This is a genomic window from Chryseobacterium sp. X308 (assembly GCF_020733145.1).
Classification (GTDB): Bacteria; Bacteroidota; Bacteroidia; order Flavobacteriales; family Weeksellaceae; genus Chryseobacterium; species Chryseobacterium cupriresistens.
In genome coordinates this window covers 57,672-163,945 of sequence record NZ_JAJFZH010000010.1, presented here as the reverse complement: position 1 = coordinate 163,945, position 106,274 = coordinate 57,672, and the positions used below count along the sequence as shown (strand labels likewise).

The 106,274-nt window shown below is 36.5% G+C and carries 91 protein-coding genes and 1 tRNA gene (1 of these 92 only partly in view); 37 read left to right on the top strand and 55 right to left on the bottom strand.

Going from position 1 to position 106,274, the window contains the following annotated elements:
* Positions 1-123 precede the first annotated feature (123 nt).
* A complete protein-coding gene (gene htpG / locus LIV57_RS13045; RefSeq protein ID WP_202844160.1) occupies positions 124-2,016 on the bottom strand; it encodes a molecular chaperone HtpG in 1,893 nt (630 codons plus the stop codon).
* A 153-nt stretch (positions 2,017-2,169) separates the two neighbouring features.
* Here htpG and LIV57_RS13040 point away from each other — a divergent pair, with 153 nt between their 5' ends.
* Positions 2,170-5,064 carry an alpha/beta hydrolase family protein gene (locus tag LIV57_RS13040; protein WP_227942916.1) on the top strand — a complete coding sequence of 965 codons (2,895 nt, stop codon included), beginning with the start codon at positions 2,170-2,172 and terminating at the stop codon, positions 5,062-5,064.
* A gap of 141 nt (positions 5,065-5,205) precedes the next feature.
* Positions 5,206-6,639: a hypothetical protein gene (locus LIV57_RS13035; RefSeq protein WP_227942915.1), complete on the top strand. Its 1,434-nt coding sequence runs from the start codon at positions 5,206-5,208 to the stop codon at positions 6,637-6,639.
* A gap of 269 nt (positions 6,640-6,908) precedes the next feature.
* Here LIV57_RS13035 and recA read toward each other — a convergent pair whose 3' ends face one another.
* Together recA and LIV57_RS13025 are read right to left on the bottom strand one after the other, a co-directional pair.
* Positions 6,909-7,910, bottom strand: coding sequence for a recombinase RecA (gene recA / locus LIV57_RS13030; RefSeq protein WP_062676286.1), 1,002 nt, complete (start codon positions 7,908-7,910; stop codon positions 6,909-6,911).
* A 311-nt stretch (positions 7,911-8,221) separates the two neighbouring features.
* Positions 8,222-9,424 carry an oxygenase MpaB family protein gene (locus LIV57_RS13025; RefSeq protein WP_227942914.1) on the bottom strand — a complete coding sequence of 401 codons (1,203 nt, stop codon included), beginning with the start codon at positions 9,422-9,424 and terminating at the stop codon, positions 8,222-8,224.
* Positions 9,425-9,633: 209 nt separating this feature from the next.
* On the opposite strand from LIV57_RS13025, the gene LIV57_RS13020 reads away from it, so the two are divergent.
* Positions 9,634-11,001: a hypothetical protein gene (locus tag LIV57_RS13020; protein WP_227942913.1), complete on the top strand. Its 1,368-nt coding sequence runs from the start codon at positions 9,634-9,636 to the stop codon at positions 10,999-11,001.
* A gap of 417 nt (positions 11,002-11,418) precedes the next feature.
* On the opposite strand, the gene gap is transcribed toward LIV57_RS13020, so the two are convergent.
* From gap to LIV57_RS13000, 4 genes are all read right to left on the bottom strand, one after another.
* On the bottom strand, positions 11,419-12,423 hold the full coding sequence (gene gap, locus LIV57_RS13015) for a type I glyceraldehyde-3-phosphate dehydrogenase (protein WP_110008110.1): 1,005 nt from the start codon (positions 12,421-12,423) through the stop codon (positions 11,419-11,421).
* A gap of 32 nt (positions 12,424-12,455) precedes the next feature.
* Positions 12,456-13,442: a 6-phosphofructokinase gene (gene pfkA / locus LIV57_RS13010; protein WP_120232866.1), complete on the bottom strand. Its 987-nt coding sequence runs from the start codon at positions 13,440-13,442 to the stop codon at positions 12,456-12,458.
* Between the two features lie 83 nt (positions 13,443-13,525).
* Positions 13,526-14,404, bottom strand: coding sequence for a DUF4846 domain-containing protein (locus LIV57_RS13005; protein ID WP_227942912.1), 879 nt, complete (start codon positions 14,402-14,404; stop codon positions 13,526-13,528).
* 63 nt (positions 14,405-14,467) lie between these two features.
* Positions 14,468-14,818: a winged helix-turn-helix transcriptional regulator gene (locus tag LIV57_RS13000; RefSeq protein ID WP_227942911.1), complete on the bottom strand. Its 351-nt coding sequence runs from the start codon at positions 14,816-14,818 to the stop codon at positions 14,468-14,470.
* Between the two features lie 94 nt (positions 14,819-14,912).
* Between LIV57_RS13000 and LIV57_RS12995 the strand changes: the two genes are divergently transcribed.
* Positions 14,913-15,713: a DNA alkylation repair protein gene (locus LIV57_RS12995; protein ID WP_227942910.1), complete on the top strand. Its 801-nt coding sequence runs from the start codon at positions 14,913-14,915 to the stop codon at positions 15,711-15,713.
* A gap of 322 nt (positions 15,714-16,035) precedes the next feature.
* Here LIV57_RS12995 and LIV57_RS12990 read toward each other — a convergent pair whose 3' ends face one another.
* Positions 16,036-16,794 (bottom strand): TIGR03915 family putative DNA repair protein, encoded by a 759-nt coding sequence (locus LIV57_RS12990; RefSeq protein WP_227942909.1) that lies wholly within the window; start codon positions 16,792-16,794, stop codon positions 16,036-16,038.
* A gap of 152 nt (positions 16,795-16,946) precedes the next feature.
* On the bottom strand, positions 16,947-18,206 hold the full coding sequence (locus LIV57_RS12985; RefSeq protein WP_227942908.1) for a putative DNA modification/repair radical SAM protein: 1,260 nt from the start codon (positions 18,204-18,206) through the stop codon (positions 16,947-16,949).
* 156 nt (positions 18,207-18,362) lie between these two features.
* On the opposite strand from LIV57_RS12985, the gene LIV57_RS12980 reads away from it, so the two are divergent.
* From LIV57_RS12980 to sucC, 4 genes are all read left to right on the top strand, one after another.
* Positions 18,363-19,691 (top strand): hydroxymethylglutaryl-CoA reductase, degradative, encoded by a 1,329-nt coding sequence (locus tag LIV57_RS12980; RefSeq protein WP_062676276.1) that lies wholly within the window; start codon positions 18,363-18,365, stop codon positions 19,689-19,691.
* A 166-nt stretch (positions 19,692-19,857) separates the two neighbouring features.
* Entirely contained in the window at positions 19,858-20,946 is a 1,089-nt protein-coding gene (locus LIV57_RS12975; protein ID WP_227942907.1) for a hypothetical protein, read from the top strand.
* A gap of 1 nt (position 20,947) precedes the next feature.
* The gene (locus LIV57_RS12970) at positions 20,948-21,334 is read left to right on the top strand and encodes a DUF423 domain-containing protein (protein ID WP_202841306.1); all 387 of its coding nucleotides are present in this window, start codon (positions 20,948-20,950) and stop codon (positions 21,332-21,334) included.
* Between the two features lie 208 nt (positions 21,335-21,542).
* A complete protein-coding gene (gene sucC / locus LIV57_RS12965) occupies positions 21,543-22,733 on the top strand; it encodes an ADP-forming succinate--CoA ligase subunit beta (protein WP_062676270.1) in 1,191 nt (396 codons plus the stop codon).
* Between the two features lie 215 nt (positions 22,734-22,948).
* Here the strand turns inward: sucC and LIV57_RS12960 are convergent, their stop codons facing one another.
* On the bottom strand, positions 22,949-23,836 hold the full coding sequence (locus LIV57_RS12960) for a mechanosensitive ion channel family protein (protein WP_202841305.1): 888 nt from the start codon (positions 23,834-23,836) through the stop codon (positions 22,949-22,951).
* A gap of 94 nt (positions 23,837-23,930) precedes the next feature.
* On the opposite strand from LIV57_RS12960, the gene LIV57_RS12955 reads away from it, so the two are divergent.
* Positions 23,931-24,566 carry a peroxiredoxin gene (locus LIV57_RS12955; protein WP_227942906.1) on the top strand — a complete coding sequence of 212 codons (636 nt, stop codon included), beginning with the start codon at positions 23,931-23,933 and terminating at the stop codon, positions 24,564-24,566.
* 98 nt (positions 24,567-24,664) lie between these two features.
* On the opposite strand, the gene LIV57_RS12950 is transcribed toward LIV57_RS12955, so the two are convergent.
* The 3 genes from LIV57_RS12950 to LIV57_RS12940 form a co-directional block, all read right to left on the bottom strand.
* On the bottom strand, positions 24,665-25,255 hold the full coding sequence (locus tag LIV57_RS12950; protein ID WP_202841303.1) for a hypothetical protein: 591 nt from the start codon (positions 25,253-25,255) through the stop codon (positions 24,665-24,667).
* Between the two features lie 262 nt (positions 25,256-25,517).
* Positions 25,518-26,033, bottom strand: a complete 516-nt coding sequence (locus LIV57_RS12945; protein ID WP_227942905.1) for a hypothetical protein — start codon at positions 26,031-26,033, stop codon at positions 25,518-25,520.
* 95 nt (positions 26,034-26,128) lie between these two features.
* A complete protein-coding gene (locus LIV57_RS12940) occupies positions 26,129-28,414 on the bottom strand; it encodes a TonB-dependent siderophore receptor (protein ID WP_227942904.1) in 2,286 nt (761 codons plus the stop codon).
* Positions 28,415-28,596: 182 nt separating this feature from the next.
* Here LIV57_RS12940 and LIV57_RS12935 point away from each other — a divergent pair, with 182 nt between their 5' ends.
* Positions 28,597-29,652 (top strand): Gfo/Idh/MocA family oxidoreductase, encoded by a 1,056-nt coding sequence (locus LIV57_RS12935; protein ID WP_227942903.1) that lies wholly within the window; start codon positions 28,597-28,599, stop codon positions 29,650-29,652.
* Positions 29,653-29,736: 84 nt separating this feature from the next.
* Here LIV57_RS12935 and LIV57_RS12930 read toward each other — a convergent pair whose 3' ends face one another.
* A complete protein-coding gene (locus tag LIV57_RS12930) occupies positions 29,737-31,629 on the bottom strand; it encodes an ABC-F family ATP-binding cassette domain-containing protein (RefSeq protein WP_227942902.1) in 1,893 nt (630 codons plus the stop codon).
* A gap of 218 nt (positions 31,630-31,847) precedes the next feature.
* Here LIV57_RS12930 and LIV57_RS12925 point away from each other — a divergent pair, with 218 nt between their 5' ends.
* Together LIV57_RS12925 and LIV57_RS12920 are read left to right on the top strand one after the other, a co-directional pair.
* Positions 31,848-32,360, top strand: coding sequence for a 5' nucleotidase, NT5C type (locus LIV57_RS12925; protein WP_202841295.1), 513 nt, complete (start codon positions 31,848-31,850; stop codon positions 32,358-32,360).
* A gap of 136 nt (positions 32,361-32,496) precedes the next feature.
* Positions 32,497-33,354 carry a carboxypeptidase-like regulatory domain-containing protein gene (locus LIV57_RS12920; protein ID WP_227942901.1) on the top strand — a complete coding sequence of 286 codons (858 nt, stop codon included), beginning with the start codon at positions 32,497-32,499 and terminating at the stop codon, positions 33,352-33,354.
* Positions 33,355-33,414: 60 nt separating this feature from the next.
* On the opposite strand, the gene LIV57_RS12915 is transcribed toward LIV57_RS12920, so the two are convergent.
* A complete protein-coding gene (locus LIV57_RS12915; protein WP_227942900.1) occupies positions 33,415-34,278 on the bottom strand; it encodes a glycoside hydrolase family 25 protein in 864 nt (287 codons plus the stop codon).
* 66 nt (positions 34,279-34,344) lie between these two features.
* On the opposite strand from LIV57_RS12915, the gene LIV57_RS12910 reads away from it, so the two are divergent.
* From LIV57_RS12910 to deoC, 5 genes are all read left to right on the top strand, one after another.
* Positions 34,345-35,607: an NAD(P)/FAD-dependent oxidoreductase gene (locus LIV57_RS12910; protein WP_227942899.1), complete on the top strand. Its 1,263-nt coding sequence runs from the start codon at positions 34,345-34,347 to the stop codon at positions 35,605-35,607.
* Positions 35,604-36,275, top strand: a complete 672-nt coding sequence (gene trmD, locus LIV57_RS12905) for a tRNA (guanosine(37)-N1)-methyltransferase TrmD (RefSeq protein ID WP_110008092.1) — start codon at positions 35,604-35,606, stop codon at positions 36,273-36,275. The genes LIV57_RS12910 and trmD overlap by 4 nt, the downstream gene beginning before the upstream one ends.
* 384 nt (positions 36,276-36,659) lie before the next feature.
* Positions 36,660-37,595 (top strand): endonuclease/exonuclease/phosphatase family protein, encoded by a 936-nt coding sequence (locus tag LIV57_RS12900; RefSeq protein WP_137906159.1) that lies wholly within the window; start codon positions 36,660-36,662, stop codon positions 37,593-37,595.
* A gap of 27 nt (positions 37,596-37,622) precedes the next feature.
* Complete coding sequence (locus LIV57_RS12895) at positions 37,623-38,093, top strand: Lrp/AsnC ligand binding domain-containing protein (RefSeq protein ID WP_002976659.1); 471 nt, start codon at positions 37,623-37,625, stop codon at positions 38,091-38,093.
* Between the two features lie 4 nt (positions 38,094-38,097).
* Positions 38,098-38,841 carry a deoxyribose-phosphate aldolase gene (gene deoC, locus LIV57_RS12890; RefSeq protein ID WP_227942898.1) on the top strand — a complete coding sequence of 248 codons (744 nt, stop codon included), beginning with the start codon at positions 38,098-38,100 and terminating at the stop codon, positions 38,839-38,841.
* Positions 38,842-38,892: 51 nt separating this feature from the next.
* On the opposite strand, the gene dusB is transcribed toward deoC, so the two are convergent.
* On the bottom strand, positions 38,893-39,888 hold the full coding sequence (dusB, locus tag LIV57_RS12885) for a tRNA dihydrouridine synthase DusB (RefSeq protein ID WP_110008089.1): 996 nt from the start codon (positions 39,886-39,888) through the stop codon (positions 38,893-38,895).
* Between the two features lie 149 nt (positions 39,889-40,037).
* On the bottom strand, positions 40,038-43,265 hold the full coding sequence (locus LIV57_RS12880; protein WP_227942897.1) for a hypothetical protein: 3,228 nt from the start codon (positions 43,263-43,265) through the stop codon (positions 40,038-40,040).
* Positions 43,266-43,418: 153 nt separating this feature from the next.
* On the opposite strand from LIV57_RS12880, the gene LIV57_RS12875 reads away from it, so the two are divergent.
* Positions 43,419-44,288, top strand: a complete 870-nt coding sequence (locus LIV57_RS12875; protein ID WP_227942896.1) for a T9SS type A sorting domain-containing protein — start codon at positions 43,419-43,421, stop codon at positions 44,286-44,288.
* Positions 44,289-44,442: 154 nt separating this feature from the next.
* Positions 44,443-45,252, top strand: coding sequence for a T9SS type A sorting domain-containing protein (locus LIV57_RS12870; protein WP_202841283.1), 810 nt, complete (start codon positions 44,443-44,445; stop codon positions 45,250-45,252).
* Between the two features lie 59 nt (positions 45,253-45,311).
* On the opposite strand, the gene LIV57_RS12865 is transcribed toward LIV57_RS12870, so the two are convergent.
* From LIV57_RS12865 to LIV57_RS12820, 10 genes are all read right to left on the bottom strand, one after another.
* Complete coding sequence (locus LIV57_RS12865; RefSeq protein ID WP_227942895.1) at positions 45,312-48,134, bottom strand: aminopeptidase; 2,823 nt, start codon at positions 48,132-48,134, stop codon at positions 45,312-45,314.
* A 53-nt stretch (positions 48,135-48,187) separates the two neighbouring features.
* The gene (gene pyrF, locus LIV57_RS12860) at positions 48,188-49,567 is read right to left on the bottom strand and encodes an orotidine-5'-phosphate decarboxylase (RefSeq protein WP_227942894.1); all 1,380 of its coding nucleotides are present in this window, start codon (positions 49,565-49,567) and stop codon (positions 48,188-48,190) included.
* A gap of 290 nt (positions 49,568-49,857) precedes the next feature.
* Positions 49,858-50,877 carry a hypothetical protein gene (locus LIV57_RS12855; protein ID WP_227942893.1) on the bottom strand — a complete coding sequence of 340 codons (1,020 nt, stop codon included), beginning with the start codon at positions 50,875-50,877 and terminating at the stop codon, positions 49,858-49,860.
* A complete protein-coding gene (locus LIV57_RS12850) occupies positions 50,858-53,428 on the bottom strand; it encodes a peptidoglycan DD-metalloendopeptidase family protein (protein WP_227942892.1) in 2,571 nt (856 codons plus the stop codon). The genes LIV57_RS12855 and LIV57_RS12850 overlap by 20 nt, the downstream gene beginning before the upstream one ends.
* A gap of 226 nt (positions 53,429-53,654) precedes the next feature.
* The gene (locus tag LIV57_RS12845) at positions 53,655-53,996 is read right to left on the bottom strand and encodes a YkvA family protein (protein WP_110008082.1); all 342 of its coding nucleotides are present in this window, start codon (positions 53,994-53,996) and stop codon (positions 53,655-53,657) included.
* Positions 53,997-54,078: 82 nt separating this feature from the next.
* Positions 54,079-54,618: a TlpA family protein disulfide reductase gene (locus LIV57_RS12840; RefSeq protein WP_110008081.1), complete on the bottom strand. Its 540-nt coding sequence runs from the start codon at positions 54,616-54,618 to the stop codon at positions 54,079-54,081.
* 9 nt (positions 54,619-54,627) lie between these two features.
* The gene (locus LIV57_RS12835; protein ID WP_062676249.1) at positions 54,628-55,191 is read right to left on the bottom strand and encodes a thioredoxin family protein; all 564 of its coding nucleotides are present in this window, start codon (positions 55,189-55,191) and stop codon (positions 54,628-54,630) included.
* Between the two features lie 17 nt (positions 55,192-55,208).
* On the bottom strand, positions 55,209-56,279 hold the full coding sequence (aroC, locus tag LIV57_RS12830; protein ID WP_227942891.1) for a chorismate synthase: 1,071 nt from the start codon (positions 56,277-56,279) through the stop codon (positions 55,209-55,211).
* A gap of 50 nt (positions 56,280-56,329) precedes the next feature.
* Complete coding sequence (locus LIV57_RS12825) at positions 56,330-57,964, bottom strand: LIC_10190 family membrane protein (RefSeq protein WP_227942890.1); 1,635 nt, start codon at positions 57,962-57,964, stop codon at positions 56,330-56,332.
* A 55-nt stretch (positions 57,965-58,019) separates the two neighbouring features.
* Entirely contained in the window at positions 58,020-58,568 is a 549-nt protein-coding gene (locus LIV57_RS12820; RefSeq protein WP_227942889.1) for a glycine zipper domain-containing protein, read from the bottom strand.
* 241 nt (positions 58,569-58,809) lie between these two features.
* Between LIV57_RS12820 and LIV57_RS12815 the strand changes: the two genes are divergently transcribed.
* Positions 58,810-59,250: a hypothetical protein gene (locus LIV57_RS12815; protein WP_227942888.1), complete on the top strand. Its 441-nt coding sequence runs from the start codon at positions 58,810-58,812 to the stop codon at positions 59,248-59,250.
* Positions 59,251-59,659: 409 nt separating this feature from the next.
* Here the strand turns inward: LIV57_RS12815 and LIV57_RS12810 are convergent, their stop codons facing one another.
* The 10 genes from LIV57_RS12810 to thrA form a co-directional block, all read right to left on the bottom strand.
* Positions 59,660-60,490, bottom strand: a complete 831-nt coding sequence (locus LIV57_RS12810; protein ID WP_227942887.1) for a glycosyltransferase family 2 protein — start codon at positions 60,488-60,490, stop codon at positions 59,660-59,662.
* A gap of 398 nt (positions 60,491-60,888) precedes the next feature.
* Complete coding sequence (locus LIV57_RS12805; protein ID WP_137905611.1) at positions 60,889-61,116, bottom strand: glutathione synthase; 228 nt, start codon at positions 61,114-61,116, stop codon at positions 60,889-60,891.
* 545 nt (positions 61,117-61,661) lie between these two features.
* The gene (locus LIV57_RS12800) at positions 61,662-62,105 is read right to left on the bottom strand and encodes a CPBP family intramembrane glutamic endopeptidase (protein WP_227942886.1); all 444 of its coding nucleotides are present in this window, start codon (positions 62,103-62,105) and stop codon (positions 61,662-61,664) included.
* Between the two features lie 91 nt (positions 62,106-62,196).
* Positions 62,197-62,267, bottom strand: a tRNA-Cys gene (locus tag LIV57_RS12795).
* Between the two features lie 58 nt (positions 62,268-62,325).
* Positions 62,326-62,823, bottom strand: a complete 498-nt coding sequence (locus tag LIV57_RS12790; protein WP_227942885.1) for an RDD family protein — start codon at positions 62,821-62,823, stop codon at positions 62,326-62,328.
* Positions 62,824-62,869: 46 nt separating this feature from the next.
* Positions 62,870-64,234, bottom strand: a complete 1,365-nt coding sequence (locus LIV57_RS12785) for a DUF4403 family protein (RefSeq protein WP_227942884.1) — start codon at positions 64,232-64,234, stop codon at positions 62,870-62,872.
* Positions 64,235-64,268: 34 nt separating this feature from the next.
* Positions 64,269-64,637, bottom strand: coding sequence for a dihydroneopterin aldolase (folB, locus tag LIV57_RS12780; protein WP_110008073.1), 369 nt, complete (start codon positions 64,635-64,637; stop codon positions 64,269-64,271).
* A 4-nt stretch (positions 64,638-64,641) separates the two neighbouring features.
* Positions 64,642-65,946, bottom strand: coding sequence for a threonine synthase (thrC, locus tag LIV57_RS12775; RefSeq protein ID WP_227942883.1), 1,305 nt, complete (start codon positions 65,944-65,946; stop codon positions 64,642-64,644).
* Positions 65,947-65,961: 15 nt separating this feature from the next.
* Positions 65,962-66,888, bottom strand: coding sequence for a homoserine kinase (locus LIV57_RS12770; RefSeq protein ID WP_227942882.1), 927 nt, complete (start codon positions 66,886-66,888; stop codon positions 65,962-65,964).
* A gap of 10 nt (positions 66,889-66,898) precedes the next feature.
* Positions 66,899-69,346 (bottom strand): bifunctional aspartate kinase/homoserine dehydrogenase I, encoded by a 2,448-nt coding sequence (thrA, locus tag LIV57_RS12765; protein ID WP_227942881.1) that lies wholly within the window; start codon positions 69,344-69,346, stop codon positions 66,899-66,901.
* Positions 69,347-69,388: 42 nt separating this feature from the next.
* Between thrA and LIV57_RS12760 the strand changes: the two genes are divergently transcribed.
* The 5 genes from LIV57_RS12760 (at position 69,389) to LIV57_RS12740 (ending at position 70,563) form a co-directional block, all read left to right on the top strand.
* Complete coding sequence (locus tag LIV57_RS12760; protein ID WP_227942880.1) at positions 69,389-69,571, top strand: hypothetical protein; 183 nt, start codon at positions 69,389-69,391, stop codon at positions 69,569-69,571.
* Positions 69,572-69,714: 143 nt separating this feature from the next.
* A complete protein-coding gene (locus LIV57_RS12755) occupies positions 69,715-69,876 on the top strand; it encodes a hypothetical protein (protein WP_227942879.1) in 162 nt (53 codons plus the stop codon).
* Positions 69,877-69,922: 46 nt separating this feature from the next.
* Positions 69,923-70,093, top strand: a complete 171-nt coding sequence (locus LIV57_RS12750; protein ID WP_157885797.1) for a bacteriocin-like protein — start codon at positions 69,923-69,925, stop codon at positions 70,091-70,093.
* Between the two features lie 39 nt (positions 70,094-70,132).
* Positions 70,133-70,330 (top strand): bacteriocin-like protein, encoded by a 198-nt coding sequence (locus tag LIV57_RS12745; protein ID WP_227942878.1) that lies wholly within the window; start codon positions 70,133-70,135, stop codon positions 70,328-70,330.
* Positions 70,331-70,353: 23 nt separating this feature from the next.
* Positions 70,354-70,563 carry a hypothetical protein gene (locus LIV57_RS12740; RefSeq protein ID WP_137905607.1) on the top strand — a complete coding sequence of 70 codons (210 nt, stop codon included), beginning with the start codon at positions 70,354-70,356 and terminating at the stop codon, positions 70,561-70,563.
* A 55-nt stretch (positions 70,564-70,618) separates the two neighbouring features.
* Here LIV57_RS12740 and nadA read toward each other — a convergent pair whose 3' ends face one another.
* From nadA to LIV57_RS12725, 3 genes are all read right to left on the bottom strand, one after another.
* The gene (gene nadA, locus LIV57_RS12735) at positions 70,619-71,638 is read right to left on the bottom strand and encodes a quinolinate synthase NadA (protein ID WP_002976710.1); all 1,020 of its coding nucleotides are present in this window, start codon (positions 71,636-71,638) and stop codon (positions 70,619-70,621) included.
* Positions 71,639-71,742: 104 nt separating this feature from the next.
* On the bottom strand, positions 71,743-72,306 hold the full coding sequence (gene gmk / locus LIV57_RS12730) for a guanylate kinase (RefSeq protein ID WP_227942877.1): 564 nt from the start codon (positions 72,304-72,306) through the stop codon (positions 71,743-71,745).
* A gap of 82 nt (positions 72,307-72,388) precedes the next feature.
* Positions 72,389-73,246 (bottom strand): YicC family protein, encoded by an 858-nt coding sequence (locus LIV57_RS12725; protein ID WP_082798853.1) that lies wholly within the window; start codon positions 73,244-73,246, stop codon positions 72,389-72,391.
* Between the two features lie 186 nt (positions 73,247-73,432).
* Between LIV57_RS12725 and miaA the strand changes: the two genes are divergently transcribed.
* Positions 73,433-74,353, top strand: coding sequence for a tRNA (adenosine(37)-N6)-dimethylallyltransferase MiaA (gene miaA, locus LIV57_RS12720; RefSeq protein WP_227942876.1), 921 nt, complete (start codon positions 73,433-73,435; stop codon positions 74,351-74,353).
* Between the two features lie 233 nt (positions 74,354-74,586).
* Here the strand turns inward: miaA and LIV57_RS12715 are convergent, their stop codons facing one another.
* The 4 genes from LIV57_RS12715 to LIV57_RS12700 all read right to left on the bottom strand — a co-directional run bounded on the left by LIV57_RS12715 (position 74,587) and on the right by LIV57_RS12700 (position 81,514).
* Positions 74,587-75,999, bottom strand: coding sequence for an efflux transporter outer membrane subunit (locus tag LIV57_RS12715; protein WP_227942875.1), 1,413 nt, complete (start codon positions 75,997-75,999; stop codon positions 74,587-74,589).
* 169 nt (positions 76,000-76,168) lie between these two features.
* Positions 76,169-79,351, bottom strand: a complete 3,183-nt coding sequence (locus LIV57_RS12710) for an efflux RND transporter permease subunit (RefSeq protein WP_227942874.1) — start codon at positions 79,349-79,351, stop codon at positions 76,169-76,171.
* A 40-nt stretch (positions 79,352-79,391) separates the two neighbouring features.
* Positions 79,392-80,552, bottom strand: a complete 1,161-nt coding sequence (locus LIV57_RS12705) for an efflux RND transporter periplasmic adaptor subunit (protein WP_062676224.1) — start codon at positions 80,550-80,552, stop codon at positions 79,392-79,394.
* Between the two features lie 365 nt (positions 80,553-80,917).
* Positions 80,918-81,514 (bottom strand): TetR/AcrR family transcriptional regulator, encoded by a 597-nt coding sequence (locus tag LIV57_RS12700; protein WP_034694942.1) that lies wholly within the window; start codon positions 81,512-81,514, stop codon positions 80,918-80,920.
* 291 nt (positions 81,515-81,805) lie between these two features.
* Here LIV57_RS12700 and LIV57_RS12695 point away from each other — a divergent pair, with 291 nt between their 5' ends.
* Positions 81,806-82,360, top strand: a complete 555-nt coding sequence (locus tag LIV57_RS12695) for a thioredoxin family protein (RefSeq protein WP_002976725.1) — start codon at positions 81,806-81,808, stop codon at positions 82,358-82,360.
* A 419-nt stretch (positions 82,361-82,779) separates the two neighbouring features.
* Here LIV57_RS12695 and LIV57_RS12690 read toward each other — a convergent pair whose 3' ends face one another.
* Positions 82,780-83,685 (bottom strand): AraC family transcriptional regulator, encoded by a 906-nt coding sequence (locus LIV57_RS12690; RefSeq protein ID WP_227942873.1) that lies wholly within the window; start codon positions 83,683-83,685, stop codon positions 82,780-82,782.
* Positions 83,686-83,808: 123 nt separating this feature from the next.
* Here LIV57_RS12690 and LIV57_RS12685 point away from each other — a divergent pair, with 123 nt between their 5' ends.
* From LIV57_RS12685 to LIV57_RS12675, 3 genes are read left to right on the top strand one after another with little or no spacing between them, the layout of a single operon-like run.
* The gene (locus LIV57_RS12685; protein ID WP_227942872.1) at positions 83,809-85,038 is read left to right on the top strand and encodes an MFS transporter; all 1,230 of its coding nucleotides are present in this window, start codon (positions 83,809-83,811) and stop codon (positions 85,036-85,038) included.
* A gap of 2 nt (positions 85,039-85,040) precedes the next feature.
* Complete coding sequence (locus LIV57_RS12680; protein WP_227942871.1) at positions 85,041-86,522, top strand: trehalase family glycosidase; 1,482 nt, start codon at positions 85,041-85,043, stop codon at positions 86,520-86,522.
* A 23-nt stretch (positions 86,523-86,545) separates the two neighbouring features.
* Positions 86,546-88,975: a TonB-dependent receptor gene (locus tag LIV57_RS12675; protein WP_227942870.1), complete on the top strand. Its 2,430-nt coding sequence runs from the start codon at positions 86,546-86,548 to the stop codon at positions 88,973-88,975.
* Positions 88,976-89,359: 384 nt separating this feature from the next.
* Here LIV57_RS12675 and LIV57_RS12670 read toward each other — a convergent pair whose 3' ends face one another.
* Entirely contained in the window at positions 89,360-89,998 is a 639-nt protein-coding gene (locus tag LIV57_RS12670) for an MBL fold metallo-hydrolase (protein WP_227942869.1), read from the bottom strand.
* A 70-nt stretch (positions 89,999-90,068) separates the two neighbouring features.
* Between LIV57_RS12670 and LIV57_RS12665 the strand changes: the two genes are divergently transcribed.
* Both LIV57_RS12665 and LIV57_RS12660 read left to right on the top strand, forming a co-directional pair.
* Complete coding sequence (locus LIV57_RS12665) at positions 90,069-91,289, top strand: DUF5103 domain-containing protein (RefSeq protein WP_110008057.1); 1,221 nt, start codon at positions 90,069-90,071, stop codon at positions 91,287-91,289.
* Positions 91,290-91,642: 353 nt separating this feature from the next.
* Positions 91,643-93,595, top strand: coding sequence for a M4 family metallopeptidase (locus LIV57_RS12660; protein ID WP_227942868.1), 1,953 nt, complete (start codon positions 91,643-91,645; stop codon positions 93,593-93,595).
* Between the two features lie 80 nt (positions 93,596-93,675).
* Here the strand turns inward: LIV57_RS12660 and hemH are convergent, their stop codons facing one another.
* Genes hemH through LIV57_RS12645 form a run of 3 tightly spaced genes read right to left on the bottom strand, consistent with a single transcriptional unit; the run spans position 93,676 to position 96,136 of the window.
* A complete protein-coding gene (hemH, locus tag LIV57_RS12655; protein ID WP_227942867.1) occupies positions 93,676-94,704 on the bottom strand; it encodes a ferrochelatase in 1,029 nt (342 codons plus the stop codon).
* A gap of 15 nt (positions 94,705-94,719) precedes the next feature.
* Positions 94,720-95,247 (bottom strand): NADPH-dependent FMN reductase, encoded by a 528-nt coding sequence (locus LIV57_RS12650; RefSeq protein ID WP_227942866.1) that lies wholly within the window; start codon positions 95,245-95,247, stop codon positions 94,720-94,722.
* 10 nt (positions 95,248-95,257) lie between these two features.
* Positions 95,258-96,136, bottom strand: coding sequence for a NifU family protein (locus LIV57_RS12645; protein WP_062676215.1), 879 nt, complete (start codon positions 96,134-96,136; stop codon positions 95,258-95,260).
* Positions 96,137-96,297: 161 nt separating this feature from the next.
* Here LIV57_RS12645 and LIV57_RS12640 point away from each other — a divergent pair, with 161 nt between their 5' ends.
* Positions 96,298-96,834 (top strand): gamma carbonic anhydrase family protein, encoded by a 537-nt coding sequence (locus tag LIV57_RS12640; RefSeq protein ID WP_034694954.1) that lies wholly within the window; start codon positions 96,298-96,300, stop codon positions 96,832-96,834.
* A gap of 275 nt (positions 96,835-97,109) precedes the next feature.
* On the opposite strand, the gene LIV57_RS12635 is transcribed toward LIV57_RS12640, so the two are convergent.
* Positions 97,110-97,562: a hypothetical protein gene (locus LIV57_RS12635; protein ID WP_202841242.1), complete on the bottom strand. Its 453-nt coding sequence runs from the start codon at positions 97,560-97,562 to the stop codon at positions 97,110-97,112.
* An 82-nt stretch (positions 97,563-97,644) separates the two neighbouring features.
* Between LIV57_RS12635 and LIV57_RS12630 the strand changes: the two genes are divergently transcribed.
* The gene (locus tag LIV57_RS12630) at positions 97,645-99,771 is read left to right on the top strand and encodes a helix-turn-helix domain-containing protein (RefSeq protein WP_227942865.1); all 2,127 of its coding nucleotides are present in this window, start codon (positions 97,645-97,647) and stop codon (positions 99,769-99,771) included.
* Positions 99,772-99,807: 36 nt separating this feature from the next.
* Here LIV57_RS12630 and LIV57_RS12625 read toward each other — a convergent pair whose 3' ends face one another.
* The 3 genes from LIV57_RS12625 to LIV57_RS12615 all read right to left on the bottom strand — a co-directional run bounded on the left by LIV57_RS12625 (position 99,808) and on the right by LIV57_RS12615 (position 101,714).
* Complete coding sequence (locus tag LIV57_RS12625; RefSeq protein ID WP_227942864.1) at positions 99,808-100,656, bottom strand: M12 family metallopeptidase; 849 nt, start codon at positions 100,654-100,656, stop codon at positions 99,808-99,810.
* Positions 100,657-100,821: 165 nt separating this feature from the next.
* On the bottom strand, positions 100,822-101,259 hold the full coding sequence (locus LIV57_RS12620) for a hypothetical protein (protein WP_227942863.1): 438 nt from the start codon (positions 101,257-101,259) through the stop codon (positions 100,822-100,824).
* A complete protein-coding gene (locus LIV57_RS12615; protein ID WP_227942862.1) occupies positions 101,259-101,714 on the bottom strand; it encodes a hypothetical protein in 456 nt (151 codons plus the stop codon). The genes LIV57_RS12620 and LIV57_RS12615 overlap by 1 nt, the downstream gene beginning before the upstream one ends.
* A 184-nt stretch (positions 101,715-101,898) precedes the next feature.
* Here LIV57_RS12615 and LIV57_RS12610 point away from each other — a divergent pair, with 184 nt between their 5' ends.
* The 3 genes from LIV57_RS12610 (at position 101,899) to LIV57_RS12600 (ending at position 104,775) form a co-directional block, all read left to right on the top strand.
* Positions 101,899-102,903 (top strand): LLM class flavin-dependent oxidoreductase, encoded by a 1,005-nt coding sequence (locus tag LIV57_RS12610; RefSeq protein WP_227942861.1) that lies wholly within the window; start codon positions 101,899-101,901, stop codon positions 102,901-102,903.
* A gap of 68 nt (positions 102,904-102,971) precedes the next feature.
* Positions 102,972-104,093, top strand: coding sequence for a 3,4-dihydroxy-2-butanone-4-phosphate synthase (gene ribB / locus LIV57_RS12605; protein ID WP_002976742.1), 1,122 nt, complete (start codon positions 102,972-102,974; stop codon positions 104,091-104,093).
* A gap of 100 nt (positions 104,094-104,193) precedes the next feature.
* Positions 104,194-104,775, top strand: coding sequence for a Crp/Fnr family transcriptional regulator (locus LIV57_RS12600; protein ID WP_227942860.1), 582 nt, complete (start codon positions 104,194-104,196; stop codon positions 104,773-104,775).
* Positions 104,776-104,858: 83 nt separating this feature from the next.
* On the opposite strand, the gene fmt is transcribed toward LIV57_RS12600, so the two are convergent.
* Positions 104,859-105,806 carry a methionyl-tRNA formyltransferase gene (fmt, locus tag LIV57_RS12595; RefSeq protein ID WP_227942859.1) on the bottom strand — a complete coding sequence of 316 codons (948 nt, stop codon included), beginning with the start codon at positions 105,804-105,806 and terminating at the stop codon, positions 104,859-104,861.
* Positions 105,807-106,009: 203 nt separating this feature from the next.
* Positions 106,010-106,274, bottom strand: the 3' end of a protein-coding gene (locus LIV57_RS12590; protein WP_227942858.1) for an ATP-dependent DNA helicase RecQ. The gene runs 1,643 nt beyond the window's last position; 265 of the gene's 1,908 nt are visible here — the last part of the coding sequence; its start codon lies beyond the right edge, outside the window — the gene reads right to left on this strand; it ends in the stop codon at positions 106,010-106,012.

Below are 106,274 nucleotides of genomic sequence, written 5' to 3'. Positions count from 1 at the left end.
GCAGATTTGTATAAAAAACACCCTTACAGGTTTCTAAAACCTGTAAGGTTTGGATTAACTATTTACAATTTATACTTTTTTAAACAAAAAGACTGCTTCAAAATTGAAACAGTCTCTTGTAAATTATTTTTCAAGCTGCTTATAGCTTCTCTGTATAAAATCTGTCAGGTCTTTTCCTTTCAGTAAGTTTTGTGAAAGCTTGGCAAGATCAAGCGCATATTTGATTAAGCTTTCTTTTTCTTCAGCATTCTCAGTCTTTAAGATCTGGCTGGACAGCTCACTGTTGGAGTTCACCACAAGATTGTACATCTCCGGGAAACCTCCCATTCCGAACATACCGCCTCCGCCTGTAGCCTGCATTTCCTTCATTCTTCTCATGAATTCAGGCTGGGTAATCGTGAACGGAGCATCACTGCTGTCAAGATCTTCAAGCTGTACCGTAAATTTAGAATCCTTTATCGCCTCTTCTACATTCTTTTTCAAAGATTCTTTTTCGGTTTCATTCAGTTTTGAAATTACCGGTTCATCTTTTTTGATAAGGTTATTAACATGATCGGCATCTACTCTCGCAAATGAAATATTTTCTTTTGAAGTTTCCAGTTTCTGGATCACGTGTGAAATGATAGGAGAATCCAATAACAGAACTTCATATCCTTTATCTTTGGCAGACTGGATGTAGCTGTGCTGCTCATCAGCATTGGTAGCATACAGGATAACCAGTTTGTTGTCTTTATCAGTTTGTATTGGCTTGATTTTCTCTACCAGTTCATCCCAAAGGAAATATTTACCGTCTGTTGTAGGATATAAAGTGAATTTGTCTGCTTTTTCAGCAAATTTTTCTTCTGTAATGATTCCATATTCGATTACAACCTTGATATCATTCCATTTTTTTTCATAATCTTCACGGTTTTCGTTAATTAAAGAAGCCATTTTGTCGGCAACTTTTTTCGTGATATACGATGAAATTTTCTTTACAGCACCGTCTGCCTGAAGATAAGAACGGGAAACGTTCAATGGGATATCCGGAGAATCAATTACACCTCTTAATAACATCAGGAAGTCCGGAACGATTCCTTTTACTTCATCTGTTACAAATACCTGGTTTTGATATAATTGAATTTTATCTTTATCAATATTCAGATTATTGCTCAATTTCGGGAAAAATAAAATTCCGGTAAGATTGAAAGGATAATCAACATTCAGGTGGATGTTGAATAACGGTTCTTCAAACTGCATTGGGTACAGTTCATGATAGAACTTCATATAATCCTCGTTGGTCAGTTCACTTGGAGCGATGGTCCATGCCGGAACCGGATTGTTGATGATATTGTCTACCTCTTCTGTTTCAGCTACGGCATCCTCAGGAGCATCTTCCGGTAAAGGAAGTGTATGGGTTTTCGTTCCGAATTTGATCGGAACAGGCATAAATTTGTTATATTTTAATAGCAGTTCACGGATTTTTCCTTCTTCCAGAAACTCTACGGAATCTTCAGCAATATGAAGGATGATTTCCGTTCCTCTGTCTGTTTTATCAGTAGTTTCTTCAAGCGTGAATTCCGGGCTTCCGTCGCATATCCAACGTACTGCCGGCTCATCTTTATAAGATTTTGTAAGGATTTCCACCTTTTCAGCCACCATGAACGCAGAATAGAATCCAAGACCGAAATGCCCGATAATCCCCGAATCTTTTGCAGAATCCTTATATTTCTCCAAAAACTCTTCAGCACCTGAAAAAGCAACCTGGTTGATATATTTTTCAACCTCTTCACCGGTCATACCAATTCCCTGGTCGATGATGCGTAATGTTTTCTGGTCTTTATCAATTTTAACTTCAAGTTTGGGATTTCCATATTCCACTTTTGCCTCACCAATGCTTGTCAGGTGTTTTAATTTTAAAGTAGCATCCGTTGCATTGGAGATCAATTCTCTCAAGAATATTTCGTGGTCACTGTAAAGAAATTTTTTAATAAGCGGGAAAATGTTTTCCACAGATACATTAATATTTCCTTTAGTCATCATATTTTAGATTTTTAATTTTTTAAAATCTTTCTCAAAAAAAATACCATGAAGAAGAAAGTGACAGAATGTCATTTTTTCAAACTGAAAAGGTCTTGTTATATGGATTTGTCAAAGAAATGCCTTACTTTTAAATCTTAAAATATTTTTAAAATGAAGTTGAAATGTACAGTTTTTATGCTGCTCATCATGACCTTCTGGGTATATGGGCAGAAGAAGCCTTTAGACCATTCTGTTTACGACAGCTGGCAAAATATAGGATCAAGAAAAATTTCAAATGACGGAAAATGGATTGCCTATTCGGTAGATGCTCAGGAAGGAAATTCTGACCTTTCTTTATATTCCGTTAAAAATAAGACAACAAAGAAGTTTGCAAGAGCGGCAAAAGTGGATTTTACCAATGATTCCAGGTTTGCTGTTTTTCAAATCCGCCCGCAGTATAAAGATATAAAAGCGGTAAAAGATAAAAAACTGAAGAAAAATAAATTAACAAAAGACAGCCTCGCCATTGTTGATTTTTTTAATGATAAAATAGAGAAAATTCCGAATGTAAAATCGTTTAAAATTCCCGAAAAAGCAGGCTCTTACGTTGCTTATCTTCTGGAAAATATAAAAGATAAATCTTCTGATGATGCTTCCGACAAAGAAGACGGGGAAGAAAATAAAGAGGAAGAAAAAAATGTAAAACCATTACAGCTGGTGGTAAAAAACCTTTTGGATGGAAAAAGTACAACATATGATAATGTCATACGCTACGAGTTCAGTAAAAACGGGAAGCAGCTTGTTTTTGTGACTAAGAAGCCGGACGAAAAGAAAGATAAAAAAGAAGGAAAGGATTCAACAGATGAAAAATCTTCGGATAAAAAAGATACAGACAAGTCAAAACCTAAGAAATATGCATTTCAAACCGTGCAGGTAGTTGATCTGCAAAAAGGAACCGTCAATAAAATTTCTGAAATGGAGGGAGACTTTTCACAATTGTCTTTTGACGAAGAAGGAAATCAGCTGGCTTATGTAGGAACTTCTTCTGCACAGAATGACCTGGTGAAATTGTATCAGTTATATTATTTTAATTTTAAAGGAAATAGAAAGGAGATCGTAACCAATGAGAATGTACAGATGAAGAAGAACTGGGTAATTTCCGAAAACCGGTTGCCGCTGTTCAGTAAAAATGGGAAACAGTTGTATTTCGGTGTTGCTCCGAAGCCAATCGCAAAAGATACTGCCATGATTGCAAATGATCATGCTGTTGTGGATATCTGGAATTATAAGGACGACTATCTGCAAACAGTACAGCTAAAAGAATTGAAAAATGATCTGAAAAAATCCTACGCTGCAGTAATGCAAACGGAAAAACCGGATTTCTTTACCAATATTGACGGAGAAGATTTGGATACTTTACGACTGGTGAACGAAGGAAATGCAGAATTTGCGCTGGGAATTACCAGTATCAATAACCGGATTTCTTCACAATGGGAAGGGGCAACAAAGAAAACCTATTTTCTGATTGACAATAAAACGGGAGAGAGAACCGAAATTATTAAAAACCTGAATGGAGCAGCAGCTGTATCTCCGCTGGGAAAATTTGTTGTGATCTTTGACAGAGAAAAAGGGAAATGGCTGAGCTATAATGTGAAGACAAAACAAACCCTGCCATTGAATACAGGCCTACCTGTTTCCTTCGTTGATGAAGAATTTGATATGCCGGATTTTCCAAATTCTTATGGTATTGCATCCTGGACAGATAATGATGAATCTGTAATTATCAGAGACCGTTACGATCTTTGGGAATTTTTCCTGAACAGTTCAAAAAAGCCAAGAAATATGACCAATGGATATGGACGTAAGCATAAAATAACATTTGATACCTATGATCTGGATAAGGATATTAAAAGCTTAAACAGGAAATCAACTATTTATTTATCCGCATTTGACAATACCTCCAAGGCCAACGGAATTTTTAAAACATCTGTTCAGTCAAACGCTGATCCGGTAAAAATTCAGATGGAAAATGTATGGGGATACAGAACCCTTCAAAAAGCAAAAAATGCTGAACAGTATATTCTGATAAAAGAATCATACACGGATTCTCCCAATATTTTTGCAACATCAGATTTTTCAGAACAACAAAAACTGAGCAATACCAATCCGCAGCAAAATCAATATAACTGGGGAATAGATGAACTGGTGAACTGGACAACACCAAAAGGAAATACTTCTACAGGAGTGTTATACAAACCGGAAAACTTTGATCCGAATAAAAAATATCCGATGATTGTCTATTTCTATGAAAAACTGTCAGACAATTTAAACCGTTATGTAGCACCGGCTCCCACACCTTCAAGATTAAATATTTCTTATTTTGTGAGTAACGGATATCTGGTTTTCACTCCTGATATTTCGTATACAGATGGTTTCCCGGGAGAATCTGCCATGGAATACATTAATTCCGGAGTTGAAAAGTTAAAGCAAAATGCATGGGTAGACGGTGCAAAAATAGGAATTCAGGGACAAAGCTGGGGAGGTTATCAGGTTGCTTATCTTATCGCTCATACCAATATGTATGCAGCTGCATGGAGTGGGGCACCCGTTGTCAACATGACGTCTGCCTATGGAGGAATCCGATGGACTTCAGGAATGAACAGGCAGTTTCAGTATGAGAAATCACAAAGCAGATTAGGGAAAAATTTATGGGAAGCACCGGATCTTTATATTAAAAATTCACCGCTTTTTACTATTGATAAAGTACAGACTCCGGTGGTTATTATGAGTAATGATAAAGATGGAGCTGTGCCATGGTATCAGGGGATTGAAATGTTTACAGCATTACGCCGTCTCGGAAAACCGGTATGGCTTCTGAATTATAATGGTGATGACCATAACCTTATGAAACGTCAGAACAGAAAAGATATTCAAATCCGTGAACAGCAGTTTTTTGATTATTATCTTAAAGGTGCTAAAGCTCCGGTCTGGATGACAAAAGGAATCCCGGCAACCCAAAAAGGAAAGGATTGGGGATTTGAACTGACAGATGATAAACCTAATTAACAGAATTCCGGCGGAGCCAAAGGCTCCGCCGGAATTTTTCATTATAAAAGCAATAAAGAGCACACTGACACAATGGCATTTTTTTTATGATGGGTCTGTTGAGCACTTTTATTATATTTACCGCCAATTATAAATAACAGTATGGGAATCTTTGATTTTTTTAAGAAGAAAAGTAACAGTCAGGAAAATGTAAGTACTCCGGTTCAGGAAATGGAAATGCCGGAAGAAAAAATAGTAGAGGAAGTGGTGGAAGAAGTGGTGGAAACAATACCGGAAATCCCTTCACAGCCGGTAGAAGAACCAAAAGTAAATCAGGAATATGAAAAAATCAGGATTTATAATGATTATATCGTGTATTCTATAGCCCTTCAGCTAAGAGGTGAGTATACACCGCTTTCTGCTTTTGAAAAAGAAAATGGTGAGGTAGAGGGGTTTGCGTATATGGTTACTGAAGATGCTTATGCGCTTTCTCCACAACAGGCGATTGCACAGATGGAAGAAAAGTTTGAAAGTGAGCTTCAGGAAGGGAAGATTAAATCTTATATGATACTATATCATTCTCAGTTTGATCATAACGGTAATCACACTCCGGCTATTCAGGAAGGGGAATTTAAGGGAATTTCACTTGCTTACCACTTTGCCGGTGATGAAAAGAAGAAAACAGGTCTGCCTTATATTTTCGAAAACCAGAATATTACGTATAAAGGTTTTGCAGAGTTTTCTCATGAAGAAAATAATGCGATCATGAACCATCAGTTGATTGAGGGACAAAATTATTTCCAGAATACAGTAGGGATTGCGGCTCCTGAAACCACTAATGAAGCTGGGATAATTATCAGAAAATCCAATGTTCATAATCTTGTGAATACATGGAGTGGCGTTTTTGGACATCAGAACTTTCAGACTAAAGATTACGGGCAGTATCTTAGCGCAGTTTTAATGCAGTCTACCGTTTCTGATCAAACCGGAGAGGCCAGAAATAAAACCGAATTTGAAGATGTAAGATTCAAAACCATTGTTACAGATGAATTGAGTACCATAATTCCGGAAGTAAAAACGGATTATACTCTGGATTTTGAAACCAGATCAATCAGAGAATGGGAAAATGCATTGAATTTACAGGCAATTGTAGCAGGACCTGCCAGAGATACTTTTGGTGTTTGGTTTTTTGCAACAGATTATGCTGAAAACAGAAATACCTACATGACTCAGCCTCATCTGAAGGTGAATGTCAGCGGAATTGTTTTCATCCTTGATGTTCAAACCAATACTGATTTACCGGATGGAACCAAAATGAGTGAGGATTTCACTACCTATGCACCAAGTCAGGACCTGCCTAATTATGCATGTTTCGATTTTATTGGCCAGGTAGTAGACTTTAAAGAAACAGAATTGCTTGAAGACGGAAGTGTTAAAGGGTATATTCTGAAACTGAAATTGATCACAAATGAAGAGAATGAAGATTTCTTTACCATTGATGCTTTTGTGAACAAAGAGAATATGAGAATGGAAACACTTACAAAAGGAATGAAAGTGACCGGAGCTCTTCAGCTGCAGGGTAAAATTGCTGAATAATTTTAAAAAAATATAAAATCTCAAAGAGGTTGTTCTACGGAATGACCTCTTTTTTATTTTCTGATCCTTCATTTATTTAAACGCATCGTTGATGGAGCTTTGTGGTAAATGATGCATTTGCTTAGTAAGAATCAATGAAATTGATTCAGCTCTTTGCTCCCTTAAAAATATTACAGCATACAGATGAAACCTTTGCGTTAGAAAAATCTTTATTTTAAAAACAGAAAAAGGCAATCCGAAGACTGCCTTTTCTATATTTTTATGAAAAATTATTTGTTTTTCATTTCTTCCTTGATCTTAGCTTCCAATTCTTCAGCAAGATCCGGATTATCTCTTAAAACATCTTTTACAGCATCACGTCCCTGACCCAATTTAGTCTCTTCGTAGCTGAACCATGATCCGCTTTTCTTAACAATTCCCATATCTACAGCGGTATCAAGAATTTCTCCAACTTTAGAAACACCTTCACCATACATGATGTCGAATTCTGCCTGCTTGAATGGAGGTGCTACTTTGTTTTTCACAATCTTCACTTTCACACGGCTACCGATTGCTTCATCACCTTGTTTGATAGGAGCACTTGCTTTTCTGATATCAATTCTTACAGAAGCGTAAAACTTCAGTGCATTACCTCCGGTAGTGGTTTCAGGGTTCCCGAACATGACACCGATCTTTTCTCTCAACTGGTTGATGAAAATCACGGTACATTTTGTTCTTGAAATCGTAGCGGTAAGCTTTCTTAATGCCTGAGACATTAATCTTGCATGAAGACCCATTTTGGAATCTCCCATTTCACCTTCGATTTCTGCTTTTGGTGTAAGAGCGGCTACAGAGTCAATAACAACGATATCAATTGCTCCTGAACGGATCAAATTATCTGCAATCTCTAAAGCCTGCTCACCGTTGTCAGGCTGAGAAATGATCAGGTTTTCAAGATCAATTCCTAATTTTGCAGCATACGTTCTGTCGAAAGCGTGCTCTGCATCAATGAATGCTGCAATACCACCTGCTTTTTGAGCCTCAGCAATAGCGTGAAGGGTCAACGTTGTTTTACCTGAAGATTCTGGACCATATATCTCAATGATTCTTCCTTTTGGATATCCGCCTATCCCTAGGGCAATATCCAAACCTAAAGAACCGGAAGGAATGACTTCTATCGTATTGTCTATAGATTCATCACCTAAAGTCATTACTGTTCCCTTCCCATATGTTTTATCTAGCTTGTCAAGCACTAAAGCGAGTGCTTTTTTCTTATCATCAATGTTACTCATCTCTATTAAAATAATTTCTCAAAAATACATAATTTATAGATCAAAAGCTAATATTATTTGTCTCTGAAAGCTGTTTTAAGAGTTAAAAAATGATAAAATTTTATTACTGATCTCATTCATAACGAAGCAGATGCAAAATGTGGTATGGATCATGGAAAAAATTGCAGTCTGTTAGTTAGGATGGGATGCCGGAAGCTGAAAGAAGGGAGTTGTTGATGTCTGTAAAATGTATTGAACTTACTATTACTTTTACTAAGTGAGATTTATTGTCCAATAAAAACTTCCAGCTTCGGGCTTTCTGACTTATTCTCCTAATGAAAATTTGAGTTTTTAGTGATGGCAAGATAATCTTCCAGTACTTTCATCTGATCTTTGTTTCCTCTTTTTATTCTGGCATTACGGCTTACCAGGCTGTCATAAATTGTGTTGAAAAATATTTTCGATTTTGGAAACAGATTTCTGAAAGGAACTTCCGGAATTTGTAATCTTTTACACACTTCGTCATCTAAAAGAAACCAGGTACAGCAGATATGCAGATATCTTAAGTTTTTTCTCTGGAATTCAAATTTTAAAATAGGATTTTCCAAGGATTCATCCAGCAGAGAATGAGCCAGAAGAACAGAATCTTTATCAGAAGGCGGCTGAACGGAAGTCCATAAATAAAAATATTCCGTTGCCTGTTTCTTATCATCAGGAAGAAGCTGTTCCGGAATTCCCAAAAGGTAACCCACGTATTTCCAAAGATGGAAAATTCCCTGTTCTTCTTCAACAGAAAAACGATTTCCCAGCTTTTTAAGACTATGAAGGAATACCAGACTGAACCCGATATACGTTGCCATCATATCCCATGAATTGATAGGCTCTCCCCAATTTTCAGTGTTCCAGTCTTTATAATGTTTTTTAATGGAAAGCCTTGCGTAAGAATGAATCAAACGGGTTTTTATGGCAAATTCATATCCTTTTGCATGGATTTCCAATGCGTTGTACCGGGTAGCATTCACCCAAAAGTCCAATGTTTCAGAAAGCCTTTTCACAGCTCCTTTCTTCAAAGCTTCTGTAACAATTAAAGGTTTGTTGAGGTAGGCATAATCATAACCACCAATCAGACAATAATCCCTTAATGAAATTAATGAATCAAGATTGCTTCTCATGCAGAGTTCAGCTCCGCTTTTAAGCAGGTTATAATCCAGCCAGTCCGGAACTTTTTGAGTTTGGCTGAACATTTTTTTTACACTTTCAGGAACATCATCAGTTTCTGAAACCCCATTTCTGATGTAATGTTCAATTTCTCTGGAAGCCTCCTGGAATTTTTTAGTGAAATAAACATCTTTTACCACCTCGTCACCGATCTCATCCGTATGATGAAAATAGGGAGCAAATTTTTCAAATTTTTCAAAACTCACTTCTGCCCCGGAAAATTCTATAAGCTGTTTTCCATTGCCATTTTCCCAAAAGTTCCTGAAATGGGGAGCGTCTTTAAAACGGGGTTGTATCATGTTCATTCCTTTCCCCATAAAAGTACAAGTTTTATGCTGAAATGTTTTGGTGAGATTTGTCAGCTATCTAGGAAAAACTTTTATGAAAAATACCACAAACGTGTAATTTACTTGTGTTTATATAATTTGAAACTTTGTGTAAAACAAAACTAATAACCATGGAAGCTCAGATTTTAAAATGGCTTTCAAAATTTTAACTAAAGGATTAATCTAAAAAATATATGATCATGAAAACAAAAATTTTATTACTGTTTCTGCTTGGTTGGGTGGGGATGGCGTTTGGACAAAAAAAAGACAAAATAGACTCAATTACAACTCAATTGACAATACCTGAAATTGAGACCTTATTATCTAAGGATGAATTTAAAAAAATTGTTAATAAAGAATTTAATTCTGTTATGAATAGTAGTGGTAAAACTACAATTGGAAATTATGCTGCGGCAGATATCAACGATGGGCGTTTGGTTTTTAATGCAACAAAGAATTTTAAAAATGGAGATATGCTTTCAGTAAATGCAAGTGGAAGTGTTACAGATGGTTTTTTTGCAATATTTAATCAATCAAAAATAAATAGCAATGTCGGTGTCAATTTCAAATACAATGTGAGACTAAAATCATCTTCTATTTTATTTCATGAAAGAGAAATCAAAAATTTATCTAAGAAAAAATCTATTGCTACATCACAAGCTAATGTCACAAAATCATTATACATAAAAGATTCAATATTACTATTTTCAAAATTGAAGCTATTAAGGTCAGAAATCTCTGACATTCAGGAAAGACTGAAAGCAGCCAATTTAGATCCTACTGCAAAGGCAAGGTATGAGTATCAAATAGCTTTGAAAAATATGCAGACCGATTCTCTTTTATTAAAGAAAGAGTCACTTCCGTCTTTAAAAGAAATAGAAACCTTAAGTATATCTAAGGAAAAAAACGGTGTAGCTAATGCCATTGATAACTTTAATTATACTGGTATCTTCTTTCATTGGATAAGTTTAGGAGCAGGATTTCAGAATAATAATTTCAACTATTTTACCCCATCTTTATCTTACGAAAATCAAATAACTAAAAAGAATTATGTGGGTTGGAAAGGTTCAGTTGAATACAATTATTATGAGTGGAATCAGTACAGCAAACCAACTCATTATTTGTTGATAGGCTTTTCAGGAGGGATTGATGATAATTTTTCTAATTTGTCTAAAACTGAAATTAATGAATCTTACAATTATGGGGAAACTTCATCAGGACAAAGAACCTCAACCAAAAAATTTAATGCTTATCAAGGAACATACAAAACAAATCTATCATATAGCAAGTTGTATATTGATTATTACAGGTTTTTTTTAGAAAATACAATGGCATTACACATTTATCCACAAAGTACATTTAAAGAAGAAAGTAAACCACAATATGATGCAGGAATAGGGTTACTATACTCATTTAAGGATTTGAAAAAAGATAAATCTAAGCTGCATGTAGAACTTTATTTCAATCTTATTGATCTAACTAATTCCAACGATTCAGAGTTAGCTTTTTTAAAGCGAAACGAAATTGGGCTAAGATTATCAATTCCAGTAGCATTTCTTAATTTTTAAAATATTTTATTATGGCAAAAACGACAAAAAACAAACGGAAAGACAGAATCCTTTATCGTGCGGACTGTCTTGATTGTCGCAAGTATGTAGGGAAAAAAACGACACGCATACAAGCGGAGGAAGATAGGGATCATCACAAAAGTGAACCTAATAACGAAAATCATAACGTAGAAATCGAAGTTATACAACATTCCTATTTGAAATAACTAATTTTGATAGCATTGTATGATTTGAAATATTAAAAAATCAGTTTTAACTGATTTTTTCTTTCTACGTTTGTAAGAGGCTAAAATAGAAAATGATAAGGATACAATAAAAGAGGAAATTCTATATTTAAAATAAAAATACAAAGCCAAAACAAAAAACCTTCCCATCGGGAAGGTTTTATATTACTTATTGCTTATCGCTCATTATTGATTATAAAGAAGCCGCGTGTACAAGCATATCAACTAACTTGTTAGAGTAACCCATTTCGTTGTCATACCAGGAAACAAGTTTTACGAAGTTAGGAGAAAGCATGATACCAGCATCTTTGTCGAAGATAGATGTTCTCTTATCTCCTACGAAGTCCTGAGATACTACTGCATCTTCAGTATATCCTAGGATACCTTTCAATTCACCTTCAGAAGCAGCTTTGATTACTGAACAGATTTCTTCATAAGAAGCAGCTTTTTCAATTCTCACTGTTAAATCTACTACAGAAACGTCAACAGTTGGTACTCTGAAAGACATACCTGTTAATTTTCCGTTTAGTGAAGGGATTACTTTCCCTACTGCTTTAGCAGCACCAGTAGAAGAAGGGATAATGTTATTCAGAGCAGCTCTACCACCTCTCCAGTCTTTCATTGAAGGACCGTCAACCGTTTTCTGAGTAGCTGTTGTAGCGTGTACAGTAGTCATCAAACCTTCTACGATTCCGAAGTTATCGTGGATTACTTTAGCTAAAGGAGCTAAACAGTTTGTAGTACAAGAAGCATTTGATAAGATTTTGATATCATCAGTAAGTTCTTTGTGGTTTACTCCCATTACGAACATTGGAGTGTCATCTTTAGAAGGAGCAGAAAGGATTACTTTCTTAGCACCTGCAGCAAGGTGTTTTGCAGCGCTGTCTTTATCAAGGAATAAACCGGTAGATTCTACTACGTAATCTGCACCGATTTCGTTCCATTTTAGGTTACTTGGATCTTTTTCAGCAGTTACTCTGATTTTTTTCCCGTTTACTACAAGATCATTTCCTTCTACAGAAACTTCACCTGGGAAAATACCGTGTACAGAGTCATATTTTAACATGTAAGCCATGTATTCTGCATTGATTAGGTCATTGATTCCTACAACTTCAATGTTGTCTCTTTCAGTCATTGCTCTGAAAACAAGACGTCCAATTCTACCAAAACCGTTGATACCTACTTTAATTGTTGACATAATAGTTTGTTTTTATTAGATTATAAAAATAATTAGATTGCTAAAATTTCTGAAATCAGTAAAAGATCTTTATTGATTTCATTATGTTTTTTAATGGCTTCTTCAATTGGCGTATACGTCAGATCGTTGGAACGCATTCCTGCCATTACATTGGTTTGTCCTTCCATTAATCCGGTTACGGCTCCATAGCCCAGTCTGCTGGCCAAAACTCTGTCTGCACAGCTTGGAGAACCACCTCTCTGCATATGTCCCAAAATCGCTACACGGATGTCATAATCAGGGAAGGTCTGTTTGGTTTTTTCTGCAAGTTCGTACACATTGGCTAGTTTTTCACCTTCTGCAACCACCACAATGCTTGATGCTTTTCCGGTTTTTTCCGCATCCCTGAATTTCGTGAAAAGCTCATCAATACTGTCTTTTTTCTCAGGAATTAAAATATCCAGAGCTCCAGTTGCCAATCCGCTGTTTAAAGCAATAAAACCAGCATCACGACCCATTACTTCCACAAAGAAAACTCTGTTGTGGGAAGTTGCCGTATCACGGATTTTGTCAATGGCATCCATTGCCGTATTCAATGCAGTGTCGTATCCGATCGTATTATCAGTTCCGAAAATATCGTTGTCGATCGTTCCCGGGATACCGATTACCCTGATTCCGAACTCTTCATTGAAGATCTTGGCACCGGTAAATGTTCCGTCACCTCCAATACATACCAATCCGTCAATTCCCAGCTTTATACAGTTGTCATAAGCTTTCTGACGGCCTTCTTTAGTTCTGAACTCAGCAGATCTGGCAGATTTTAGAATGGTTCCACCCTGGTTGATTATATTTTTTACGGAACGGGCTCCCATTTTCAGGAAATCATTATTGATAAGGCCGTTGTAACCTTCCCTTACTCCGTAGCATTCGATATTATAGTAATTGGCGGTTCTTACTACCGCTCTTAACGCCGCATTCATACCCGGAGAGTCACCTCCTGAAGTAAGAACTGCAATTTTTTTTACAGCACTCTCTTTCATCAAGTAAAAAATTTCGAAAACAAATTTACAAAAACAAGTTCAGATTATCGTAGTAAGTTTCCAATAGTTTTGAATATAAATTATTAAAAGCTTCTGAAGTTTGTAGGTTTAAAAAAATATCGTGCAGTTTTTGTTTCCGAAGTGTTGATATCAAGGTCGTACCAGGGCGTAAAATAGGGATTAAACGGATTTGAAAGTACATGAACCGATTGCGCCGGGGTGAATCCTTCACTTAATAAGAATAATCTTTTTCCTTCCTTATTCCGGCAGACACCGGAAATAAAAACAATGTGTCCGGGACTTCCCGGTGTGATCAGAATATCTCCTGTTTTCAGATCTGAATTTTTATTGACGGGTTTTGTTTCTTTATTTAATGAAATCGTTCCTGCATAATTAAAAATGACATCCAGATAATTTCTGAAACTCTGATAAGAATCATCAAAATACGCAGTTCTTCTGAAGTTGACAGAATTTCCGCTGACAAAAGCTCTCGTTCCGTTTTTATAATCATTCCAGCTGAAAAGATCACCGCTTGTAAAATGAAATTTAATTTCGTTAAATTTTTTTGCCTTATAAAGATATTCAGCTCTCATTCGGATGACTGCATCAGCACATTGCTGAAGATCCTTATTTCCGGTATCAATATCAAAAACCGCTTCATGAAGATGCTGGGTGGAGATAGGCGTTCCATCGTATTTTAAAATCTGACTCCCGTAAGGTTTCAATGTGAAATTTTCAATAAAATGACCGAAAGAACCAGGTTTTTCTTCTATCCACTCATACCCTTCCGGAGGAAAAAATCTTTCCCGGATAGTATTTTTATTTTTATTGATTTTTAAAGCATTTTCAGCAATTAAATGCTCATTCTTATCCGGTTCAGGCAGTAAACGGTCTGCAAATTTTTCTTTTGTACAGCCAGTGTAAATGAGAATAACAATGATTCCTGTAATAAATTTTTTCATGCGTTTTTAGTTAACGCAAATATCTTTTTTTTTCGCCTATCTGCCAATATCTTATTTGAAAATTTAGCGGTTCAACGACTCCTCTTTTTCAGGAATCAATAATTTTCCCCAATCATTCAGCTGCCAGAGGATTTCCACCAGTTTTTCCCCAAGTTCTGTCAAAGTATATTCTACTCTTGGAGGAAGTTCATTGAAAGACTGTTTCGTTAAAATACCGTCTTCCACCATTTCACTCAGCTGCTGAGTCAAAACCCTGCGGTCCACTTTTGCAATCCCGCGTAAAAACTCACTGGGACGTTTTTTGCCTTCATTAATCTGCCAGACAATAGGAATTTTCCATTTTCCACTGATGGTATTAACAGCAACTTCCAATGGACATATTTTATTTTCTTCAGCTCTTCCCTTTGTTTCCATAAAATTGACTTTTTTATCCCAATGGGGGAAAAATGTGCGGTATTGTTTTTCTCCGCCCACTTTCAGACTTTTGTAAAGGTAATCATTAAATAGTATGACAGAAAAACGAAAAGGAGCCCGCTCCATCAAAGATATTCCAACGGATATTCTGGAACAGCTGAACAGAGGAGAAATTGAAACCGCCAATCTTACGGAATGGCTGGCAGTAGATCAAAGGTTGCTGTTGGAAAATCTGCTTTTACAGAATGATCGTAGGGAATATTTGACACCCGTTTTAGAAAATGTAAAGCAACTGAAAAAGCAAACTGTCAATACCATTAATGAAACAATAGGAATTGGCTTACTTAATCTGGCTGTGAAAAATAAGGATAACGAATTTCTTTTGAAATTGTCAGTTCATCCCGCAGATCTGGTACGTTGCTGGGCAGCTTATACGATTGGAAGAAATAACGGTTTACAACTTAAGGAAAAATTAAACAAAATTCAGCCATTTGCTTCTGACTCTCATTTTGGAGTGAGGGAAATCTGCTGGATGACAGTACGTCCGGATATCGCCAGAAATCTTGGGGAAAGCTTATGTATTTTATCAGAATGGACAAGGCATGACAATGAAAATGTAAGACGCTTTGCCAGCGAATCTACAAGGCCAAGAGGAGTTTGGTGTGAACATATAGATACTTTAAAACAAAATCCGGGACTTGGACTGGAAATTCTGGAACCTTTACGATCAGATCCATCCCGATATGTACAGGACAGTGTCGGCAACTGGCTGAATGATGCCAGCAAATCTCAACCCGAATTTGTAGTGGAAATCTGTGATGAATGGCTTCGGGAAAGTCTGACAAAAGAAACGCAGTATATTGTAAAGAAAGCGTTACGGACCATCAGAAAGTGAGAGTTATCCACAAACTGGGAATGTTGATATAGTTTTTGAATCTTTAGATTGCAGATTTACATGGGTTTATAATATATTTTATATTCCTTTACTTTCTGGAACTGGCTTTATTTAATCTATTTTTATAAGAAAATTGATGTTGAATTATTTACAATGTTAACGGTATGTTAACTCAAAAAAGTTATCCACAATATGAGTTTTCCATTAATGTGGATTTTATCTCCCATAAAATGAACAGGTTATAAAATATGGATCAAAAAATAATTTGAAACCGCAGTTTTTATCGTCGAAATAAAAAGTTATCCACAATATGGAATTCCGGCTACCATTTTTCAGTCAGATATTTCCAGTATCTTTTGGGAACATGCTGAATATGGAGTTTCATATTTTTCCTTTCTACAATATTGGTTTTTGTGAAATATCGCTGCCAGAGTATCTGATAATTATTTTCCTCATCATGAAATTTCTGCTGATAATTATGGAGAATAATTTTTTCATCAGGATAGAAAAACTCACAATCGTTCAGATCATACAGAAGTCCGTAGTTTCTCCGGAGATCGTAGATCATCCATTTCTGATCCTGGTATCGGCCGTGAAAATGTTTTCTGATTAAAGGAAGAATATTGAAATCAGGATCTATTTTGGAGAAAAAAACACCATCCTGCATTTTTTCAAACCGGACAAAAGCCGTCATTCTGTGTCTTTCCCGGTCTACTGATTTACAGATTTTTGAAATTTTTAAAACATCATTATCGGCAAAGTTTTCAAGAATATTATTTTCTGGATTCTTCACCGACTGTCTTACCGCAGATAAAATAAGGCTTTCCAGCTCCGGATCCTCAGATAAAAAAACTTTCAAAAGTTTGTAAACTCCCTGTTTCCCAATATTCTGCTCCAATTTGTTGAGAACCCGCTCAGACTTTTCTGTCTGAGTAATAACTTCATGAATTTCTGCAAAAATATTTTCCTGATGAAACCTTCCCCTGCTTATAATTTCTACATCTTTATAACGATATTCGAAAACTTCAAATACTGCAGTGAAAAGACCGTCAAAACTTCCATCGTAGAGTAGAGTTGTCATGTGTTGAATTAAAATTTGTGTGTGCTTGTCATTCTGAACGAAATAAAATGAAGTGAAGAATCTAGAGATTCTTCCTTCGTCAGAATGACAGTCGTGTTGTATTATAAATTAGTGTCCATTTGTGAAAATATTGGTGTCATTTGTGTTTAAAATCAAAACAAAGTCAGCTGTTGCGAAAACTGATTATGAAATTTGGATGAGCTTCCACCTATGAGCAGTTTCCTGAAGTTCTTATCCGTTAAATATTTCAGGTAGGCATTCCCAGCATTAAAATCTATGAAATATTTTGCCCGGTTGACGGCCGCTCCGAGTTTTTTCAAATGATCCATCGTTAAAATCTGAAAACGTCTTGCACTCACAATTTTCTGAGCTGTTTTAACACCAATTCCGGGAATTCTTAAAATCGTCCGGTATTCGGCAGTCTGGAGATTCACCGGGAACTGATCCAGATTCCGTAATGCCCAGCTTAATTTCGGATCCATTTCCAGATCAAGAAAAGGAACATTGGGATCTAAAATTTCTTCTGCTTTAAAACCATAAAATCTCATCAGCCAGTCCGACTGATACAATCGGTTTTCCCGAAGCATTGGAACTTCCGTCGTTAAAGAAGGCAGTCTCCGATCTTCCAACACCGGAACATATCCGGAATAATACACCCTTTTCAGATTAAAATTTTTATAAAAATGATCTGCCACTTTGATGATCTGTAAGTCATTTTCATTGGTTGCTCCCACAATCATTTGTGTAGACTGTCCGGCCGGAGCAAACTTCGGAACCTTCTTAAGAATTTTCTTTTCATCTTTATATTGAATGATGCCTTTTTGAATATACCGCATCGGGCTGATCATATCCTGTCTGTTTTTTTCAGGAGCCAGCAGTTTTAATCCGCTTTCCGTAGGAATTTCAATATTGACGGATAAACGGTCTGCATACAACGCAGCTTCCTGCATCAGATCATCACTTGCCCCGGGAATAGATTTTAAATGAATATACCCGTTAAAGTTCTCTTCCAAACGTAGCTTTTTGGCAACTCTTACAAGCCTTTCCATGGTTGTATCTGCATTTTTGAAAATTCCTGAGCTTAGAAATAGCCCTTCAATATAATTTCGACGGTAAAAATTGATGGTAAGATCTACCACTTCTTCTACCGTAAAAGCAGCTCTTTTGATATCATTGGAACTTCTGGAAACGCAGTAAGCACAATCATAAATGCAGTGATTGGTCAACAGAACTTTAAGCAGAGAAACACATCTTCCGTCTTCTGTATAGGTATGACAGATCCCGCTTGCAGAACTATCTCCCAATGCTCCTTTTTTATTTTTTCTTGTACCTCCGCTTGATGAACAGGAAACATCATATTTCGCAGCATCAGCAAGGATTTCAAGCTTTTCTTTAAGACGGTCAAAATTCATGTTTAAAATGATTTGGTATGTTTTGTATCTGAATTGTAATTTAATATTGGTCAAATTTAGTTCCAAAATTGATAAAAGTCAACCTTTTTTCATAGAAGTTATCAACAAAAAAGAGTCTCAAAATCATTATATTTACGGCTCATTAAAGTTTATATCATGAATCATAAACCAATCGAAGGTTTTTCCAAGCTTCCAAAGCAGGGGAAAATCGAATGGCTCGTAAACGAATATCTTGAAGGAAACCAGGAATATCAAAATATATTAAAACAATACTGGAATGATGATGCAGATCTTCAGAAGCTTCACGAAGAATTTTCTGAAAATACCATCTCTAATTTCTATATGCCTTACGGAATTGCTCCGAACTTTTTAATCGACGGAAAACTGTTGGCGCTTCCAATGGCCGTTGAAGAAAGTTCTGTAGTTGCTGCTGCTTCCAAAGCTGCCAAATTCTGGATCGATAAAGGAGGTTTTAAAACAACGATTATCAATACTGAAAAACTGGGGCATACCCACTTTATTTTTAATGTAGAACCTCATAAATTATTACATTTCTTTAATTTCAGCCTGAAGAAAAAATTATTTGAAGCTACAGAAGATATCACGGCGAATATGAGAAAACGCGGTGGAGGTATTTTAAACATCAGCCTGGTGGATAAAACAGCAGAAATGCCGAATTATTACCAGCTGAAAGCAAGCTTTGATACCGTAGATTCAATGGGAGCGAACTTTATCAACTCATGTCTTGAGCAGTTTGGAAAAACTTTGAGACAGGAAGTTGCTACCAGCGAAGATTTTACTCAGGAAGAAAAGAATTCACTGCAGATTGTGATGAATATTCTTTCCAACTTTACCCCTGACTGTATTGTGAGAGCTGAGGTTTCATGTAAAATGGAAGATTTAAAAGATGACAGTGGAATTTCTCCTGAAGAATTTGCTTCTAAATTCAAACAGGCCGTTACCATTGCAGAAATAGAACCTTACCGTGCGACTACTCATAATAAAGGAGTAATGAATGGAGTAGATGCCGTTGTAATTGCTACCGGAAATGACTTCAGAGCTACGGAAGCCTGTGCACATGCTTATGCAGCAAGAGATGGCCAATACAGATCTTTAACACACTGTACAACAGATAACGGAATTTTCAGATTCTGGATTGATCTTCCTATTTCTGTTGGAGTTGTGGGAGGACTTACCAATCTTCACCCTCTGGTAAAATTCTCTTTAGCGCTACTGGGTAAACCTTCTGCACAGGAACTGATGAGCATCCTGGCAGTTTCAGGTCTTGCACAAAACTTTGGGGCTTTACGCTCTCTGGTGACCACAGGAATCCAGAAAGGACATATGAAGATGCACTTATTGAATATTCTGAACCAATTGGGCGCTACTGAAGAAGAAAAACAGCACTTTGTAACGTATTTTAAAGATAAGACGGTGAGCCACCATGAGGTGATCAATGAGTTTAACAGAATGAGAGGAAACTAATGCTACAGATCATTTTGCCTATCGTATTCCTTCTTTTTGGATTTTTTCTGAAGAAAACAAACAATGAAGGTTTCAGAAGTTCCAAAAAATTCGCCAATATGTTTATCATACTGGGGATTTCTACATTGGTTGCCAAGTTCATTTTAATGTACTTAAAATCAAAATAGTGAAAAAGGGTATTGTATTTTTCTTACTGATTTCCGGATTAAGTTTTTCGCAGCAGCAAAAAGTGAAAATCACTAATCTGCAGCCTAAAACTGAAGATACCGTTTTTCCGGTTGTTTCTTATCCTGAAAATCCGCGGGTCGAAAATAAAATCAATACATTTCTACAGGTAGATCAGCTGGAATATGTTCCCGGATCTGGCGGAAACCCTTTTAAACTGGCTTCTACAGCAACCAATTCCTATTCCAATTATCTTTATTTTTATAGTTGGGATAAAATTGAAACTCCTGAGAATATTCTGAGTATTGCCATAGATGGTGAAGCTTCAGGCGCTTATCCGGAAGGGTTTTCGATCTGGAAAAATTTTGATATGAGAACAGGAAATTTTATCAATGCTGAAGATTTATTTCAATCTAATTCGGTGAAAATGGTTGAAAGTATCATTCAGAAAAGAGTAAAAAAAAGAATTGCCGACTTTCTGGTCAAGCTGAAAGCAGAAAAAAATCCATCTGAGGAAACTGAAGATCAGATCGCTATGTATGAGGACTGTTTTACAGAACATACTTTAGAAGACATCAGATATTTTTTCGGAAAAGATAAACTGACTTTTGTTGCCGGAAGATGCTCCAACCATGCTATGAGAGCTCTGGATGACCTCGACAGCCATGAAATAGAATTTTCTTTTAAGGAGTTGGAAAAATACTGGAGTCCTTACGCGAGAAATTTAATTTCAGGTTCTGAAAAAACAGAAAAAACCAGTTTCAGAAATAAGCTTTACAAAGGGAAAATAGATGGGAAATATCCTGTCACTGTTTTTATCAGCCGTTTATATAAAGGAGAAAGTGAAAATGATACAAGCTCCTTTACTGCATTGTATTGGTATGATAAAAATAAAAAGCTGATCCCATGGGACGGTAAAATGAAAGGAAATCATATTTCCATTACTGAGAATGATCATTATGATGAAGCTGCCGGCAAATGGATTCCAAGAGCTTTTGTAGAAGCAGATATGAAAGGAAATACAATTTCAGGAACCTGGCAGGATGATAAAACAAAAAAATATTTAACCCTAGAATTAGAAGAGTTATAAAATGAAAACAATCACATTAATTTTTGGAGCAGTTTACGGAATGGTGTCTGTAATCCTGGGTGCTTTCGGAGCACACGCTTTAAAGAAAATATTAGCTGTGGAAAGACTGGAAAGTTTTGAAACAGGAGTAAGATACCAGATGTATGCAGCTTTTTTCCTGCTGATAATCGGATATATCTTAAAATTTGAAACTTCCGCTGAAAAATGGACTTCCATTTTAATGATTGCAGGAACATTTTTATTCTCTGTAAGTATCTATTTCTTAAGCATGCAGGATTATTGGGGAATGAATCTTAAATTCTTAGGTCCTATCACTCCGCTTGGAGGCCTGATGATGATCTTAAGCTGGGGAATGCTGATCTTATATTTTGCTAAAAACAGAATTTAGGGAATAAAAATTAACAGAAGAAGGCGGCTCATACGAACATTCAACCTCTTCAATCTGAGAAATTAGCGGAAGAATAAGGGAAAACAGGAAGATATGTTAAAAATCAAGTCGGTCAGACTTTAATTTTTAAGTCAATAAACTTGAACTTCCGTGTCTTTTTAGTAAATTTGTCAACCTTTAAATATTAAAATAAAATAATAAAAATAATATGAATCTTCACGAGTATCAATCAAAAGAGATTTTATCAAAGTATGGAGTAGCTATCCAACGTGGTTTTGTTGCAAACAACGTAGATGAAGCTGTAGCTGCTGCTGAAAAACTAACTGCTGAAACTGGCGCTCAAGGGTGGGTAGTAAAAGCTCAGATCCACGCAGGTGGTCGTGGTAAAGGTGGTGGTGTAAAGTTCTCTCCAAACATGGATAAGCTTAAAGAAAACGCTCAGAACATCATCGGAATGCAGTTGATTACTCCACAAACTTCTGCTGAAGGTAAAAAAGTAAATTCTGTTTTGGTTGCAGAGGATGTATATTATCCAGGTGAGTCAGAAACTAAAGAATTTTATGTTTCTATTCTATTAGACAGAGCTGAAGGTAAAAATACAATCGTATATTCTACTGAAGGTGGTATGGATATTGAGCACGTTGCTGAAGTAACTCCTCATTTGATCCACAAAGAAATCATTGATCCTGCTTTAGGTCTTCAGGGATTCCAGGCTAGAAAAATTGCTTTCAACCTAGGTCTTGAAGGAAATGCTTTCAAAGAATTTGTAAAATTCATCGGTTCTCTTTATAATGCTTACACAGGTATTGATGCATCTCTTTTCGAAATCAACCCTGTATTAAAAACTTCTGATAACAAGATTATCGCTGTAGATGCTAAAGTAACTTTAGATGACAACTCATTGTTCCGTCACAAAGATTTAGCGGAATTGAGAGATACAAGAGAAGAAGATCCAATGGATGTAGAAGCTGGTGAAGCGGGTCTTAACTTCGTAAAACTGGATGGTAACGTTGCTTGTATGGTAAACGGAGCTGGTCTTGCTATGGCGACTATGGATATCATCAAATTATCTGGTGGTAACCCTGCTAACTTCCTTGACGTAGGAGGTACTGCAGATGCTCAGAGAGTACAGACTGCTTTCGGAATCATCTTAAGAGATCCAAACGTAAAAGCGATCCTGATCAACATCTTCGGAGGTATCGTAAGATGTGACAGAGTTGCTCAGGGGGTTGTAGATGCTTACAAAGCTATGGGTAGCCTTCCTGTTCCATTGATCGTAAGATTACAGGGGACTAACGCTGTAGAAGCTAAAAAATTAATTGACGAGTCTGGTCTTCCGGTACACTCTGCAATTACTTTAGAAGAAGCAGCAAACAAAGTAAAAGAAGTTTTAGCATAAGCTGAAATTTTTAAATAAAATAGAAAACCGTTCCAATTTTGGAACGGTTTTTTTGTTGGAACGTGAAGGGCACAATTTTGTAATAACTTCAGCGGAAATGTACTACTGTAAACCTAACAGGTTTCTAAAACCTGTTAGGTTTAAATATCTCCAATCAATCATCATAAAAAAGACCATTTCAATACTCGAAATGGTCTTTTATTTTATAAATAATTTTACTTATCCTGATGACTTTCCGGCAAGTTAGTCTCTCCACTTGTAATACTGATACTCGTTGGCGTTACCAGCTGAATTTTATCCGTATCAAAACGTTCTTTAATCCCTAAATAAGCTTGGCTTCTTACCTGCGCAAGATTAGCACCCACTTTTATCCAGAATTTTACCTGGAGGTTAAATGCTCCTTGCTTCAAATCTGTAAAAATCACTTCCACAGTGTCCAGCTTATCCACATTATCAAGATTTTTAACCACATCAAGAATTCCTTTCTGAGCTTTAGTGATATCTTCATCAGCCGGAATTTCAAAATTTAAAATGATCCTTCGCTGTGGAGAGGCCGTAATATTGTAAAACGGAGCATTGAAAACAACCTGATTAGGGATATAAGCTTTCTTTCCATCATCGGTAAGAATTTTTGTAGTAAGAAACCCGATTTCCTGTACGGTTCCTGAGTGGGTTCCTATGGTAATATAATCTCCTACCTTGTAAGCCTTGTCAATTCCAATCAGCATTCCAGAGAAAATACTGGATACCAGGTCTTTCAGAGCAACCCCGGCAATAACCCCTGCAACTCCTAAGCTTCCGATAAACTTCCAAAGAAAACCGCTGAAACCCATTATTTCAAGAGCAATAAAGGTTCCCATCAGCATGATCAAAAATCTGAATACACTGATTAAGGTGACTAATGAACTCTCTTTGCGACTTTTAGGAAAAAATTTATGAAATAATTTTACCGCTGCCTGGCTTAAATATTTGCTGGTAACCAGGAAAAAGGTAAATACTAAAATTCCAACAATCAGCTTGGGGGTAAGTTCAGCGAAGGTGATGTACCAATTTTCCAATACCTTGTAAACAAGATCTACATACCTGAGTCCGGTTTTCTCCATGAATAAAATTTTAATTAAAGATATAAATTTTCATCAAAAAATTTGCCAGTTCCAAAAAGTCTACTAAATTTGTAGACTATAAAGAAGAAACATTATGTCAATCAAACTAGGAGATACAGCACCCAACTTTCAGGCAGAATCATCGGTCGGCGATATTAATTTTTATAATTATCTGGGAGATTCCTGGGGAATTTTGTTTTCGCATCCTGCAGATTATACACCGGTTTGCACTACGGAATTGGGGTATACAGCAAAGCTTCATTCTGAGTTTGATGCCAGAGATACAAAGGTGATTGCCCTGAGTGTAGATGGAGTAGAAGATCATCAAAACTGGGTGAAAGATATTAATGAAACTCAAAATACCATTGTGAAGTTTCCCATTATTGCTGATAAAGACAGAAAAGTTTCTGAGCTGTATGATTTTATTCATCCCAATGCTTCAGCTACAGCCACTGTACGTTCTCTTCTGATTATTGATCCTTCTAAAAAAGTAAGACTGATTATTACTTATCCGGCCTCTACAGGAAGGAATTTTGACGAGATCCTTAGAGTGCTGGATTCTTTACAGCTGGTAGACAATTACCGTGTGGCTACGCCTGTGAATTGGGAAGTTGGAGAAGATGTTATTGTACCTCCAACCATTTCTACAGAAGATGCCCGGAAAATATTCCCAAAAGGAGTGACGGAGATAAAGCCATATCTGAGATACACCCCTCAACCTAATACATGATTTATTTGATTTTTTATAGTTTAGTTTTAATTTGTACGAAAAGCGCCCCGGAAATAAATTCCGGGGCGCTTTCATTTTTTTTATAAGTATTTCAGTGATTACTTAACGTCGTTGATGATTTGTTTCGCTTTAGACGTTGGAAGATAAATCTGGAAACCTAAACCAAAAGTAATTTTGTTAGTGTATCCACCGCTTCCGAATCCTGCGTTCGCATCATATTTCACCAAACCTTCCAATCCGATGTTTGGTGTGATGAAGTAAGAATAACCAGGTCCGAATCCGAAGTTAAGACCGTTAGAAGAAGAACCTCCTTTAGAGATAGACATTCCTCCAACACCTACGTTACCTTCGAAGAACCATCTTCCGTGGTGTAGTAAGTTGTTTACTCCCTGCTCTCCCGGGTTAAGATAGTAACGTCCTAATGCTCCTACATTATATGTAAAAGTAGTGGGTGCATCTTTAGCTCCTTTGAAACCTAAATCTACGTATCCCCCAACTGCGATATTATCTTCGATGAAATAGGCTCCTTTTGGCTGAATTGCAAAGTTATATCCTGCTCCTTCATTTAACCCAAAATTTGCCCCTACAAGGTTACCCCCTACCATCCAATTACCTTTTTGAATCTGAGCGTTGGCAGTTGCTGTTAAGCCTGCTACGGCTAATATCCCTGTTAAAATAAGTCTTTTCATAATTTATTATTTTAATAATTAAATGTTTATTATTCACGAATTATAGAAAAAACAATAAATGTGCCAGACTCTTAATTTTACGTAATTTTTCTAAACAAACGTTAAGATTTTCAGTGAGATATAGTTTATTTTTTTAACCTATCGGCTTTATATGTTATGATAATAAAGAAAATAAAATGGTTGTTTTAAGAAAAAAATGATAAAAGTAGATAATATATCATTAATTATATAAAACACTTATTTTTCTTTGCCCATTCGGAATTTAAATAAATAAAAGGATCACCGAAATGATCAGTCCTGCAATCGTAAATTTGATTCCACGTTTGAATGCTTTGGTCTTAGGATTAAACATCCAGAAACTTGAGATGACGAAAAAGAAAAGAGAAACTCCGAAGAATACGCTTAGAGGAGACATCGCATCTTTAGATTGTGATTTGTGAAGCGAAACCATTTTGTCCAATACGAAAGGAAGTTCCTTTTTGGTGTATTTGGCTTTTCCGGTTGCACTGTCATAAGTTCCCTGCTTAAAATAAAGAACACTTCCTTCTGTTTTTTCCACCTCAAGACCTTTCATCTTAAGTTCTTTTTTCAGCTCTTTTTCTGTAAGATTGGCTGCGATATTTTTTTCATATTTCTTTTCACTTTTCAGGAAATCTGTGTCTCTGTACACCAGAAGAATTCCACTTAACGAATATACAGCCATAATTCCGGCAAGGAAATATCCCAGGTAGCGGTGCGTAATTCTCATGAAACTTCTTGTGTCTTTAATCTTATCCATATCTTATTTTTTTTGTTTTTGTTTAAAATTTCAAAAGTGGAAACTGCAAAAATGCAATTTCCACTTTTAGTGAAAGAATTATTATATAAAGAATTCTAGAGTCTGTATGTCAATGTGAAATAATAATTTCTAGGCGTAATCGGATTCACTGAATAATTCTCGTGAACATTGTAATTTACGACATCAAACAGGTTGCCCACTTTCCCCTGGATAGAGAATTTTTTCCACTCGTAGCCTACTGACACGGAAACAGTCGTATAATCTTTCAGATCAAACATTCTGCTCACGTTATTTCTACTTGTGTTTGTAGATTTTGTATCATTCCATCCGGCAATTCTATCCCCGATGTAATAAATCCCAGCTCCGATTTTCAACCCTTTTACGTAGTTTGTAAATTTATAGAAAACAGAAGCATTTGCTGTTGTAGCCGGTGTTCTTACCAGTCTTTGGTTTTCAATATATCCTTTTTCAGGAGTGTCGGTATATACCGAATTGTTATAAGAAAAACCTCCGATTATAGATAAGTTTTCTGTGGGATTTCCTGTAATGTCCAGTTCTACACCACGGCTTCTCATATTTCCTGCAAATTCTTTAAGATTGGTGTCTGTGGAATTTACAGGTACTCCGTTTGGAGCAGAAGCAAACCAATACGTTTGATAGTAGTTATTGTACATAATCTGGTAAGCCGTTAAGTTAACAGCTAAAGCATTATTCCAGAAATTCTTTTTAATACCAATTTCATATTGATCAACCGTTGATGGCTTTATGCTTTGCTTTGATAAAGTATTTAATTGAGCTTGAACATCTGAAGCAGACTGATTGGTATTTACTGTTCCAAATTGATCTGAAGTATATCCTGCATTGGCTGCAAAAGAATTCGTATAAGTTGCAAATACAGAAAGGTTTTCATTTGGAGCATACACCAAACCTACTTTTGGAGAAAATGCATTGTCAGACGTTGAAGAATTAGCGACTTCAATTTTATCATTTAATGTGAAGCGGGTCGTCAGCGTAGGCATATTTTCTATATAAGACCATCTTAAACCTGCAATTACTTTTAATTGTTTTGTTAAGCTGATAAAATCCTGTGCATAGATCCCGATTCTTCTTGTATTGATCCTGTTTCTCGTACTAAGAGTAGAATTCGGCATATCAATACTTCCCCACGTTGATGGATCATCTAAATACAGAAGATTTCTTGGAGCTGCAACAGTATAAGCATAAGCATCTGCCTGACCGTAATCAGCATCTGCCCCAATTAAAACTTTGTGGTTGATTTTTCCAGTATTGAACTCACCATTGATGTTTACCTGTGCTGAAGTATAATTTTGTTCGTTATAAGTTCTGCCAAAAGGTCTTTTCCATGATAATCTGTTAGGATCTACAGTGGTATCTTTGGTGTCATAGATCCATTGCACTCTTTCAGAAGAAAAATAATCTTTTGTATAGTTTTGGTAAGAAGCAATCGCATTTAAAGACCATCTTTCGTTAAATTGATGATTAAAAGTTACATTCGTGGAAGCTTGCTGTACATTTTGATATTGCCAGTTAGTTCCGTAGAAAGTGTTTCTGGAAACAGTATCATTTAATCTGTAGCTTTGATCTTTTTCCGTAATAGAACCAAGCCCGAAATCAGGAGTAAAATTAGTTTTAAGATAATCTGCTTCCACAATCAATTGTGACTTTGGGCTTAAATTGAAAAGGAAGGATGGATTGAAATAATATTTCTCTGATTCTACAACATCTCTGAAACTTTCAGCATGCTCATAGGCTCCGTTTACTCTGAAAGCAATATTTTTAGATAAAGGACCGTAAATATCAACTGTTGGTTTATAGGAATTCCAGCTTCCGCCGTTTAGCCCGATACTTCCGCCAAAATTGAATTTAGGTTTTTTTGTAATCATATTGATAACACCACCAGCTGCTGTATTTCCAAAAAGCATGGCATTGGCACCCTTTAAAACTTCTACTCTTTCCAGACCACTTACTTCAGGGAAAACACCGCTGTTTACTCTTGAACCATTTTTAAAAATATTATCATTTCCTAAAATGAAACCACGCCCACCAAAACTATCCTGAGAATTTCCTCTGGATGAAGTGATGTACAATCCGTTTACATTCTGAAGAACATCACTCAGTTGCTTTGCCTGCTGCTGCTCAATGATTTCGTGGGTAACAATAGCAATGGGCTGGGGAGTTTCCATTACCGTCAGATTGGACTTTGTTGATAATGGTCTTGCCTGGTTGGGATTTCCTGTTTTGTGAAGATTGATATCCTCAATGGTCTGTGTTCTGATGGTATCTGCTTCAGCATTTTTCATCTGAGAACTCGCTGAAACAGCGATGAATAGAAGACCTAAAGAAAGTAATTGTTTTTTCATTTTATTTTTATGTAGAACAGTTTTAAATAAGGCGCAAATGTAAGTATTTGTTTAGAATAGATAAAAATAATTTTATGATTTAAATCATATTTTTATGAGTGGACGAGATGGATTATTTCTATAGCTCCTTTAGACTAAGGGATAGAGAATTTTTTATGAATATATTTGTTAAAAATTATAATATGCAAATGGTAAAAGCAGGGCTTTGTGCCTTTGGAATGAGTGGGAAAGTGTTCCATGCTCCCTTTTTAAAGGAGCACCCGGGATTTTTTATCTCTGCTGTTGTGGAAAGAAGTAAGGAAGAATCGAAGGTGAAATATCCTGAGGCAACGATCTATCGTTCCGTGGAAGAAATGCTTCAGCAGGCAGATGTAGAATTGGTGATCATCAATACTCCGGTTCAGACCCATTATGAGTACGCCAAAAAAGCACTGGAAGCGGGAAAAAATATTATTGTGGAAAAACCTTTTACGGTAAATGTTTCTGAAGCAGAAGAACTGGTGCAACTGGCTGAAGAAAAAGGTTTGTTTCTGAGTGTATACCAAAACCGAAGATTTGACCGTGATTTTCTGCAGGTTCAAAAAAATCTGAATGATAAGAAAATAGGGAATATTAAAGAAGTGGAAATACGTTTTGACAGATTCCGTACCACGGCCAGTGGAAAGCAGCATAAAGAAAGTCCGGATCAGCAGGGATCAGGATCACTTCATGATCTGGGAGCACATCTTGTAGATCAGGCGGTGCAGTACTTTGGGTACCCCGAAAAACTTTTTGCTGATGTATTTTCTATGAAAGGAGCCGAGTTTGCTAATGATTACTTTGAAATTCTCTTATTCTATAAAGATAATCTGAGAGTAAGACTGAAGTCGTCTGTATTCAGTAAAGAAGGACATTATGCTTACACAATTCATGGAGACAGAGGAACTTTCCTGCAGGAAAGAACCGATAATCAGGAAAATGAACTGGTAGCAGGTGCTATTCCTGAATATGGTAAAGAATGGACACAGCCTCTGAAAGAATCGGACGGCATTTTAAATTTTCTGAATGATCATTCAGAAACCGAAAGAATTCTTACTTCCAGCGAAGCCGGAAACTATATGGATTATTACCAGCAGATTTATGAACACATCGTTTTTGGATATGCCTTACCATCTCCGGGAAAAGAAATTATTCAGAATATGAAAATCATTGATGCTTCTCTTGAAAGTGCAAAAGAAGAAAGAATAGTAAAATTATAAATGATGAATGAGTTCAAAGTTTAAAGTTTAAAGTTCAAGGTTGATACCACTCCAGCCCTCGACACTCTGAACTCATTCATATTCTTAAATGAGCTCTTGGAGCTCAAGCCATCTCATTTCGTGGTTTTCCAGTTTTTCTGAAACAGTTTCCAGCTCTGAAGAAAGAGTGGCTATCTTTTCATAATCAGCTTCGTTATTGAGCTTATCCAGAATTTTTGCGCGCTGTTCCTCCAGTTCAGGCATTTCTTTTTCAATCGTTTCCAGTTCCCTTTGTTCTTTAAAGGTCAGTTTTCTTTTAGAATTGGAAGATTGAGTACCTTCTGTGGAAGAAATTACTTCTTTTACAGGATCAGGTTTTGCCACAGCATTTTTTTCCAATGCCTCTTCACGGCTTCTGGCTTCTCTGTATTCTGAGAAATTACCTACAAAATCTCTGATTTTTCCGTTTCCTTCAAAAGCCAGAACATGATCTACAATTCTGTCCATGAAATATCTGTCGTGGGAAACGATAATCAAAGATCCCTGGAATTGCTGAAGAAAGTTTTCAAGAACCGTTAGCGTCGGAAGATCTAAGTCATTCGTAGGCTCATCAAAAATCAGGAAGTTAGGATTCTGATACAGGATATACATCAGGTGAAGCCTTCTCTTTTCACCTCCGGAAAGTTTGGAAATAGGAGAATACTGTGTCTGATCGTCAAATAAGAACAATCTTAAGAACTGTGATGCGGATAAACTTTTACCATTTGCTAAAGGATAAAATTCTGCAATTTCTTTAATGAAATCAATCACACGTTCATCCTCTTTATAGGTAAGGCCTTTTTGTGAGAAATAACCGAAGGAAATAGTTTCTCCTGTTTCAATTTCTCCTTTATCGGCTTTTTCAAAACCTTGAATAATGTTAAGCAGGGTAGATTTTCCCGCTCCGTTCTTTCCAATGATTCCAACCTTTTCTCCACGTTGAAACTGGTAGCTGAAATCTTTCAATAAAACTTTAGATCCAAAGCTCTTGTCAATATGTTTGAGTTCAAGAATTTTATTTCCCAGACGTTTCATTTCAAAATCAAGCTCCAGCCCGTCTTTTCTGGTGTCGGTTTTGGCCACTTTTTCCGTTTCGTAGAAAGCATCAATTCTGCTTTTTGATTTTGTGGTTCTGGCTTTTGGCTGTCTTCTCATCCATTCCAGTTCCTTTCTGTAAAGGTTATTCGCTTTATCAATCGTAGCATTAAGATTCTCCTCACGTATCATCTTGTTCTCAAGGTAAGTTGCATACGAACCATTGTGAACATACAGATTCTGATCCTCCATTTCCCAGATGATATCACAAACACTGTCAAGGAAATATCTGTCGTGGGTTACCAGAAGTAAAGTGATTTTTGCTTTGTTCAGATAATTTTCAAGCCATTCTACCATATCCACATCAAGGTGGTTGGTAGGTTCGTCCATGATAAGAAGGGTATGTCTGTGCTCGGCTCTTGTTTCTGTTAAAAGTTTAGCCAGCGCGACACGTTTGATCTGCCCTCCGGAAAGGGTTCCCATTTTAGCTTCAAGATCTGTAATTTTAAGCTGGGAAAGAATCTGCTTCATTTCATTTTCCAGATCCCAGGCTTTATGAACTTCCATATCAGCCAGTGCTTTTTCAATAAAATCATTATCTGTAGAATGAAGTGAACGATGATAGTTTTTAAGCGCCAGGATAGGCTCGGAATCCAAGGTCATCATAAATTCTTCAATGCTGAGCTTAGGATCATAGTCAATTTCCTGATCAAATAATACCACCTGGATATCTTTGTTGATAATCGCAGTTCCGCTGTCTGCAATTTCCTTACCCATTAGTATTTTAAGAAGCGTAGATTTTCCACTTCCGTTTTTGGCAACAATAGCTATTTTATCTCCTTCATTGATGTGGAAAGAAATATTTTTAAACAAAACTTTGATGCCGTAAGATTTGGTAAGATTTTCTGCAGAAACGTAATTCATTGGGAATTAATAGTTTGATTTTAATTTTGAATTGAAAGGCAAAAATACGAAAATGTAGCCTAAAACTTCCCGGAACCCCTTTTATAAAAATGAATATTTATAATTTTTTAATAGACTGTGTCCCTTGCCTGCAAAAACTAATCAGTAAATTTGATCAGCAACAATAAAATATACAGTTTAAAAATAGTAATAAATAATACAAAAATCTGATGGAAACAATGAAAAAAGTTATCGTCGACATGGATGGAGTAATGGCGGATGTATATCATCAGCTGGTACAATTTGAAAAAAGAGATACAGGAAGGGAAATTGAAATCAGTGATTTGGCTGGTAAGCCTGAAATAGAGTCTTTTCCCAACGGAAAAAAGCATGTGAATGAAGTAGGCTTTTTCAGAACCTTACCGGTAATGAAAGGAAGCCGTGAGGCCATAGAATATCTTAATAATAAATATGAACTTTATATTGTATCTGCCGGAATGGAATTTCCGAACAGCCTACGGGAAAAATATGACTGGCTGGCAGAACATTTTCCTTTTATCACATGGGAACAGATTGTTCTTTGCGGAAGTAAAAGAGTAGTGTCCGGAGATGTCATGATTGATGATTATCCTAAAAATCTGGACCATTTTTCAGGACAAAGGCTGATATTTACCCAACCTCATAATGAACTGATAGAAAATGATACCTATGAAAGAGTTCATTCCTGGGAAGAGGTTATGAATATCCTATAATTCTGAGTTTAAATTCTTGATAGAGCTATGAATTCCGGAAATTTTTAAATAAATTTAACTAAAGGGAGAATAAATTTAATAAAATGTTGGGAGGCCGGCATATTGAAAATAGATATGTTTGCATCAAACTTTTAACATGAAAATATATTCTACTTTATTCTTCCTTGTGGCAGCCTCAGCCTTCCATGCGCAGGTTGTTTCCGGAATTATTGTTTCTAAAAACGAAAATCAGCCTATTCCTTATGTGAAAATCGGGATTGAGAAAAAATCGACAGGCACAATTTCAGATGAACAAGGAAAATTTTCAATTGATCTTTCCAATACAGATCCCCAGCAGAAAATAAAAATAGAAGTTCCGGGATACGATCTTTATCAGGAAACAATACAGGATTTTAAAAAATATGACCAGCAAAAAATATTTTTAACAGAGAAAACTAAAAATATTAAAGAGATTACAATTAAGCCTAAAAAGCTGGTAGATAAAAACTGGGGGGTCAATACCAAAACAAAAAGTGTTATTTATTCTGTTAACCCGGAATTTGACAAAAAAAGTTTTCTTGGAGAAACAGCTTTAGAATTCAACGCTAAGAAAAGATCCAAGCTTAAAAATATCAATCTGAATATAGCCAGCTATGTTTCTACCGAGCCGGTTTTGATGAGATATAGCATTTACAGTGAAAAAAATGGCTTCCCGGATAAAAATATCCTGGAAGAGGAGATTACCGTAAAGCTCACTGAAGATATGATCAAAGATGGAACGTATACACTGGATGTAAGCGACCGTAACATCTGGCTGCAGGGAAAATTTTTTATCGGCATACAGTTTTTAAAAGATTTTGACGGCAGGATTAAAATCAGTGCTGCTTTGTTCAGAACAGGGTTTATAAGAGAGTTTTATGGTGATTGGCAGAAAATGACCATTGCCGCACCAGCCATTAATATTGATGTGAAAATGGATAAAAACGGAAGCAATAATATGAATGAAGATGATTAATACATATGTAGTTTGATCAGCTGGACAATTAATTAACTGTTCCATACATTTCCCTTCTTTCTAATCCAGTGTCAGCCTTTTTAATGACCACGAATTACCATTGTAGACATCAAGATCCACTTTTGTATTGATGCCGTGAACAATACCGTTTTCTGTGAACTGCCAGAAATCCCACTCGTCATCGGGAGAAGGTGAGGGAACATCATTGTAATTGGCAAGCCATAAAGGGTAGCCTTCAAACTCCCCTTTCAAAAAATCTTTATAGTAATGGTAGTACGTGTAGATAATAGGTTTTTCCCCATAGGCTTCCTCTACAATTTTACACCATACTTTCAGGTCTTCAACCAGTTTTTTGTTGGTTTTACGCTTTGGAATTTTTTCAATATCAAGAATAGGAGGAAGATCTCCGCTTTCAAGTTTCACGTTGTCTAAAAAATTATTGGCCTGGATCACGGGATCTTCATCGGCTCTGTAAAAATGATAGGCGCCACGGATAAGCTCATGTTTTTGGGCACTTTCCCAAAATTCATCAAAATGCTTGTCGGCACTGCGGTTTCCCATCGTTGCACGCATCACGACAAATTCCAGCGGAATCGTTTTATTTCCGATGCTGAGACTATCCCATCTGATATCTTCCCGGTTCTGATAATGGGAAACATCAAAACCATAGGTTTTATCAAGATTGCTGGCTAATATTCTCTGAATTCTTGCTGCCTCCTTTTCACTGTTATGAAGCTTTTTATGCTTAAATTTATTAAAGTACAAGGCATAGTAATAGCTGACGGACTGCTTTAAGTAAAGTCCTGTTCCTACTAATGCCGTTATTAAAATTGCCAGTATGACCCATCTTCGGAAAAAATACTTCTTCCGTCTCGATTTATGGACTTTTTTGGCAGTTTTTTTGGTGTACTTTTTCGGTGTCATAAAGTTTTGCAAAACTAACTTTTTTCACTGCGAAATGCTAAAATAAAATCAGTAAATTTGTGTATTATGGAAACACGCGAAAAAATCATCATTATTGGAGGAGGATTTGCGGGGCTGCAGCTTGCAAAAACATTGAATAACAAGAACAAAAAGGTTATTGTTCTCGACCGGATGAACCACCATATGTTTCAGCCGCTTTTTTATCAGGTAGCCTCGGGAAGGATAGAACCTTCCAACATTTCTTTTCCCTTCAGAAAGATTTTTCAGCAATCCAGAAACACACAGTTCCGTATGACTGAGGTGAAAGAAATAGATCCTGCCAACCATAAAGTCATTACCGACGAGGCAGAATTTACTTATGATAAACTCATCATAGCAACGGGCTGTAAAACTAATTTTTTCGGGAACAAAGAACTGGAAGGAAAAGCTTTCGGGATGAAAAATACCCAGGAAGCCATCAGTATCAGGAATCATGTTCTGATGACCTTTGAAAAGCTGATTATTGAAAAAAGCAGGAGCGATGACGGAAACTGGAATATTGTGATCGTTGGAAGCGGGCCTACCGGAGTAGAACTGGCCGGAGCTTTTGCTGAAATGAAAAAGGACATCCTTCCAAGAGATTACCCTTACATGAATTTCGACCATCTGAAGATTATTCTGGTAAGTTCCACAGAAAAACCCCTTGCTGTCATGAGTAGTGAAGCTCAGGAAAAATCTGAGAAATACCTGAAAGATCTTGGTGTTACTTTTTTGAGCGGGGAAGTGGTAACAGATTATGATGGGGACAAAGTACATCTCAGAAGCGGAAAAGAAATACCATCCAATAATGTGATCTGGGCCGCCGGAGTTACAGGAAATGTAGTAGGAGGGTTTCCGGAAGAAAAATTAGTAAGAAACAGATATATTGTAGATCGATATAATAAAATACAGGGTTACGATAATATTTATGCCATCGGGGATATCGCCTATATGGAAACACCGAAGTATCCGCAGGGACATCCTCAGGTAGCCAACGTAGCCATTAATCAGGCCAAAAATTTAGGTAAAAATCTTTTAAAGAAAAGTCAGGAAGAATGGAAAGAATACGAATATGATGACAAAGGCTCATTAGCGACCATTGGGAAGCACAGGGCAGTTGTTGATCTGCCGTTTATAAAATTCCAGGGGTTTCTGGCGTGGTATTTCTGGATGTTTCTCCATTTAATGCTAATTTTGAGCGTTCGTAATAAGCTGGCCATATTCTTCAACTGGATGTGGAGCTATATCAACAAAGATTCTTCTTTAAGATTAATCATTATACCTACTAAGAAAAACGGAACATTACAATGAGAATTGACATAATAAGCGTACTTCCGGAATTGATGGAAAGTCCTTTCAAAACTTCTATTTTGAAAAGAGCAATGGATAAAGGACTGGTAGAAGTACATTTTCACCATTTAAGAGACTGGGCAGTCAATAAGCACAGACAAATTGATGATGAGCCTTATGGAGGCGGAGCAGGAATGGTAATGATGGTTGAGCCGCTGGATAAATGCATTTCAGAGCTTAAATCTCAAAGAAACTATGATGAGGTGATCTATCTGACACCGGATGGAGTTACTTTGAATCAGAAAATTGCCAATTCATTGTCTATCAAAGAAAATCTGATCTTTCTCTGCGGGCACTACAAAGGAATAGACCAAAGAGTAAGAGACCTTCATATTACAAAAGAAATTTCAATTGGAGACTACGTCCTTACAGGAGGAGAACTCGCTGCCTGTGTTTTGGCAGACTCAATTATCAGATTGCTTCCCGGAGTTTTGAATGATGAGCAAAGCGCTTTAACAGACAGCTTTCAGGATGATCTTCTTTCACCGCCCATCTATACAAGGCCTGAAAGTTATAAAGGTTTAGATGTCCCCAAAATCCTGTTAAGCGGAAACTTCGGAAAGATTGAAGAATGGCGTCACGATGAAGCAGTAAGAATCACAAAAGAAAAACGTCCCGATTTACTGTAAACAAGAATTGCCGGAACGAATATAATTCTTGCTTCCACTTAAATTCCATTTATTTATTATAGATGAATGGAATAATATTTGTTGTTATTTAAAAAAGTGTGAAAAATATTAATTATAGTGATTTTAAATTGAAGATTTATTCCGATTATTCCATGTTTTTTATATTGTCTCAATTTTGGTTAATATATTGAAACTGTCAAATAATTGAAAAATTAATTTATAATGATTTATTTCGTTAGTATTTTTTACTATATTTGAATTGTTTTTTATTGGAAAACGATTTGCTGTTTTGAAAGTAAATCACAAAAAAATGAAAAAAAATAATAAATTTACATCTTAAAGTAAAAAGGACATATTAAATTAAAAGTATAGAAATTAGTGTAGATGGAGCTGTTCTCTTTTTATAATGTTGAAAATTTATTTTTGCCCGATCCGAAACCTGTCCACAAATTAGATCCTACCCGGTCAGGATTAAGGAATTGGGATGAAAAGAGATATAAAAATAAGCTTTTTAAAATCTCGCATGTATTTCAGCTGATGAAGGAGGAGAATGATGTATTACCATTTTTAATAGGATTATCTGAAGTTTCCGGAAGGAAAGTCTTGGAAGATCTTGTGGAGATGGAACCCTTTAATTCAGAATATGGAATTGTACATTATAATTCCATGGATGAAAGAAAAGTGGATGTAGCCATGTTATATGATAAAAATAAAGTAGAGGTAATCGATTCAGAAACCATTACTTTCTTTTTTGAAATAGTAAATAAAAACACAGAAAATTACGACACAACCAGAGACGTACTTTTTTCAAAAGTCAGATATAAAGGGGAAATTATTAATGTCTTTATCGCGCATCTTCCCTCTAAACGCGAAAAAGATATCAATAAACCAAAAAGAACCTTTATATTGAATGAAGTCCGGGAACGGATTATGAAAATTGTAAATGCTGACAAAGAGCATGTTATCTTGTGTGGTGATTTTAACGAAAACCCGGATGATGAAAATTTAGTACAGATTCTCTATGACAATGACCGTGAGAAGGTTTTAATGAACCCTTTTCAACAATTGTTTTCTACAAGAAATTATTCTACTTTTCATTATAAATCTGGATTGCTGTATGATCAGATCATTATGTCAAGATCTTTACTTGATAATAAGACGCTGGCTTTTCAGGATGCCCATATTTTTAATTCTGAAAAAATTCGCAGCAGAACCAGAAATTTTGAAGGACGGCCTTTCCGAACTTATGCCGGTACCCGGTATTTAGGAGGATATAGCGATCACTTTCCGGTTTTTGTAAAATTTAAAAATTTACATTAAAAAACATAAATAATAAAAAAGTAGAAAATGAAAAATTCGAGCAACACAAGCTACCATTTAGATTCTATTGACAAAGAAATCATCTACATGTTGATGGATAATGCTAAAACTTCTTTAGCCCACATTTCAAAAAATGTCGGAATTTCCACTACTGCAGTGCATCAAAGAATCAAAAAACTCGAACATGCAGGAGTTATTGAAAATTCAATATCATTTCTTAATCCTAAGAAAATTGGATACAAAGTAATTTCCTACATTGGTGTATTTTTAGATCAGCCAAGCCATTATCCGGAAGTGGTAAAGTCTTTGCATGATATCAACGAAGTAGTGGAAGCCCACTATACGACAGGAAATTATACTATTTTTCTGAAAGTTCTTTGTAAAGACAATGATCACTTAATGCAGATCCTTAGCAAGCTTCAAAAGCTGAAAGGTGTAACCAGAACAGAAACTTTTATATCTTTGGAACAAGGTATTTACAGACAATTGAAAGTATAACGACATGAACATAGCCCAATATTTGGATTCAACTTACCTGAAAACCCCAGAACAATCAGGTATTTCCCACGAAGAAACACTTCAAAAAGATAAAGAACTTGCTCAGGAAGCAATAGATAATGGTATTTTTGCCGTGATGATTCGTCCGGATTATGTATCGGAGGTGAAGAAATATATTCAGGAAAGAAATTCAAATGTTGTAGTAGGAACTGTAATAGGTTTCCACGAAGGAACGTATTCTATTGATGAAAAGCTTGCAGAAGCTTCAAAAGCAATAGAAGACGGAGCAGATGAACTGGATTTTGTTATTAATTATACCGCTTATCTACAGGGAAATATAGAACTGGTAAGAGAAGAATTTGTAAAATGTACCCAATTATCACTTGAGCATCATAAAATTGCAAAATGGATTATTGAAATTGCAGCCTTAACGGATGCACAAATTGCAGATCTTACCAAAAAGATTTCTACCTGGGCAGAAGAAAATTTCTCTGAAAATGAATTGCCGAAAATTTTTGTCAAATCATCAACAGGATTTTATCAGACTGCCGAAGGAAAACCTAACGGAGCAACCTTTGAAGGAATAACAATTATGCTGAGCAATGCCGGCAAACTTCCCGTAAAAGCAGCAGGAGGAGTAAGAACTCCCGAAGATGCTGAAAAAATGATCAAAATGGGGGTTAAAAGAATTGGAACTTCTTCAGCTCTGGGATTAATTAAAAACGAATCTTCATCAGAAGGATATTAATATCAGATTCTTAATATAAAAAAACCATCAGTTTTGCTGATGGTTTTTATTTTATAGCTGTGCCTGATATTCTTCATAGAACTGTTGGGTTTCTTTGATCAGGCTGTCCATTTCTTCCATAGTGAAAACTTCCAGGAATTTTTTTCTGAACTCCTTGAAATGGGGAATTCCTCTGAAATAGTTGCTGTAATGCTGTCTCATTTCAACCAGACCTAGCCTTTCTCCTTTCCATTCAGCACTCCATTCTGCGTGCTGACGAACAGCCAGTAAACGGTCTGAAATGGTTGGCTCAGGTAAATGCTCTCCTGTTTTAAAGAAATGCTTGATTTCATTAAAAATCCACGGATATCCAATAGCAGCACGACCGATCATAATACCGTCACAGGCATACTTTTGCTTATATTCTAATGCTTTTTCAGCAGAATCTATATCACCATTTCCAAAAATCGGGATCTCAATATTTGGATTTTGTTTAATCCTTGAAATGTGTTCCCAGTCTGCTTCACCCTTGTACATTTGAGCACGGGTTCTTGCATGTATCGTAAGGGCTTTAATTCCTGTTTCCTGAAGGCGTTCTGCTACTTCATCAATATTAATGCTGGTACTGTCCCATCCTAAACGGGTTTTTACAGTAACTGGAAGATGGGTAGAGCTTACAACAGCTTTTGTAAGACGTACCATAAGGTCGATATCTTTCAAAACCCCAGCACCTGCTCCCTTGCAGACAACTTTTTTTACCGGACATCCAAAATTAATGTCTACCAGATCCGGATTTACCGTTTCAACAATTCTTGCAGACATGGCCATAGCTTCTTCGTCTCCACCAAAAATCTGTATCCCAACGGGTCTTTCATAATCGAAAATATCCAGCTTTTTACGGCTCTTGATAGCGTCACGAATCAACCCTTCGGAAGAAATAAATTCCGAATACATTAAATCTGCACCATGCATTTTACACAAACGTCTGAACGGAGGATCACTTACGTCTTCCATCGGAGCCAGCAAAAGCGGAAATTCCGGCAGTTCTATGTTGCCTATTTTTATCATGGTGCAAATTTACGAAATTCTGAACATTCATAAATATGATATTATCTATCGGCCTAAATGATTGTTTTGTTTAGAAATTGGAGGATAGAAAAAGACTTTAAATAGTGAATATAAGAGTTGATTGGCTGCCCACTTCCAGTTGTCCATTGTTAGAAGCTTGCTTTTACCTGCATACTTCCGATATGAATGGTACGGTCGCCGGAATTTCTTCCTTCGTAATTAAGATTCAGCTGTATGAACGAGTTGATAGCCTGCTGGATAAATACACTCCACACCTGGTTTTTTCCGGGTTTAAGGCCATCCAGCATCTGGTTTCCTACAATACTGAAATTGTTTCCTGTAAAATCGTTATTGATAAATGAGAAGTTTCCACGGATAGACGTTTTTCTTCGCTCCCACTGGATGGTTCCTGTAACATCAAAAGCCTTAAGAAGTTCTTCGCCATCCAATCTTTGTTTCTGGCGGAAAGCAGAAGATAATTCAGCCTGAATAGCATCGGTGAATTTATAAGTTGCTTTAGGCTTGGTTTCAAAATTATTCAGACGATAATCTCTTGTTTTAAATAACTGTGAAGAGTTTTGGATATCATGAACCGAGTTTTCCCAATCCACTCTGAATTCTTTATTGAACCAATATCCTATGTTCAGGAAATGAGAAGTCTGCTCACGTTCTTCATTACTGAAATTGGCATTGATGAGATTGTCATTGGTGATGAAACGATAATTTCCGTTCCAGCCTGATTTATCGGTTGGATTAAACTGTACGGAAGCCAGAATATTCTGATTTTTAAGAATCTGGTCACTGTTCTTTTCAAAAGGATTCAGCACAAGTACCTTTTCCTTTTTGTAGAAAGAGTTTTGAGAATTTAATGAAATATTAAAATTCCAACGTTTTAAAAATCCATTCTCAGAGTTGAAAACAATGGCCGGATTGACAAACAAAGCCAATTGCAATTTATTTTTATTGGAAGGAATATAGCGTACAGAATTTGTATAGACACGGATGTATTGGGCGAGATCGGAATATTCGGCAATTTCAAATTCGTCCAGCTGCTGAACGCCGTCTCCGTTATAATCCGTCCATTTATAAACACCTTGTCCGTCTGTAACTTTGATGTACTGGAATTCCCTCTGTGCTTCCTGCCCGTTCCCCAGCTCATAGAAAGCCTGAAGCCGCATCCCGTTTCTGAAAAGCTGCTGGTTGTATAAGATGTTTCCAACAACGAAATCATTATTACGGGTTACTTCACCTTCCGCCCCTGCGTAGAAGAATTTCCGGTAGTGAATCAGGGCATTTAAACTGGTTCTTTCGGTTTTGATAATCTGACTTTCAGCCATGATCCCCAGAATATTGTTCATATTCTGAAGCCTGTTATCACGTACTGAGTCGTTATCCCTCATATATACTTTTGCCAGTAATTTGGTTCTTGTGCTGTCCCCGATTTTCTTTTGTAAAAAGATTTCTTTCCAGCTGAAACTCGTGACATCCATAAGCTGGGTATCGTTGTACTTCTTCTCGTTGTGTTCCATGCTTCCACCAATAGCCCAGCTTCCTTTTTTACCGGTAAACTCTGTTGAAACTCCACCACGGATGAATTTTGTATCCTGAAGAGTAGCATTGGTGCTCAGATAAGATAAATTACCTTTAGTAAAGAATTTTCCCGTTAGCCAGCCAAAGTCAAGGTCGTTTTTAATCCCTTTGTAAGAATCCTGTTCATCCAGATAATTGATGCGGTAATTCAACGTAGACTTATTATTCCATTTATTCAGGAAACTGAAGATAAATCTGTTTTGGGTCTTTTTATTGAATTCCTGGGTAAGGTTGAAATCTCTGGAGAATTCTACATCATTGATACGGTCAAGGATATGAAACTGTCTGTCTATATATTGATATTCAAAGCTTGGCGTTCCTTTCCATGCGTTTTTTGTAAAGCTTTTATTTCCAAAAATACGCCATGCATAGCCGATATTCTGATCAGAATCTTTTGATGAAAATAAATTGACATCATAATTACTCAAAGAGATATCTGCACCTATTTTTCCTTCGTTCAGCAGATATTCAGAGTTCAGAGAGTATACCTGGGATTTCTGAGGAGAAGGAAGTTTTCTTACCGCTCTGTAATCTCCGCCATTAGGACCCACATATTCAAAAACACGCCCGTTGTTGGTAGTCTGTGCAATTTTATAATCTCCCTGATTAGCTCCGAAATAAGTAAAAGAAACCTGATAAAGTGTTAAACTCGAATCCGTAGAATATTCATAGAAATTACCTGCGGGACTTAGTTTGTATAAAATTTTATTGACATCATATTCGGTTACAACTCCTGAAGGGGCATACATCAGGTCAGGATTATTTCCGGCATCAGCCAGAATCTGCTCATCTTCTTTAGACAGATTTAAAGAAAGAGGTGCGTTCTTATTGTCATTTTCCATGAACCAGTTGAATCCCACCTTGAATTTTTCTCTCTGATGCTCAAGCTTTCCTGTAAACAGATACCTTGAATAATTCCTGTTGGCATAGTTATAAGAAATCGTGATGAAATTCTGCTGGAAAATAGGACGGAAACTGGTAAAGGTAACTTCACCGGTGTTGTAATTGATGATATAATCCTGGTTTTCACCGCGCTTCATCAGGATCCCATCAATAAAGACCTGTTCAGAACCGGAGATCAGTGTAATAAACTGTTCACCGTTCTTACCTGTCAGACGGTAAGGTCCCTGGTTACCTTCAACCCCCTGAAAACGGATTCTGTGGAATTCACTTCGTGCAACCCCTGCAGAGATATCTAAGAATGTCTTGTTTTCCTTCCCGAATTCTGTCTGAAACTGAAGTCCCATACTTCTCCTCTGGTATTTGGCAAAATAATTTTTAGCTTCTACAAGGTCAAGATGCCCTGCCCTGAGGATAGATTTATCCTTAATATTAAGCTGCATATAGATTTTGTCAAACTCCTCCAAAGTCTGGGTATAACCATCAGCCTGAATCGGCAGGTTATGATCTGAAATACTTGCTAAAATAGTAACATCTTTGGATAACCGCCCTGATATCTGAAGATCCATGGAACTTTGTACAGACTGTCCCTGGTTGTTACCAAAAGTAATCCCACGGATAATAGATCCTTTTGAATTAAGCTCTCCTAAGAATCTCTTTTTATCATTTTTTGCCAGTACGGCTTCATCAATAATGATCTTATTGTGCGTTCTTATAAAATCCAGCGTGTCCTTTGCAAAGATGTCCTGCTCCAGCTTTGCCGCAAGAATACTGTCTCTTTTGATGCTGTCTTCAGGCACGTTGGGATTTTTCCATAAAAATACCTGAGCATTTCCTGAAAATATGCCTACGAAGAACAAAACGAATAGAATGACAAAATTCCGCAACTTTTAAAAATAATTCGTAAAAATAATTAAAAAATGTTAACATTAAGAGGTCAACTATTATTAACAAAAACTTAACCTCTTTATTGTCCCTGAAAAAAAATTAGAATGTAGTTTTGTTAGAGAAAGAAAATTATTAACAACAAAAAATAAATCATGAAAAAACTTTATTCTCTTTTTGCAACAGTTGCACTGAGCGCAGTGGTTTTTGCGCAAACAACTTACCTTTGGGACGGTAGTTCTGTAAATCCTATTTCCGGTACCAACGCTACTATTTCAAGTGTGGCATTTGCAGCAACTCAGGGAAATAATAATGGTACTACCAATTTAATAACTGCTACATCTGTATCTACAGGATATGCAGGAGCAAGCGGATCCAGTAATTTTGGTGCTGCAGCTTTTAAAGAACCACTTTCAACTGCAACAAGCACCTATTTTAGTGTTACTGTTACTCCTGTTGCGGGTAACAAAGTAACTTTGAATTCTCTCAATTTCGGGTCAAGAGGAACATCTACCGGTCCTGGAAAGATTACCGTATATTCAAGCATCGATAATTATGCAACAGCGATAGGAACTGTAAACGTTAACAATAACAGTACATGGACCTTGAATAATATTACTTTTTCAGGGAGTAATTTAGTAGGTGCAGAATCAGCTCCGGTTACACTAAGAATCTATGGAAGTGACAGCCCTGGTACAGGAACTCCATCTTTGGGTACTGCCAATTGGAGAATAGATGATATTTCTTTAACGGTTACTGCATCTAGCGCCACTTTAGCTGTTATCGATTCTAAAAACATAAAGTCAGGAAACTTTGTAAAGAACTCTTTCGTTAAAAATAATGAAATTGTTTTCGGATCTGATGTAAAAGATGTGAAGATTTTCAATAGCTTCGGACAGCTTGTAAAAGAAGCTTCTGTAAGACAAAATGAAACGGTAAGCGTTGCTGAATTGGCAAAAGGAAACTATATCGTTACAGGTACAGTAAACAACCAGCCGGTTTCTCAGAAAGTTCTTAAAGACTAATCCCTTTTAAATAAAAATATAAACAGCCGCTTCATTGAAGCGGCTGTTTTTGTGATTATTTCCTGATGTTTAGCTTTTTGTATCTTATATATTTCCTAATTTGGTGGTATTATTTTTGATGTTTTATGATCAATCCATTTCTAAAATTAATACGATGAAAAAAATCTTTACTCTTGCTGGACTTACATTATTAACTTCTTTTTCAAATGCTCAGATTGTGATCAATGAGATCTATGGCGGGAATGCCAATTCAGGAGCTGTATTAAAGAATAATTATATCGTCCTTAAAAATATCGGAACTACTTTGGTTTCTTTGACGGGAGCAAGTATTCAATATGCTCCGGCGATAGGTGCTTTTACAGAATATCATACGCTTCCGGATTTGACATTAGGACCTGAAGAAACCTATTTGATTCAGGAATCAGCGATTGAAGGAGGTGTAGAAAATCTGCCAACACCGGATTTTATTGCAACTACAATCGTAAATTTTGATGGAACTCCCAATAAATCTTCAGGATTAAAAATTTCCAACGTATCAGGAAAAGTTGCATTAGCGGGAAATATAGTGCAGGTCACAGGGCCTTCTGCATCCAATGTTCTGGATTTTGTAGGGTACGGATCCAATGCAGATCAGTTTAAAGGAGACGGGCCGGCTCCTTCTCCCACTACAACCACGGCTATCAGGAGAAATTTAGTAGGAAGTAATGATAATATGGCAGACTTTTCCCTCGAAGGCAGTGTGAAGTCAGGTTTTGTACAAAATCCATTTATAAAAGACAGTAAAGTCGTGTTCGGAACTGAGGTGAAAGATGTGAAAGTTTACGATACATTCAGACAGGTCGTTAAAAAATCACCTACTAAGCTGGCCTCAACTCTTGATATTGCAGAGCTTCCAAAAGGAACTTATATTGTGACGGGAACCATTAACAATATTCCGATTTCACAGAAAATTATAAAAGATTAGTTTTAAATAAGAAAGGACAACCGATAACAGGTTGTCCTTATTTTTTATTTTTCAGAATCTTAATACCAACCTCTTCTCGCTGCATTAATAATGGATCCGAGATTAAGAATTAAAGTGTATCTGATACGCTTCCCATAATCTTTGAATGAAGGTTCAAATCCTAAAGACGACTGTATCGGGAAATACACTTCCAGAAAATCGGGGATGATTCTTACTTTAACTCCGGTGTCCCAGATGAATTTGGCGGGAAGATCTTTGTTTTTATACACTCCCGCATCCGCATATACATGGAAGATTTTCCATACACTTGAATCCACGTTGGCAGAGGTGATCCATTGGTTGACTGTTCCCGGAAGAAAAGATTTAAAACCACCATCAGCTAATATGAACTGCTGGGAAAGAAGCCCGCTGCTGGCACTTTCTCCCAAAAGCGTATAAGAGAATGAATAGTTGGAAACCCTGGAAATCCCATAGTCGAAGAGGTTATTTCTGGTGTTGTTTCTTAAGAAATATCCGGCGAATAAACGTAAGCTCAGCTTTTGTTTTGGAGCAAATTCCCATCTGTAGAAGCCTTCAGCCGTTATTTTATTGAAATCTTCCATTCCCTGGGTGCTCAGGCTGAAACTTTTTTCATGAATCATCTGGCTGTCGCTATAGCCATATCCGATACTCCAGAGGTTATATTTGCTGTAATCATTATTGGCAATCATCTTAGGACTCAGATCCCTTTCAAAATAATTATAGGATACGCCAAGACTTCTGCTAACGGTACTTCTCGGGTTTTTTCTGAAGTTAATAGAAGAAGATATAGAAGTCTTTCTGTAGGCAAGATCATAATCATAATGAAAATAAGAGCCGGAAACCCCGAATGTAAGACTTCTGATAATGCTTTCTGCAGGCAGAATAGAATAGGAGACAGCTCCTGAACCGGTAAGTTTCCCTGTTCCGGTACTATAGGTTGGAGTCACCGAATACAAAAGTTTCTGATCAAAGAAAGATTGATTTTTAAAATTGGCTCCCAAAAGAAATTTATCATACGTATTGTTGAAACGAACCCTTGGGCTGATGTAAATCTCATTGTATTCCGGGTTGGGAATATCTTTTATTAATTTAAGTTTAATTTTTTTTGCATTGGAAAATAATCCTTTCGCATACAGGAAGTTGTTCCTGTAATTGGATTCAGGAAAGATATAGCCACTGTTTAAGGTGGTTTTGTAAATATTCTCTGATGCAGGAAGCGACAGGCTGGTGGTACGTTCATTTTCCTCCGTGTCTATCCAATACGCTTTCTTTTCTCCTTCTCTGGTTTCTGTTTCCAGCTTTACAGGAATAGAAATATCTGTATTTCTTACAATTTTTATTTGCAGGGAGTCATTATCTTTTCTAATGTTTTTTAATTTAAAATCAACCCTGTTCTTTTGTTTGAAAAAGTTGGACAGATAGGCTGTTGATGTATTGTTTTCAGAAAGAGATGACAGGAATTCTTCAGGATTAATTTTTTTTCCGGAATTTTTAGAAATATAATTTTTTACAATCCCATCGAATTGTTCATATCCCATTTTGTCTGCCGAGTAGTTGAAAAGGCTTCCTGTTTCAAAGCTGCTGATGGCCATATCATTGAAATTACTCAGAACAGGGAAATGTTCATCAATTTTCTGATCAAGGTTCTGCAGCATGATATACTGATAGGAAAGTCCGTAGCGGTCCAGAAGTTTTACTTTGGAGGCGTGGAATAACTTTAATGGTTTAAGTCCAAAGATTCTGGTCTCTGGAAGTGTCCCTAGAAGTTTCGTATCAGCGTAGAATTTTTTGAGGTACTGAATTTCAAGATAAGATTTTAAACCATTTTTAAACCAGTGGTCTTTTTCTTTATCTGCAATAACGCCTTCGTCAAGAATTTTCTTGGCAATGATCCCGAAATAATCCATATCGGTTTTTTCGGTCTCGGTAAACAGGCGGAATCTGAATTTCCAGAAAGTAATATCATTATTCCCGAAAAAGTCTTCTTTGGCTCTGAATTTATCTGAGATAAAAATACTTTTCGGAAGATACCCGATGCGTTCCTTGATAAATTTTAATTGTAAAGGAAGATAAAACTCCAGGTTTTGTTTTTCATCCGGTTTCAGATTATATCCAAATTTGATTTCGATTTCCTCTCCGTCAACATTGGTTTTTATGGATTGAAATGCTGTCGGAGAAATTAAAAACTCAGGATCCGAATCGAGATAGCCCTTAAATGAGTTCATCTGAACCTGCGGAAGGTTACCTTCAACAAAACTGTTCACAGGAATATCAAAATTGACGGTCCAGAAAGTATTAAAGCTTACCTGTTCCTCAATATCATGATAGTTTCTTCTGGAAATATTGTCCGGATCAAAATGATCCGGAACAATAAAGAAATATTTTAATACAGTATTCTGGGCGGATGTTCCGTATCCCGTAAAAGTTTTATCGGGAAGCTGCATCCTGTATTGCAACTGTAGAGTGACGCTTTCGCCGGGTTTTAATACATTTTTCAGAGGAATAAAAAGATTTTCATCTGAGAGGGTATTGACAGGAAGGGCTTCATTTTCAGAATTTTTAATGTTCAGTTCCAGAAGTTTTCCCAATTGGTCATTTTTTGCAAAATGCAAATCATTATTCCGGTCTTCCAGTTTTCTGTAGACTAAAGAAGTTCCCCGTTTATTGTACGCGGCAACCCAATTCAGGAGTTTTACGGTCTGCAGGTCTTTCCCGGATTGATTATAATAAACCATTTCCTGGCGGACCTCGAGGTTTTTTTTGTCAGGAGACAGTTTTGTTTCAATGTATATACTGTCTGTCTGTGCAGAAACCTGTACAACTCCCCATAACAAAATAAGGCAAATGCTGATCTTTTTCAAATATTCGTGATAAAGCTCAAATATAACTTATTTTGTATATACTTTATAGCATTTTAACCTTGAATTGTTTTTTTTTCCAAAGAATTAATATAAGCATTCCATCCTTCTGTTTTATAAGTGATGGCAGATGCTTCAGGATCATTGGATTTGTAGATTCCTCTTCCTACGATGATAAAATCTGTGTGCAGTGTTTTGAAAACATGTTCCGGTGTGTTGTACTGCTGCCCTTTACCATCTCCTGAATCCGCAAGATTTACTCCCGGAGTAAACAATAGCAGATCCTCAGGAATTTTATTCTGAGATACACCACCAATGACATTAGGATGAGATAAAGCCACTTTTAAAGCTTCCTCACGATAGCTTGCAGTTGTCAGAGCTCCTTTGGAAGACATTCCAACGATGGCTACCACTCCTACATTTTTGAAACAGTCTAATGATTCAAAACCTCCGATTACCTGTGAAGTTACAAAATCTGCCCAATCTGTAATTTTGAAAACCCCGCTTGTGAACTGAAGTTCCTGTGTATTTCCGATATCAGCAAATTTTCTGTCTTCCATCAGTAAGAACTGGTGTTTTGCAGCAATAGCTTTTAAAGGAGTAATTGTTTTTTCGTATTCAAAATCAGAAATAATATCGATATGCGTTTTTAAAGCAATAATATGCGGACCTACTTTTTCAGCAAGTGCCAACAGCTCCTGAGTTGTAGTAACATCTGCAGAGGCAATAAGGTTTGATTTTTTTGCCAAAGCTGTTTCCAGTAATTTTTTTGAAACGGAATGCTGTGTTACCTGAAGTTTCTGCTCATAAGAAGATCTTGTTTCCTCTTCAAACTGAATATGGTTCCCTTGAAGGAAGTCCTGAATTCTTTTTACTTCTTCATCTGACAATTCACCAGTTTCCTGAAGAATATTGCATACTTCCGAAATATTGAAAAGGGTGTGTACTCTGTATCCTTTGCTTTCCAATAATTGTTTTCCTCCCTGCTCTCTGTCAAGTACCACCACAATGTCTGAAACTTTAAGATCTTCCTGTTCTATTTCAGGAATAGTTTCCAGCAAAGATTTTCCTGAAGTGATCACATCTTCTACCAAAAGACAGTTTTGTCCTTTCTGGTAAATTCCTTCAATCAGCTTCTTGGTACCGTAGCTTTTTGCTTCTTTTCTTTTAATAATTAATGGAATATAGCTTTCCAGAGACATTGCTGTAGCCATAGGAAGAGCAGCATAAGGAACTCCACAGATTAAATCAAAATTATCTAACGGAAGCATTTCCAATAAATAATTAGCAAGATTTTTTAAAATTTTAGGATCTGAAGCCAAAGGTCTCAGGTCTACATAAAAAGGACTTTCAATACCGCTTTTCAGGGTAAACCTGCCGAATTTGATGATGCCTAGTTTGTAACACTCTAAGAAGAATTCTTTTTTACTTTCCATTATTTTTTATTAGATATTGCAAATTTAAGGAATTGAAATAAGGCTTAAAAATTTATCGCCCATTTGTCAATAAAAAACCATCCCGGATTGGCCGGGATGGTATGAAATTGTACATTTTTATTGGAGGGAATGTTTTTTCTTTCTAATCTCTATTATTTAATATACTTTTTCTTTTGTACTTTTATTCATTTTTGATTCTATTTGTTCTGAAGAAATATCTCAATTTCCACTAGAAATTAAGTTTATATTTATATTAATGTTGCAACATCCTATAATACTTTGTGTTGTAATTACTCAGAACATCTAATAAGACTTGCAGGGTTATTATTTAAGTTATTAAAAGGGTTTTTAGTTTGTATGTTTTTCTTTGCAGTCTTATCATAAAAACCAAACCATGTTAAAATTATCTTAGAATCATCAATTATTTCAAAATAGCCAACTGCTTTTTTATTATCTAAATTATCCCAATTCTGCATTTCTTCAGGAAGAGAAATAATCGGAGGGAAATCGGTAAAGTAAAATTCATATTTATTATTACTCATTTTTTTTAATTGAGCATTCATTGAAAACCTGTCAGGTATTGTAAACTGTATATTGTTAATGTCTGTTTTAATACTAATGAATTTATCAGCTTTACAGTCAGTTGACCAAATGGAAGATTTAGGAATTGTTGTAGAATCTTTTATTACTGTTGATGGTTGATTTTCAATTTGATGAATAAGATCTGGAAAGTTTTTTATGAAAAAATTATTATCTGCAAGAGGTGGTAAAATTGATACATTTAGGCTTTTTAAAAAATCCCATTTCTTTGTTTTTAAATTATAAAGGTATAAGTCAGCAATACTTTCTTCTTTTATATTAATACTTTCTTCTGTGCAGCCCGAAGATGTATCTAAGTATTTTTTTGTTATTTGAAAACAAAAAATATTATATAATTCATACTTACCATTTAAAAGCTTAGAAACAATTTTATTTTCAGTTTCCCAATCATCATATTCATATTTATTTTCCTTAAAATATTGATCTTTCCAAAAAGAAATGAGTGTTTTATCCTTGGGAATGAAATGAACAGAGAAATAGCCTTCTTTTTCACAATCTAAATAATTGTAATGAGGATGGTCAGCTGGTGTTGATTCATCCACAGACATTGAATATCTTTTGAAATATTTCTTATTAAGAAAATCAACCTGAGTGATTTCTTTATTAATGACTTTGGTCGTTATATTTTTTTCTTTTGCATCATTTCTACATGATACTAATAAACATAAAAAACTTATTATTGTTACTATACTATTTAATCGGATTACCATTTTTATCAAATTTTGTTTTCATATAATCTTCTGCTTTTACTCTGTATGATCCTAGGTCACGGAAGTTATGGTATCCATCACCTTTTGTTGCTGCTTCAATGTGACAATGCCAGTATTTCTTGTTAATTCCAGAGCCTTTTACTCCATTTAGAAATTCACTGCTTGAAGCATTTCCTGTCGATCCTGATTGGGCTATTTTTTGGCCATGTTTTACTTTTTCCCCTTTTTTAACATATATTTTATTAAGATGACAATATAAGATAAATACAGTTTTCCCATCTTTATCTTTAGATTTTATCATTAAAGTATTACCTAAACTTTTATATCTATATTCGTTCGTCTTAAAAGTATTTACTATAGCTGTAACTTCACCACACATTAAAGAATGTACATCTTTATATGTTGGACCTGAAAGAATATCTATTCCTTTATGCCCTCTTGCAGAATTATATCCAAATCTATTATTATTTTTTCCTCCATTATCTGAACTTATCTCGGGATTTTCCCATACATCAGCATAATGAAAACATTGTGAACAATCTTCTGGACATTCATTTTTAGATTGAGGTTCTTTATTATCATTTGATTCACAACATCCATATCCAAATTCTTTTAAAAAACCTTTTTTTAAATGTAATTCTTTACTTGGTTCAATTAATTCTTCTTTAAGGTTTTTCTCGTAAATGGCCTTTACCATATCAAAAGTATATGATGAACTTTGTTGCCCATACGGGGAGTCTGGTAAACTTGCCCAACATAAACTAGAAATAAGAGCAGCTTTTTTAATATCATTATTAATAATCATTTGGATGATATCTCCTTGTTTCCCTTTAAATCTTTTTCTCCATTCTTTTAATTTTTCTTCTTTTACTGTATCACGAATCTTCTTTTTCTTATCTTTCCACACAACAGGATTATAGAAGCTATCCGAACGGTCTTGGATATAATTGTGCTTCATAATTACTAAGCAGAATTTATCTTGAGATTCTTGATCAAAGCTAGTGATATTATATTTTTTTGAGTAGTCCAACTTTTCAGAATAATGCCAATTTTTATTTTTGTCCTGATAATATCCTGTCAAATTTTTCCATGTATCCGTCATTATTTGATATGCACCTGCAGCTGAAGATGAATATTTACCAGATGTAATTACTTCTTCAGGATGCTTGCTTAAATCTGAGAACTGTTTTCCGCTATATTGAGTAGTGTAGCCATTTTCTGTATCTGTACCTTCTTTTACTCTTAACATTCTGATAAATGCTCTTACTCTTGCTTCGCATTCACATACTTTTTCATCTTTTGATTTATTAGAAGGCTGTGTCTTATCCACCCCTACCGCACTCTTCACCTTCTCCATTTCCAGCAATCCATCCGAATTTACCCCAAATTTCTGAGATTCTGCAGAAAGATCTTTGGAGATAATTTCTATAAAATAGTTTTGTGTATAGGAATTCAGATTGCCGATTGGAAAGCCTATTCCTTTCTCAGAACTAACTTTAGTAATGATAAATCCTGAGGTATCGTATACATCGGCAGGAATTTTAATCATTACACTTCTATAAACTTCATGAGTGGATGTGGAATCATATTTCCAGATGACATATTGGATGTGTTTTCCCACCATATTCTTGGAGTGAATTCTTACCCTAACTTTATCTTCTACAGCTACTTTGGAAAGCTCTTTTCCTGTATCATCAATGAGAACCGCTTCTATAATATTACCTTTAGGATCAGGTTGTTTGGAACCACCTTCTGGTCCGACAGGAAATTTTGGTGTGTGTTTCTCAGGCTGCGGCTTGGGTTGGGGTTGAGGCCGGCCCTTATAATCAGGGTTGGCTACCTCTACATTCACCTGGCTGGCTCCCTGAATTTTTCCGGAGTAGGTGGCCGTAACATAATATTCATGATTCGCTCCTTCATTCCTGTCACCTTTCATCAGAAACTGATTGGCCATCTGACGAAGGATTTTTTCATCAGACATCAGAGGTATTGACACTTCTGCAATCCCTTTTTCATTGACGCGAGCCTTGTAGCTGCGGGTGTGACGGTTGTTTTTGTTAATACTGGCATCGTGGCCTTTCCCAGGAGCGTCATCTTCCCAAAGGTGAAACTCAATTTCTTTATTAAACATTGCGATGCAGTGAGCCTGCGCAATAAGAGTATCACGGTAGCTGGCTGTGTTGAAATCTTTTGCTCCTCTGTTAAAGAGGACTACTTTATCAATCTTCGGAACTTTGTTGCTGATAGGAACTATTCTAAGACTGCCAACCAGTTCTCTGGTGACAGGAAGGCCGGGTAAAATCCCTTTTTTAATCTGATACACCTTCATTTGAAATTCTACTCCCAGCGCTATTTCTCCAAAGTTGTAAGTCACTTTTTCACCGGTTTTTGGTTTTCCGGTGATGTCTTTCCAGCTTCCGTTCTTTTGTTTCTTATAAAGATACCATTCATAATCACCTTTAAGACCAAATGAAAGTCCTGAAGGCTTTATTTCGTAGGAACACACTGTTCCAACCCGGGGATTCTGATCCCCGGCAATATTCCCTGTCATGGCTGATAGAATTTAAATAGCTTCCAGCTGAAAGCTATGGAGACAGGTATTACTTTTCAGATTAAATTGTAGGAGAGGATGAAGGATTATATCCTCATACAGGGTTACATTCTTTTTCATTTTGTTTTTGTGTTTGTTCAAAAACAAAAGTAAAAAAAATCTTCATATAGTGATATAAAAAACCATCCCGGATTGGCCGGGATGGTGTTAAAAATATAATAAACTATTATTTTACGATTTCAGCATCAATGACTTGGGTACCGCTATATTTCTGCTGGGCTTCCCACAATAAAAACTTGTCAACCTCTTTGATGAGCTTTGGAATGGTAAGCGACAATACTGCCAGGTCATCCATGACTCCAAGAACCGGTATTACAAATTCAGGAAGGAGGTCAATAGGAGAGAGTACATATAAAATTCCAAGTAAAGGAAGAATAATGTCTATGGATTTCATTGGATAAATTCCTTTTCTCCACATTTTGACCATTCTGAAAATATCAGGGATCTTTTTGATAAAGCCCTTATGATTGATGGCTTCTTTTGCAAGATTTAATTTTGAATATTTCATTTTGTGTTTGGATTAATAAATTTTTCAACGCTATAAAATTCGCAAATCCTGTACCAACAAATTATAAAATTTAGTTAAAATATTATTTGATAATATTGTCAATGAACTGATGCACAGTCTCTGTGTTCCAGTCTTTTGTAGCGTCCTCTTTAATAAGGATTCTTCCGTTTTTATCCAGTAGGAAAGTGGTAGGAAATACCTTTGGAAGAATTTTCTCAGAAATAGGACTTTGAGCAATATATACCGGAACAGTATAGTTGTTTTCTTTCAAGAACTTCCTTACATCCTCTTCTTTATCATTCATGGCAATTAAAACAAAATCAACATGATCTTTTCTTGTATCGTAAAGTTTCTGAATAGAAGGCCATTCTTTTCTGCAAGGCGGGCACCATGTTCCCCAGAAGTTCAGAAAAACCCCTTTATCTTTAAAATTCTTAAGATTGGTGCTTGGCGCATTAATGCCTTTAAGCTCTATATCATAATCTTCTTCGCTGATATGAACGGCATTTTCAATAGTGGCTACGGGAAAGAATGCGTCTTTCAGAGAGTTTCTTATTCCGGGTACGAAGGCAACCACTCCTATGATGGCAATAATTACAAGATAAATGACATTTTTTTTCATATCTCTTTTTTATAGCAGATCTAAAATTTCCTGAACAGCATCTTTTCCTCTGTTTTTGGCGTAATATATCTGCAGATCGTTGTAGAAAGTATCTTTTGGATACGCTTCAGGATCAGCTTTATATTTCATCAGAAGCTCATATCCATATTTGGGACGCGGCCCCCATGAATTTTTTACATTTAGGTCTTTATCAAGGATAAGGACTTTCGGAATGGATTCCGTACCGTTCGTTAAAAATTGGTTGATTAAGCTTTTATCACTGTCTCTCAGAAAAACTCTTACTTCATTATGTCCTTCAAAAAATCTGAAAAGAGCAGGTACTGTTGCACTTGCGTCTCCACACCATGCTTCGGAAATAATCAGAATTTTTCCGTCAAAGTTTTTGGCAGCAAGTTCTTTCAGCTGATCTTCATCCGGAACGTATTTTTTTACCGTTCTGTCCATTCTCTGAAGTCCCAGCTCATAATATTGTTTATAGTCAGCTTCCTGTTGATTGGCAGGATTTTCTAATCTTTCTTTTGCAATCTGAAGATATTCTTCAAACGAAATTCCTTTATCCCAGTAATTTTTCATTACCAAAAATATTTATGTTAAAAATTATTGATGTTTCTTGTTTTGTTGATCAAAAACAGGTCTGCCAGTACAAACGCAGCCAGACTTTCCACTACAGGAACGGCTCTTGGAACGACACAAGGATCGTGGCGTCCTTTTCCTTCTACAATGACAGGATTTCCGTCTTTATCAATACTGTCCTGAGGTCTTAAAATAGTAGCTACAGGTTTGAAAGCTACGCGGAAATAGATGTCCATTCCGTTGGAAATTCCACCCTGGATACCTCCTGAAAGGTTAGATTTTGTTGTAAAATCTGTATTGAAGGCATCATTATGTTCTTTTCCTGTCATTTTAGCACCACAGAAACCACTTCCATATTCAAATCCTTTGCAGGCATTGATGTTCAGCATTGCTTTTGCCAGTTCAGCCTGAAGCTTTGAAAATATGGGTTCACCGATTCCTACAGGAACATTTTTAATCACACAGGTGATGGTTCCTCCGATTGTGTTTCCTTCTTTTTTGATCTCCTTGATTCTTGCAATCATCTTTTCTGCCGTCTCAGTATCCGGACAACGAACATCATTGCTCTCTGTTTGGGAGAAGTCTAAAGCCTGATAAGGCTTTTCACAGAAAATATCACCTACGGAAGAAACGTAAGCATTGATCTCAATGTCGGGTAAAAGTTGTTTGGCAAGGGCTCCTGCCACTACCCAGTTCATGGTTTCTCTTGCAGAAGATTTTCCGCCGCCACGATGATCCCTGAAACCAAATTTCTGGTCATAAGTAAAATCAGCATGGCTAGGACGATATGCGCCTGCGATGTGATCATAATCTTTCGATTTCTGATTTTCGTTTTCAATGATAAAACCGATGGGCGTACCTGTTGTTTTGCCATCAAAGATTCCGGAAAGAAATTTTACAGTGTCACTTTCCTTTCTTTGTGTAACGATTGCCGACTGGCCAGGTTTTCTTCGGTTCAGTTCATACTGAACCTTATCGAGATCTACCGTTAAACCTGCCGGAAAATTATTGATGATGCCGCCATAAGCCACTCCGTGACTTTCTCCAAATGTTGTAAGACTAAGAAGATTACCTAATGTGTTGAACATGATACAAAATTACCTTTTTTTCTTCAGATAATAAAGTTTCTGGATTTGTTCTATTTATCAGTGTTTTCGATAGTATTGATAACCTTTTGGACTTCCTCTTTTTCTTCTGAGGTCATTTTTTTCCAGATAAATCCTTTTTTGATATCATTTTTATCCGAGAGTTGTGGAAAAATATCCGCCTTCACGTTATCGAAAAAATAAGCCGGAGTGATGGCTGGAAGCGGTGTGTCAAAACTATAAGGATAATGGTGAACCATATTAAATTTAAAATTTCCTACCTTAAATGTACCAAACTGCTGATATTCATACGTTGCAGGCTTATATATCTGTTCTTTTTCAAATCCTCTTATGAAGTTTCCGACTCTGAAACTTGGAAGATATCTCTGGATAAATTCCGGGAAGGATAAAATGGAAATAAAAAATACGCTTAGAATTGAGAAAGTAATAACAGCTTTCTTCTGATCAAAATATTCATGGAAAATAACAAAGAATACCACGAAAAAGACATCTGTGAAAAATCTGTATTGGGCTGAAAAAGCAAGAACTAATATACTCTTTATCAATAATGAAAGACAGATCAGGGTGATGAGCTTTTTCTTTTTTATTAAGGTAAAGACAGTGAAAATGACTAAGCTCAAAACAAAAAGAATGTTGATTTTGGATTTGATTCCTTCCAGAGAAAACCAGTTTCTGATATAATCTGCAGTTGAAAATTTCTGGATTTCCTCATACGTGTACTGCATATCATACGTTTTCATAATGGCAAATTGTGAGGAGATTTTTAAAACCTCAGGATTAGGTTTCCAGCATATTCCTACATCACCAAATGCTAACGGAAAGACCGGATATCCGAATGTCCAGATATTTTTAATGAAGAAAAGCAGTAAGATGATTATTCCTGAAAAGAAGGACCTGAAATGGGCTTTAAAAATAAAAACTGAACTTAGGAATGTCAATACAGGCAGCCATATCATGGTTGGTTTTATGGTAAAAACAAATACTGAAAATGTAAAAAGGAAAGCGGAATTTCTGTTCCCTGCCATGATCTCATTTAAAATAATCAATGAAAAAATAATGACAGGAAGATCAGGACTTGGAGACTGCGAAAAGAGCAGTAATACCGGCAGGAAACATAGATGTATCCAGTTTTTCTTTTCAATACTATAAATACTGTAGATGATAAGCAGCACGGTATTGATTCTTAAGAAAGGGTCAGAGAAATTGGAAAACCCAGCCTGAAAGATATGCCAGACAGACATTTGCCCTAAGGTGAGGTCTACATTAGAAATTCCCTTTACCAGACCATATTCTGTGAGCCATTTCAACGTAGGAATATAATATCCGAAATGGTCCAATATATAAGGATAAAAAGAACCTGCGAATAGAATAACCAGAGAACTTACACTTAATACTTTAAATTCTTTTTTTGTAAGCTGATAGAAATCCTGATAAAGTTTGTTTTTAAAGAAGGAGAATAACCCTGTGAGTATGGAAGGTATTTCTACATTTATATTCAAGGGAGTGAAAAATGAGATAACTGTCCATATCAGACTTAATCCCAGGATTCCGGATAAAATTTTCCCTGAAATTCCCTGAAACAGAACTCCCATTATATTTTCCATGATCTTTCCCCAGCCCATCAGGACAGGAATGATGAAAATGGATGAAAACAGAATCAGTATCATAAAAAAAGATTGCTTAAAAGTAAGCAATCTTTGTATTTTATCATTAAAATATTTATTAACGGGGTTGTACTCGTCCGTCTTTTCTATCCTGTGATCTACCAATAGTATATCCTGTAGCACCTCCTACAACACCACCAATTACAGCTCCAAGTCCTCTGTTTTTCTTAGCCACTATGGCTCCGACTGCTGCTCCACCTACGGTACCAATAACAGTTCCTTTGGCAGCCTTACTCCATCCTTTTTTCTGTGTGGTTCCCTGTGAAGTACCACTTCCGTTATCGGCATAGCTTCCGTTGCTGCCCGAACCGGAGTTTGTGCTTCTGTCTCTATATACTGTTCGAGTTTCTCTGATCACCTGTGGTTTTGAATTATTTTCAGCAGCAGCTCTTGATTTTTTACTTTCTGATATACTGTCTGCTTTTTTCTGGGCTTCGTACACCATTTTTTCTTTTTCAATAGCCAGTTTTTGTTTTTCTATTTCAAGTTGTCTGGCCTGAAACTCAAGTTTCTGTGCTTCCAGCGACTTTTCTGCAACACGGTCATCTTTCTTGCAGGCCGTCATTAAAAAGACGGATAAAAAACCTGCTAATACTATCTTTCTCATAATTCAAATTTTAATACAATAAAGCCAAATGACTTTAATTTTAGTTGTATTTTCAATTATAGAGCCAAATTTTAGTTAACGAGTGTTAAAATTAATAGTTAAAAGGAAAATAATTTCGAATAATGATGAATTTTATATTGTTAATGCAGGGTTTCAGGAGTATTTGTAAATTTTATTTCATTAATAGTTTTTATTAAATTCATATAAGTTGAGTATTTTTGAATACCAAATACTTTTTAATATGAAAAAATCAATCTTTACAGTATCAGCAGTGATTGGATTGCTTACTGTTGCCACATCGTTTTCCTCCAGAGAAATAGCCCAGCCCTATAAAGGTAATTCAGGAATAACCGGTGAAACGCCAAAAACTCAGACCTATAAGATCCGTTATGGTCTTCTTTCAAAAAACGGAACCAAAATTCTTTCTGGAAATTATGATGTAGGAAGTTTTCTTGCTGAGAATATAGCTACGGGAGAAGTATATGATACTTATTACGGCGGCGGATTTCAATCTGTTCCACAATATTATGATGGTCTTCCTGCAGGAACCTATAATTTTTCTGCTATGCAGGGCCAGGGAGGCTGGGTAGGTTATGGAACTGTCGTTGCAACAGTTTCTGATGCCAATGTAGATGCTGATGGATATGTTACAGTGTATATTCCAATCATTTGGGAGGAATAGTCTTGTGAGCAAATAAATATTTAACTAAATTTACCCGTTCCACAGATGAAGATTTCTTAGATTACTAAATAATTTCACCCTGTTTTTGTGGTGTTTAATTGATCTTCAGATGCAGTTTGATTCTTATAGAAAGTATTCATTCTTCTGTTCCGGTATTGTATAATGTTTTCTGCTAGAAAATGTAACAATATAATGACCATTTTGAATGATTCCACAATATTCTGTTTGGATTTTTCTAAATAGATTTTTTTCATCATTTGTGTTTTTTAGGCCTCCTTGCGGAGGCCGTTTCTTTTTTATGCTTTTATGACTTAGCGCATATGGTAATTGTGCAAAAACTGATATTTTTATAATGCATTTTCATTCCATACTTTATAACAAAGGCTGCTCAATTTGAACAGCCTTTGATTTATATATCTAAAGTGACTTTTATTTTGTTGATGAGACGGTGCATTCTGTTGGTCTGGTAGTTCAGGAGTTTAAAAATTTCATCTGAACTGGTGAAAACCTCAGGGACAGCTTTGCGATTAATGGTCTGTATTCCCCGCCTTTTCATGGTGTCATGTATCACCCTTGCAAATGATTCTTTTGAGCTTTGTTTTGCTTTATCCTGAGAAATCCCATTGGAATGCAGCCTGTAGAGATATAAAGGTTCTTTCAGATATTTCACTGCTCCCTGTTCCAGTATTTTCAGATAAAGATCCTGGTCTACAGCGTTTTTCAGGTTAGTATTAATTCCCGTAGTCCTTAAATAAGCCTCCCTTTTAAAAGTGAAAAAATGAGCTAACTGAATAGGGTAGTTAAAGAAATAACGGTTGTTATATATTGGTTTTGTACCCGTATATATTTTTCCCGGAACAAGGTTTTCATTGCAAAGTATCATCTGAGAATATACTGCTGCAAGATCATCTCTGCTAACAAATTCCCGGACTACTTTTTCCAGCGCCTCCGGATAAAGAGCATCATCAGGATCAAGATAGGCGCATAGGTCTCCCTGAGCGTATGTCACGCATTTGGCTTTCGTAGATCCACAACCTTCATTAGTTGTATTATGAAAAAGCTTAAAACGGGAATCATTTTTGATCAGAGATTGTATCATCTGAACTGAATCGTCTGTAGAGGCATCATCAATAATGATTGCTTCCCAGTTTTTGTAGGTTTGATTAATTAATGATTGATAGCATTCCTTGAAATACTTTCCATTATTATAGTTGGCTATAAGTATTGAAAAACTTATCACGGTTTCTTGAATTAATAATGTAAAATTATAAAATAATATATATGGAAAATATAACCTCAATCATTATGTATCTGGTATTTTTTTCTTATATTATGAACGTCAGGAAAACGAATTGTCATTTCTGTTTATCCTTGATAAAAAATTATCATCATTAGATTTTAATTATTGTCTCTTTTTGAGAAATAGTTAGCTGGCTTGAAAAATTCCCTATTTAAAAGAATTAAAAATTTTATGAGTATAATCATAAAATAAAAAAAAAGACTGGTATATCTTTGGCTAAGAATTAATAGATAAAATAATTTTTATCTCTGATATAAAATTTTTTTTCATCATTTGTGTTTTTTGAGGCCTCCATTTCTGGGGGCTTTTTTCTATATGATGAACATGTCTGAATTGCCCTATACATCAAATAGAATTCTACCGTCGAACGGACTGTCCCAAATGATTGATATTTTGTCATTTGATTTTCGTAACTGAGGCTGAATCATTTCATAGTTTCCATTTTCTGTCATTCTTTCCACGATAAGATCTGCCCCTTCACCTATTTCACTTATTGTATACTCCAACTGATACTCCCCATCTTTGATTTTTGTGAAATCTTCTTTATTAAAATTTTTTTGTGACATGACATTTAAATTTTATTGGGTTGGTTTAAATAAAGAATAAAGTATGCCAATTTGTGACAAAAAATATTTTTATGGCCGATTAAGTTATTTTAATTTTTTTTATGTCATGAATGTAAATTTTATTTTATTAAAATGTAAATTATTTTTTTTTTAATACTTTTGCCAGACCATTATATTTATCTGAAATTATTAGAAGTAATTATGAAGTGGTTTTTAAAGTATCAGTAAAATCGGTTTAAAATGCTGAATTGGTTAAAATGGTGCTGCAGTAAGGAATTAATTTTTTTTCTCAAAATTGTTATTCTTGGCACGATTTTTCAATATAGAAATGTAACTCATGTTTAATTTGAGTTTTCATGGTTATTAGTTTTTATCCTCGGAATTTCCGGGGATTTTTTTTTGATATGATATGACGCTGCTCATAAACCCAGGTTGATTTATCCCTTTATCTTTGAAAAAGATAATTTTTATCCATCATTACTTTTTGCATTATTTACCAAGCTCTTCTCTGATCAGGAAGAGCTTGTTTTTTTGATAAAGGAAAGTTACATGATAAACAGAAACCCATAAAGATTGAACAACATGTGGAAGAGTACTGTTAGAATAAAACTGTAGTTAGGAATTTGCTTGTGGTAATAAATATAAAGGTTATTTAAAATAATACCTCCCAAAAACGTCATCACAATATAGAGCCAGTTATAATAATGCATTGATGCAAAAATAATACTCATAATGATGATGCAAAATGCTTTATTATTGAGCTTTATCCATTTGCTTAAAATCAGGTAGGGGAGATACTGAAATATAAAAGTTTCAATAAAAGGAGCAACGAATAGGGCAATAAAGTTTAATTCATTTTTTGAGATATTTTGAGACTTATTATAATTGACATCAAAATGTAGATAGGCATCATTAATATAATTAAAGAAATATCCGTTTAAAACTGCTAAGACAAAAGAAATCAGAAAGAAGGTCATCAACTTTTTCATAATAATATTGTTGAGAATAAAGAATGAATATTTGAAAAACGTAAAAATATAAAAACAAAAAAACCTCTAAATAACTTAGAGGTTTTTTCTGAGGTACCTAGCGGATTCGAACCGCTGTAGATGGTGTTGCAGACCACTGCCTAGCCGCTCGGCCAAAGTACCATTTTTACCATTTTTGAGGTGTGCAAATATAGTGAAATTTCTTTATGAACAAAAGTTTTTAAGCAATTTCTTTCTTTCCAAGATCCTCAATTTCGCTTTTTGCTTGAATTTCAGCCTGATAATTTTTGAGGTTAATTACTCTTGTTTCACTCCATTTATCATGCCAGCCATTTTCTCCAAGAAATGAAAGGCCATCGAAAGGAACAATTCTGGAAAGACTTCGGTACATAATCTGCTGGGTGCTTGGTTGAGTACCGTCTGTACTGATTACTTTGGTTCCTGTAATGTATTTGGCAACGGTTCTGCCATCTAAATAGTTTTCCATCAAAAAGTAATAAAGGCAATAATTGAAATTTCCGATAAGAATCTGCCATAACATATTTCCATTACTATAGAAATAGAAAAACTCAATTGAAGTTACTTCATACAGTAAATTAGAAATAGCAGACAAGAGATAATTAATTACATATAGTATGATAAGATCCAGAAAATTATTGGCAAGCCTCACCCCTATTGAGGCTTTATTATATTCAACAACATTTAGAATTGTTTTCATGTAGAAGAGTATTAGTTTTTTAGTTTAATTTTTTTATTTGAAGTTTTTAGAAGCCATTGACCAGTAATTTTAATGAAGCATTTGTGTCAATAACGGCTGTAATGCCTGTATTGCTGAGCAGAATTTTACTTGGTTTAAGATTGAAGACTTTTCCGTTCATTTTTAATCCTTTATAATACTCTTTATTAAAAGCTTCTTCAATACTTTTTCTTGAAGTTTCCTCCAGCTCCTGAGTGGGGATGCCATATTCTTCCTCAATCATTTTTACGATTTTTCCCTGAAACAGGAGAGAAGCCGTTTTCTGCAGAATATTGGTGGTTTTCAGTTTAAATTTCGTTTCAGACAAAACAATTTTTCTTTTCGTTTCATCATAAACGGGAATTCCTGAAATAATGGAAGTCCCTTTTATATAGCCATCAGTTTGCGCTTCAATAACGACTCTGTCATCAACACCGTACACTCTGATGTCGGTTACTTTTACTTTAGAATCACGCACATCAAACTCTTTATTCAGGAAAGTTTTTCTTGCCATACTGCTTGCCTCAGTAAAAGGAATATTAGCAGTGGTCTGCAGAATAAATCGATCTGCAACTGCCGGTGTTGTATTAAAATTGGCAACGGTGGTCACCGGTGAAGAAGCTGCAGGTTTATTTCCTGTGAAAGTTTCAGAAAAGATATCCACACCAAGGGTTGCATTGATCTGGTTTCCATAGAACTTCAAAGGAGTGATATTAACTCCCACCGGACTTACTTTCAGCCAGGTATTATATTCCTCAGAAATATTGAAGGGCTGCAGAAAAGTATTCCAGGCCATTAAGGCATATTGCTGGAAATTCAACTGTGCAGCCATTTGCTGATCAATTGTCTTACAGAATTTTTCCTGTTGTTCTTTTAAGCTTTTTTCAACAATGGAAGTAATAGGAATCTGGATTCTTCCGTAATCCAGAACAGGTTTTGTAACCCATCTGAAACCGTTCGGACGGGTATTCGTAGTAATGGTCCAGTTATTTTTAAAAGTAATGGTGGTATTGAAAGACATTACCGTTTCGAAGGTTGTATTCTGATAGGTATAAACTCCCAATGTACCAATTCCTTTTTCTGCCCATATTTTTAAAGGAACTTCAATCAGCAGATTCTGACTGGTTCCACCTACAAGGCGGATAGGTCTTGTTTTCCATACTTTTACCTTGAACTGGTCATTGTTATTGTCTGTATAAGAGTCATCCTGATAAACAAGATCTTTCACGGAAGCATTGATCATATTGCTAAGCTCCGAAAGAGGAATGGTCACAGGCATTGTAATACTGGATTTTATCTTCGGAAAGTTATAGGCTGCCAGCTGATTATCAACGGTGGCCTGGCCAAAAACGTTGATTCCTGCTGCTAAAAATAATATTGTAACGAATTTCAATTTGAATGTTTTTTTATCAACGAAAATAAGAATTTTAATTTTCCGGCTTAAAGCTTTTTTCAAGTTCAATGCTAGCACCTTTCATTTCCCCCTGCATTGGAGGAGCTGTTTTGGTGATTTTTAATTTAATATAATCAATCTGTGGAAAGCTGTTGTGAATTTTTGTAATCATTCTTCCGGCTACATGTTCCAGTAATCTGGATTTTATTTTCATCTCACCATGAAGGATATCATTGATGTCTGCATAGCTTATTGTGTCATGCAAATCATCAGATTCTGCAGCTTTCCACAGATCGGTATGAAGTTCTACGTTCAGAATATAATAGGTACCGATGATATTTTCTTCGGGAAGTACACCGTGGTAGGCATATATTCTAACGTCTTCAAGATATATTTTGCTCATTGCTTCAGATTTTATGAAGCAAAAATCGTCTTAATTCTTCAAAATCTGAATTTATTTCTACAGTTTTTTTATCCTTTTCCATAAGTTCTTTCAAAGGTTCAGGAATTTCAATCTGCGTATGAATGGCTTTTTCCACCGCATCAGGGAATTTTACAGGATGTGCAGTCCCCAGAATAAATCCTTTCTGTTCAGGATTTTCTTGCAGATATTGTTCCATTGCGGCCAATGCAACAGCGCTGTGAGGCTCCAGAACATATCCGTATTTTTCATAAACTTCCGAGATAGTATTCATCGTCTGCTCATCATCAATGGAATAAGCTGAAATTTTATTTTTTACCAATTCAAACTGATTCCCAAAAAGCTCCAGAATTCGTACAAAATTACTTGGGTTTCCCACATCCATAGCATTGGATAGAGTGGTAATTGCTTTTTGTGGCTGGTAATTCTGAGTTTTAAAATAATCAGGAACTACATGGTTGGCGTTGCAGGCGGCAATAAAATGGCTGGCAGGCAAACCTCTGACATGAGCCAGAAGCCCGGCACAGATATTTCCGAAATTTCCGCTGGGTACACAGATTACAGGTTGTTCCTTATGCTCCTGTATCCATTGTTTTAAAGCTATTAAATAATAAATCTGCTGAGGAAGCCATCTTGCAACATTGATAGAATTGGCAGAGGTCAAAAATAACTGACTGTTGATTTCTTCATCTGAAAAAGCCTGTTTGACAAGATTCTGACAGTCATCAAAACTTCCGTTGACTTCCAGCGCTGAAATATTTTCGCCTAATGCGGTCAATTGTTTTTCCTGCACAGGACTGACTCCGTTTTTAGGATACAGAATGACTACATTAATTTGCGGAATTTTATAAAATCCATGGGCAACAGCTCCTCCCGTATCTCCTGAAGTTGCCACCAGAACAGTGACTTTTTTATTCCGGTCTTTCAAAAAATAGGAAAGGCAGCGGCTCATGAATCTGGCTCCGATATCTTTAAAAGCCAGGGTGGGACCATGGAATAATTCCAATATAGAGATTTGTTCATTGATCTTAACCAAAGGGATATCAAAACTGACTGTTTCAGCAACAATTTCCTTTAAGATTTCAGAAGGAATTTCATCACCCACAAAATCTTTCATACACTGGTACGCAATTTCTTCATTGGAATACTGATGAAGATTTTGAATAAATTCCTGGTCAAATTGCGGAATGTTTTCCGGAAAAAACAATCCTTTTTCTTTTCCCTGCCCTTTTATTGTTGCTTCTCTGAAATCAATTTTTTCCAGATGGTCTTTTAGATTATAATATTTCATTTCTGTTTTTTAAGATTAATTTTCTTCAACAATCTGAATTCCTGTCGGATTTATTTTTGAAACATAGACAAAACTTTCTATTTCAATTTCATTATACACTGACTCCATCATGTGAGCAATTTTTTCTGCAGTTTCTTTTTGTTCAGATAACATAAAAATAGATGGTCCTGAACCGGAAATTCCTCCTCCCAAAGCTTCTATCTGTAAGCTTTTTTCTTTGATTTCGTCAAACTTCGGAATCAGAATACTGCGGACAGGTTCTATAATGACGTCGTTAAGACTTCTTCCAATTAACGGGAAATCATTTTTCTCAATTCCAGCTACCAGCCCTGCGATATTTCCCCATTGCTCCACAGCTCTTTTCAAACTGATGTTTTTCTTTAAAATCTGTCTGGCATCCGAAGTTTTAACTTCTACCTGCGGATGTACTGCTGTTACAAACAAATCCGGGCTGTTCAGCGGAATAATATCAATCGGATCAGTAGATTTTACCAGTGTAATCCCACCATAGATGCATGGCGCGATATTGTCTGCATGGCGTACTCCCGAAGCCAGTTCTTCTCCAAACATGGCAAAATGAACCATTTCTTCTTTTGACAATTTGTTTCCTAATAATATATTGGCTCCGAAGGCGGCTCCGGCGGCACTTGCCGCACTGGAGCCGAGCCCGCTTCCAGGCTTTATATGTTTATGAATAATCACTTCAAAACCATTTTTTAGATTAAAATGTTCCTGAATTTTCAACAAGACGATGCCTGCAACATTTTTGGACGGTTCTTCAGGCAGCCCGAAAGAGTCTGTATGTTGTATAATAATATCAGGAGTTTCCAATACTCTGAATTCCATTTCATCATAAGGATCATGAACTGCCATTCCTAAAATATCGAATCCGCAAACCAGGTTGGCCACAGTGGCGGGTACTTTTAATTTTACTTTTTTCATATTTGTATTTTTAAATAGAACGGATAATATCTGCAAAAACTCCACTTGCTGTTACATCAGCTCCGGCACCGGCACCTTTTACCACCAAAGGCTGTTCGGAATATCTCAGCGTTTTAAAAATGACAATATTGTCTTTGCCATACAGATGAAACAGATCGCTGTCCGGAGCAATGTGTTGTAAACCTACTCTGGCTTTTCCGTCTTCAAATTCTGCTACGTATTTTAATATTTTGCCTTCGTTTTTAGCATTGTTCAATAAGCTTTTAAAATGGTCTTCATATACTGTGAGTTTCTCATAAAAGTTTTCAACGCTTCCTTCCATGCATTCTTCAGGCAGAAAACCTCTATTTTCAATGTCTTCAAACTGAAGCGGATATCCTGCCTCTCTGGCCAGAATTAAAATTTTCCTTGCTACATCTGTTCCGGACAGATCAAGCCTTGGATCCGGCTCTGTGTATCCTTCCTTCTGAGCCTGGGCTACCACTTCAGAAAAAGTTCTGTTTCCGTCATACTCATTAAACACAAAATTCAATGTTCCACTCAGTACAGCTTTAATGGATTGAATCTGGTCTCCGCTTTTGATGAGGTCGTTGATAGTTCCTATTACCGGAAGCCCTGCACCTACATTGGTTTCAAAATAAAAACTGCAGTTGTGGTTTCTGGCGGTATTTTTTAAGGTTTTATACTTTTTAAAATCAGAAGAAGCTGCAATTTTATTACAGGCAACAATATCCACACTTCTTTTTAATAAACTTTCATACACTTCGGGAACCTCAGGACTTGCAGTTACATCAACGAAAACAGAATTTCTAAGGTTTCTGTGGATAATTTCATCAGCAAATTCCCTGGCAGAGGCTTTTTCACCCTGCTGATTCCAGTTAAAATAATTTTCCTGTGAAATTCCCTGATCTGAAAACATCATATACCGGCTGTTGGAAATTCCTGCAATTCTCAGGTTGATCAGAAAGTTTTCTTTTAAATAATCATTTTGGTCATAAATCTGCTGGATCAGTTTTGAACCTACATTTCCTGTTCCACAGATGTAAAGATGAATTTGTTTTATTTCAGATTCAAAAAAATCTTCGTGAAGTACATTTACCGCTTTTTTACTGTCTTTTTCTGAAATCACAATACTGATATTTCTTTCCGAAGAGCCTTGTGCTATGGCTCTAATATTAACTCCGTTATTTCCCAGACATCCGAACATTTTTGCACTTACACCGCTTCTGCTTTTCATACTTTCTCCAACCAGAGCTATAATAGAAAGTCCGGTCTCAATTTTCACCGCGTACACTCTTTTCAGATTAATATCATCCGCAAAAGAAGAGTTGATTGCATGCTCGGCACGTAAAGCTTCTTTTTCTTCAATCGCAATGGTGATGGAATGCTCTGAAGAACCTTGTGTTATAAGGATTACATTGATCTTTTCATGGCTTAAACACTGAAATAATTTAGCTGAAATTCCGGGTATTCCTACCATTCCGCTGCCTTCCAGTGTAAGCAGGGCAATACTGTTCATATTGGAGATTCCTACTGCAATCTGTTTTTCATCTTCTGAAGATTGTAGTTGATGGGAAATAAGAGTTCCCTCTGCATCGGGATCAAAAGTATTCTTGATAAGCAGGTTTATATTTTTTACCATCACAGGCTGAATGGAAGGCGGGTAGAGCACTTTAGCCCCAAAATGAGACAGTTCCATCGCTTCATGATAAGATATTTCTGAAATTGGTTTAGCATTGGAGACCAGGCGGGGGTCAGCAGTCATCATCCCGCTTACATCGGTCCAGATCTGGAGTTCTTGTGCATCAATAGCCGCTGCAATAATAGATGCGGTGTAATCTGATCCGCCTCTCCCTAATGTGGTGGCGTTATTTTTCTCGTCCTTCGCTATGAAACCTGGTCCTACGATAATGTGGTTCTGATTTTCATTCAGAAAACGGGCAATATTATGATCAGTGGATTTAAAATCTACTTTTGCATGGGTAAAATTACTGTCTGTTCTGATCAGTTCTGCAGAGTTCATCCAAACGCAGTCCAATCCTTCAAGCTGTAATCTTGCAGCTATAATTTTTGAGGACAGGAATTCTCCGTAAGAAGCAATTTTATCCTTAATTCTATCTGTCAATTCACCAAGAACAGCAATTCCGTTGCATAGATCCTCGATATCGTTGAAATGTTTTTTTACAAAACTCAGCCATGAGCTTTGTTCTGCAATGGGGAAAAGTTCTTTGACCAGACTGATATGTTTTTCTTCAAGGTTCTGAACGGCCTGACTGTAATTTTCATCTTTTACAGAAGCCTGTTCTGCTGCTTTGATCAATTGATCTGTAACTCCGTGAAGAGCAGATACAATAACTACAACTTTACTTTTTAAAGATTCTCTTTTTACGATTTTTTCCATCAGTAAGATATTCTGAGAATGGGCGACTGATGTTCCGCCGAATTTTAAAACTTTCATCAATTATTTTTTTGAAGTTGGATAAAAAGAAATGGTTACTCTTTGAAAAAAAGAGTACGGGTACCGGGAATAATATGTGAAAATCTACCCCGTTATGGGGTAATTGTTGTAGTGCCGAATGTAGAAACAGAAGATATGCCTGAAATAAGTGATTTCAGAGCAGAAATATCAGATATGTTTCTTAAAAAATTCATTGTAACGGAACAAATGTACAAATTATTTTGAAACAGACAAGTTTTTAACATAATAAAATATATTTCCTTTTCATGAGATATATTTTGGTGTAATTGATTAAAAATGTTACATTTATGATATTAACTAATAATGAAATAACTGTGAAAAATCTAAAGAAATTAAACCGCCTGAATTTGAAGTCAATCAGTGGAGGAAATGTGAATAACTGTTTTGAGAATTGTCCTGCCGGCCCATACGGACCAGGCGAGCCAAGGTCATGTGCCGATTATCATGCTCTGCCGGAATGCTGTAAAGGAAGAGTTTTGGTAAGCTTTGAATGCTTCGAACCTTACTGATTCAAATGATCAATTCATTGTTACAGAATACCAAAATTATTACCATATGAAAACAATTAAAAAATTATCAAGAGAAGACAAGAAGAACATCAAAGGTGGTTTCACCGATATTCAGATCGAAGCCTGTGGAGGCGAGCAGTTTGTTTGTTTCCGCGGAGGCGGGAATTGGGGATGCTGGCTGAAGCCGGGAGGAACCTGCTATGCACCAATGCTGTAGTATTGAATAGACTAAACTCAATTTAAAAAATAAAGTACTATGAAAAATTCAAAAAAATTAAACAGAGAAAGCTTAAGATCTATTATCGGAGGTACAGGAGACAGCTGTGCAGTTGACCTCGATTGCGGACCAAAAGGGTGTGCAGTATGTACAGATCTTAAAGGACGTAAAGTTTGTCTTTATCTTTTCCCTTATGATCCATCAGTTCCGGGAAGCTGTCTTATTTCAGAATCTTAAACGTATTAAAAATTAAAACAACTATGAAAAATTTAAAGAAATTAAACAGAAAAGAACTTGAAAGATTAAATGGGGCAGCTGGTCCGTCCAGATGTGCAGGGTGTCCTCAGAATGCTACGTTCGGAGATGGACCAGAATATCAGTATCCATGTTCTGCTTATCAGGGACTGCCTGATTATTGTAAGATGTGTGTTCTGGTAAGTATGGAATGCGTAGACGGAGGTGTCTCTTAGCACAAGACCTTGTTTCAGAACAATAAAAAAAGCACTGTAAAAACAGTGCTTTAATTTATTTTATGCTTTTGGAAAGATCAAGCATCGCTTCAATAGGCTTTAATGCTTTTAATCTTAATTCTTCGTCGATAAGAATTTCCGGAAGTTCATATTTCATACATAGATACAATTTTTCCATTGTATTACGCTTCATATAAAAACACTCCGAACAGTTACAGCTTTCGTCGAAAACCAATGCAGGAATCAGTTCTTTGTGAGGTGCACGCTTTTTCATTTCATGAAGAATACCTTCCTCAGTAGCAATGATGAATTTCTGGCAGTCATCTTTTTCTACATAATTCAAAAGAGCAGAAGTAGAGCCGATGAAATGTGCTAATTTCAATACTGCTTCTTCGCTTTCAGGGTGTGCAATCAGTTTTGCATCCGGATTATCTGCCAATTGCTGGGCAATTCTTTCCATTGAAAATGCTTCGTGTACCACACAGCTTCCATCCCAAAGGATCATATCGCGGCCTGTTTTCTTAGAAAGGTATCTTCCCAGGTTTTTGTCAGGTGCAAAGATGATCGGTCTGTCTTTCGGAAGTGCTTCAATCACTGTTTCAGCGTTTGAACTTGTAACGATAATATCACTTTCAGCTTTAGTTTCTGCATTACAGTTGATGTAAGTGGCAATTAAAGCATTCGGGTGCTGCTCTCGCATTTTTCTTAATCCTTCTCCGGAACAACCGTCTGCCAGAGAGCATCCGGCCATAGTATCAGGAAGAACTACTTTTTTAGTTGGGTTCAGAATTTTTGCGGCTTCTGCCATAAAATGTACTCCACAGAATACAATCATGTCAGCATTGGTATCTTTAGCCTGTCTTGCCAACTGTAAGGAATCTCCAAGGAAATCAGCAATATCCTGGATTTCTCCCGGTTGGTAATAATGGGCAAGAATAACAGCATTTTTTTCCTCTTTAAGTTTCAGGATGGCTTTTACAAGCTCTTCACCCTGAGGAATAGCAATATCTTTTATATCCAGAAATCCTCTGACAGGAATTGCAGATTTAGCTTTTTCTAATGTTTCGGTACTCATATCAACCTCAATTTTTTATGATCAGAAGCTAGAGGTTAGAAATTAGAAGTTAGATTTTGAGTGTAGTATTTTACTCCCATCCTCCTTCTTCCATCTTCCAGCCATTAATTACTGATAAAACTTTTTATTAAACTTTCTATTTCTTTTTTAGCTGCATCAAGATCTTCATTAATCACGATCTTGTCAAACTCGCTGGCATAGGTCATTTCTTCTTCTGCCTTTGCGACACGGGTTTTTATGGTTTCTGCATCATCTGTGTTTCTGGAGATCAATCTTCGTTCCAATTCTTCAATGGAAGGCGGTTCTATAAAAATAGACAGCGCTTTATCACCGAAATATTTTTTTAATGAAATGCCTCCTTTTACATCTACATCAAAAATAACTACTTTTCCCTGATTCCAGATTTTTTCTACTTCAGATTTTAAAGTACCGTAATATTTGTCAGTATAAACTTCTTCATATTCTACAAAAGCATCTTCGGAAATTTTCTGTCTGAACTCCTCCGGTGTCAGAAAATGATAATCTACTGCATGTACTTCACTTCCTCTTGGCTGTCTTGTAGTACATGAGATTGAAAATTCCAGTTCAGGAAATGTCTCCAGTGAATGCTTTACCAATGTAGTTTTTCCGCTCCCTGATGGTGCTGAAAATATAATTACTTTATCCATTTTTTTTGGTTTCGGGTTACGGGTTTCGAGTTTGGTGATCTATTCTTAGAACAACCACGCATCTCGTACCTCGTATCTATCATTACAATACGTTTAACGTTTGTTCTTTTATTTTTTCAAGGTCGTCTTTCATCATTACCACCAGTTTCTGGATTTCTGCGTGATTGGCTTTAGAACCCAGTGTATTGATTTCTCTTCCGATTTCCTGAGAAATAAATCCCAGTTTTTTTCCGTTGAAAGACTCATTGTCCATTACTTCTTTATAATATTTCAGGTGCTGGGCAAGTCTTACCTTTTCTTCAGAAATATCAAGTTTTTCAGTGAAATAGGCCATTTCCTGGTAGAAACGTGTTTCATCAACGTTTTCGAATTCCTTCAAAGATTTCTGATAACGTTCCTTCACGCTCACAATTCTTTCTTCTTCAAAAGGAATCACTTCGCTCAGATATTTGTCGATATTCTGAATATTTCTGTTGAGTTCCTCGTGTAAGATACCCCCCTCAGTTCTTCTGAATTCTTCGAATCTGTCTACTGCATTATTGACAATCTTAGCCAGAGCTTCCCATTCACCTTCCGTTAATTCGTCAGGTCTTGATGTAATGGCATCAGGAAGTCTTACCGCCATTTTAAGATATTCGAAATTGGGACCGTCAGAAGCTATGTTTTTAAGTTCGTTAATATAAGAGTCAATTAAGTTTTTATTGATTTTTACATCGTTGGACTCTTCAAGATTCTCGATATTAACGTAGCAGTCTACTTTTCCACGGATAATTCTATCGTTAAGAATTTTTCTGATTTCAAATTCTTTTTCTTTATAACGTAAAGGAATTTTAATATTTAAATCAAAGCTCTTGCTGTTCAGAGATTTAATATCAATAGTAATTTTTTTTCCTTCAAAAACATCTTCGGCTCTACCGAATCCGGTCATTGATAAAATCATAGTTTTTTATTGTTCTACAAAGATAAACATTTAAGTCTATAGTTTAACTAATGTTGAATGGCTGGAAGATGGAGGCGAGAAGCGCGAAGGTTGTTGTAAATATATAATGAGATTTAATTTTAACCTCCAACCTCAGGCTTCCATCTTCCAGCAAATTAAATAAACCCATTTTCGTAAATTAGCGCTGTGAAAAAGAAAAATTTAATTTCTGTAGTAGGACCCACCGGAATTGGAAAAACGAGATTGGCAATTGATTTGGCGAAACATTTCAATACGGAGATTATTTCCTGTGATTCCCGTCAGTTTTTTAAAGAAATGAAAATAGGAACGGCAGCCCCTTCGGAAGAAGAACTGGCGCAGGCACCTCATCATTTTATCGGAAATCTTTCAGTGGAAGAGTATTATTCTATCGGGCAGTATGAAGAAGATGCGCTTCAAAAACTTACTGAACTTTTTACAAAGCATGAAACTGTCATTCTTGTTGGAGGAAGCATGATGTATGAAAAAGCGGTGATAGAAGGTCTGCATGATCTTCCGGAAGCCAATGCTGAAAACCAGGAGAAGCTTCAAAATATCATGGAGCAGAAGGGAATTGAAAAACTTCAGGAGATTTTAAAAGAACTGGATCCTGAATATTTCAATGTAGTGGATATTCACAATCACCGCAGGCTGTTGAGAGCTATTGATATTATCTGGCAAACGGATAAAAAATATTCTGAACATATTTCAGTGTCTCAAAATGGAAGAGATTTTAATGTAATCAGAATCGGGATAGAAGCTCCAAGGGAAGAATTATATGACAGAATTAACCGCAGAGTGGATATTATGATGGAAAACGGCTTGCTGGATGAGGTGAAAAGTCTTGAGAAATTCAAAGAGTTGACGGCTTTGAATACTGTAGGTTACGCTGAACTTTTCAAATATTTTGATGGAGAATGGGATCTTGATTTTGCGGTTTCGGAAATTAAAAAGAACAGCCGCAGGTATGCGAAACGACAGCTGACGTGGTATAGAAAAGCGGATGATATTCATTATTTACAGTTGGGATATTCTCAGGAAGACTTTGAGGCTCTGTTAAAATGGATTGCTGAGCAATTTCAGGAATAAATTAAGCACTTAGTTTGTCATTCTGACGAAGGAAGAATCTCATCGATTGTTTTTAAAGATTCTTCATTCCACTTTGTTCCATTCAGAATGACAAACCGGACGCTTCATTTATCCATACACTGTGTCATTCCTTAGGAATCCAAGTTTAAATTCATATTGTAAATAAACAGAAACAATACAAAAAAAATGCGGCTCTGAAAAGAACCGCACTTCAACAAATATAATTTAATTTACTACTTCCAACCGCCGCCTAAAGCTCTGTATAAATCTACAATGCTGCTTAATCTCTGTCTTTTAATGGAAGCCAGATTCAACTCTGCCTGTAGGGAATTCCCCTGTGCTGTAATCACTTCCAGGTAATTGGCTGAACCTCCTTTGTAAAGAAGTTGTGCGCTTTTAATTCCATCTTTTAGTGTAGTTGCCTGTTCTGTGGCTTTTTGTTCCTGAACTTTTAAGTTTTCATTGGAAACCAAGGCATCAGAAATTTCTCCCACAGCATTTAATACTGATTGACGGAATGCAAGTACATTTTTTTCTCTTTGAATTTTGGCTACTTCCAGATCTGTTTTCAATTGTCTTTTCTGGAAAATAGGCTGGGTAATTCCCCCTAAAACCGATCCGAATAACGAAGCCGGAATCTGGAACCAGTTATCAAATTTGAATGAATTTACTCCACCATTCGCGGTAATTTTCAATGCCGGATACATATTCGCCTGAGCAATTCCTACCATCGCATTGGATTCTAATAAAACCAGTTCCTGCTGACGAACGTCTGGTCTTCTGCTTACCATAGCTGCCGGAAGTCCTGCCGTAATGTTTTGAGGCAGTGAAGTATCAGACATTTCAATGGTTCTGTCGACTTTATTGGGAAGTTCTCCAACCAGAATACTCAGTGCATTTTCCTGGATGGCAATATTCTGCTCCAGTTGGGCAATCAGAAGTTCTGTTGCCTGTTTCTGTGCTGCGGCCTGCTGTACTCCCAGAGAAGTATTATCACCGCTTTCCCACATTTTCTGGGTCATTAAAAGGGTATTGCTGGTCAGTTCCAGATTGGATTTTGCGATCGCCAGTTGTCTGTCAAGCATCAGAAGGTTATAATATCCCTGTGCAATAGCTGCTACCACCTGAGTCTGAACCGCTTTTGAACCTTCATACGTCTGAAGGTACTGCATTCTTGAAACTTCCTGCTGGTTTTTGATTTTTCCCCAGATATCTGCTTCCCATGAAAGGTTGAAGGCCGCGTTATAGTCTTCAACATGGCTTGAACCTAAAAATAAATTTAAGCTTTGCCCGTTCATGCTGTTTTTGGAAGGTTTTGAAATCTGTCCGCTTACTCCGAACCCAACATCCGGATACTGCATATATTTTGCCTGTTTCAGTTTTTCCTGTGAAGCAGCCACCTGCTTTAAGGCAATCTGAAGATCATAATTATTTTTAATTCCTTTTTCAATCAGTCCCTGTAAAATAGGATCACTGAAAAACTGTTTCCACTCCAGATTGGCTATACTGGCTGTGTCTGCAGTGGCAGTGTACTGGAATTTTTCCGGAAGCGGAAGCTCAGGCTCCGTGTAGGCCAGTTTAGACACACACGAAACAGAGCCGATGGCCAGTACAAATGTTAGAATAATATTTTTTACTCGTTTCATAGTTTTTAAACTTTTAATTGAAGACAAAACTTAGAGAGGCTTCTGTTGATGCAAAAATTTCTTTAGTAGGAGAAAATAGTTAGTTTTTTAAACCATTAAGAACAGGCAGGTAAATAGGTAAACCTATGATCTTAAAATTTTCTCTAAGTTTTTGTCATTCATTTTTTTATTAGTGACTAGCAGCTAAAAGTTCTTCCTCCATTTGTTTTTTCAGAAGTCTTTTCTTTTTTCTGCTTGGCATTTTTTCATGCAGGTACTGGAACACTACATACATTACCGGAATAATAAAGATCCCGAATATTACTCCTGTAAGCATTCCTCCTACGGTACTGTAACCGATAGAGTGGTTTCCTTTTGAAGAAGCACCTTGCGTCCATACCAGTGGAAGCATTCCCACGATGAAGGCAAAAGAGGTCATTAAGATCGGTCTTAAACGTAATCTTGATGCCTGAAGTGCAGATTCTATCAATGTTTTACCGGCTTTTCTTCTTTGTACGGCAAATTCTACAATCAGGATGGCATTCTTCGCTAATAGTCCTACAAGCATGATCAATCCTACCTGAACGTAAATATTGTTATCGATTCCAGCTAATCCTGTGAAGGCAAATACTCCGAAAATCCCTGTAGGAATGGTAAGAATAATAGCAAATGGAAGGATATAACTTTCATATTGGGCTGCCAGTAAGAAGTAAACGAATAGAATACTTAAGAAGAAAATAAAAGCAGTCTGTCCGCTTGTTTTAATCTCTTCACGGGTAATCCCTGTCCACTCATATCCGTATCCTCTCGGAAGTGACTGCTGGGCAACTTCTTCTACCGCTTTGATGGCATCTCCGGTACTGTAACCAGGTTTCGGAGTTCCGTTAATTGTAACAGCATTGAAAAGGTTATTTCTTGTTACCGTTTCAGGGCCGAAAGATCTTTTTAACGTTACCAGAGTTTTGGCAGGAACCATTTCTCCTGATTTATTTTTAACATAGATTCCTTCTAATGAATTAACATCCGTACGGTAAGGAATATCTGCCTGAGCCATTACTCTGTAATATTTCCCGAATCTGTTGAAATCCGATACAAAGCTGCTTCCGAAATAAATCTGCATCGTCTGCATCAGTTCTGTTACAGAAACACCCAGCTGGTTGGCTTTATCAGTATCCACATCAATAGTATACTGAGGGTTTCCTGCTGCATAGGTTGTAAAGGCAAAAGCAATTTCAGGTCTTTTCATCAGTTCTCCGATAAATTGCTGAGTGGTTGTTCCCAATTGTTCAAAAGAACCGTTTGTTTTATCCTGAAGCATGAATTCAAATCCGGAAACGTTACCGAAACCTTGTACAGTAGGGAAGTTGAAGAAGAATGCGTTGGCATCTTTCACCTGACTTACCTTACCTGTCAACGTTGCTGCAATCTGATCCGGGTCTTTCATCTCACCACGTTTGTCATAATCTTTAAGTTTGATGAAACCTGCAGAATAGGGAGAAGCGTTGGCATTACTAATGAAGTTCATCCCATCCGCTACCCAAAGGTGGTTGGTTGCTTTTTCACCATTGATGATTTGATCAATTTGTGCTGTCGCTCTGTGGGTTCTTTCCAGTGAACTTCCCGGAGGAGTATTCACCGCATATAATACGAATCCCTGGTCTTCCGTAGGAATGAATCCTGACGGCGCTTTCTTGATTAAAAATACACTGGCTGCTGTGATGACAACAAGACCACCTATCGCCACCCATTTGTTTTTGATTAAAAACTTAAGGCTGTAAATATATTTTCTGGTCATGCTGTTGAAGCTCGCATTGAAAGCGTTGAAGAACCTTGCTCCAAAACCTTTTTTATGACCGTGCTCCCCATGTTCTCCCTGAGGATCATTTAAGAACATCGCACATAATGCAGGGCTCAATGTTAATGCATTAACCGCTGAAATTAAAATCGCAATCGCCAATGTGAAAGCAAACTGTCTGTAGAAAACTCCTGCAGGTCCCTGCATAAATCCAACCGGAATAAACACGGCACACATTACCAGTGTAATGGAAATAATGGCTCCTGAAATTTCACTCATGGAATGCATCGTAGCATGCTCTACAGGCATTCCTGTCTGTTCCATTTTAGAATGGACGGCTTCCACCACCACAATGGCATCATCCACTACAATACCAATGGCGAGTACCAATGCAAATAAGGTAAGCATGTTGATACTGAAACCAAATAACTGCAGGAAGAAGAATGTTCCGATAATTGCAACCGGCACGGCAATAGCCGGAATTAAGGTAGATCTGAAATCCTGAAGGAAGATGAATACTACAATAAATACCAATATGAAAGCAATAACAAGCGTTTCCACAACCTGATGGATAGAAGCATCAAGGAAATCTTTGGAATTATACATGATGATTGGCTTTACTCCCTTTGGAAGGGTACTTTCCATTACTTTCACCTGCTTTTCAATTTCCGTAAGGATTTCGTTGGCATTGGATCCGGCTGTCTGCAGAATAGCAAATCCGGCAACCGGTTTTCCGTCTACTCTGTTGGTGGCAGTATACGTATAAGAACCGAATTCTACTCTTGCAACATCTTTTAATCTTAAGAAAGATCCATCACTGTTTGCTTTGATGGCGATGTTTTCATAGTCTTCACCCTTATTCAGTTTTCCTTTATATTTAAGGATATACTCGTAGGTTTCCTTACTTCCCTGTCCAAGACGGCCCGGAGCAGCTTCAAGGTTGTGGTCTTTAATGGCTCCCAAAACTTCCTGAGGCGAAAGATTATTGGCTGCCAGACGATCCGGTTTCAGCCAGATTCTCATGGAATAATCCCTTGTTCCGAATACCTGAGCCTGTGCTACCCCCGGAATACGCTGTATCTGTGGAATAACATTGATCTTCAGATAATTTTGAAGGAATAATTCATCATATTGTTTCGCATCTTCACTGGTCAGTCCCATGAACATAATCATACTGTTCTGAACCTTCTGGGTTGAGATCCCGGCTTGTACCACTTCCTGAGGCAGCTGGCTCATCGCTTTCGATACACGGTTCTGTACGTTTACTGCTGCATTGTCTGCATCGGCGCCCTGTTTGAAGAAAACACTCAGGGTCATGGTACCGTCGTTACTGGAGTTTGAGGTCATATACGTCATGTTCTCAACTCCGTTTACAGCTTCCTCAATAGGAGTGGCTACCGAACGGGCTACGACCTCAGCATTGGCTCCAGGGTAGAATGCCGTTACCTGAACGCTTGGTGGAGCGATGTCCGGGAAAAGGGCAATCGGTAAATTAAAGAGAGACAAAGCTCCCAATAATAAGAGTATTATGGAGATGACCGTTGAAAGGACCGGTCTTTCTATAAATTGTTTTAACATAAGAAGTTTATTTTTTTAAGTCTTCTGTATTCTAAAAGGACTATAATGGTTTTGCTTTTAACAAGCTGTCCGAAGAAATATTTTTCGGCTTGATGGAAGCACCGTCTTTCAGGTTTCCAATTCCCGTGAATACAATTTTTTCTCCAGGCTTAAGCCCTTCAGAAATAAAATAATAGCTATCCGTTTTTCCTGATATTTTGATCGGTCTCCCGGTTACCTTCTGATCTTTACCCATTACATAAACATAGGTTTTATCCTGAATTTCGAAGGTTGATTCCTGAGGAATTACGACTGCATTCGAAATGAGCTGTGGCATACGTACTCTTCCTGTATTTCCGGTTCTTAAAGTTCCGTTGGCATTAGGGAAAACGGCACGTACACTGATGGCTCCCGTAGTTTTGTCAAACTGTCCGTCTACAATGCTTAATCTTCCTTTTTCAGGATAAGTACTGTTGTCGGCAATCACAAGATCTACCATGGGCATATTTTTCAGTTTTTCTTCTAAGCTTGCTCCCGGATATTTATTCTGGAAAGCAATGAAATCAAGTTCACTTAAAGAGAAATAGGCATAGATTTCACTGATATCAGATAGTAATGTCAATGGATTCACATCTGTTCTGGAGATCAGACTTCCTTTTTTATAAGGAATTCTTCCGATATAACCACTTACAGGAGCTGTAATGGTGGTAAATCCTACATTGATTCTGGCGCTTCCTACAGAAGCTCTGGCCTGAGCAGCGGCAGCAACAGCGGCTTCATAATTGGCTTTTGCTGTTTTAAGCTGTACATCAGAAACTACTTTGGCAGCAACCAGCGGCTGAAGTCTGTCTACTTCCACTCTTGCTTTTTGAATATTGGCATTGGCCGCCTGAAGATTAGCCTGAGCCATATTCATTTGTTCACCATAGCTTCTTGAATCTATTTTAAATAACGGTTGTCCTGCTCTTACATATGCTCCTTCTTCTACATAGATTCTGTCCAGGTATCCATCTACCTGAGATCTGATTTCTACGTTGTTTTTCCCTTCCAATGCAGTTGGGAATTCCTGATATGTAGTAGCGGGTGAAGTGATAACGGTATAAACCGGAAGTTCTGGAGCTGGAGGTGCGGCATTGGTTCCTTCTGCGGCTTTTGTGCAGCTCTGTAAAAGAATTATACTTGCAATAAGTACAATAAACCTTGTTTTTCCAGGTAATTTCATTGTTGGTTTAATTTTTTTAATGAAGTGTTAGAGGTAAGTAAAAAATGTTTTGATAAATGCTGTATTTTTTCCTAACAGTGTTAATGAGTTGTTCAAAAAAAATTACAGAATTTTTAATGTCCGATGAGGTCGATTGTTTCCATAATTGAAATTTTTTTAATGTATTGAAGTGTATAATGTTGGTATAAGGTGTGTTAATTTTACTAACAGTGTTAATTTATAAGCAAAAAATGATTACTTTTAACAGCTGAATGTTATATATTGCTTCATAAGTGATTTCATTTTTTAATCAGGAATAACAGAATAATCTATATTAATTCAGTGTTAATTTTCCTAACGGTGTTAATTTTTAATTCAAAAAAAATCTATAAAGACTTAATAAAAGCCGAAACAGTTTCGTCCAAAGTCGTTTTATTCATCGTTGAAGGGATATCAGCTGTACGCATCATCATAATAGAGATCATACCGTGTACGGCAGAAAACAGAGCGTGGGACATATGACAGGCATTGTCCGGATTGGATCCGTTTTTCTTTATAATCTCATAAGTACATTCATAGATAAGTTCCTGAAATGATGAGAATTCTTTTTTCATCTGCCCTTTTCCACAACATTGCATTCCAAGACCAAACATCAGCTGGTAATATTCTTTATTTTTAAAAGCAAAGTTCCAGTACGCATCCACAATGGCAACAAGCTGCTCTTCCGGAGTGTCGTGTTTCTGCTGAGCTTTTAATAATTCTATATGTAACTTATGAAAGCCATCTAAAGAAATTTCAAATAGAATAGCTTCTTTATTTTCAAAATAATCATATACAACGGGAGCACTATACTCAATAGCATCTGCTATCTTACGCATAGAAAGCGAACCCCAGCCTTCAGTTTTCGCCAACGTAAAAGCAGCCTGCAAAATATTTGCACGGATGGATTCTTTTTCTCGTTGACGGCGTTCATGTAGACCCATGATTTTTATTTACTAACAGCGTTAGCAAAACTACAAACTTTTTAATATAAGTTCCAAAGGATATTGTGAGTTTTATGGGTGCGCCTACTTTTAAACAAAATTAATTAAAGGCTGGAAGCTGGAAGAATGGGAGCTGGAAGTTATTTTTAAGGTTAATAGAATTTGACTATAACTATTTTTGAGGGCTAACAACCTTATCTCTTCCGGCTTCCTTACTTTATTAAAAATGAAAATGTCTTCTTCCTAATTAACAAAAGAAATAATTATCTTTGCCGGTAAAGAAATAAGGATATGAATACTCCCTCAAATATGCTGGCATTAGGAACAAAAGCTCCGTTTTTTGAACTTCCTAACCCGTCAAAAACGAATGAACTTCAGTCTTTGGAAGAACTGAAAGGAGAAAAAGGTACTTTGGTGATCTTTATGTGCAACCACTGTCCGTTTGTTCTTCATGTGATTGATAAGATCAATGAATTGTACGAAGATTATAACGAGCGCGGAATTGAATTCATCGCCATCAATGCGAATGATATTGAAAAATATCCGGCAGATTCTCCGGAAAAAATGATTGAATTTCAAATTGAAAGAAGATTTGATTTCCCTTATCTGTTTGATGAAAGCCAGGCAGTAGCAAAAGCTTACGATGCAGCTTGCACACCGGATTTTTATTTCTTTGATGATAAGCTTGATCTTGTATACAGAGGCCAGATGGATGATTCAAGACCGGGAAATAATAAAGATGTTACAGGTGAGGATTTGATTATTGCTTTTGAGAATCTTTTGGCTGGAGAACCTCAGGAAGAAATTCAGAGACCTAGCATGGGTTGCAATATTAAATGGAAATAATTGCTGGTTATTTAATTACTGGTTTTATTGAATAATACGAAGCTGCTCTTTTGGAGTGGCTTTTTTGTTTCTTGCAGGGTTATTTTCTCTCGCAGATTTTGCAGATGACGCAGATTTTTAATACACAGTAGATTTCTTCACTCACTTTGTCACTCCGTAGGAGTCTCAACACAGTTTGTATTCTTTTTATTATTACTTCTGAAAAGTAAGTCTGGATTCCTACGGAATGGACAAAAACAACGTTTAGTATAACCATACGAATTGTCACTCCTTAGGAGCCTCAGTATCGTATGCCTTTTTTAATAAACCTCTATAAATTTTCTATAAGTAAGTCTAGATTCCTACGGAATGACAAATACGAAAGCATTGTCTATTCATTCACTTTGTCACTTCATAGTAGTCTCAGCGTAGTTTTTCTATTAAAAACTTACTTTAGCTTTAGTCTCCTTTTCAGTCTTTATATCTACATTAACATTGCTATGAGAATAATTCCTGATAAATTCTGAAGGAGTCTTCCCCGTATATTTTTTAAACATCCTGTTAAAATAGGTCACATTATTAAAGCCACACTGGTAGCTGCATTCTGAAATAGATCTGTCCTGCGCCATCAACAGACATGCTTTATTGATTCTGTAGCGGTTTACAAATTCTGTAAACGTAATCTGGGTGGCTTTTTTAAAGAAATTACAGAAAGCCGGTAAAGTGAGGTTGGCAAGTTTTGCCACGTCTTCAATATCAATTTCCTTATCGTAATGATGTTCTACATAGGTGAAGATGTTTTCAAGGCGGGTTTTATTTTTTGAAATAATGGTGTAGGGCATAATTTCCTTGTTTAAAAGATCATAATCCTCACATTTTGAAAGTTCAAAAAGAATTTCCAACAGCAATAAGTATCTTTTATAGCCTTCTGATTCCAGCATCAGCTTCAGTTTAGGAAGCATCACCTTTTTTACTTTATGATGAAAATGAATCCCGTACTTTGAAAGTTCCAACAGGTTTTTAATAGATCTCGATTCTACTTCCTGCTCGGGAAACTGAAGGATTTCTTCTTTGAACTGAAGTACAATTTCTTCATGCGGATCAATAGAATTCAGACCGAATCCGGAGTGGGGAATATTAGACCCGATTAACACCAGATCTCCATTCGTATAATTACTTTTATGATAGCCCACATGGCGTGTCCCACTCCCGGAAATGACACATACCAGCTCAATTTCGGGATGATAATGATATTCCCATTTGAATTCTGAAATGGGAGAGTTGTTGTGAATGGTACGGAATGAACTCTTTTCATTAGGGATTACCCTTTCAAAAGTAACTTTCATTTAATTAATCATATTTAATTACTAAAAATAGTAAATATATTAATATAGTTCAAATATTCATTTACTGTGTTAAATTATCGTTAACAGAAATGCTTCTATCTTAGCCAACAAGAAATCACCTGAATGAAAAATCTTAACATCAAGGCCGTTTTATTTTTAAACTATTTTGTCTTTGCCATTCTTCTGAATTCTGTAGGAACAGTCATTCTACAGGTACAGCAGAATTTTGGGATTTCAAAATCTTCGGCAAGCGTTCTGGAAGGCTTCAAAGATCTTCCAATCGCCATATGTTCTTTCATTCTGGCTTCATTTCTTCCGAAGATAGGAATCAAAAAATCAATGCTGATTGCTTTATTGCTGGTAAGCTGCATGTGTTTTGTAATGCCTTTTACCAATGACTTCTGGGTATTCAAATTATTATTTGCAACCGTAGGAGTTTCATTTGCATTAATCAAAATATCGGTTTTTACTTCTATTGGGTTGGTAACGGAAACAGATAAAGAACATTCCAGTTTTATGGGATTTCTGGAAGGGTTTTTCATGATCGGAGTACTGGCTGGAAATGTTTTATTCAGTTTATATATAGATGATCATAATCCGAAATCTACTGAATGGCTGAATGTGTATTGGGTGCTGGGAGGACTTTCAAGTTTGTCTTTTTTATTTTTATTCTTTTCAAAACTGAACGAACAGGAAGCTAAAAGTGATAAAACAGATCTCTTGGGAGATTTAAAAAATAGTGTAAGCTTATTCAGCTATAAAAAAGTATTATGTTTTTTATTATGCGCTTTCCTTTTTGTATTGGTAGAGCAGAGCTTTCAAACGTGGACGCCCACATTTTATAAAGAGATTTTAAAAGTGCCTACCTCTATGAGTATTCAGGCGGGAGCGGTTTTAGCGGGAGCTTTTGCTTTGGGAAGATTTTTATCGGGATTCTTCTCTAAAAAATTCAGCTGGATCTATGTAGTTTCTTTCTGTGTGGTAGGTTTTGCTATCAGTTTATTGCTGGTTTTGCCCTTGACCCATAATATTCATATTGATACAAATACAAACTGGTTGAATGCTCCTTTGGCCGTGTATTTATTTCCTTTGATGGGAGGTTTGCTGGCACCGATTTATCCAAGTATTAATTCTGTGATTCTGGCATCAATCCCTAAATATCTGCACAGTGCGATGTCAGGATTGATCGTTGTTTTCTCAGCAATCGGGGGAACGATAGGTTCTATCATTACCGGTTTTGTATTTCAGGAGTTCAGCGGGCAGCGGGCATTTTACCTTTCCCTGATTCCGCTTTCATTACTGATCACTTCGGCAGTGTTCATGAATAAATTAAAAATTAATCCTAAAAAATAACAATGAGTAATCAGCTTTATATAAACGAAATTCAAAGTCTGTTTGATAATGTACAGAGATCTGAAATTTTTGAAGATCAGAAAATGATGACGGATGCAGTTCCTCTTTTTCCCATTGCAAAGATCAATGAGGATTATGAACAATCCAAAAATACGGAAGGTTTTGATCTGAAAGATTTTGTGATGACTCATTTTGACTTTTTAGGAGCAAGAGTTTCTGTTCAGAGACAAGATCAGCTCCCTATTGGTGAACATATCGAAAAGTTGTGGGATGAACTCACCCGTACAGCATATGAAGAAAAAGGGACCCTTTTAAAATTGCCAAAGCCTTATATCGTTCCGGGTGGTCGTTTTAATGAGTTTTTCTATTGGGACAGTTATTTTATCATGCTAGGATTACAGGTTTCGGGAAGAGTAGAAATGATGGAAAACATTATTGAAAACTGTTCTTATCTGATCCAAAATATAGGATTTGTTCCGAATGCAAGCAGAACTCACTTCCTGAGCAGATCGCAGCCTCCTTACTTTTCATTAATGCTGGATCTTCTTTTCGAAACGACAGGAGACAAGGAGATTTATGTGAAATACCACGAAACACTGGAGAAAGAATATGCTTTCTGGATGAATGGGGAAGAAGGACTTGAAAACGGGTCCAGTGTAAAAAGAGTGGTAAAAACAACAGAGGGAGATATCCTGAACCGTTATTACGATGCAGAAAATACACCACGGCCCGAAAGTTATCTGATCGATATTGAAGATCATGAGAAAGCTTCAGGTGATGAATTTTACAGAAATATAAGAAGCGCCTGTGAATCAGGCTGGGATTTTTCCAGCAGATGGTTTGCAGACGGAGAAAATATACAGACGATAGAAACGCTGAACCTTGCACAGGTTGATCTGAACTGCCTTTTATGGCATTTGGAAATGACTTTGGCGAAATCTTCAGCACTTCAAAATCTGAGTGAAAAAGAAAATTATTTTTCAGAAAGAGCAGCAAGCCGAAGACAGATGATCAATAAATATTTCTGGGATGGAAATACTAACAATTATAAAGATTATCACACTAAAAAAAACACAAAAACACCGTCTGAACATATTGCTGCTCTTTACCCTTTATTCCTTGGAATTGCAGATCAGGAGCAGGCTGAGGCTGTTGCTAAAGCTGTTGCTGAAAAGTTTCTTTACCAGGGTGGTCTTGTTACTACAACTAAAAACTCGGGTCAGCAGTGGGATCTTCCCAATGCGTGGGCTCCTTATCAATGGTTAGGATTTAAAGCAATGAAAAATTACGGCTTTGATGAGCTGGCAGAAAAAATTAAAAACAACTGGTGTTCCAATGTAGAAAGGGTCTACAAAAACACCGGAAAGCTGATGGAAAAATACAATGCATTAGACACAGAAACAATAGCAGGCGGCGGGGAATACCCCAATCAGGACGGATTCGGTTGGACCAATGGAGTGTATTTACAATTACAACAAAACTGAACTAACAATAAAAGAATATGGCTATGAAAAAAAAATCAATCTTTTTAATCGCCGCAACAGCTACGTTATATTTTAATAATGCTTATGCCCAGGAAACACCGCAGGATTCTGCAAAAGTTTCCTCCATCGATCAGATTGTCATTACAGGAAACTCAAATCCGAAGAAAAAAATAGAATCCAGTACAGCGATTTCTACCTTTAGCTCCAAAGAAATCCAGAAACAAAACCCAATCAGTGCTGCGGCTTTATTACAGCGAGTTCCGGGATTTGCAGTGGAAACTTCAGGAGGTGAAGTAGGAAACAACCTTTTTGCAAGAGGGATTCCTTCTGCAGGAGCTTATGAATTTGTACAGGTACAGGAAGACGGTCTTCCGGTTTTTGAAGATGGAGCGCTTCAGTTTGCCAATGCAGATAATTTTTTCCGTGTAGACAATTCGGTCAACCGTATGGAAGCTTTGAGAGGAGGTTCCGGATCTATTTATGCAACGAATTCTCCAGGTGGTCTGATCAACTTTATTACCAGAGAAGGAACCAATGATTTCAGAGGTACGGCGAAACTTGAAACCAGTACCTACGGATTGATGCGTACTGATGTGAATGTAGGAGGCGCATTGGTTCAGGATAAATTGTTTTTCAATGTCGGTGGTTTTTACAGAACAGATGACGGGATCAGGAAGACGGGTTTTAAAGCCAATAACGGCGGGCAGATCAGAATGAATCTGAAATATGTCTTTGATAAAGGCTATGTAAAAGTATATTACAAAAAACTGGATGACAGAAATACATTCTTCCTTCCGATTCCTTTAATCCAGAACGGAAATAAACTGAAAGGATTCCAGGGATTTGATCCTAATTATGGAACATACAGTTACAGAGCCATCAGTCAGCTGAATATTCCACAGGCCGGAGGTGGGTTTTTCAACAGAAACCTTGAAGACGGGATCCATCCGAAAGTAGATGCAGTGGGTGCTGAGTTTAAGTATGATCTTGGAAATAATTTCACGGTTTTAAACAAAACCAGATACACCAATATCAATATGAACTATACAGGAATTTTTCCTGCAGGCGGACCACAGGCGGCAGCCGATTTTGCTAATAGTAACGGAATTGCCGGAAATAACTATCAGTACTCATTGGTAAGCAATGGAAGAATGGTTGATCCTCAATATGTACAAAAGCTTGGCTTCTGGGCAATTGATAAGCAGATGAATAACTTTGTCAACGATTTACAGTTCAACTATAAATTTGATAAAGGAAATGTTACAGCAGGTTTTTATAAATCCAACTGGAAGTCACACCAATACTGGAACTGGAGTAATATTCTGACTACAGCAACGGACAGACCCGAACTACTGAATCTGGTAGATACTTCTTTAAGTCCGTCAGATATTGGATATTCCAAAACATATAACGGGGTTACCAATATGACATTTTTGCAGAGGGATACCCAGACTCAGGGAAGTTTGAATGATCTGTATGTAAACCTGGATTATAATATTACCGATGCCTTAAGTGTAAATGGTGGTCTTCGTTACAGCCACGATTATTACAAAGGAAATTTTGCCAATACAACAAGTGCGAATTTAAATGATTCAGGGTTAACCACGGATGGAACGCACGGTTTCAACACAACAACCGCTGATGACAACATGAGTGTATTGGGAAATAAATATACCTACTGGAACTATAATGTGGATAAAGTTTCTTTTACATTAGCTGCCAATTATAAAATCAACAGAGAAAATGCGGTGTACGCCCGTTTTTCCAATGGTTTCAGATCTCCGAATGAAGAAGCATACTACAATTATTTCTCCAATCCAACCCCTGATAAACCTTTAAAATCAGTGACAACAAACCAATTGGAGGTTGGATATAAATATTACTCGCGTACTTTTGATATAGCAGTGATTCCGTTCTATTCTACCTTGAAGAACCTGTCATTTACGGATGTTTTCTCTGATGGAAAATCTGAAAATACCTTTGCCAATACACAAAACTATGGAGTTGAAGTGGAAGGTTTCGCCCGCTTATTCAATAATATTGTAGAAGTAACATTCAACGGAACCATTCAGAGTCCAAAATATAAAAACCTTGAGGCCGGAAGTGTTCTTGAAGGAAATGTAGTAAGAAGGATGCCCAAATTTTTCTTCAATATTTCACCGGCTGTGAATATTACCAAATCATGGAGAACCTATGTAAGTATGAATTATTATGGGAAACGCTTCCAGGATGAGAAGAATGTACAAACTTTGCCTTCTTTCACAGAATTTGGAGCGGGAATGTCTTACCAGTTAGGAAGAATACGCTTTGCAGTGGATGGAACCAATATCTTTAACACCATCGGGATTACAGAAGGAGATCCAAGAGCAGGATCGCCCAATGGAGACGGAATCATCATGGCCAGACCTATTATGGGAGCTGCTGCCAGAGCATCCATCACATTGGATTTCTAAATTCTATTTCTTTATAACAGCAAAACCGTCAGAATTTCTGACGGTTTTGTATTTTTTATCATAACTGTCCGATAAAAAGTCTAAATACATTGGAAATATCATATTTATGGCAGGGATTAACAGGTCGCTCCTCCGGAGCTTTATTTTACGGTGATCTCATTATTTTTCTATTAACAGTTGATCCCGATGGGATCAAATCCAGCTCCAGTAGGAGCTAACTGTTAATAGAACGTATATGTTTTAAAAATTAGAGCTCCGTAGGAGCGACCTGTTAATTATGTTTAAAATTTACCAGACAAAAATGATTTTTTATATAAAGCGTCAGATATAAGTTTGATTCAAGACATTTATATGATGCTCAACCCCTAAAACCCTCCGATTCTCTTACTTCAAAAACGGATTATACTGTTTCTCAAAACCAATCGATGTAGGATTTCCATGTCCTGAGAAAACCTGGGTATCATTATCTAAAATAAAAAGTTTCGATTTAATTCCCTCAATCAGCTGATCATAATTTCCTTTATATAAATCTGTTCTTCCGATACTGCCTTCAAAAAGAACATCACCGGAGATCATGAATTTTTGTGCTTCGTTATGATAGACAACGCTTCCCGGAGAATGTCCCGGAACATGATATATTTTGAACTTTTCTCCATCCAGATCAAGTTCATCACCTTCCTTAATATATTCTACATCCACTTTTACAGGATTAATCTGCATTCCGAATCTCATACCACTCGCCTGAAGCATATCCAGTACTTCCTGGTCTTCCTGATGCATATATACCGGTACCTTGAATTTGTCAAAAGCCCACTGAAGTCCCAATACATGATCAATATGAGCATGGGTTAAAAGAATTTTCTGAATCTTCAGTCCTTTTTCAGTAATAAAATTATCTATAGCCTGAGTCTCCTGAGCATTCATGTTTCCCGGATCGATTAACCAGGCATTTTTATTTTCGTTATAGACGATGTAAGTATTTTCACTCGCAAAGTTGAATACGAAACCTTGAATCTGAAGCATATGTGAATATTTTTTATTCAAAAATACGATATTATTAAGAAAATGGCTATTTTTCGTTATCTTCGTCATAATGAAAACTTTGCGAATACTCTTACTTTCTTTGGGCGGACTGGTTTTTGGACAAAATATCCAAAGTATTCAGCTGTTCAACCCTCAGACCAATGATGAGACCCCTGTCATTAAAATTGGTGAACAATTGGTTTTAGGCTTTGATGATCTTACAAACGGCAGTCAGATCTACAGATATACCTTCAAACACTATGACAGAAACTGGAATGAAGATAACCTGTTTTTTACAGAATTTGCTACCGGAAGCATGAATGCACTGCTGGATCAGTTTCAGTATTCTTTCAATACATTACAGGCTTATACCCACTATAAACTTGTTTTCCCGAATGATAAGATCCAGCTGAAAGTTTCAGGGAATTATGAGCTGATTGTATACAAAGATTCGGCAGATCAGCCTCTGTTCAAAAAACGATTTTATCTCGTGGAAGATGTAACATCCGTGGGCTTGAATATTTCAAGATTTGCAGATGCAAAAAATCCCAACGTTAACCAGAGGGTAGAAGTGAATGTTTCTCCGAAAGGCGGAGATATTTCTTCCAATGTTAATTCAATTACCATGAATGTGATGCAGAATAACAACCCGAATATGGTGATCTCTAATCTTAAGCCAAGCAGTGTCTTAGGAAATCAGGTTTTGTTCCAGCAGATGAATCTTGTTTTTCCTGGGGATAATGAGTTTTATTATTTCGATAATAAAAATATGAATATGGCCGCGGATATGGTGCGTGCTGCCGAAATAAAAGATGATGTTAACCAGACGTATCTTCATCCGGTATGGGCATTTCCATTAAATTATCAGTATCAGCCGGATGTGAATGGAGCCTGGTACTACAGAAGAAACGACTTGGGAAGAGAGAGAGACGCAGAAAGAGAAGCTGACTATTCTTGGGTTCACTTCTATCTGGATTCCGATCCTGTGGATAAAGAGATTTACGTACTGGGAGGATTTAATAATTTTAAGCCCAGCAAGGAAAATCAAATGCAGTATGACGCATCTACCAAACAGTATGTCGCGAAAATATTCCTGAAACAAGGTTTTTATAACTACGTATTGGCAACAAAAGAAGGAAATGGCTCTCTGAATTTTGGAGAAATAAACGGTAATTTCTGGCAGACAGAAAACCTCTATCAGGCTTTTCTTTATTATGCACCATTCGGAAGAAATTATGATGGTTTGATGGGATATGGAGAATTCAGAACACCAATTGCCAACAAGAGGTAGGTAGTAATACGATAAAAATATCATATAAAATGGGACTGTCTGTTAAGATGGTTCCTTTTTTTTGATTCTATTGAACAGAATTTATCCTCCAGAACGTTGATTAGGATTAATTTTTTACATTATAATGCACTGCATAGTGAAAAATAATAATTCACAAAAAATTGATTTTAGTTAAATTTTTTAACATAAAATTCATATTGCAGAAAAATTATATTTAAATAATTTTCTTTGTTTTAAAATCATCATTGTGTTTTATTTACTGATTTATAATATCAATTGAATTTTATTCATTGATAGTGTTGTTTTATTGTGAAAAGTTTATAAATTCGTCACCACAATCAACCATTATTAATATGAAAACGAAATTTATCTTAGTAGCAAGCGTTGCTGCATGCTCTTTTGTCTTTGGGCAAAACACACCATCAAAATTAGTTCCGGGAAAAAGCGGACTACATGCTGAATTTATGAGATTTGAAAAAAATGCACCTTCCTATCAGGGAGCCCCTGTTTTATTTGACGAAGCTTCTCAGAGACTTTCTCCGGGGCAGGCTCGTAAACTAGGGTTAGAAAAAGATGCATTAGGTTTTGAAACTCAAAGATTTCAACAGACCGTTAATGATATTCCTGTAGAATACGGAATGATGGCGGTACAGACAAAAGACGGTAAAATTGTAGGACAATCAGGAAAATGGGTTATTAAAGTTCCGAAAGGACTTGACAAAACAGCCAGTCTTGCTGAAAATGCTGCTTTACAGAGCGCTTTGTCATTTGTAGGAGCAGAATCCTATAAATGGAAAAATAAAGAAGAAGAAGATTTTCTTAAAAAAGAAACCGGTGATCCCAATGCAAGCTATGCTCCAAAAGGTGAATTGGTTTATTATTCAAATCCTGATGATGAGAAGCTGAATGATTTAAGACTAGCCTATAAATTCGATATCTATGCAGAAAAACCATTAAGCAGACAATATGTTTTTGTGGATGCTAAAAATGGAAAAGTGCTGGGAGTAGATGCCATTATTCACGAAGTAAACACACCGGGAACAGCCGTTACAGGATATAGCGGAACCCGCAGCATCACTACAGACTCTTATAACGGAAGCTACAGATTAAGAGAAACAGGAAGAAACGGAGGAACTTCAGTAGAAACCTATAACCTGAAAAAAGGAACAAGCTATGCTTCTGCGGTAGACTTTACAGATACGGACAACAACTGGAATAATGTTAATACCAATAAAGATCAATACGCTACAGATGCTCATTGGGGAGCAGAAATGACAGTGGATTACTTCTACACAAAATACGGACGTAAGAGTATTGATAATAATAATTTCGCTATTAAATCTTATGTTCACTATTCTACCAACTATTTCAATGCATTTTGGGATGGTTCCAGAATGACATATGGTGACGGAAGTTCGACAACAAACGGTGGAAAACCTTTAACAGCAATAGATGTATGCGGCCACGAAATTACACACGGGCTAACTTCTAAAACAGCGAATCTTGCTTATCAGAGAGAATCCGGAGCATTAAATGAAGGCTTCTCAGATATCTTTGGAAACACCATTGAACGTTGGGCAAGACCTACTCAGGCAAGCTGGACATTGGGAGAAGATTTCAACTACGTGATCAGAAATATGGCTAATCCGAATGCATACAGCCAGCCGGATACCTATATGGGAACCTATTGGAAAACTACCACAACTTCAGGTTGCGTTACTCCAAGCCAGTCTAATGATTATTGTGGGGTTCATACCAATTCAGGTGTCCTTAACTTCTGGTATTATCTATTAGTTACAGGAGGTTCTGGTACGAATGACAAGGGCTTTGCTTATAATGTTTCTGGCATTGGACTGGATAAAGCCGGAGCTATTGCTTACAGAACATTAACGACTTATCTTACTTCTTCTTCTACCTATGCAAATGCAAGAACTTATTCTCTTCAGGCAGCAGCAGATTTGTATGGAGCAGGCAGTAATGAAGTAACTCAGGTTACCAATGCATGGAATGCTGTAGGTGTAGGAGGAGGAACTTCTCCGGCAGGAAAAATGGCAACCGCAGATACAGCGTTGTACACTATAAGCCCGAATCCTGCAACAGACAGATTCACCATCAACTTTGAAGGAAAATCAGGAAAAGGAATTGTAGAACTGGTAAGCCTTACAGGTAAAAAAGAAATTTCTGAGAAAGTTGAAATTACTGATGGGGTAAATAAACTGAACATTCAGCTTCCTTCTAATATTCTTCCGGGAGTATATATTGTACTGGTAAACGGAGAGAAAGCAGGAAACCTGATTAAAAAATAACCAAATCAAATCTTTAATATATTCAATGAAAAGGCCGCAAGAATTAACTTGCGGCCTTTTGTATATTTTGAGTAAAAAAATTATACTAAATAGAAATCATTCAGTTTTTCTTCGCAAAGTGTTTTTACCACTTCAATCCATCGGTCTTCATCATTCAGACACGGGATATAATGGAAATTTTCACCGCCGCCATGCATGAACTGTTCTTTTCCTTCTACAGAAATTTCTTCCAGGGTCTCAAGACAGTCAGAAACGAAGGCCGGACATACAATTGCCAGGTTTTTGATCCCTTTTTTACCAATTGTTTCCAATGTTTCGTCGGTATATGGCTCAATCCATTTATCTTTTCCTAATCTTGACTGGAAAGAAACAATCGTTTTTTCTTTAGGTAAATTCAATTTATCAATAACAAGCTGCGTTGTTTTATAACATTGGTGACGGTAGCAGAACTGATGACTTGGATTATCATCTCTGGAACAACAGTCATTAAGGTTACAGGTCTTCGTAGGATCTGTCTTATAAATATGTCTTTCCGGAACACCATGGTAAGAGAACTGCAATGCATCGAAATTTTCAGGAAGCTTCTCTTTAATACTTTCCGCAAGACAGTTGATATAAATATCTCTGTTATAGAAAGGCTGAATATAATTAATTTTTATACCGGGAAACTTCTTTTTTCTTACCTCTTCGGCCTTTTCAATAACCGTTTCCGTGGTACTCATCGCATATTGAGGATATAGTGGAAAAAGAACAATCTCAGTGATTCCCTGATCTACCAGTTTCTGAATTCCGGTTTCAATACTCGGCTCAGCATACCTCATTCCGATTTCCACAGGAACATCTACTACTTTCTGAAGCTTTTTCTGAATCTGTTCAGTGATGACAATCAGTGGAGAACCTTTATCGGTCCAGACTGTTTTATACGCTTCAGCAGATTTTGCAGGTCTGGTTTTCAGAATGATTCCCTGTACAAGCAGTGCACGAAAGATCCAACGGTAATCAATCACCCTTTCATCCATCAGAAATTCATCAAGATATTCCTTTACGTCGTTTACAGCTGTTGATCTCGGTGATCCGAGGTTGACTAGTAAAATTCCTTTCTTATTCAATATTCTAAATTTTAATTATGAAACAGAGGTTCTAAAATCTGTTACTAATTTTGATACTTTGGCAAAGGTATTACTTTCCAGTAAGCCATTGCTTTCAAATTTGCCTTTTATCCCTTTTATTAATACCTGATGTTTATCATCTGCCATGGCTCCGAGAGTTTTTAAGATCAGTAACAACTCTTCGTGTCCTTTTTCACCGCTGGCGGAAGCCGTGATCACAGCAACAGGTTTTTCAGAAAATACCGTTATGGAAACACACCATTCCAATAGATTTTTTAATCTTCCGGGAATGCTGAAAATATATTCCGGTGTGGAAAATATAACACCCGCTGAGTTTTTAATGTTCTCTCTGATCTTCAGAACCTCTTCAGGAGTATGATCATCCGTTAATGCGGTGTCAAAATGGGGAAGGAAAGATAAATCAGCATACATCTGAAAGTCTGAATTGTCCATATTTTCCAGCACCTGTTCCATCAGTTTCTGATTGCTGGAATTTGCCGAAGCACTTCCAATAATCACTACAATTTTTTTTCCGGGAGGCATTTCGGCAGTTTTATCCGTTTACAGCTTCCACTCTTTCTACTAAGTCCGGAACGAATTGTTTTAAGATATTTTCAATTCCGTTTTTCAAAGTAGCAGTAGAGCTTGGGCAGCCGGAGCAAGCACCCTGTAGAAGCATTTTTGCTGTTTTATTTTCCTGATCATATTCCATCAGAGAAATTTTTCCACCATCATTTTCTACGGCAGGAGCTACATATTCATTTAAAATGTCAGAAATTTTCTGCTCATCCTCTGTATAATCTCTGTTGATAATTTTCTCCACAGGATTTTCATGTTTCTGAGGTTCGATTTTTGAAATTTCACCTCCGTTCTGAAGATATTCGGCAATAAGTGCACGAACAGTCATCATCACCTGGTGCCATTCTACAGAATTATCTCTCGTAACAGCTACAAAGTTGTCCGAAATGAAAACTTCCGTTGCAAAATCAAACTCTTTAAAAATAGCCTGTGCTAAAGGAACTTCTTCAGCCGCTTCTTTCGATTTTACTTCCACGAAACCATCCATCAGTAATTTGCTGGAAACAAACTTCATTACATTGGGATTCGGAGTCATTTCAGCATAAATCTGATACATTTCTTTTTTCTTCTGAAGATAAATTCTCGGGTTGGCCAGTAATTCATCCTCAATTACATTTTTCAGACTTTCAGCAACATGTTCCCATTCTATGGTATCCTGTTTTGCCACAGCTACAAAATTAGCGGTAATGAAAACTCTTTCCACAAACGGATAATTGAAAAGTTCCTGTGCCAGAGGAATTTCTGAAATATCTGAATTTCTGTCCAGTTCCAAAGACCCGGGGATGAGATTGTAATCTGCTACAAATTTCATCACTTTTGGGTTTTCAGTTGGTTCTATAAGTACGGTACGCATTTTTTCGTTAAATTTGAGATACAAAAATACGCATTAGAAGTTAGAAGCTGAAAATTGAGAGTTAGATTTTTGCTATCACTGTAATTTAGAAGTTAGATATCAGAAATGATAGTATATTTTAATTCCCAATTGGGCACATTTTCACATTTCAAATTAATATTATGGCACTAATAAAACAGCTTTTAGGAAAAGCACCACAGATCGGAGAGAATACTTTTTTAGCAGAAACGGCAACTATTATTGGCGATGTCACAATGGGAAAAGACTGTAGTGTCTGGTATAATGCAGTAATCAGAGGAGATGTTCATTATATCAAAATGGGCGACAAGGTGAATGTTCAGGATAATGCAATGCTGCACTGTACGTATCAGAAATATCCTTTGAATATCGGTAACAATGTTTCCATCGGACATAACGCGATTGTTCATGGATGTACCATTAAAGATAATGTATTGATCGGAATGGGAGCTATTGTGATGGATGATTGTCTTGTAGAAGAAAACTCTATTGTAGGAGCTGGTTCTGTAGTGACTCAGGGAACTCACATTAAATCCGGAGAAGTCTGGGGAGGAGTTCCTGCAAGAAAAATCAAAGATATCAATGCTCAGTTGCTGGAAGGAGAAGTGAACAGAATTGCAGATAACTATGTGAAATATTCATCATGGTATAAGGAGAATGTGAAGGATCATCAATTTTAGGATGTCAGGTGAATAGTGAATAGTCAATCGCTGCGCTTGTCAGTTTTTTGGGATTGCAAAACTTCACCATTCACTTGCGAAGCAAATTCACTTATTAACTATAAAATAGTGAAAGGTCAATGGTCAATTCGCTGCGCTTGTCAGTTTTTTTGGATTGCAAAAATTCATCATTCACTTGCGAAGTAAAATTCACGATTGATCTATTTAAAATAAATATAAAAGCTCTGTTTCAAAACAGAGCTTTTTCGATTTGATATAGAACCTTTGCTTTATTGTTAATTATTGTCCGGCGTGATAAGTCTGATCTTACCATTGATACATTTGAGTGATGTAGGTGGCTCGATCATCATACAGTCAGACGTAATATTATACTTTTCATTAAAAGCTTTCACTTTATCCGTATACTCATTCACTCTTTGTAAGAAAGCTTCTTCTTTTTTCTTAGGATAGGCAATGTATTGCTGAGGTCCGCCGCAGGCTTTTGATCCCATAGGAGCAAATGCCCATTCGCTGGCATCCGTACATTTTTCTCCTGATACTTCAGATTCAATAGAAGCTTTTAATCTATCCAGCTGTGCCTGTTCATATTTCTGACTGTCTTCGTCAGCAGGTCTGTCTGCAATATCAACAGGAAGATTGGTATTGGCATTCTTTGATGTATTACACGAAACTAAAGTTAATGTAGTACACAATACTATTGCCGGGATATGAAAGAATAATTTTTTCACAATAAACTTTTTTCTTTTTAAGAATTTTCAAAACTTATGCCAAGGTAAGAAATTCAAATTCATTTCCGTATTTTTGACGAAGATGAATAATCATTTTTTTGACTTAATAGAATATACAAACAGAAGTGTTTTTTTAACGGGGAAAGCCGGAACAGGAAAGACAACATTTCTTAATGATTTTGTAAGGCGTACCAAGAAAAAGCATATTGTAGTGGCTCCCACGGGAATTGCTGCCATTAATGCAGGAGGAGTAACCATCCATTCCATGTTTGGGCTGCCGTTGAGAACCTTTCTTCCTACTACAGAAAGGATAGATACCAGTTTGGCCAATAATATTGCCGATCTGATGCCTCATTTCAAATACCGTAAAGATAAACTCAAACTTCTGAGAGAGGTTGAGATCATCATTATCGATGAGGTTTCGATGCTGAGGGCTGATGTTCTGGATATGATGGATTTCTCTTTGAGATTCATCAGAAGGAATAATCAGAGATTCGGAGGAGTACAGATGCTCTTTATCGGGGATTTGTATCAGCTTCCTCCGGTGGTAAGGGATGAGCATATCCTCAAAATGTATTACAACTCACCTTTCTTTTTTGACAGCCATGCCATTAAAGAAATTCCAATCGTCACCATTGAGCTGACAAAGGTATACAGACAATCAGACGAAGAGTTTCTGGAAATTCTGAATGCCATCCGTGACGGCGATGTGGATAATATAGATTTTGATCATCTCAATGAAAGGTATGATCCTGACTTTGATATGGGAAAAGAGTCTTATGTATATCTGTGTTCTCACAATAAAATGGCAGACGAGATCAATCAGGAGAAATTAGCTGAAATAAAAGTAGATCCTCAGATTTATGAAGCTAAACTGGTAGGAGACTTTAAAGAAAATCAATTTCCAAATGACCAGTTTCTGGAACTGAAAATTGGAGCTCAGATCATGTTTATCCGAAATGATATTTCCGGAGAAAAGAAATATTTTAACGGAAAACTGGGTGAGATTATCGGGTTGGATGAGAATGAAATCCGTGTTGTTCTGGATGAGAGTGAAAGAGAAATTGTGGTAAAAAGGGAAACCTGGGAACAGAAAAAATATTTCCTTGATACGGATAAAAATATCAAAGAGGAAGTGTTGGGAAGTTTTGAACAGTTTCCTATCAAATTGGCATGGGCGGTTACGATTCACAAAAGCCAGGGACTAACATTTGATAAAGTGATTATTGATGCCGGGAAAAGTTTTACTGCCGGTCAGGTGTATGTGGCTTTATCCCGCTGCAGAACTCTGGAGGGCATTGTTTTAAAATCAAAAATTACTCCCGAAGTTATTTTCAAAGATAACAGGATTCTGCATTTCCACACCGATACTATTGCCAATGATCATGTGGAGGCGATTCTGAATCAGGAAAAATATGATTACAGCATCAGAAAAGTATTGCGAACATTAGACTGTACATGGTTTTTGAAAGAAGTGGAGGAGTGGAATAACCTTTCCATTGTCACCAAGAATATAGACCACGTTAAAACCAAACAGCTTTATCTTCAGTTGAAACATGAAGCGGTCAACCTGGGGAAAATTTTTGAAAAATTAGAACGAATCATTTTCCAGAAAGTCAATAATTTTATTGAACAGAAAGAAGAATGGTCCGAAATTGAAAGCAAATCAAAAGGTGCGGTTAATTTCTTTTTTACAGAAACCAGAAATAAAATATTCGATCCTTTAAAAGAATTTTATGCTGAGATAAAAGGAGCAAAAGGATTGAAACAATACAACGAAGAATTCAAAAGCTGGCTGGAAGATATTGAAGAATATCTGAACAGTCTGAGAGACATTCACCTGCTTGAAACGAAACTTTTAGATGAAAAGAATGATAAGGAAATCAATCTGAAAATTGCTAAAGTTCCGTCCCAGGTTTTAACCTTCCAGTTGTTTGAGCAAGGAAAAACGATCGGTGAAATTGCCTTGGAAAGAGGGCTGGTGAAAGAAACAGTTATTGGGCATCTTGCCAAATTTGCCGAACAGGGATTGCTGGATATTTCCCGAGTTATTACTTCGGATAAGATTAAGGCTTTTGAAGATGAATTCTATAAAAATCCACATGAAACATTAACCGAGTGGAAGAATGCATTGCCAATCCATTTTGAATTTAACGAAATCAGGATTTTAATTAATCATTATAATTATAAAAAAGAAAAGAACTCGTAAGAGTTCTTTTTTTATGGAGAGACGATTCTTAAAAATTTAAGGATACATCGCATTGATGGTATTGATATCTCCGGTCGTAAATCCGGTTCTGGTATAAGTAAAATTGCTGTTGTCAGCTCTGGTAATTGTAGGCAGTCCGTTTCTGGAATATGAGGTCGGCCAATACATCATCACCGAATTAATATTAAACGGGCCTATATCTGTTCCGGAATTATAGATATTGAAATTATAAGACTGTCCGCTTTGAATATTATTCCACAGGATTTTTACGTATTGATCTCTGTCTTTACGCGTATGTTCATGATAAAGTCCTACCGTATGCCCCATTTCATGAATGACTGATCCTACAGAAATATACTGATCTAAGGAAATGGTTTGCTTCCCACCCTGATATCCGATGTGAGCCCAGCCATCAGATCCTGATGAGCTTCCGAAAATAAATTCCACATAATTAGACTGGTTGGTGCGGTAGATCCATTGTGTATTGGTTTTGTTATTGTACTCGCTGATGGCAGAGTTGATTTTATTAACATTGATGGAACCCATATTGCTGGCAATAGTATAATAAATTTTACCATTCGGCCATCTTGAATAGCTTGCACCGCCTTTATTGGCTTCGCTGCCTTCGGATAGCTGTTTATCGGTAAGAACAATATCTCCCTGGAAAAAATTCATTCCGTTTTTTCTTTCATAGGTAATTTCCTGGCCGTTCAATTGTCCTTTTTTTACAAGATCAGTATTGAGGGCATTGGTTTGAGCTTCAGAAGTAATTTCCTCATTGTTTTTGCTGCAAGACGAAAATATAACAGCAATAAGAAAACTCATAAAGACAGTTTTTCCTGTCAGCATCTGCTTATAAAACAGGCTGTTTGTTTTTTTGATCATATTAATTATTTTTAAGATTTGGTATACGAATATAATTAATATTTCTCTTTTTATTGAATTATTTTTATTAAAATATACTTATTCTTATTGTTTATTTTAAAAATCACTTAAACGAAAGCCTGTAAAATAAAAAAGGTTCTGAAAATGTTCAAAACCCTTTTATTTTTATTCGTTTAGCATATCTTGATTGACTCTGTAGCCAACGATTTTTATGTCTCCTTCTTTATTCTTCTCTAAAGTAAAAGATTCTTCTGTTTTCTTAGTCCCTCTTTTTACATTGTACATAAAGAAGTATTGACTCCGTGCATTACTTCCCTTCACAACCATTGTTTCCCATTTGGCAAGATTATATTCTTCAACAGGACCAATCGCATTGACTGTATTCATAAGTTTTACAAGTTTTTCTTTATCGGTCACCTCGAAAAACTTCTCGCCAAATAACTTATAAATATCATCCGGATTTTTTCCGTATCGAAGTTCCCAATAAAATTTTATGGGAATTTTTTCACCATCTGTTTTGTCAGACTCTCTGTCTTTATAAAATTGATTGTAAGAACAGCTTATTAAAAGGAATGATACAAAGAGCAAATAAATATTTTTCATTAAATTTTAGTGTCTAAGATTAATTTTCTTCGGTTGTTATCATAAATAGTAGCATGATAACTTTCGTCTCTGAATTCAGTTTCTGTATTTTCTATTTCATTAAATAAGTTTTTGTCTGTCCGGGAAAATTCAACAATTTCAAAATACTTTTCATCAATATAGTTGAAGTCTACCAGCTTTAGATAGTCATCAATAGAGTTTTTATCAATCATAATTTTTCCACTACCAAACTGATGTCTGTTCTGACCATTTTTCTTAACGCCAGACACCCAATATTCTTCTCCCGTTTCTATATCAAAATGATTAGCATTGATTCCCGGCCTTTTGAGTTTTTTGAGTGCCTTGTTATCGAAATAAACAGTTTGCCCTGATTTTGAGAATTCTACAAAACCAATCCATGCCGGACCGTGATGACCGTAGGATTTGTTTTCGATATACATTATTTTTCTTTTCATGTCCTTTAATGATGTTGCAATTTACCCAAATATTATATAAAATAAAGCTAAAAAAAATTTTTATTCCAATAGTTTTTCCCTGAACTGATCAATTGTTTTTATTAATTACAAAAAGTAACTAATGCAGTTTTTATGTTTTAAATTTGCCTTGTTTTTCAGATTAAAGAAAAATTAACATCATAACATGAAAAATTTTGAAATTTCTGTTTTGGATCTTGCCCCGGTAAAGCAAGGAAAAAGCATTCACGATACTTTTCAGGACAGCTTATCACTAGCCAATCACGCTGAAAATTTAAATTATAAAAGATTCTGGCTGGCGGAACATCACAATATGGAAAGCATTGCAAGTTCAGCAACCTCTGTTTTAATAGGTTTCATTGCCAATGGAACGAAAACAATCAGAGTAGGTTCAGGAGGAATTATGCTTCCCAACCACAGTTCTCTGATTATTGCTGAACAATTCGGAACACTGGAGTCTTTATTTCCGGGCAGAATTGATCTTGGGTTAGGAAGAGCGCCGGGAACAGATGGCTTAACGGCTCAGGCTTTGGGAAGAAATCCAGCCATCATCAATGAACAGTTTCCAAGACAGATCCTCGAACTTCAAAGATATTTCTCCAAAGAAAATTCGGACGCGATGGTTCGTGCAATTCCCGGAGAAGGACTGGATATTCCGCTTTATATTCTGGGATCAAGTACAGACAGTGCCTGGCTGGCTGCGGAACTTGGTCTGCCTTATGCATTTGCAGGACACTTTGCTCCGGAGCAGATGGAAATGGCTTTTAAAATCTACAGAGAGCATTTTGAACCATCAAAATATCTGGATAAGCCTTATATCATTGCCTGCGTAAACGGGGTAGCAGCAGAAACTTCCGAAGAAGCTCACAAGATTTCCACTACTTTATTCCAGGCATTCATCAATATTGTAAGAAACGACAGAAAACCATTCGCGCCGCCGGTAGATGACATGGATGAAATCTGGTCCCCAATGGAAAAATCTATGGTTTTACAGAAACTGAGATATACATTTATCGGAGATCAGGCAGAAATTCAGCAAAAGCTTAAAGATTTCCAGGAAAGGTTTGAGGTAGATGAAATGATGATCAATTCACATATCTACGATCATCAGAAAAGATTAAGATCTTATGAGATTTTCAGAACGGCAGCAGACTCACTATCCAAAGCGTAATAAACCATCCATAATTAATTGGCAGATGCTTATTTTTATGAGTATCTTTGCACAAATAAAAAGTAAAAATGTCCGATATTAAATTAAATACTATTCCAGAGGCTATTGAGGACCTTAGAAATGGTAAGATAATCATAGTAGTAGATGATGAAGACAGAGAAAATGAAGGTGATTTTCTTTGCGCGGCAGAGCTTACAACGCCGGAAATTATCAATTTTATGGCTCTTCACGGAAGAGGTCTGATCTGTATGCCACTTCCTGAAAAAAGATGTGATGAGCTTGGACTAGAAGTAATGGTAAGCAGAAGCAGCGATCCTAAAGAAACTGCTTTCACGGTATCGGTTGACCTTTTAGGAAACGGAACATCTACCGGAATTTCTGCAGGAGACAGAGCAAAAACAATTTTAGCTCTGATGGATGAAAAATCCAAACCTACAGATTTTATGAGACCAGGCCATATTTTCCCGCTTCGTGCAAGAAAAGGAGGCGTATTGAAAAGAGCCGGACATACAGAAGCCGCTATCGATCTTACCAGCTTAGCCGGTTTAAAAGAAGGAGGGGTGATCTGCGAGATCATGAATGAAGATGGTACAATGTCACGTCTGCCTGAACTTCACGCTTTTGCCCAGAAGCATGATATGAAGATCGTTTCTATTGAAGACCTGATCCATTATCAGCTTAAAAAAGGAAATCTTGTGGAAAGAATTGAAGAGAGAAAAGTAAAGACGTTTTACGGAGACTTTGATTTCTATGCTTTCAGGGAAACTTCAAATGAACAGATCCATTTTGCCTTAACAAAAGGCGCCTGGACTGTAGACGAGCCTGTTTTGGTAAGAGTACAGTCATCAGATTCTTATTTTGATGTATTGACAAGATTGAATAACGGTGAGAAGCCATTGCTGGAAAAAGTAACCAATATGGTGAATGAGGCTGGAAAAGGAGCTATTATTTTCATCAACAATGTTTCCAATTCTGAAAATACATTGAGAAAACTTCAGCAGTTCCTGAATTATCAGGACGGGCAGGAGCAGCATCCTACACTGGCGTACAACTACAGAGATTATGGAATCGGAACGCAGATCCTTAAGAATTTAGGAATCAACAAGTTTAAAGTAATCACTCAAAACCCTAATATTAAGCCTCAGGTTGGAGGTTATGATGTAGAGGTTACTGAGATGGTGCAACTATAGTGAAATGAATAGTCAATAGTGAATTTTTTCACATCAATGGCTGTTTACAATACAAAATATAAGGTTTAGGATTTTCTGAACCTTTTTTTATTTTTAAACCATGACTGAGCCTTTAAAAAAACATATCCGGAGTTATATTGATATTTCAGATGAAAAGCTGGAGAAATATTGCAGTGCTTTCAACCTTAGGAAAATAAAGAAAAAAGAATTCCTCTTAAAAGAAGGAGAGATTTGCGAATTTGAAGGGTTTGTATTAAGCGGATGTTTTAAAGTTTTTCATACCCATCATAATGCAGCTGAACAGATATTGTATTTTGGCATTGAAAACTGGTGGATTTCGGATATTGACAGCTTTGTGAACCGTATTCCTTCAAAGCTTAATATTCAGGCTTTGGAGGACAGTGAGATTCTTCTTATTCCCAAAAAAGAAAAAGAGAAACTGTATGCCGAAATGCCTGAGATTGAAAGATTAATGAGGCTTAAATTTCAAAAATCAATTATAGCATTGCAGCGCAGAATCATTGATAACCTGAGCAAGCCTTCAGATGAACGGTATGTTGAGTTTTTAAAGGATTACCCGCAAACAGCGCACCGTCTTACCAATATTCAGATTGCTGCCTACCTGGGAGTAACGCCGGAATTTATAAGCAGAATCAGAAAGAAAATTGTTAGTAAAGCATAATCTTTCTTTGTATTTAAAATTTAAAAGTCCCGGAAGCTGTAAATACTTCGGGACTTTATTTTGAGTATCTTAAAAGGTGTTCTTTAATTCAGAGTTATTCCATCAAAGTTTCGGAAGCCGTTCAGAAAATCTTTTACCATCATTCTCTTTTTACCTTCCAGCTGAAGTTCCAATGGATAATAGATTCCATCCTGTGTATAAATTTTAAATCCGTTCTTCGAAATTTCCAGTGTTCCGGCAGGTTTACCATGATCAGAAAGTTCGAACTTACCTCCGAATATTTTTAAACCTTTTTCTTCGTTTTCAATCTTTAAAGTAGTGAATGCTGCCGGGTAAGGAGACATTCCAAGAATGAGCTGGTGAATGGTCTTTGAAGGCTGCTCCCAATTGATCCTTGTATCTTCCTTGAAAATTTTATAAGCATTTTTAGGATGTTCCACCTGTGGCTGAGGCTTCTCCTGAATGGCATTTTCTGCAAGCCCATCCAGTGTTTTCACAACAAGCCCTGAACCCATTTCCATCAGTCTGTCGTGAAGGCTTCCGGCATTTTCATCAGGTAAAATTTCTATTTCCTGCTGAAGAAGAATATTCCCTTCATCAATTTTTTCGTTAATAAAGAAAGTGGTTGCTCCGGTTTTTTCTTCCCCATTGATTACTGCGTAATTGATAGGAGCTGCTCCTCGGTAATCAGGAAGCAATGAAGCATGAAGATTGAAAGTACCCATTTTTGGCATTTCAAAAAGTACTTTAGGCATCATTCTGAAAGCAACTACTACAAAAACATCAGCATCCAGTTTTCTAAGTTCTTCCAAAAACTCCGGATTTCTCAGCTTTTCCGGCTGAAAAACAGGAATATTGTTTTCTTCTGCATAGATTTTTACCGGTGATTGGTGAATTTTCTGTCCTCGTCCGCTTGCTTTATCAGCAACAGTTACTACACCTACAACCTGATGATGAGATTGATGGATGGCCTCCAGAGAAGTCTTTGCAAACTCGGGAGTCCCTAAAAAAACGACTTTCAATGATTTCATACTGCAAAGATAAGTTTTTGATCTGAGAGTCGGAAGGTTTCAGGTTTGGGGGGGAGAGTATGAGAGTATGAAAGTATGAGAGTGGGAGAGTTTTAGAGTATAAGAGTTTTAGAGATAGACTGCGATTACGATTACATCATATCATATCATATCATATCATATCATATCCAGGCATCTTTCTTATTACTCATCACTCATACTTATTACTCATGATTCAGCGCATACGTTCTGAAGTTCAGCATCCTTACCTTTCCGGAATCTAATAGGAAAATCAGATTTTCCAGAATATTTTCTTTGGAATGATAGCTGAGCTGGATAGATAGTTCTTCAATGGTAGCCGACTTTTTAGCTAATAAATTAATGATCTGCTGAGAAATATTTTTTCCAAAGATGGATTGCTTATTTTTTTCGCAGACAGAGCACTGTCCACAGTTTTTTGAATTTTTTTCACCAAAATAGGCTAAAATT

Bases quoted from the DNA above. Each gene is read 5' to 3' on its own strand.
- LIV57_RS12980 (WP_062676276.1), top strand. From the start codon at position 18,363: ATGAATCATAAACCAATCGAAGGTTTTTCCAAGCTTCCAAAGCAGGGG.
- LIV57_RS13035 (WP_227942915.1), top strand. From the start codon at position 5,206: ATGGGAATCTTTGATTTTTTTAAGAAGAAAAGTAACAGTCAGGAAAAT.
- LIV57_RS12950 (WP_202841303.1), bottom strand. From the start codon at position 25,255: ATGAAAAGACTTATTTTAACAGGGATATTAGCCGTAGCAGGCTTAACA.
- LIV57_RS12895 (WP_002976659.1), top strand. From the start codon at position 37,623: ATGAAAAATTCGAGCAACACAAGCTACCATTTAGATTCTATTGACAAA.
- LIV57_RS12800 (WP_227942886.1), bottom strand. From the start codon at position 62,105: ATGAAAAAGTTGATGACCTTCTTTCTGATTTCTTTTGTCTTAGCAGTT.
- LIV57_RS12995 (WP_227942910.1), top strand. From the start codon at position 14,913: ATGACAGAAAAACGAAAAGGAGCCCGCTCCATCAAAGATATTCCAACG.
- LIV57_RS12985 (WP_227942908.1), bottom strand. From the start codon at position 18,206: ATGAATTTTGACCGTCTTAAAGAAAAGCTTGAAATCCTTGCTGATGCT.
- LIV57_RS12825 (WP_227942890.1), bottom strand. From the start codon at position 57,964: ATGATACTGATTCTGTTTTCATCCATTTTCATCATTCCTGTCCTGATG.
- LIV57_RS12960 (WP_202841305.1), bottom strand. From the start codon at position 23,836: ATGGAGAAAACCGGACTCAGGTATGTAGATCTTGTTTACAAGGTATTG.
- LIV57_RS12815 (WP_227942888.1), top strand. From the start codon at position 58,810: ATGAAAAAATCAATCTTTACAGTATCAGCAGTGATTGGATTGCTTACT.
- deoC (WP_227942898.1), top strand. From the start codon at position 38,098: ATGAACATAGCCCAATATTTGGATTCAACTTACCTGAAAACCCCAGAA.
- LIV57_RS12970 (WP_202841306.1), top strand. From the start codon at position 20,948: ATGAAAACAATCACATTAATTTTTGGAGCAGTTTACGGAATGGTGTCT.
- LIV57_RS12940 (WP_227942904.1), bottom strand. From the start codon at position 28,414: ATGAAAAAACAATTACTTTCTTTAGGTCTTCTATTCATCGCTGTTTCA.
- LIV57_RS12745 (WP_227942878.1), top strand. From the start codon at position 70,133: ATGAAAAATTCAAAAAAATTAAACAGAGAAAGCTTAAGATCTATTATC.
- thrC (WP_227942883.1), bottom strand. From the start codon at position 65,946: ATGAAATATTATAATCTAAAAGACCATCTGGAAAAAATTGATTTCAGA.
- LIV57_RS12630 (WP_227942865.1), top strand. From the start codon at position 97,645: ATGAATAATCATTTTTTTGACTTAATAGAATATACAAACAGAAGTGTT.
- LIV57_RS12685 (WP_227942872.1), top strand. From the start codon at position 83,809: ATGAAAAATCTTAACATCAAGGCCGTTTTATTTTTAAACTATTTTGTC.
- pfkA (WP_120232866.1), bottom strand. From the start codon at position 13,442: ATGAAAGAGAGTGCTGTAAAAAAAATTGCAGTTCTTACTTCAGGAGGT.
- aroC (WP_227942891.1), bottom strand. From the start codon at position 56,279: ATGTTCAACACATTAGGTAATCTTCTTAGTCTTACAACATTTGGAGAA.
- LIV57_RS12820 (WP_227942889.1), bottom strand. From the start codon at position 58,568: ATGAGAAAGATAGTATTAGCAGGTTTTTTATCCGTCTTTTTAATGACG.
- recA (WP_062676286.1), bottom strand. From the start codon at position 7,910: ATGAGTAACATTGATGATAAGAAAAAAGCACTCGCTTTAGTGCTTGAC.
- LIV57_RS12660 (WP_227942868.1), top strand. From the start codon at position 91,643: ATGAAAACGAAATTTATCTTAGTAGCAAGCGTTGCTGCATGCTCTTTT.
- LIV57_RS13000 (WP_227942911.1), bottom strand. From the start codon at position 14,818: ATGGAAACAAAGGGAAGAGCTGAAGAAAATAAAATATGTCCATTGGAA.
- LIV57_RS12770 (WP_227942882.1), bottom strand. From the start codon at position 66,888: ATGAAAAAAGTAAAATTAAAAGTACCCGCCACTGTGGCCAACCTGGTT.
- htpG (WP_202844160.1), bottom strand. From the start codon at position 2,016: ATGACTAAAGGAAATATTAATGTATCTGTGGAAAACATTTTCCCGCTT.
- LIV57_RS12920 (WP_227942901.1), top strand. From the start codon at position 32,497: ATGAAAATATATTCTACTTTATTCTTCCTTGTGGCAGCCTCAGCCTTC.
- LIV57_RS13040 (WP_227942916.1), top strand. From the start codon at position 2,170: ATGAAGTTGAAATGTACAGTTTTTATGCTGCTCATCATGACCTTCTGG.
- LIV57_RS12705 (WP_062676224.1), bottom strand. From the start codon at position 80,552: ATGAAATTACCTGGAAAAACAAGGTTTATTGTACTTATTGCAAGTATA.
- LIV57_RS12695 (WP_002976725.1), top strand. From the start codon at position 81,806: ATGAATACTCCCTCAAATATGCTGGCATTAGGAACAAAAGCTCCGTTT.
- nadA (WP_002976710.1), bottom strand. From the start codon at position 71,638: ATGAGTACCGAAACATTAGAAAAAGCTAAATCTGCAATTCCTGTCAGA.
- LIV57_RS12725 (WP_082798853.1), bottom strand. From the start codon at position 73,246: ATGATTTTATCAATGACCGGATTCGGTAGAGCCGAAGATGTTTTTGAA.
- fmt (WP_227942859.1), bottom strand. From the start codon at position 105,806: ATGAAATCATTGAAAGTCGTTTTTTTAGGGACTCCCGAGTTTGCAAAG.
- pyrF (WP_227942894.1), bottom strand. From the start codon at position 49,567: ATGGAAAGTAAAAAAGAATTCTTCTTAGAGTGTTACAAACTAGGCATC.
- LIV57_RS12610 (WP_227942861.1), top strand. From the start codon at position 101,899: ATGAAAAATTTTGAAATTTCTGTTTTGGATCTTGCCCCGGTAAAGCAA.
- LIV57_RS12835 (WP_062676249.1), bottom strand. From the start codon at position 55,191: ATGAAAAATTACTGGGATAAAGGAATTTCGTTTGAAGAATATCTTCAG.
- LIV57_RS12670 (WP_227942869.1), bottom strand. From the start codon at position 89,998: ATGCTTCAGATTCAAGGTTTCGTATTCAACTTTGCGAGTGAAAATACT.
- LIV57_RS12875 (WP_227942896.1), top strand. From the start codon at position 43,419: ATGAAAAAACTTTATTCTCTTTTTGCAACAGTTGCACTGAGCGCAGTG.
- LIV57_RS12600 (WP_227942860.1), top strand. From the start codon at position 104,194: ATGACTGAGCCTTTAAAAAAACATATCCGGAGTTATATTGATATTTCA.
- LIV57_RS12910 (WP_227942899.1), top strand. From the start codon at position 34,345: ATGGAAACACGCGAAAAAATCATCATTATTGGAGGAGGATTTGCGGGG.
- thrA (WP_227942881.1), bottom strand. From the start codon at position 69,346: ATGAAAGTTTTAAAATTCGGCGGAACATCAGTCGCCCATTCTCAGAAT.
- LIV57_RS12925 (WP_202841295.1), top strand. From the start codon at position 31,848: ATGAAAAAAGTTATCGTCGACATGGATGGAGTAATGGCGGATGTATAT.
- LIV57_RS12840 (WP_110008081.1), bottom strand. From the start codon at position 54,618: ATGAAAAAAAATGTCATTTATCTTGTAATTATTGCCATCATAGGAGTG.
- LIV57_RS12740 (WP_137905607.1), top strand. From the start codon at position 70,354: ATGAAAAATTTAAAGAAATTAAACAGAAAAGAACTTGAAAGATTAAAT.
- LIV57_RS12955 (WP_227942906.1), top strand. From the start codon at position 23,931: ATGTCAATCAAACTAGGAGATACAGCACCCAACTTTCAGGCAGAATCA.
- dusB (WP_110008089.1), bottom strand. From the start codon at position 39,888: ATGATAAAAATAGGCAACATAGAACTGCCGGAATTTCCGCTTTTGCTG.
- gap (WP_110008110.1), bottom strand. From the start codon at position 12,423: ATGTCAACAATTAAAGTAGGTATCAACGGTTTTGGTAGAATTGGACGT.
- trmD (WP_110008092.1), top strand. From the start codon at position 35,604: ATGAGAATTGACATAATAAGCGTACTTCCGGAATTGATGGAAAGTCCT.
- LIV57_RS12675 (WP_227942870.1), top strand. From the start codon at position 86,546: ATGAAAAAAAAATCAATCTTTTTAATCGCCGCAACAGCTACGTTATAT.
- LIV57_RS12850 (WP_227942892.1), bottom strand. From the start codon at position 53,428: ATGACAGGGAATATTGCCGGGGATCAGAATCCCCGGGTTGGAACAGTG.
- LIV57_RS12870 (WP_202841283.1), top strand. From the start codon at position 44,443: ATGAAAAAAATCTTTACTCTTGCTGGACTTACATTATTAACTTCTTTT.
- LIV57_RS12645 (WP_062676215.1), bottom strand. From the start codon at position 96,136: ATGCGTACCGTACTTATAGAACCAACTGAAAACCCAAAAGTGATGAAA.
- LIV57_RS12900 (WP_137906159.1), top strand. From the start codon at position 36,660: ATGGAGCTGTTCTCTTTTTATAATGTTGAAAATTTATTTTTGCCCGAT.
- LIV57_RS12845 (WP_110008082.1), bottom strand. From the start codon at position 53,996: ATGAAATATTCAAAATTAAATCTTGCAAAAGAAGCCATCAATCATAAG.
- gmk (WP_227942877.1), bottom strand. From the start codon at position 72,306: ATGGATAAAGTAATTATATTTTCAGCACCATCAGGGAGCGGAAAAACT.
- LIV57_RS12625 (WP_227942864.1), bottom strand. From the start codon at position 100,656: ATGATCAAAAAAACAAACAGCCTGTTTTATAAGCAGATGCTGACAGGA.
- LIV57_RS12945 (WP_227942905.1), bottom strand. From the start codon at position 26,033: ATGGATAAGATTAAAGACACAAGAAGTTTCATGAGAATTACGCACCGC.
- folB (WP_110008073.1), bottom strand. From the start codon at position 64,637: ATGAGCAAAATATATCTTGAAGACGTTAGAATATATGCCTACCACGGT.
- LIV57_RS12665 (WP_110008057.1), top strand. From the start codon at position 90,069: ATGAAAACTTTGCGAATACTCTTACTTTCTTTGGGCGGACTGGTTTTT.
- LIV57_RS12790 (WP_227942885.1), bottom strand. From the start codon at position 62,823: ATGAAAACAATTCTAAATGTTGTTGAATATAATAAAGCCTCAATAGGG.
- ribB (WP_002976742.1), top strand. From the start codon at position 102,972: ATGTCCGATATTAAATTAAATACTATTCCAGAGGCTATTGAGGACCTT.
- LIV57_RS12915 (WP_227942900.1), bottom strand. From the start codon at position 34,278: ATGACACCGAAAAAGTACACCAAAAAAACTGCCAAAAAAGTCCATAAA.
- LIV57_RS12620 (WP_227942863.1), bottom strand. From the start codon at position 101,259: ATGAAAAATATTTATTTGCTCTTTGTATCATTCCTTTTAATAAGCTGT.
- LIV57_RS12750 (WP_157885797.1), top strand. From the start codon at position 69,923: ATGAAAACAATTAAAAAATTATCAAGAGAAGACAAGAAGAACATCAAA.
- LIV57_RS12690 (WP_227942873.1), bottom strand. From the start codon at position 83,685: ATGAAAGTTACTTTTGAAAGGGTAATCCCTAATGAAAAGAGTTCATTC.
- LIV57_RS12855 (WP_227942893.1), bottom strand. From the start codon at position 50,877: ATGGTAATCCGATTAAATAGTATAGTAACAATAATAAGTTTTTTATGT.
- LIV57_RS13020 (WP_227942913.1), top strand. From the start codon at position 9,634: ATGAAAACAAAAATTTTATTACTGTTTCTGCTTGGTTGGGTGGGGATG.
- LIV57_RS12935 (WP_227942903.1), top strand. From the start codon at position 28,597: ATGCAAATGGTAAAAGCAGGGCTTTGTGCCTTTGGAATGAGTGGGAAA.
- LIV57_RS12990 (WP_227942909.1), bottom strand. From the start codon at position 16,794: ATGACAACTCTACTCTACGATGGAAGTTTTGACGGTCTTTTCACTGCA.
- LIV57_RS12700 (WP_034694942.1), bottom strand. From the start codon at position 81,514: ATGGGTCTACATGAACGCCGTCAACGAGAAAAAGAATCCATCCGTGCA.
- LIV57_RS12650 (WP_227942866.1), bottom strand. From the start codon at position 95,247: ATGCCTCCCGGAAAAAAAATTGTAGTGATTATTGGAAGTGCTTCGGCA.
- LIV57_RS12615 (WP_227942862.1), bottom strand. From the start codon at position 101,714: ATGAAAAGAAAAATAATGTATATCGAAAACAAATCCTACGGTCATCAC.
- LIV57_RS13025 (WP_227942914.1), bottom strand. From the start codon at position 9,424: ATGGGGAAAGGAATGAACATGATACAACCCCGTTTTAAAGACGCTCCC.
- LIV57_RS12710 (WP_227942874.1), bottom strand. From the start codon at position 79,351: ATGTTAAAACAATTTATAGAAAGACCGGTCCTTTCAACGGTCATCTCC.
- sucC (WP_062676270.1), top strand. From the start codon at position 21,543: ATGAATCTTCACGAGTATCAATCAAAAGAGATTTTATCAAAGTATGGA.
- LIV57_RS12930 (WP_227942902.1), bottom strand. From the start codon at position 31,629: ATGAATTACGTTTCTGCAGAAAATCTTACCAAATCTTACGGCATCAAA.
- LIV57_RS12640 (WP_034694954.1), top strand. From the start codon at position 96,298: ATGGCACTAATAAAACAGCTTTTAGGAAAAGCACCACAGATCGGAGAG.
- LIV57_RS12715 (WP_227942875.1), bottom strand. From the start codon at position 75,999: ATGAAACGAGTAAAAAATATTATTCTAACATTTGTACTGGCCATCGGC.
- LIV57_RS12680 (WP_227942871.1), top strand. From the start codon at position 85,041: ATGAGTAATCAGCTTTATATAAACGAAATTCAAAGTCTGTTTGATAAT.
- LIV57_RS12805 (WP_137905611.1), bottom strand. From the start codon at position 61,116: ATGTCACAAAAAAATTTTAATAAAGAAGATTTCACAAAAATCAAAGAT.
- LIV57_RS13005 (WP_227942912.1), bottom strand. From the start codon at position 14,404: ATGAAAAAATTTATTACAGGAATCATTGTTATTCTCATTTACACTGGC.